The organism is Streptomyces sp. NPDC048718, assembly GCF_043198875.1.
In the GTDB taxonomy this organism is placed as follows: Bacteria; Actinomycetota; Actinomycetes; order Streptomycetales; family Streptomycetaceae; genus Streptomyces.
On record NZ_JBICVG010000004.1, the window covers coordinates 170664 to 286006 of the forward strand.

General features: G+C 72.5%; 89 protein-coding genes (2 of these 89 cut by a window edge). 36 read left to right on the plus strand and 53 right to left on the minus strand.

All coding sequences use genetic code 11. The features are described from left to right. The 5 genes from ACGFRB_RS09055 to ACGFRB_RS09075 form a co-directional block, all read left to right on the plus strand. Positions 1-468: the 3' portion of a TetR/AcrR family transcriptional regulator gene (locus ACGFRB_RS09055; RefSeq protein ID WP_393240926.1), read on the plus strand. It extends 171 nt beyond the left edge of the window; only the last 468 of its 639 coding nucleotides appear in the window; its start codon lies off the left edge, out of view; the stop codon is at positions 466-468. 328 nt (positions 469-796) lie between these two features. Beyond that, positions 797-1645 (plus strand): 3-hydroxyacyl-CoA dehydrogenase family protein, encoded by an 849-nt coding sequence (locus ACGFRB_RS09060; RefSeq protein WP_361230078.1) that lies wholly within the window; start codon positions 797-799, stop codon positions 1643-1645. Positions 1646-1907: 262 nt separating this feature from the next. Then, a complete protein-coding gene (locus tag ACGFRB_RS09065; RefSeq protein WP_019889522.1) occupies positions 1908-2231 on the plus strand; it encodes an STAS domain-containing protein in 324 nt (107 codons plus the stop codon). 428 nt (positions 2232-2659) lie between these two features. Next, complete coding sequence (locus tag ACGFRB_RS09070; protein ID WP_393240929.1) at positions 2660-5761, plus strand: ATP-binding protein; 3102 nt, start codon at positions 2660-2662, stop codon at positions 5759-5761. Positions 5762-5976: 215 nt separating this feature from the next. Further along, positions 5977-6873 (plus strand): polysaccharide deacetylase family protein, encoded by an 897-nt coding sequence (locus ACGFRB_RS09075; RefSeq protein ID WP_393240932.1) that lies wholly within the window; start codon positions 5977-5979, stop codon positions 6871-6873. A gap of 327 nt (positions 6874-7200) precedes the next feature. Here the strand turns inward: ACGFRB_RS09075 and nucS are convergent, their stop codons facing one another. Next, on the minus strand, positions 7201-7926 hold the full coding sequence (nucS, locus tag ACGFRB_RS09080; RefSeq protein ID WP_393240934.1) for an endonuclease NucS: 726 nt from the start codon (positions 7924-7926) through the stop codon (positions 7201-7203). 260 nt (positions 7927-8186) lie between these two features. Between nucS and ACGFRB_RS09085 the strand changes: the two genes are divergently transcribed. Then, positions 8187-8579, plus strand: a complete 393-nt coding sequence (locus ACGFRB_RS09085) for an SCO5389 family protein (RefSeq protein ID WP_361230090.1) — start codon at positions 8187-8189, stop codon at positions 8577-8579. Between the two features lie 298 nt (positions 8580-8877). Here the strand turns inward: ACGFRB_RS09085 and ACGFRB_RS09090 are convergent, their stop codons facing one another. Next, the gene (locus ACGFRB_RS09090) at positions 8878-9912 is read right to left on the minus strand and encodes an LLM class flavin-dependent oxidoreductase (RefSeq protein WP_393240937.1); all 1035 of its coding nucleotides are present in this window, start codon (positions 9910-9912) and stop codon (positions 8878-8880) included. A gap of 222 nt (positions 9913-10134) precedes the next feature. On the opposite strand from ACGFRB_RS09090, the gene ACGFRB_RS09095 reads away from it, so the two are divergent. After that, positions 10135-10464, plus strand: coding sequence for an ATP/GTP-binding protein (locus ACGFRB_RS09095; protein ID WP_361230096.1), 330 nt, complete (start codon positions 10135-10137; stop codon positions 10462-10464). Positions 10465-10520: 56 nt separating this feature from the next. On the opposite strand, the gene ACGFRB_RS09100 is transcribed toward ACGFRB_RS09095, so the two are convergent. The 7 genes from ACGFRB_RS09100 to mce all read right to left on the minus strand — a co-directional run bounded on the left by ACGFRB_RS09100 (position 10521) and on the right by mce (position 21276). Further along, a complete protein-coding gene (locus ACGFRB_RS09100; protein ID WP_363001777.1) occupies positions 10521-11378 on the minus strand; it encodes an ABC transporter permease subunit in 858 nt (285 codons plus the stop codon). Positions 11379-11461: 83 nt separating this feature from the next. Further along, entirely contained in the window at positions 11462-12634 is a 1173-nt protein-coding gene (locus ACGFRB_RS09105; RefSeq protein WP_393240941.1) for an ABC transporter ATP-binding protein, read from the minus strand. Between the two features lie 233 nt (positions 12635-12867). After that, positions 12868-13647, minus strand: a complete 780-nt coding sequence (locus tag ACGFRB_RS09110; protein ID WP_393240944.1) for an ABC transporter permease subunit — start codon at positions 13645-13647, stop codon at positions 12868-12870. Between the two features lie 3 nt (positions 13648-13650). Next, positions 13651-14754 carry an ABC transporter ATP-binding protein gene (locus ACGFRB_RS09115; RefSeq protein ID WP_393240947.1) on the minus strand — a complete coding sequence of 368 codons (1104 nt, stop codon included), beginning with the start codon at positions 14752-14754 and terminating at the stop codon, positions 13651-13653. A 201-nt stretch (positions 14755-14955) separates the two neighbouring features. Continuing rightward, positions 14956-15891 carry a cellulose-binding protein gene (locus tag ACGFRB_RS09120; RefSeq protein WP_363001258.1) on the minus strand — a complete coding sequence of 312 codons (936 nt, stop codon included), beginning with the start codon at positions 15889-15891 and terminating at the stop codon, positions 14956-14958. Between the two features lie 150 nt (positions 15892-16041). Further along, positions 16042-20505, minus strand: coding sequence for a polarized growth protein Scy (scy, locus tag ACGFRB_RS09125; RefSeq protein WP_393241540.1), 4464 nt, complete (start codon positions 20503-20505; stop codon positions 16042-16044). A 255-nt stretch (positions 20506-20760) separates the two neighbouring features. Continuing rightward, positions 20761-21276 (minus strand): methylmalonyl-CoA epimerase, encoded by a 516-nt coding sequence (mce, locus tag ACGFRB_RS09130; protein WP_393240951.1) that lies wholly within the window; start codon positions 21274-21276, stop codon positions 20761-20763. A gap of 137 nt (positions 21277-21413) precedes the next feature. Between mce and ACGFRB_RS09135 the strand changes: the two genes are divergently transcribed. The 3 genes from ACGFRB_RS09135 (at position 21414) to ACGFRB_RS09145 (ending at position 24629) form a co-directional block, all read left to right on the plus strand. Further along, positions 21414-22616, plus strand: coding sequence for an acetyl-CoA C-acetyltransferase (locus ACGFRB_RS09135; protein WP_363001252.1), 1203 nt, complete (start codon positions 21414-21416; stop codon positions 22614-22616). A gap of 293 nt (positions 22617-22909) precedes the next feature. Beyond that, positions 22910-23866 (plus strand): methylmalonyl Co-A mutase-associated GTPase MeaB, encoded by a 957-nt coding sequence (gene meaB / locus ACGFRB_RS09140; protein ID WP_361230121.1) that lies wholly within the window; start codon positions 22910-22912, stop codon positions 23864-23866. Between the two features lie 190 nt (positions 23867-24056). Further along, positions 24057-24629 (plus strand): histidine phosphatase family protein, encoded by a 573-nt coding sequence (locus tag ACGFRB_RS09145; RefSeq protein ID WP_393240955.1) that lies wholly within the window; start codon positions 24057-24059, stop codon positions 24627-24629. A gap of 225 nt (positions 24630-24854) precedes the next feature. Here ACGFRB_RS09145 and ACGFRB_RS09150 read toward each other — a convergent pair whose 3' ends face one another. After that, positions 24855-25454, minus strand: coding sequence for a TetR/AcrR family transcriptional regulator (locus ACGFRB_RS09150; RefSeq protein ID WP_393240958.1), 600 nt, complete (start codon positions 25452-25454; stop codon positions 24855-24857). Between the two features lie 90 nt (positions 25455-25544). Between ACGFRB_RS09150 and ACGFRB_RS09155 the strand changes: the two genes are divergently transcribed. Then, the gene (locus ACGFRB_RS09155) at positions 25545-26747 is read left to right on the plus strand and encodes an MFS transporter (protein ID WP_393240961.1); all 1203 of its coding nucleotides are present in this window, start codon (positions 25545-25547) and stop codon (positions 26745-26747) included. A 187-nt stretch (positions 26748-26934) separates the two neighbouring features. Here the strand turns inward: ACGFRB_RS09155 and ACGFRB_RS09160 are convergent, their stop codons facing one another. The 4 genes from ACGFRB_RS09160 to ACGFRB_RS09175 all read right to left on the minus strand — a co-directional run bounded on the left by ACGFRB_RS09160 (position 26935) and on the right by ACGFRB_RS09175 (position 29604). Next, on the minus strand, positions 26935-27411 hold the full coding sequence (locus ACGFRB_RS09160) for a MarR family winged helix-turn-helix transcriptional regulator (RefSeq protein ID WP_393240964.1): 477 nt from the start codon (positions 27409-27411) through the stop codon (positions 26935-26937). Between the two features lie 101 nt (positions 27412-27512). Continuing rightward, a complete protein-coding gene (locus tag ACGFRB_RS09165) occupies positions 27513-28319 on the minus strand; it encodes an AIM24 family protein (protein WP_393240967.1) in 807 nt (268 codons plus the stop codon). Next, entirely contained in the window at positions 28316-28966 is a 651-nt protein-coding gene (locus ACGFRB_RS09170) for an AIM24 family protein (RefSeq protein WP_361230140.1), read from the minus strand. Before ACGFRB_RS09170 ends, ACGFRB_RS09165 begins: the two co-directional genes overlap by 4 nt. Further along, a complete protein-coding gene (locus tag ACGFRB_RS09175) occupies positions 28966-29604 on the minus strand; it encodes an AIM24 family protein (RefSeq protein WP_393240970.1) in 639 nt (212 codons plus the stop codon). Before ACGFRB_RS09175 ends, ACGFRB_RS09170 begins: the two co-directional genes overlap by 1 nt. A gap of 110 nt (positions 29605-29714) precedes the next feature. Here ACGFRB_RS09175 and ACGFRB_RS09180 point away from each other — a divergent pair, with 110 nt between their 5' ends. Then, positions 29715-30059: a DUF3817 domain-containing protein gene (locus ACGFRB_RS09180; RefSeq protein ID WP_361230145.1), complete on the plus strand. Its 345-nt coding sequence runs from the start codon at positions 29715-29717 to the stop codon at positions 30057-30059. Positions 30060-30353: 294 nt separating this feature from the next. On the opposite strand, the gene ACGFRB_RS09185 is transcribed toward ACGFRB_RS09180, so the two are convergent. Next, positions 30354-30947 carry a hypothetical protein gene (locus ACGFRB_RS09185; protein WP_393240973.1) on the minus strand — a complete coding sequence of 198 codons (594 nt, stop codon included), beginning with the start codon at positions 30945-30947 and terminating at the stop codon, positions 30354-30356. A 103-nt stretch (positions 30948-31050) separates the two neighbouring features. Continuing rightward, positions 31051-32235, minus strand: coding sequence for a helix-turn-helix domain-containing protein (locus tag ACGFRB_RS09190; protein WP_393240976.1), 1185 nt, complete (start codon positions 32233-32235; stop codon positions 31051-31053). A gap of 380 nt (positions 32236-32615) precedes the next feature. Between ACGFRB_RS09190 and ACGFRB_RS09195 the strand changes: the two genes are divergently transcribed. The 5 genes from ACGFRB_RS09195 to ACGFRB_RS09215 all read left to right on the plus strand — a co-directional run bounded on the left by ACGFRB_RS09195 (position 32616) and on the right by ACGFRB_RS09215 (position 38948). Next, on the plus strand, positions 32616-33473 hold the full coding sequence (locus ACGFRB_RS09195; protein ID WP_393240979.1) for a hypothetical protein: 858 nt from the start codon (positions 32616-32618) through the stop codon (positions 33471-33473). After that, positions 33470-34165: a DUF4166 domain-containing protein gene (locus tag ACGFRB_RS09200; RefSeq protein WP_393240982.1), complete on the plus strand. Its 696-nt coding sequence runs from the start codon at positions 33470-33472 to the stop codon at positions 34163-34165. Before ACGFRB_RS09195 ends, ACGFRB_RS09200 begins: the two co-directional genes overlap by 4 nt. Continuing rightward, positions 34162-34899, plus strand: coding sequence for a TetR/AcrR family transcriptional regulator (locus tag ACGFRB_RS09205; RefSeq protein ID WP_393240985.1), 738 nt, complete (start codon positions 34162-34164; stop codon positions 34897-34899). Before ACGFRB_RS09200 ends, ACGFRB_RS09205 begins: the two co-directional genes overlap by 4 nt. Positions 34900-35108: 209 nt before the next feature. Then, positions 35109-36977: a glycosyltransferase family 2 protein gene (locus tag ACGFRB_RS09210; protein WP_393240988.1), complete on the plus strand. Its 1869-nt coding sequence runs from the start codon at positions 35109-35111 to the stop codon at positions 36975-36977. A gap of 3 nt (positions 36978-36980) precedes the next feature. Next, a complete protein-coding gene (locus ACGFRB_RS09215; protein WP_393240991.1) occupies positions 36981-38948 on the plus strand; it encodes a galactose oxidase-like domain-containing protein in 1968 nt (655 codons plus the stop codon). Positions 38949-39113: 165 nt separating this feature from the next. Here the strand turns inward: ACGFRB_RS09215 and ACGFRB_RS09220 are convergent, their stop codons facing one another. Beyond that, positions 39114-40145: a glycoside hydrolase family 6 protein gene (locus ACGFRB_RS09220; protein WP_393241543.1), complete on the minus strand. Its 1032-nt coding sequence runs from the start codon at positions 40143-40145 to the stop codon at positions 39114-39116. A gap of 224 nt (positions 40146-40369) precedes the next feature. Then, positions 40370-41368: a DUF5937 family protein gene (locus ACGFRB_RS09225; protein ID WP_393240994.1), complete on the minus strand. Its 999-nt coding sequence runs from the start codon at positions 41366-41368 to the stop codon at positions 40370-40372. Positions 41369-41484: 116 nt separating this feature from the next. Between ACGFRB_RS09225 and ACGFRB_RS09230 the strand changes: the two genes are divergently transcribed. The 3 genes from ACGFRB_RS09230 (at position 41485) to ACGFRB_RS09240 (ending at position 43764) form a co-directional block, all read left to right on the plus strand. Then, positions 41485-42804: an MFS transporter gene (locus tag ACGFRB_RS09230; RefSeq protein WP_393240997.1), complete on the plus strand. Its 1320-nt coding sequence runs from the start codon at positions 41485-41487 to the stop codon at positions 42802-42804. A gap of 9 nt (positions 42805-42813) precedes the next feature. Next, the gene (locus tag ACGFRB_RS09235; RefSeq protein ID WP_361230168.1) at positions 42814-43323 is read left to right on the plus strand and encodes a MarR family transcriptional regulator; all 510 of its coding nucleotides are present in this window, start codon (positions 42814-42816) and stop codon (positions 43321-43323) included. Positions 43324-43431: 108 nt separating this feature from the next. Then, a complete protein-coding gene (locus tag ACGFRB_RS09240; protein ID WP_363001201.1) occupies positions 43432-43764 on the plus strand; it encodes a DUF3817 domain-containing protein in 333 nt (110 codons plus the stop codon). 119 nt (positions 43765-43883) lie between these two features. Here the strand turns inward: ACGFRB_RS09240 and ACGFRB_RS09245 are convergent, their stop codons facing one another. Beyond that, positions 43884-44705 (minus strand): lipase family protein, encoded by an 822-nt coding sequence (locus ACGFRB_RS09245; RefSeq protein WP_393241001.1) that lies wholly within the window; start codon positions 44703-44705, stop codon positions 43884-43886. Positions 44706-44888: 183 nt separating this feature from the next. Between ACGFRB_RS09245 and ACGFRB_RS09250 the strand changes: the two genes are divergently transcribed. Beyond that, the gene (locus ACGFRB_RS09250) at positions 44889-46589 is read left to right on the plus strand and encodes a methylmalonyl-CoA mutase (protein ID WP_393241004.1); all 1701 of its coding nucleotides are present in this window, start codon (positions 44889-44891) and stop codon (positions 46587-46589) included. 377 nt (positions 46590-46966) lie between these two features. After that, complete coding sequence (locus tag ACGFRB_RS09255) at positions 46967-48052, plus strand: phosphotransferase (protein WP_393241007.1); 1086 nt, start codon at positions 46967-46969, stop codon at positions 48050-48052. Here the strand turns inward: ACGFRB_RS09255 and ACGFRB_RS09260 are convergent. From ACGFRB_RS09260 to ACGFRB_RS09305, 10 genes are all read right to left on the minus strand, one after another. Beyond that, a complete protein-coding gene (locus ACGFRB_RS09260) occupies positions 48049-49080 on the minus strand; it encodes a glycosyltransferase (RefSeq protein WP_393241010.1) in 1032 nt (343 codons plus the stop codon). The two genes, ACGFRB_RS09255 and ACGFRB_RS09260, sit on opposite strands and share 4 nt — an antisense overlap. Before the next feature lie 6 nt (positions 49081-49086). Then, the gene (locus tag ACGFRB_RS09265) at positions 49087-49701 is read right to left on the minus strand and encodes a hypothetical protein (RefSeq protein ID WP_393241013.1); all 615 of its coding nucleotides are present in this window, start codon (positions 49699-49701) and stop codon (positions 49087-49089) included. After that, entirely contained in the window at positions 49695-50606 is a 912-nt protein-coding gene (locus tag ACGFRB_RS09270) for a PIG-L deacetylase family protein (RefSeq protein WP_393241016.1), read from the minus strand. The genes ACGFRB_RS09265 and ACGFRB_RS09270 overlap by 7 nt, the downstream gene beginning before the upstream one ends. Beyond that, the gene (locus ACGFRB_RS09275; RefSeq protein ID WP_393241019.1) at positions 50603-51334 is read right to left on the minus strand and encodes a glycosyltransferase; all 732 of its coding nucleotides are present in this window, start codon (positions 51332-51334) and stop codon (positions 50603-50605) included. Before ACGFRB_RS09275 ends, ACGFRB_RS09270 begins: the two co-directional genes overlap by 4 nt. After that, a complete protein-coding gene (locus ACGFRB_RS09280; protein WP_393241022.1) occupies positions 51331-52212 on the minus strand; it encodes a phosphotransferase enzyme family protein in 882 nt (293 codons plus the stop codon). Before ACGFRB_RS09280 ends, ACGFRB_RS09275 begins: the two co-directional genes overlap by 4 nt. After that, positions 52209-53096: a glycosyltransferase family 8 protein gene (locus tag ACGFRB_RS09285; protein ID WP_393241025.1), complete on the minus strand. Its 888-nt coding sequence runs from the start codon at positions 53094-53096 to the stop codon at positions 52209-52211. Before ACGFRB_RS09285 ends, ACGFRB_RS09280 begins: the two co-directional genes overlap by 4 nt. Positions 53097-53161: 65 nt before the next feature. Continuing rightward, positions 53162-53356: a hypothetical protein gene (locus ACGFRB_RS09290; protein ID WP_393241028.1), complete on the minus strand. Its 195-nt coding sequence runs from the start codon at positions 53354-53356 to the stop codon at positions 53162-53164. Then, a complete protein-coding gene (locus ACGFRB_RS09295) occupies positions 53353-53799 on the minus strand; it encodes a hypothetical protein (protein ID WP_393241031.1) in 447 nt (148 codons plus the stop codon). The genes ACGFRB_RS09290 and ACGFRB_RS09295 overlap by 4 nt, the downstream gene beginning before the upstream one ends. A gap of 194 nt (positions 53800-53993) precedes the next feature. Then, positions 53994-55196: a helix-turn-helix domain-containing protein gene (locus ACGFRB_RS09300; RefSeq protein ID WP_393241034.1), complete on the minus strand. Its 1203-nt coding sequence runs from the start codon at positions 55194-55196 to the stop codon at positions 53994-53996. An 88-nt stretch (positions 55197-55284) separates the two neighbouring features. Beyond that, positions 55285-55938 carry an HAD-IA family hydrolase gene (locus ACGFRB_RS09305; protein WP_393241037.1) on the minus strand — a complete coding sequence of 218 codons (654 nt, stop codon included), beginning with the start codon at positions 55936-55938 and terminating at the stop codon, positions 55285-55287. A 161-nt stretch (positions 55939-56099) separates the two neighbouring features. Here ACGFRB_RS09305 and ACGFRB_RS09310 point away from each other — a divergent pair, with 161 nt between their 5' ends. Beyond that, complete coding sequence (locus ACGFRB_RS09310) at positions 56100-57110, plus strand: protein-L-isoaspartate O-methyltransferase (RefSeq protein WP_393241040.1); 1011 nt, start codon at positions 56100-56102, stop codon at positions 57108-57110. 270 nt (positions 57111-57380) lie between these two features. On the opposite strand, the gene ACGFRB_RS09315 is transcribed toward ACGFRB_RS09310, so the two are convergent. Then, positions 57381-58001, minus strand: a complete 621-nt coding sequence (locus tag ACGFRB_RS09315) for a TetR/AcrR family transcriptional regulator (RefSeq protein WP_393241546.1) — start codon at positions 57999-58001, stop codon at positions 57381-57383. A gap of 428 nt (positions 58002-58429) precedes the next feature. Between ACGFRB_RS09315 and ACGFRB_RS09320 the strand changes: the two genes are divergently transcribed. The 6 genes from ACGFRB_RS09320 to ACGFRB_RS09345 all read left to right on the plus strand — a co-directional run bounded on the left by ACGFRB_RS09320 (position 58430) and on the right by ACGFRB_RS09345 (position 69539). Further along, entirely contained in the window at positions 58430-59401 is a 972-nt protein-coding gene (locus ACGFRB_RS09320) for a tetratricopeptide repeat protein (protein WP_393241043.1), read from the plus strand. Positions 59402-60053: 652 nt separating this feature from the next. Beyond that, a complete protein-coding gene (locus ACGFRB_RS09325; protein WP_393241046.1) occupies positions 60054-60710 on the plus strand; it encodes a DUF6230 family protein in 657 nt (218 codons plus the stop codon). Positions 60711-60843: 133 nt separating this feature from the next. Beyond that, entirely contained in the window at positions 60844-61473 is a 630-nt protein-coding gene (locus tag ACGFRB_RS09330) for a DUF6114 domain-containing protein (protein WP_393241049.1), read from the plus strand. Continuing rightward, positions 61463-62788 carry a hypothetical protein gene (locus ACGFRB_RS09335; RefSeq protein WP_393241052.1) on the plus strand — a complete coding sequence of 442 codons (1326 nt, stop codon included), beginning with the start codon at positions 61463-61465 and terminating at the stop codon, positions 62786-62788. Before ACGFRB_RS09330 ends, ACGFRB_RS09335 begins: the two co-directional genes overlap by 11 nt. 667 nt (positions 62789-63455) lie before the next feature. Beyond that, positions 63456-68156, plus strand: a complete 4701-nt coding sequence (locus ACGFRB_RS09340; RefSeq protein WP_393241548.1) for an RICIN domain-containing protein — start codon at positions 63456-63458, stop codon at positions 68154-68156. An 81-nt stretch (positions 68157-68237) separates the two neighbouring features. Continuing rightward, entirely contained in the window at positions 68238-69539 is a 1302-nt protein-coding gene (locus ACGFRB_RS09345) for a hypothetical protein (RefSeq protein WP_393241055.1), read from the plus strand. Between the two features lie 81 nt (positions 69540-69620). Here the strand turns inward: ACGFRB_RS09345 and pyk are convergent, their stop codons facing one another. The 3 genes from pyk to pta all read right to left on the minus strand — a co-directional run bounded on the left by pyk (position 69621) and on the right by pta (position 74818). Then, positions 69621-71051 carry a pyruvate kinase gene (gene pyk / locus ACGFRB_RS09350; RefSeq protein WP_363001178.1) on the minus strand — a complete coding sequence of 477 codons (1431 nt, stop codon included), beginning with the start codon at positions 71049-71051 and terminating at the stop codon, positions 69621-69623. A 387-nt stretch (positions 71052-71438) separates the two neighbouring features. After that, positions 71439-72662, minus strand: a complete 1224-nt coding sequence (locus tag ACGFRB_RS09355) for an acetate kinase (protein ID WP_393241059.1) — start codon at positions 72660-72662, stop codon at positions 71439-71441. After that, complete coding sequence (gene pta / locus ACGFRB_RS09360; RefSeq protein WP_393241062.1) at positions 72659-74818, minus strand: phosphate acetyltransferase; 2160 nt, start codon at positions 74816-74818, stop codon at positions 72659-72661. The genes ACGFRB_RS09355 and pta overlap by 4 nt, the downstream gene beginning before the upstream one ends. Positions 74819-75510: 692 nt before the next feature. On the opposite strand from pta, the gene ACGFRB_RS09365 reads away from it, so the two are divergent. Together ACGFRB_RS09365 and ACGFRB_RS09370 are read left to right on the plus strand one after the other, a co-directional pair. Further along, entirely contained in the window at positions 75511-76536 is a 1026-nt protein-coding gene (locus tag ACGFRB_RS09365; RefSeq protein ID WP_393241065.1) for an ATP-dependent 6-phosphofructokinase, read from the plus strand. A gap of 224 nt (positions 76537-76760) precedes the next feature. Continuing rightward, on the plus strand, positions 76761-77894 hold the full coding sequence (locus ACGFRB_RS09370) for a helix-turn-helix domain-containing protein (RefSeq protein ID WP_393241068.1): 1134 nt from the start codon (positions 76761-76763) through the stop codon (positions 77892-77894). Positions 77895-77939: 45 nt separating this feature from the next. Here the strand turns inward: ACGFRB_RS09370 and ACGFRB_RS09375 are convergent, their stop codons facing one another. From ACGFRB_RS09375 to ACGFRB_RS09385, 3 genes are all read right to left on the minus strand, one after another. After that, on the minus strand, positions 77940-78377 hold the full coding sequence (locus tag ACGFRB_RS09375) for a hypothetical protein (RefSeq protein ID WP_393241071.1): 438 nt from the start codon (positions 78375-78377) through the stop codon (positions 77940-77942). A 69-nt stretch (positions 78378-78446) separates the two neighbouring features. Beyond that, entirely contained in the window at positions 78447-79178 is a 732-nt protein-coding gene (locus ACGFRB_RS09380) for a response regulator (RefSeq protein ID WP_363001168.1), read from the minus strand. Next, on the minus strand, positions 79175-81295 hold the full coding sequence (locus ACGFRB_RS09385) for an ATP-binding protein (RefSeq protein WP_393241074.1): 2121 nt from the start codon (positions 81293-81295) through the stop codon (positions 79175-79177). Before ACGFRB_RS09385 ends, ACGFRB_RS09380 begins: the two co-directional genes overlap by 4 nt. A 156-nt stretch (positions 81296-81451) precedes the next feature. On the opposite strand from ACGFRB_RS09385, the gene ACGFRB_RS09390 reads away from it, so the two are divergent. After that, positions 81452-82837, plus strand: coding sequence for a cation:dicarboxylate symporter family transporter (locus tag ACGFRB_RS09390; protein ID WP_393241077.1), 1386 nt, complete (start codon positions 81452-81454; stop codon positions 82835-82837). A gap of 145 nt (positions 82838-82982) precedes the next feature. Here ACGFRB_RS09390 and ACGFRB_RS09395 read toward each other — a convergent pair whose 3' ends face one another. From ACGFRB_RS09395 to ACGFRB_RS09405, 3 genes are all read right to left on the minus strand, one after another. After that, positions 82983-83627, minus strand: a complete 645-nt coding sequence (locus tag ACGFRB_RS09395) for a TIGR04222 domain-containing membrane protein (protein ID WP_393241079.1) — start codon at positions 83625-83627, stop codon at positions 82983-82985. A gap of 81 nt (positions 83628-83708) precedes the next feature. Next, the gene (gene thrS / locus ACGFRB_RS09400) at positions 83709-85034 is read right to left on the minus strand and encodes a threonine--tRNA ligase (RefSeq protein WP_393241081.1); all 1326 of its coding nucleotides are present in this window, start codon (positions 85032-85034) and stop codon (positions 83709-83711) included. A gap of 292 nt (positions 85035-85326) precedes the next feature. After that, positions 85327-85905: a DUF6817 domain-containing protein gene (locus ACGFRB_RS09405; protein WP_393241084.1), complete on the minus strand. Its 579-nt coding sequence runs from the start codon at positions 85903-85905 to the stop codon at positions 85327-85329. A gap of 133 nt (positions 85906-86038) precedes the next feature. Between ACGFRB_RS09405 and ACGFRB_RS09410 the strand changes: the two genes are divergently transcribed. Further along, the gene (locus ACGFRB_RS09410; RefSeq protein ID WP_393241087.1) at positions 86039-88297 is read left to right on the plus strand and encodes a HelD family protein; all 2259 of its coding nucleotides are present in this window, start codon (positions 86039-86041) and stop codon (positions 88295-88297) included. Positions 88298-88430: 133 nt separating this feature from the next. On the opposite strand, the gene glgB is transcribed toward ACGFRB_RS09410, so the two are convergent. The 5 genes from glgB to ACGFRB_RS09435 form a co-directional block, all read right to left on the minus strand. Continuing rightward, positions 88431-90881, minus strand: a complete 2451-nt coding sequence (glgB, locus tag ACGFRB_RS09415) for a 1,4-alpha-glucan branching enzyme (protein WP_393241090.1) — start codon at positions 90879-90881, stop codon at positions 88431-88433. After that, complete coding sequence (locus ACGFRB_RS09420) at positions 90878-92236, minus strand: maltokinase (RefSeq protein WP_363001152.1); 1359 nt, start codon at positions 92234-92236, stop codon at positions 90878-90880. Before ACGFRB_RS09420 ends, glgB begins: the two co-directional genes overlap by 4 nt. Before the next feature lie 382 nt (positions 92237-92618). Then, positions 92619-94337 (minus strand): maltose alpha-D-glucosyltransferase, encoded by a 1719-nt coding sequence (gene treS / locus ACGFRB_RS09425; protein ID WP_363001150.1) that lies wholly within the window; start codon positions 94335-94337, stop codon positions 92619-92621. After that, entirely contained in the window at positions 94334-96340 is a 2007-nt protein-coding gene (locus ACGFRB_RS09430) for an alpha-1,4-glucan--maltose-1-phosphate maltosyltransferase (RefSeq protein WP_393241094.1), read from the minus strand. The genes treS and ACGFRB_RS09430 overlap by 4 nt, the downstream gene beginning before the upstream one ends. A 228-nt stretch (positions 96341-96568) precedes the next feature. Continuing rightward, a complete protein-coding gene (locus ACGFRB_RS09435; RefSeq protein ID WP_393241097.1) occupies positions 96569-97522 on the minus strand; it encodes an SDR family oxidoreductase in 954 nt (317 codons plus the stop codon). A 120-nt stretch (positions 97523-97642) separates the two neighbouring features. Between ACGFRB_RS09435 and ACGFRB_RS09440 the strand changes: the two genes are divergently transcribed. Both ACGFRB_RS09440 and glgP read left to right on the plus strand, forming a co-directional pair. Then, complete coding sequence (locus ACGFRB_RS09440) at positions 97643-98944, plus strand: AraC family transcriptional regulator (RefSeq protein WP_393241100.1); 1302 nt, start codon at positions 97643-97645, stop codon at positions 98942-98944. Between the two features lie 227 nt (positions 98945-99171). Beyond that, entirely contained in the window at positions 99172-101922 is a 2751-nt protein-coding gene (glgP, locus tag ACGFRB_RS09445) for an alpha-glucan family phosphorylase (protein ID WP_393241103.1), read from the plus strand. A 332-nt stretch (positions 101923-102254) separates the two neighbouring features. Here the strand turns inward: glgP and ACGFRB_RS09450 are convergent, their stop codons facing one another. Continuing rightward, a complete protein-coding gene (locus tag ACGFRB_RS09450) occupies positions 102255-103757 on the minus strand; it encodes a sensor histidine kinase (RefSeq protein WP_393241106.1) in 1503 nt (500 codons plus the stop codon). A 10-nt stretch (positions 103758-103767) separates the two neighbouring features. Further along, the gene (locus ACGFRB_RS09455) at positions 103768-104460 is read right to left on the minus strand and encodes a response regulator (RefSeq protein WP_393241109.1); all 693 of its coding nucleotides are present in this window, start codon (positions 104458-104460) and stop codon (positions 103768-103770) included. 168 nt (positions 104461-104628) lie between these two features. Between ACGFRB_RS09455 and ACGFRB_RS09460 the strand changes: the two genes are divergently transcribed. Further along, positions 104629-105729 (plus strand): erythromycin esterase family protein, encoded by a 1101-nt coding sequence (locus tag ACGFRB_RS09460; RefSeq protein ID WP_393241112.1) that lies wholly within the window; start codon positions 104629-104631, stop codon positions 105727-105729. A 30-nt stretch (positions 105730-105759) separates the two neighbouring features. Here the strand turns inward: ACGFRB_RS09460 and ACGFRB_RS09465 are convergent, their stop codons facing one another. From ACGFRB_RS09465 to ACGFRB_RS09495, 7 genes are all read right to left on the minus strand, one after another. Next, positions 105760-106242, minus strand: a complete 483-nt coding sequence (locus ACGFRB_RS09465) for an alpha/beta hydrolase (RefSeq protein WP_393241115.1) — start codon at positions 106240-106242, stop codon at positions 105760-105762. Between the two features lie 140 nt (positions 106243-106382). After that, on the minus strand, positions 106383-108422 hold the full coding sequence (locus ACGFRB_RS09470; RefSeq protein ID WP_393241118.1) for a M4 family metallopeptidase: 2040 nt from the start codon (positions 108420-108422) through the stop codon (positions 106383-106385). A 727-nt stretch (positions 108423-109149) separates the two neighbouring features. Then, complete coding sequence (locus ACGFRB_RS09475; protein ID WP_393241121.1) at positions 109150-110535, minus strand: DUF2087 domain-containing protein; 1386 nt, start codon at positions 110533-110535, stop codon at positions 109150-109152. A 211-nt stretch (positions 110536-110746) separates the two neighbouring features. After that, positions 110747-111505, minus strand: a complete 759-nt coding sequence (locus ACGFRB_RS09480; protein ID WP_393241124.1) for a hypothetical protein — start codon at positions 111503-111505, stop codon at positions 110747-110749. Next, complete coding sequence (locus ACGFRB_RS09485) at positions 111502-112983, minus strand: MFS transporter (RefSeq protein ID WP_393241127.1); 1482 nt, start codon at positions 112981-112983, stop codon at positions 111502-111504. The genes ACGFRB_RS09480 and ACGFRB_RS09485 overlap by 4 nt, the downstream gene beginning before the upstream one ends. Further along, entirely contained in the window at positions 112980-114371 is a 1392-nt protein-coding gene (locus tag ACGFRB_RS09490; RefSeq protein ID WP_393241130.1) for a hypothetical protein, read from the minus strand. Before ACGFRB_RS09490 ends, ACGFRB_RS09485 begins: the two co-directional genes overlap by 4 nt. 72 nt (positions 114372-114443) lie before the next feature. After that, on the minus strand, positions 114444-115343 hold the 3' portion of the coding sequence (locus tag ACGFRB_RS09495; RefSeq protein WP_393241133.1) for a B12-binding domain-containing radical SAM protein. Its footprint extends 1599 nt past the window's final position; the window shows 900 of its 2499 coding nt (coding positions 1600-2499); its start codon lies off the right edge, out of view; its stop codon occupies positions 114444-114446.

Below are 115343 nucleotides of genomic sequence, written 5' to 3' on the forward strand. Positions count from 1 at the left end.
GACATGTTCCTCGATCGCATGGAGGGGGTCGTCCAGCGGCTGGCCCGCATGATCCGCGGCCGGGACGCGGGCGAGTCCGCCGCCCGCGCCGTGCTGCGTGAGATCCGGGGTCATGTCGGCGCGGTCTCGCCCGCGTACGGGCTGATGGCGGGCTTCGCTGACTTCGTCCGGGTCATCGAGGACGCCCCCACCCTCAAGGCCCGGCTCTACCGCGTACAGCAGGAGGTCCGGCAGGTTACCGTCGACGCGCTGCGCGAGGAGGCGGGGGCGGAGGCCGGGGACCCGATGCCGTTCCTGGTGGGCGGTCAGATCTGCTGGATCCAGGAGACGGTCGTGGAGTTCATCACCGGCGAGATGCTCGCCGGGCGTCATCCGCACGAGGTGTCCCGCGAGGCCCTCGGGCTGCTCGACGAGATCGAGGAGCTGCTCGGCGACGCGGTGCTCGACTACGCGGTGCGGGTGGGCTGAGCGGCCCGCATGGCCCGCATGGCCCGCATGGCCCGCATGGCCCGCGCGGCTCGCGCGAAGGGGCGTGACCGTGCGGGTGGACCGGGCGGACTGTGGCCGTACGGGTGGGCTGAGCGACCCTCACCGGACGGCCGGCCGGGGGCGTACGGGCCGGGTGCGGTGGGCCGTACGGCCCGGGGGAGGGGTGCCGTGAGTGTGACGTCCGCCGGACGCGGCGTGACATGCCTTACTTCGCGGCCCCAGGCCGCCCGACGCCCGCTAATCTCCGCCGGAGAGCCAAAAGTGAACAGTCGTGATGGACGACTCGGGCGATGAGGGGTGGAAGAACGTGGCCAGGAAGCTCGCGGTCATCGGTGCCGGACTGATGGGGTCCGGTATCGCGCAGGTCTCGGCACAGGCCGGCTGGGACGTCGTTCTGCGCGACGTGACCGACGCCGCCCTGACCCGGGGCACCGACGCGATCGGCGCGTCGTACGAGCGGTTCGTCGCCAAGGGCCGGATGACGGCCGAGGACGCAGAGGCGGCGCTGGGCCGGATCACGGCCACGACCGACCTCGAAGCGGTCGCCGACGCCGACATCGTCGTCGAGGCCGTCTTCGAGAAGCTGGAGGTCAAGCACGAGATCTTCCGCTCTCTCGACAAGATCGCGAAGGACGGTGCGGTCCTCGCCTCCAACACCTCCGCCATCCCGATCACCAAGATCGCCTCGGTGACGGAGCGTCCGGAGGCCGTCGTCGGCACCCACTTCTTCTCGCCGGTCCCGATGATGCAGCTCTGCGAACTCGTCCGCGGCTACAAGACCAGCGACGAAACCCTCGCCTTCGCGCGGGAGTTCGCCGAGTCGGTCGGCAAGACCTGCATCGTCGTCAACCGCGACGTGGCCGGCTTTGTGACCACCCGTCTGATCTCGGCGCTCGTCGTCGAGGCCGCCAAGCTGTACGAGTCGGGTGTCGCCACCGCCGAGGACATCGACATCGCCTGCAAGCTCGGCTTCGGGCACGCGATGGGCCCGCTCGCCACGACCGACCTCACGGGTGTCGACATCCTGGTCAACGCGACGAACAACATCTACACCGAGTCCCAGGACGAGAAGTTCGCGCCGCCGGAGCTGATGCGCCGGATGGTGGACGCGGGTGACATCGGCCGCAAGAGCGGGCAGGGCTTCTACACGTACTGACCCGCGCGGGTACGCACGGACACGTACGGGTAACTACGCACGCGGACCGACGCCGAGCGCCGGTCCGGGGACCCCGTCACCAGGGCCCGGACCCGGGCCGGGGCGGCGAACCGATTCCGCACAGGGATCCGGCCGCCCCGGCAACATCGCCCCCTGGGGTGAAATTCGATATCGGTTCGCTTACAGAGCGCAACGCTTCCGCCGGGACGGCAGTCAAGGGTTGCGTAGACGGGCATACGACGGAGCACTCCGGGGAGCGCATATGCACATCAGGGGCGATCATGCCGAACTGGTCGTCGGGGGCCGCCTCGACGTCCGAAGTGCGGCGGACGCCCGAACGGTCCTGCACTCGGCGGTCGACGACGGTGTCGGCGACCTCGTGCTCGACCTGACCGGCCTCGACTCCTGGGACGCGACCGGGCTCGGCGTCATCATGGGCGCCCACCGCAGGGCCGGCCGCTGTGGCCGCCGGCTGGTGCTGCGCGGAGTCCCGCCCCAGATGCAGCGTCTGCTCGTCGCCACCCGGCTGCACCGCATCCTCGCGATCGAGGGCGGACTCGCCGCCGAGTCGCTGCCTAGGGTCTGACGGGCCGTAGGGGATCGGACGTACGGGATCGGACGTACGGGATCGGACGTACGGGATCGGACGTCCGGGATCGGTCGTAGGGGACTGCCGGACGGGGCTGGACGGACAGGGCCGGGCGGGACGGGGCCGGGCGTGGGTACCGGGCGGCGTACGAGTTCTGGCATATGCCTCGTCACATTGTCGCCAGCACAGCGGATATGGTCTTCAGTGCACCGGCATATGCCGTACGACGGCACCTTTCACACGGGGATCCCTTGTCACAGGCGTGACACGCGCGTGTGAAGTCACTGTGTGAACCAGGCGTCACGCTCAATCCTCACAAGACCGTGACGTCTTGGTCTCCGTGGCACCCCGGCTGTTCCGGCGGCCCCGGCGACCGTCTAGGGTCGGCTCGCCTGTACATCGTCCGCCGCTTGGGAGCTTGCACCATGGACCCGATCAACCGGGGACCCGAGGAGAACGGTCGCGACACCGAGGGAGCGGATGCCCGCCCCGGGCACACCGCGCCCGCGCCCGCGCCCGCGCCGACCGGCCCCGCCCGGGTGCGCACCGCCCGTCTCGTCTCCGGCGGTCTGCTGCTCACCCTCAACCCCCTCGACGGCGGCGAGATCGAGATCTGCCCGCCCGGCGCCCTCCCGGCCGAGCCCCGCCGCCGCACCGACCGCGAGCGCGCCGAGGCCGCCCGCGCCGCCGCCCCGCCCGTACCGCCGGGGCCCGCCGCGCCCGCCCTCCCGCTCACCGGGCGCGAGGAGCAGCGCGAGCAGCTCGTCCAGCACCTCACCCGCGGCCGTTCCGCCCGCCTCAGCGGCCCCGCCGGCTCCGGCCGCACCACCCTGCTCGACGCCGTGGCCGCCGACTGCGCCGGGGTCGCCCCCGACGGCGTGGTCCGGCTGACCGGCCGTCACCGCACCGCCACCGACCTGCTGTACGACCTCTTCTACGCCGTCCAGTACGCCCCCGGCTTCCGGCCCGACCGCGAGGAACTCCACCGCGAGGTGAGCGGCATAGGCGCCATCGTCCTCGTCGACGACCTCGAATTCGGCGGCGCCGCGCTCGACGAACTGCTCGCGGCCACTCCCGACTGCGCCTTCCTCTTCGCCACCGGGACCGACACCCCGGCGCCCTCGCCCGAGGCCGCCCTCGAAGAGCTCGAACTGACCGGTCTCGACCGGGCCGATGCCGTCGCGCTCCTGACGGCCGCGGCCGGCCGGCCGCTCACCGACGACGAGACCGCGTGGGCCGGCGACCTGTGGTTCGAGTCCCAGGGGCTGCCGATCCGCTTCGTCCAGGCCGGCGCCCTGCTGCGGCAGCGCGACCGGCTGCGCGCCGCCACGCCCGCCGAGTTCGACGCCTTCGGCGCGCTGGAGGAGGCCTTCGGCCCGTCCGGCCCGTCGGGCAGGCCCGGTGCGGCGGGCGGGTCCGCCGTCCGCACCGGTGCGGACGCCGCCGGTGAGGCCGACGGGACCGGCGAGTCCGGCGAGTCCGGGGCCGGGTCGCGTGACGTTCCCGTGCCGAGCCTCGGGCAGGGTGCCGCCCCCGCCGTGCTGCTCGCCTCCCGGCTCAGCCGCTCCGCCCAGGAGACGCTGCGGTTCGCCGTCGCCCTCGGCGGCGAGGTCCCGCACCAGGCGCACCTGCCCGCCCTCGTCGGCGACACCCGCGCCGACGCCGCCGTCGGCGAACTTCTCGCCTGCGGTCTGCTCTCCCCGGTCGGCCCCCGCTACCGGCTCGCCGCCGGGGTCCTCGCCCAGCTCGTCGCCGAGGAGTACGAGCCCGACCCGGCGGCCCGCGCGCACACCGCCGCCCTGCACTACGCCTGGTGGGCCGGGCACCCCTCCGTCACCTCCGAGCGCGCCTGCGCCGAGGCCGACGCGCAGCTCGCCGCCCTCACCGCGCTCGCGGCGGCCGACGACCCCGAACAGCGCGCCGCCGCCATGCCGCTGGTCCGCGCGGCCGGCCCCGCCTTCGCCGCCGGACTGCACTGGTCCGCCTGGGAACGCGCTCTGCGGGCCGGTCTCGAGGCCGCCCGGCGATCCGGAGAGGTCGCCGAAGAGGCGTACTTCCACCACGAGTTGGGCGTCCTCGCGCTGTGCCGGGGCAGTCTCCAGCGGGCCCGCGCCGAACTGGAGGCGTCCATCGGGATGCGCGGCGCCGTCGCCGACAAGAGCGGCACCGTCGCCGGGCGCCGTGCCCTCGCGCTCGTCGCCGACCTCACCGGCGAGTCCGCCCTGACGGCGGACGCCACGCCCGCCCCGGCGAGCGCCACGGCCGAGACCGCCATGCTGCCGAAGACCGGCCAGGGAGGGTCGGGCGGACCCGCCACGGCGGCCACCGCACCGCTCCCGAAGCGTGGAGCGGTGAGCGCCTCCGCGGCGACCGCCGCGCTGCCGAAGACCGGGCCGGTGAGCGCCACGGCCGCGACCGCCGCTCTCCCGGCGACCGCCGCCGGATCCGCGACGGCGGCGACCGCCGCCCTGCCGCGGACCGGACCGGCCGGACTCGCGGGACCGTCGGGACCGGGGGGACCGGTCGGACCGCCGACGGCGGTGACCGAAGCGCTGCCGACGCCGGGGACCGTGAGCCCCGCGGCCGAGACCGCCATGCTTCCGAAGAACGGGGCCGGGGCTTCCGGAGCCGCGGGGGCTGCCGGGACCGCCAGGACTGCCGGATCCGCCGGGCCGGTCACGGGCCCGACCGCGGCGATCCCGGCCAAGTCCGCCTTCCCCGACCTGGCGCCGCCGACCCCGGCGAAGCCGATGCCCCCGGTGGCCTCGAAGGCGTCGCTCGACGCGTTCGCGGCCTTCCCGGCCGACACCGCGCCCACCGCGCCCGCCGCGTCCACAGCGGCCACCGCCGTGACGGGCCGCCTCCAGGCCCCGGGACAGCCCGCCGGGCAGGGAGCGGGCCAGCCGTCCGCCCCGGGCCGCAAGGGCGTCCTCAGCCGGGGCAACGGCCGGCACGGTCTGCGCGGGGGCCTCCTCTCCGGTGCCCGCCGCAACGTGGTCGCCATCGGCGCGGGCGTCCTGCTCGCCGCCGTCCTCGGCACCGTGGTCACCCTCGGCGCCACCTCCGGCAACGGCGGCGGCCCCGCCACCGGCGACCAGGTCACCTCTGACAGCACCCCGAGCCAGGACAGCACGCGGGACGCCACCGGCGGCGAGGCCGACGAGCCCACCCAGGACGCGGCCACCGACAACCCGGCCGGCGGGGCCGTACCCTCGGACCCCACCGCCACGACGGCCCCGACCGCCACCGCCTCGACGGCTACGACCGAGCCGTCCGCCACCCCGTCGGCGACCGAGACCGTCGAGCCGGCCCCGACGGAGACCACGGACGACCCGCTCCCCACCAAGAGCCCGACGGGGACCCCGACGCCCACCGCGCCGCCGCACACCGACCCCCCGACGGATCCGACCACCCCGCCGGTCACCACGGAGCCGGACACGCCTCCGGCCACCTCCGAGGGCCCCAGCGGTTCCGCCTCCGCCTCGCGCGGCGAGGACACCCCGCCGGCGGCGGACCCGACGGCCTGATCCGGACCGGCGGCACGGCCCCCCCTCCCCGAGGCTTCGCCCGGGGAGGGGGGGCCGTGTCCTGTGTTCGCGCCTTCTCGCGCAGGGTCGAGGGAGCGCCCACACGCCCTGTGGGCCGGCCCGGTGGCCCGGAAGCCTTCCCGCGTGCCGCGTGCCGCGTGCCGCGTCGTGCGTACCCCTGTGCGCGGACACAGGCCGGGACTCAGACTGCGGGCATGGACGAAGAGACCGGTCCGACGGCCGCCACGCCGGCAGTGCGGTCGAGTGAGCTCCTGGGACATCCACCCGATGCCCGACTGCTGATCGTCAACTGCGACGACTTCGGGATGTACCCCGCGATCAACGCCGCGGTCATCCAGTCGATCGAAGAGGGAATCGCCGGCTCGTGCAGCCTGATGGTCCTGCCTCCGGCGGCGAGGCAGGCCATGAACGCGCTCGTACGACGGCCGTGGATCCCGTTCGGGATCCACCTCACACTGGTGTCCGACTTCCCCGGCCTGCCCTGGGGACCGCTGACCGCCCGGGAAAGGGTTCCCTCACTGCTCGACCCCGAGGGCGCGCTGTTCCCGCCGACACCCGTCGGACGGGCGGCCCTGCTCGGGCGGGCTCGGCCCGACGAGGTAGAACGCGAATTCCGCGCCCAGATCGATGTCGTCGCCGAGGCCGGGCTCACGCCGACCCACCTGGACTTCCACTGCCTGGCCGACGGCGGCCGCGACGACATCTTCGACCTGACGGTCGGGCTGGCCGCCGAGTACGGCCTCGCGGTCCGGGTCTGGCTCGAACCCGCGCGCCGGTCGACGTGGCAACGCGGACTGCCGGTGGTCGACAACGACTTCCTGGACAGCTTTTCCCTCGACATCGAGGGAAAGGCGGCCCGGTACGCGCGGTTGCTGCGCGACCTGCCCGCCGGACTCAACGAATGGGCGGTGCATCCCGGCCTGGGCGACGGCGCGTCGCGAGCGGTCGACGGCGGCTGGCTCGTGCGCCGTACGGACTACGAATTCCTGACATCGCCGCAGGCCCGCGAGGTTCTCCGGCAGGAGGACATACGCGTGATCGACTACCGGACGATCCAGCACGTCTGGTCCCAGGGCACCCACGCGCGATGAGCGATCCGGCCCGCCGCCCTCCGGGCAGCGGGCCGCTTCCCCCGCTCGGGCTCGGGTGCCGGTGCGGGGGTCCGGCGCCGACTGTCCGGGGCCCGGATGCCCACCCTGAGGCCTCGCCGTAGGGGGAGCGCGCCCCCGCTCCCTCCCCCTACGGCCCGAGACCCGTACGGCCCTGCCCGTAGGGGACCGTCCCGCCCCCGACACGTCACAGGGGCCCTGGTGCGATTCCTCGCACCAGGGCCCCTGGCAGCTGGTCGTCCCGGTCGTCCCGGTCGTCCCGGTCGGTCCGGTCGGTCCGTACGCGCGAGACGAGCCCGCGCGCCGCCGTCAGAACAGGCGCAGCTTGTCGTCCTCGATGCCGCGCAGCGCGTCGTAGTCGAGCACCACGCAGTCGATGCCCCGGTCGTTCGCCAGCACGCGCGCCTGCGGCTTGATCTCCTGCGCCGCGAAGATGCCCTTCACCGGAGCGAGGTGCGGGTCGCGGTTGAGGAGGTCCAGGTAGCGGGTCAGCTGCTCCACGCCGTCGATCTCGCCGCGCCGCTTGATCTCCACCGCGACGGTCGCGCCGTCGGAGTCCCGGCACAGGATGTCCACCGGGCCGATGGCCGTCGGGTACTCGCGGCGGACCAGCGTCCAGCCTTTGCCCAGGGTCTCGATCCGGTCCGCGAGCAGCTCCTGGAGGTGCGCTTCCACGCCGTCCTTGATCAGACCCGGGTCCACGCCCAGCTCGTGCGAGGAGTCGTGGAGGATCTCCTCCATCGTGATGATCAGTTTCTCGCCCGCCTTGTTGATGACGGTCCAGACCGCCGCGGCGGCGTTCTCGCCGGCCTCACCCGCGTCGCCGTTCCCGGCGGCGCCGGAGGCGTCGGTGCCCGCGGACTCCTTGAGGGTGCACGGCGGCGACATCCAGTTGAGCGGTTTGTACGCCCGGTCGTCCGCGTGAATGGAGACACTGCCGTCTGCCTTGACCAGGATCAGACGGGGAGCGGAGGGCAGGTGGGCCGTGAGCCGGCCCGCGTAGTCCACGGAGCAGCGGGCAATGACAAGACGCATGGTGCGCAACGCTACAAGACGGAAGCCGCTCGGCGCGATTCGGGCACCGGACCGGCCCGGCCGACCGCCCGGCGTACGCCGGGCGCACTCCCAACACCCTTGTAGGCGTGGCTTGTTGTGTGCCCATTCTCCTGGTGCGGGCCGGACCCGGCCCTTACCGTGGAGGACGGGAGGTCGTCGTCCGCGCACGCTGTGTGCGCGCCGCGGCCCCCTGGCCCTGCCCGTACGACCCCACCCCCGGGGTCGCGAGAGGAGAACCCATGTCGCTCGACGTCTCACCGGCGCTGTTGGCACAGGCCGAGCGAGGCGAGGTCGACGAAGCCGACTTCGTCGACTGCGTCCGGACCTCCCTGCCCTACGCGTGGGAGATGATCAGCTCTCTGGTGGCACAGCTGGAGGTCGAAGGCGGAGAGTTCGCCGACAACCAGACCCCGCCGCCGGACGAGCAGGCGCGCGGGCAGCTGCTGCGCGCGCTCGCGAGCGATGCCATCCGTGGTGCCCTCCAGCGGCACTTCGGCGTGCGCCTCGCCTTCCAGAACTGCCACCGGGTGGCGGTTTTCCCGCTCGACGCCACCTCGGACGAGCGGCACGCCCGCTTCACCTCGGTACGGGGGCAGCTGCTCAACCAGTCGCCGGAACTGCGCGACTGCTGACCGACGCATCCGGCGCCGCCGTTCCGTACCGACCCGGGAAGCACCGCGGGTACGGGAGCGGCGGCACGGTTTTTCGCATCGGGCCGCGCCCGGGGCGCCTGCCGAGGACCCGGACCCCTAGGGGTCCGGGCCCATGGGTTTTCCGCCCTGCCCATGGTTCTCCGGAGTACGGTCACCAGCCGGCCCGACCCTGAGATCCCCCTGACCTCCGGTTCCCCGGCCCCCGGCCTCGGACCCCCAACCCCCTTGGGCCTCCGCCCCCCGGGCCCCGGCCCTCGCCCCCGCCTCCTCGGGCCCCTCACACGAGCTGCGGAAGCACCTCCGCGCCCAGCCTCCGCACGTTCTCCTCGGTCGCCGCGAGATCGCCCGAGCCCTCCGCCAGCAGCGCGAAGCGCGTGATGCCCGTACGCTCCGCGGTCGCCGCGAGCCGGTCCGCCGCGAGCCGGGGGGTCCCCACCGCGTGCAGGCCGCACAACAGTTCCGTATATGCCACCGGATCGCGCATCACCCGGTGCCTGCCGTCCACCGTGACATGGGCTCCAAGGCCTTGTTTCAGCCAGCCCGGCATCGTCTTCAGCAGCGTTCGCGCCGCCTCCGGGCCGTGATCGGCGAGCTGGACCACCCCGGCCGACACATGAGCCGCCCCGATCCGGGCGATCTCGTCCGGATCGCGCCCGGCCTCCCGCGCGCAGCGGGCCCAGCTCTCCACCATTCCGGCCTTGTCCTCGTCGCCGCAGTGCATGCCGAGCAGCATCGGCAGCCCGCGTTCGGCGGCGAGCCGGACGCTCTTCGGCGAGGTGCAGGCGACCAGGACCTCGGGCGCCGCCGCCCCGCCGATCAGCTCGCCGGGCGCCGGCACCACCGCCACCTCGCGGAACGCGTAGCGCTCCCCGGCGGCCCCCACCCGGGGCTCGGTGAGCCAGCGCAGGAGCAGGTCGAGCGAGTCCGGGAAGCCCGTGTCGAACGCGGGCAGTCCCGCGCCGAAGACCTCCAGGTCGATCCACGGACCGCCGCGGCCCACGCCGAGCGTGAACCGCCCGCCCGAGGTCACATGCAGCAGCGCAGCCTGTTCGCCGAGTGCCACCGGATGGACGGTCGGGAGTACGCTGACGGCCGTGCCGACCCGGATCCTGCGGGTCCGGCCGAGCAGCAGGGCGGCCAGGGTGACGGCCGACGGGCAGACCCCGTACGGCACGAAATGATGCTCGGCCAGCCACACCTCGTCGAGTCCCGCCTCCTCGGCGACCTCGGCGGTGCGGACGGCCCGGTACAGCGGTTCCGCCTGACCCTGGCCCGGGAACTGGGCGGCCAGGACGAACGTACCCACGCGCATTGCTTCTGCCTCCTTGTGGCCGGCGCGTCTCCTCCTACGGAGCCCCCCGGCGAACTCCCCCCTTCCTTGGCAACAACGCCTGACACGTGCCAAGGGCACGGCCCACCACGAAACTCTTGCGATTTTCGGCTGATCCTTGCCCGGAAGGGTTCAGGGGCACCCGGTCGCGGCCCGTACGCTGGGGGGAACCGTCCGTGTTCCCGACTTCGGTGAGGTGTCGAAGTGTCCCCGCGTCACAACCGCCCGCGTGGCGGTGCGAAGCCCGTATCGCAGGGTGATTCGGACGGCGGCCGGTACGGCGGTGTGCAGACCACCGAGACCTGGCAGGGCGAGGAGTGGTGCGTCCGCCATGTCGCCGGCGCGAGCTCGCCCGGCAAGCGCTACCGCTGCCCCGGCTGTGACCAGGAGATCCCGGCCGCCGCGCCGCACGTGGTGGCGTGGCCGGAGTACGGGGGAGTCGACGACCGCCGGCACTGGCACAAGGCCTGCTGGAACGCGAAGGACCGCCGCACCAGCAGGGTGCAGCGGTCCCGTAACGCGCCTCGGTACTAGCCCTCGGTACTAGCCCCTCGGTACCAGTCCTCGGCTCTACGGCCAGGGCCCGGGGCTCACACGTCCCGGTTGTTCAGCAGGGCGTAGGCCGCGCCGAGCGCGACGGCCGTGAGCCCGGCCATGATCAGCACCGGTTCCCAGCCCGCCGGGCCGCTGTCGCCGAACGGCGCGGTGTCGCTGTAGAGCCCGATCATCTGCGACGGGATCGCGTACGTGGTCAGCGCCTTCTGCACGCTCTGCATCGCCTCGGAGAACATGAACAGCGCCGCCACCAGCGGCATCAGCAGCACGCCGATCATCACCGTGATCGCGCCCGCCGAGTGCCGCACGACCGCGCCCACGCCCATGGCGAGCAGCCCGAGCAGAGCCAGGTAGAGCCCGGCGCCGACGGTGGCCCGCAGCCACTCCCCGGCGCTCGGCGAGGCACTGCTCACCATCGCCACCTGGAACCCGCCGACCACTGCGGCCACCACCGTGACCAGGGCGAACACCAGCAGGAAGAAGACCAGCGCCTTCGCGGTGAGCACCCGGGAACGGCTCGGGCAGGCGGTCAGCGTCGTACGGATCATGCCCGTGCCGTACTCGGAGCTGATGGTCAGCACGCCGAGCGTCATCACACAGATCGAGGCCGGCAGCAGCCCGAAGAAGCCCAGGGCGAGCGCCGAATCGGCCGGCTGATCCCCGGTCGTCGTCGCCGTGGCGATCAGGGCGACGCCGAGGCCGATGAGGAGCATCAGCAGCACCATGGTCCCCAGCGTCCACACCGTGGAGCGCACCGAGCGGATCTTCGTCCACTCGGAGGCGAGCGCGTCGCCGAGGGTCGCCTTGCGGACGGGGATGGGGGAGACATACGTGTACGGGCCCGGGCCCTGGCCCGGCGCCGCGTGCGCGGTCTGCGGTACGGCCTGAGCCATCCCCGGCGGCATTCCCGGCGGCATGCCGGGGCCGGGGAAGGGGCCCGGGGCGGGGCTCGGGACCGGGCTCGGGTGCGGGGTCGTCATCGGGCGTCCTCGGCGTTCTGCGGCGACTGGGGCTGCGGCGGCTGCGGGGCGGGGTGCGGGTGCGGTACGGCCGCGGGGGCCTGCGGCGGTACGGCGTGCGCGGCGGGCCCGGTGGGCACGGCGTACGGGTTCTGCCCGGGCGGCGGCGGCGGGGCGTACCAGCCCTGCTGCGGCACCTCGGGGATCACCGGCCCCGGCTGCTCGGGCAGCATGTGCGGCGGGACCGGCGCCTGGAGGTGGGCGAGCCGGTCGTCGGTCGAACGGTAGTCCACGGCGCTCTGCGTCATCCGCATGTACGCCTCCTCAAGGGACGCCTGGTGCGGCGACAGCTCCCACAGCCGGACGTCCGCGCCGTGCGCGAGATCGCTGATCCTCGGCAGTTCGAGACCGGTCACCCGCAGCGCGCCGTCCGGCTCCGGCATCACCTGGCCGCCGGCCTCCGTCAGGACCGCCGTCAGCTTCTCCCGCTGGGCCGGCTCGGTCCGCGGGGTGCGCACCCGGGCGAAGTCGGCGGAGTTCGCCGAGATGAAGTCCGTGACGCTCATGTCGGCGAGCAGCCGGCCCCGGCCGATGACGATCAGATGGTCGGCCGTCAGCGCCATCTCGCTCATGAGGTGGCTGGAGACGAAGACCGTACGGCCCTCGGAGGCCAGCTTCTTCATCAGATTGCGGACCCAGAGGATGCCCTCCGGGTCGAGACCGTTGACCGGCTCGTCGAACAGCAGCACCTGCGGGTCGCCGAGCAGCGCCGCCGCGATGCCGAGCCGTTGGCCCATGCCGAGCGAGAAGCCGCTGGAGCGTCGCTTGGCCACCTCCTGGAGGCCGACCACGCCCAGCACCTCGTCCACCCGCTGCGCCGGGATACCGGCCAGCTGGGCGAGCGAGAGCAGGTGGTTACGGGCGCTGCGCCCGCCGTGCACGGCCTTCGCGTCGAGCAGCGCGCCGACCTGGCGGGGCGCGTTCGGCAGCTGCCGGAACGGATGCCCGCCGATCGTCACCTGCCCGGCCGTCGGCGTGTCGAGACCGAGGATCATGCGCATGGTCGTCGACTTGCCCGAGCCGTTCGGGCCCAGGAAGCCGGTCACATGCCCGGGCCGCACCTGGAAGGAAAGGTTGTCCACGGCCGTCTTCGCGCCATAGCGCTTGGTCAGGCCGACTGCCTCGATCATTCTCCAGCCCCATCGACAAGGTCGGGTCGTGGGGGCACGACGACCACAGGCCAAAATCCCCCGTACGAGCGAAGAGCTTAACCAGCTCTTTACGGTTCCGCCTCAGCCGAATCGTGATCTGTCGGGCATCTGCCGGGCGTCCCAGGGCGCGACGGGCTCTTCCGGCCCGCCCGAAGTCCCACCCCGCGGCCCTCTCCCGCCCCCGCCCCCGCCGCGGTCACGCCTCGCCGGGGTCAGGCGTCGCGCCGCTTGAGCACCACGTACCCGCCGATCAGCGCGGCCACCACCCACAGCACCATGATCCCGAGGCCGCCCCAGGGCCCGTACGGCGCCTTCTCCCCGCCCAGCGCCTCGGGCACGACCTGCATGATCCGCGAGCCGGCCTGGTCCGGGAAGTAGCGGGCGACCTCCTTCGCCTTCGGGACGGCCGACAGGATCTGGGAGATCAGGAAGAAGAACGGCACCAGGATGCCGAGCGACAGCATCGACGAGCGCAGCATCGTCGCCACCCCCATCGAGAACAGCGCGATCAGCCCCATGTAGAGGCCGGCGCCGATCACCGCGCGCAGCACGTTGTCCGCGCCGAGGGTGGTGCGGTGGCCGCCGAGCAGCGCCTGGCCGAGGAAGAACGACAGGAATCCGGTCGCGATCCCCACCACGAAGGCGAGCACCCCGGCGACCGCGATCTTCGAGAAGAGGAACGTGGCCCGCTGCGGGACCGCCGCCAGCGAGGTGCGGATCATGCCCGACGAGTACTCGGTGCCCACCACCAGCACCCCGAAGACCACCATCGCGAGCTGCCCGAGGACCATCCCGGAGAAGCTCACGTAGGTCGGGTCGAAGGTGGCCTGCTGGATCGGGGCGAGGTGGTCGAACTGCGCCCGCATCAGCGCGCTCAGCCCCGCGCCCATCGCGACCGTCACCACCAGGGCGCTCGCCAGTGTCCACACGGTGGACGACACCGTCCGGATCTTGGTCCACTCCGAGCGCAGGACCGCCGTCGCCGCCGCCATCGCTCAGGCTCCCCTCTCGTAGCTCTCGCCCCACCGTGGCCCGGGACCCGCGTCAGGCCCCGTGCCGGGGCCGGCGCCGGGTCCGCCCGCACCGGGTCCCGTGCCAGGCCCCCCGCCCCCGGGCGGCCCGCCCGCGTCGCCGCCGCCGTGGCCGTCCGGCCCGTACCCGACCGTCCCGTACCCGACCGTCCCGTGGATGTCCGTCCCGTGCGAGTGGTACTCCACCGCCCCCGCCGTCATCTGCATGAACGCCTCCTCCAGCGAGGCCCGCTGGGAGCTCAGCTCGTGCAGCGTGATCCCGTGCGCCGCGGCCAGCTCGCCCAGCCGCTCCGTCGTCGTGCCGTCCACCTCCAGGACCCCGCCGCCCGCCTCCACCGCGATCAGGCCCTCGCCGTGCAGCACGTCCCGCAGCCGCTCCTGCTGCGGGGAGCGCAGCCGTACGTAACTCCGGGAGTTCTCGTGGATGAAGTCGGCCATCGAGGTGTCGGCGAGCAGCCGGCCCTGGCCGATGACGATCAGATGGTCGGCCGTCAGCGCCATCTCGCTCATGAGGTGGCTGGAGACGAAGATGGTCCGTCCCTCGGCCGCCAGCGTCTTCATGAGATTGCGGATCCAGTGGATGCCTTCGGGGTCGAGACCGTTGACGGGCTCGTCGAACATCAGGATCTCCGGGTCGCCGAGCAGCGCCGACGCGATCCCGAGCCGCTGGCCCATGCCGAGCGAGAAGCCCTTCGACTTCTTGCGCGCCACCGCTGTCAGACCCACCAGATCGAGCACCTCGCCGACGCGCCGTTCCGGGATCCGGTTGGACTGCGCCAGACAGAGGAGGTTGTTGTACGCCGAACGGCCCCCGTGCATCGCCTTGGCGTCGAGCAGTGCCCCGATGTACTTCAGGGGCTCCTTCAGATCGCGGTAGTGCTTGCCGTCGATCCGGACCGTCCCGCTCGTCGGGTTGTCGAGGTCCAGCATCATCCGCATCGTCGTGGACTTGCCCGCCCCATTGGGCCCGAGGAACCCCGTGACCACCCCCGGCCGCACCGAGAAGGTCAGATGGTCGACCGCCGTTTTCGAACCGTAGCGCTTGGTGAGACCCGCCAGCTCGATCATGCGTACCAACCTAAGCGCACGAAAATCCCCCCGCCACCCGAGTGACGGAGGGATTCTCAGGCAATCAGCTCACCGGTTCACCGGCCCGGCAATCCACCGGTCCATCAGCCCATGGTCCGACAGGGACCCACCGGCCGACGGCCGTGACCGCAGAGCCCCGGCCCGGCCCCGGTCGGCCTCAGCCTCAGCCCTGACCGCGGATCAACGCGACTGCTGCGCCGGGACGCCCGCCGTGCGGTCCTCGTCCAGCGGGGAGCCGGCCGCGGCCACCGCGGCACCGGTCAGCGTGGCCAGCATCTCGCGGACGTTGGTCAGCTGGGCGTTGATCGAGTCGCGGCGGTTCGTCAGCGCCGCCAGCTCGCGCTCCGATTCGCTGCGGATGCGGTCCGCCTTGGCGTTCGCGTCGGCCACGATGTCCTCGGACTGGCGCTGCGCGGTCTCCACCGTCTGGCGGGCCCGGCGCTCCGCGTCCGTACGCAGCTTCTCGGCCTCCAGGCGCAGCTGCTCCGCCCGGTGCTCGATCTCGGCCAGTCGCTTCTCCGCCTTCGCCTGACGGGACGCCAGGTCGCGCTCGGACTGCTCCCGGCGCTTGGCCAGGTTGGTCTCGAAGTCCGCGGCGGCCTGGGCGGCCTTGGCGCGGGTCTCCTCGAAGAGGGCGTCCGCCTCCTCACGCTTCGACTGGGCGTCCTTCTGCGCGTCGGCGCGCAGCGAGGTCGCCTCGCCCTGAGCCTTCTCGACGATCCGGGCCCCGTCGTCCTCGGCCTTCGCCTTCCGCTCGGCCGAGAACGCCTCTGCGTCGTTGCGGACCTGCTGGGCCGCCGACTCCGCCAGCTCACGGTGCTGCTCGGCGGCGCGGCGGGCCTCCTCGCGCAGGTCCTTCGCCTCCTCCTCGGCGAGGCGCAGGATCTTCTCCACGCGGGCACCGAGACCGGCGTACGACGGCTCGGCGTCGGTGACCTGGGTCTGGGCGTTCTGCGTTTCGAGGTGCAACTCCTCGATCCGCTTCTCCAGCGAGGTGATTCGGGCCAGAGCACTGTCACGGTCGGCGACGAGCTTGGTGATGCGGTCGTCCACCTGACCGCGGTCGTATCCGCGCCGCACGAGCTCGAAGCCGAAGGGGGAGGATGTGTCGCTCATGGGGTTCCTGTCGAAAGAGACCGGTGTGTTGTGGGGTGAGGTGTTAGAGGGAATCCTAGGGGTCTTAACGGCGTGTCATCGAGCATATGCCCGTTTGATCTGGAGAATGTCCAGTCTTTTGGGTGGCTGTCCCCGTCTTTCGGGTGGCTGTCACCGGGAGCTCTTGCCACCCGACCGGGAGGAGCCCGAGGACGCTCCGGCCTTCGCCCCGTCCTTCCCTTCGGTGGACGGGGTTTCGAAAGATTCCAACGCCTCCAGGACGTCCTGGACACGGGAGATCTCGGCATTGATGTCCTTGCGACGGCGTGTCAGGACATCGAGCTCCTGCCGCCCCTCGGCCACCGTCCGCTCGGCCTCGGCCTGGGCTTCCGCCCGGATCTTCTCGGCCTCCGCCACCAGCGACGCCTTCTTCTGCTCGGCCTCCTTGAGCAGTCCCTCGGCCCGCTTCACGGCCGCGATCCGCACCTTGCTCGCCTCCGAAGTCGCCTCCGAGACGAGCTCCTTGGCCTTCCGGGCGGCCTCGGCACTCTGCTCCTGCGCGGCCTTCACCAGCTTGTCGACGCGCTCGCCCGCCGTCTTCATCTGTTCGGCCGTCTCGCGCCGCGCCCGGTCGTGCAGTTCCTCGACCTCGCTCTCGACCCGGGCCCGCAGCTCCTCCGCGCGCTCCCGGATCGCGTTCGCGTCCGCGCGGGTGCCGACCAGCAGCTCGTCGGCGTCCGTGCGGGCCTTCTCCACCAGCGAGTTGCCCTCGATGGTCGCCTCGGTCACGATCCGCTCGGCCGCCTCGCGGGCCGCACCGACCATCGTGTCCGCCTGCTCCTCCGCCTCGGTGGTGGCGCGCAGCGCCTCCTCCTGGGCCTTGGCCATCAGCTGGTCGGCCTGCTCGGCCGCGTCCGACCGCTTCTTCGCGCCGGCCTCACGGGCCTCGTCGAGCGTACGGTCGGCCTCGGCGCGCGCCGAGGCGAGCGCCTCCTCCGCCGCGGCCTCGGCCTCGGCCTTGACCCGGGCCGCCTCCACGGCGATCCGCTCGGCCTCCTTGCGGGCCTCGGCGACGAGCGTGTCCGCCTGCTCGGCGGCGTCGCTACGGCGCTGGTCGGCGGCCTTGCGGGCGTCGCCGAGTACCTGCTCGGCCTCGACGCCGATCCGCTCGGCCTCCGAACGGGCCTGGCCGATCAGAGTGTCGGCCTGCTCGGCCGCGTCGCTGCGGCGCTGGTCCGCCTTCTTCCGCGCCTCGTCCAGGATCCGGTCGGCGTCCGCGAGCGCGGCACTGCGCAGCGCCTGCGCGTGCGCCTCGCCGTCCACCTTGACCTGCTCGGACTCCGCACGGATCCGCGCCGCGTCCTGCTCGGTCGACTCCAGGAGCTCGGCCGCCTCGTTCGTGAGCCGCTCGGCCTCCGCCGAGGCCTCGCGGATCAGCGTGTCCGCCTGCTCGGCCGCGTCCGAACGCCGCTTGTCGGCCGCCTTGCGCGCCTCGTCGAGCACCTGCTCGCCGTCCGCGCGGGCGGCGGCCCGCAGCGCCTCCGCCTCGGCCTCGCCGTCGGCCTTGACCTGCTCGGCCTCGACCACCAGCCGCTCGGCCTCGGCGGTGAGCCGGCCGGCCTCCTCCTGGGCCTTGGCCATCAGCTGGTCGGCCTGCTCGGCGGCGTCGCTACGGCGCTGGTCGGCGGCCTTGCGGGCGTCGTCGAGCACCTGCTCGGCCTCGATGCCGATCCGCTCGGCCTCCGCACGGGCCTTCCCGATCAGGGTGTCGGCCTGCTCGGCGGCGTCGCTACGGCGCTGGTCGGCGGCCTTGCGGGCGTCGTCGAGCACCTGCTCGGCCTCGGCGCCGATCCGCTCGGCCTCCGCACGGGCGTCGCCGACCACGGTCTCGGCTCGCTCCGCCGCCTCCGAACGGATCCGGTTCGCGTCGTCGCGGGCGTCCGCCCGGGTCCTGGCCGCGTCCTGCTCCGCCGACGCCAGCGCGTCCGACACCTCGGTACGCACCCGCTGCGCGTGGTCGGCGGTGTCCGACTTCAGCTTCTCCGCGTCGGCGATCGCCTGCGCGACGGTCCGCTCGGCCAGATCCTTCGCGGCCTCGGACTCCTCCTTGGCGCGCTCGCGGATCCGGGCCGCGTCCTCCGCCGCCCGCTCCCGCTCCTCGTGCGCGTCGGTGCGGACCCGGTCCGCCTCCTCCTGCGCCTCGGTACGGGTGCGCTCCGCCGCGTGCTCGGCCGCGCTGCGCAGCCCGGTGATCTCCTCCTCGGCGGCCTCGCGCAGACCCGAGACCGCGTCCCGTACCTCCTGCGCGGTCTGCTCGGCGGTCGACACCAGCTCGGCCGCGCGGGCCTCCGCCTCCTCGACCAGCCGCTCGGCCTCGGCCGCGGCCTCCTCGACCCGCTTACGGGCGGAGGCGAGCAGCTCCTCGCTCCGCTCACGGGCCAGCTCACGCTCCCGGCCCGCCTCGGAACGCGCCGACTCCAGCGTCTCCTCGGCCTCCCGGCGGCGCCGCTCGGCCTCCTCGCGGGCCGCGGCCAGCGCCTCTGCGGCCTCGGCGGCGATCCGCTCGGCGGCGGCCCCGGCCTCGGCGCGTACCCGGTCGGCGGTCTCCTGCGCCTCCGACTTCAGCCGCTCGGCCTCCGCCGCGGCCTCCTCGCGCAGCGCCGCCGCCGCGGCCTTGGCCTCGGCACGGTCGGTGGACGCGTCCTCGGCGGCCTCCGTGCGCAGCCGCTCGGCCTCCTCCTCGGCCTGCGCCCGCAGCGTACGGACCCGCTCGGCGGCCTCCGTGCGCAGCCGCTCGGTCTCCTCGGCGGCCTCGCGGCGGATCCGCTCGCTCTCGGTCCGCGCGCCGGCCAGCTCCTGACCGGCCGACTCCAGCTTGTCCGCGGCCTCGGCCCGCAGCCGGGCCAGCTCCTCGGCCGCCTCGACGCGCCGCGCCTCGGCGACCCGCTCGGCCTCCTCGCGCAGCGCGGTCGCGGCGGCCTCGGCCGCCTCCTTGACCGACTCGGCCTGCTCCTCGGCCTCGGCACGCAGCCGCTCGGCCTCGGCGCGGGTGCGCTCCAGCGTCTCCTCGGCCTGGGCGCGCAGGGTCTGCGCCCGCTCCATGGCCTCGCCGCGGACCCGCTCGCTCTCCGCGCCCGCGCTCGTGCGCAGCTCGTCGGCGTCGCTCCGGGCCTTGGACAGCAGCTCCTCGGCGGTCTTCGCCGCGTCCTCGATCTGCTGGACGGCCTCCTTGCGGGCCTCGCCGCGGATCCGCTCGCCCTCGGTGACCGCCTCGGCGCGCAGCTGCTCGGCCTCGCCGCGCAGCCGGCGCGCCTCCTCCTGCAGCTCGACCGTCTTGGCGCGGTACTCCTTGGTGTCGTCCTTCGCCGAACCGAGCAGCTCGTCGGCCTGCTCCTCGGCGGTCTGCCGCAGCCGGTCCGCCTCGGTCTCGGCGTCACGGCGCAGCCGCTCCGCCTCCTCGGCGGCTTTGCGGGTGGTCTCCTGGGCGTCCTCGGACGCCTTGGAAAGGATCTCCTCGGCCTGCCGGGCGGCCTTGGCGAGCGCGGCGGCGGACTCCTCGGCGGCGTCCGTGCGGGCCTTCTCCGACGCCTCGGCGGCCATCCGCTCGGCCAAGGCGGTGGCCTCGCGCAGCTGCTCCTCGGCCTGCTCCTTGAGGCTCTCGGCGTCCTTGGTGGCCTCGGCGACCAGCCGGGCGATCTCGGACTTGGCGGTACGGGTCCGCGCCTCGTTGACGGACTCGGCGCCGGCGATCTCCTTGGCCGCGGCCTCCTTGGCCTCGGACAGGGTGCGCTCGGCGGTCGTCCGGGCCTCGCGGAGCTTCTCCTCGGCGTCCTGAACGCGCAGTTCGGCCGCGCGGGACAGTTCGGCGGCCTCGCGGCGGGCCTGGTCGGTCTCGGCGGTCGCGGCCGTACGCAGCCGCTCGGCGTGTCCGGCGGCCTCCTCGGCCTGCCCGGCGGCGGTGGCGAGCATCCGCTCGGCGTCCTTGCGGGCGCGCAGCAGGATCGCCTCGGCCTCGGCCCGGGCCGCCTCCGCGTCGGAACCGACCCGGCGGCGGGTCTCCTCGGTGATCCGGGCGGCCTCGGCGCGCGCGGCGGAGAGCGACTGCTCGGCCTCGGCGCGCGACTCCTCCATCAGACGCCGGGCCTGCGCCTCCGTGCGGGCGCGCAACTGCTCGGCCCATGCCACGTTCTCGTTGACATGCGACTCGACCGTCTTGCGGCGCTCGTTCAGCTCCTGGTCGAGCTGCTGACGGCGCTGGACGGCCTCGGTGTGCAGCTCCGCCTGGAGCCGCGCCTGCTGTTCGGCGTGCTCCTGGAGGATGCGCTGCGTCTGAGCGCGCGCCTCGCGCAGCTCGCGCTCGGCGTCCTGGCGCAACTGCTCCGCCTGCGCCTGCGCGTTGCGCAGCATCTGCTCGGCCTGATAGCCGACGTCGGCACTGTCGTAGGCAGGCCGGGACGCGATGGTACGGCGTGCCTCATGGAGCTTGGCACGCAAGACCTCGACCTGGTATCCGAGGTCCTCGGCGTGCTGGACGGCCTTCTCTCGCTCTTTCTTCAGCCGTTCCATCTCGGCCTCGAACCGCGAGAGATGGTCGTCCTCGGCCCGCTGGCTCTCCTGGCGTTCGTAGCCCCGCACGGCGCGGTCCATCCGTCCCCTGGTCGCAACACTCCAACGAGCACGCCCTCACGGCCGAGGGCTTACCCCCGGGGAATCGTGGCAGATCGGACGACCCCGACATCCTGTCCTAGGCGCCGCGCGCACACGGCTCCGACCGGCCCCGGCCCGGAGCCGCCCACTCTACCGGGCCCGGAATCCGCCAGGTCAGTGCTCCGCTGAGGAGTGGTCAGCGCAGGGGCCGGCGGGCGGGTCGGGGGAGGGGGCGGCGGAGTACTAGACGGACGGGTCGGCGGCGTGGTCCGCGGACGGGTCGCCGGAGTGCTCGGCGGCGTGGTCGGCCGCGTGCCCGGCGGAGCCGTGGGCGGACGGCTTCGCGGAGGTGACCAGTTCGGTCAGGACCCCGTGGCAGTCCTTGGGGTGGAGGAAGGTGATCCGCGATCCCATGGAGCCGACGCGCGGCTCGTCGTACAGGACCCGGACGCCCTTGCCCCGGATGGCCTCGGCGTCGCCGTCGACGTCCGCCGTGCCGAAGGCGATGTGGTGTACGCCCTCGCCGTTCTTCGCCAGCCACTTGCCCACGGCCGAGTCCTCCCGGGTGGGCTCCAGGAGCTGGAGGTACGAGGCCCCGCCGTCCGAGGTCTCGTTGATCTTGAGCATGGCCTCCCGGACGCCCTGCTCCTCGTTGATCTCCGTGTGGAAGACCTCGAAGCCGTAGGTCGCCCGGTAGAACTCGACGGTCCGCTCCAGGTCGAAGCAGGCGATCCCGATGTGGTCGATTCGCGTCAGCATGCCTCCAGTGCAGCGCCGCACCCTTGGTTACGCAACGTGCGCGCCGTCACACCGGCAGGCCGGTGACCGGGCATGGCACCGCTCAGTACATTGAACGTAAACCCTCGTTCACTCCTCATCCCAAGGGGCTGCGGCTCATGACTGGAACGACCGGTACCACCTCTGTGATCGTCGCGGGCGCCCGTACGCCCATGGGCCGGCTCCTCGGCTCGCTCAAGTCCTTCTCGGGCGCCGATCTGGGCGGTTTCGCGATCAAGGCCGCCCTGGACCGAGCCGGCATCGGCGGCGATCAGGTGCAGTACGTGATCATGGGCCAGGTGCTCCAGGCGGGCGCCGGCCAGATCCCCGCCCGCCAGGCCGCCGTCAAGGCCGGCATCCCGATGAACGTCCCGGCGCTCACCATCAACAAGGTGTGCCTGTCCGGTCTCGACGCCATCGCGCTCGCCGACCAGCTGATCCGCGCGGGCGAGTTCGACATCGTGGTCGCGGGCGGCCAGGAGTCCATGACCAACGCCCCGCACCTGCTGCCGAAGTCCCGTGAGGGCTACAAGTACGGCGCGATCGAGATGCTCGACGCCATGGCGTACGACGGTCTCACCGACTCCTTCGAGGGCATCGCCATGGGCGAGTCCACCGAGAAGCACAACACCCGGCTCGGCATCCCGCGCGCGGCCCAGGACGAGCTGGCCGCCCTGTCGCACCAGCGCGCCGCCGCCGCCCAGAAGAACGGCGTCTTCGAGGCCGAGATCACCCCGGTCGAGATCCCGCAGCGCAAGGGCGACCCGGTCGTCTTCGCCAAGGACGAGGGAATCCGCGCCGAGACCACCGTCGAGACGCTGGCCAAGCTCCGCCCGGCCTTCACCAAGGACGGCACGATCACCGCCGGCACCGCCTCGCAGATCTCCGACGGCGCCGCCGCCGTCGTCGTGATGAGCAAGGCCAAGGCCGAGGAGCTGGGCCTCGCCTGGATCGCCGAGATCGGCGCCCACGGCAATGTGGCGGGCCCGGACAACTCGCTCCAGTCGCAGCCGTCGAACGCGATCCTGCACGCCCTGAAGAAGGAGGGCAAGGAGGTCGCCGACCTGGACCTGGTCGAGATCAACGAGGCGTTCGCCGCGGTCACGTACCAGTCAATGAAGGACCTCGGCATCACCCCGGAAAAGGTGAACGTGAACGGTGGCGCCATCGCGCTCGGCCACCCGATCGGCATGTCCGGCGCCCGCCTGGTGCTGCACCTGGCCCTGGAGCTCAAGCGGCGCGGCGGCGGCCTCGGCGCGGCGGCCCTGTGCGGCGGCGGCGGCCAGGGCGACGCCCTGATCGTGCGCGTCCCCGGCAAGTAAGGCCGGCGGGCAAGGCAGGCAGGCAAGGCAGGCAAGCCCGGTAGGCAGGCCGGTAAGGCAGGCACACCGGTACGTACGCGGGCCGGGCCCGGATCCACGGGCCCGGTCCGCGACCATGGCCCGTACGCCCGGCGCGCCCGGCGCGTACGGGCCACCCGTACACCCGCCGTGTACGGACGGGGCCCGCGCGCCGGAGCCGTGCCCGTACGCCGTGGCCGTGCGCCGTGGCCGTGCGCCCGGTGCGCGGGCGCGGTACGCAAGATCCCGACGTTCGACGCAAGGAGCACGCTGAGATGGTGGACGTCCCCGCACTGGTCGCCCAGGCACGGGAGGGCCGGCCGCGCGCCGTGGCCCGGCTGATCTCGCTGGTGGAGGGGGCGTCCCCGCAGCTGCGCGAGGTGATGGCGGCCCTCGCCCCGCTGACCGGCAACGCCTACGTCGTGGGCCTCACCGGCTCGCCCGGCGTCGGCAAGTCGACCTCGACCTCGGCGCTGGTGAGCGCCTACCGCCGGGCGGGCAAGCGGGTCGGCGTGCTCGCCGTCGACCCGTCCTCGCCGTTCAGCGGCGGCGCGCTGCTCGGCGACCGGGTCCGGATGTCGGAGCACGCCTCCGACCCCGGCGTCTACATCCGTTCCATGGCCACCCGCGGCCACCTGGGCGGCCTCGCCTGGTCCGCCCCGCAGGCCATCCGGGTCCTCGACGCGGCCGGCTGCGACGTGATCCTCGTGGAGACGGTGGGCGTCGGCCAGTCGGAGGTGGAGATCGCCTCGCAGGCGGACACCTCCGTGGTGCTGCTCGCGCCCGGCATGGGCGACGGCATCCAGGCCGCGAAGGCGGGCATCCTGGAGATCGGCGACGTGTACGTGGTCAACAAGGCCGACCGGGACGGCGCCGACGCCACCGCGCGCGAGCTCAACCACATGCTGGGCCTCGGCGAGGCGCGCGCCCCGGGCGACTGGCGGCCGCCGATCGTGAAGACGGTCGCGGCGCGCGGCGAGGGCGTCGACGAGGTCGTCGAGGCGCTGGAGAAGCACCGGGCGTGGATGGAGGAGCGCGGGGTGCTGGCCGAGCGGCGCCGGGCGCGGGCCGCCCGCGAGGTGGAGACGATCGCGGTCACGGCGCTGCGCGAGCGGATCGGCGATCTGCACGGCGACCGCCGGCTGGACGCGCTCGCGGAGCGCATCACGGCGGGCGAGCTGGACCCGTACACGGCCTCGGACGAGCTGATCGCGAGCCTGACGGGCAACTAGGGGCTGTCCTCCGGGGTTTCCGAACCGGGGATCCTCCGCTGGATCCCCGGCCGCGCGGCCTGATCCGCCCCCCCGGGGCGCCCCGCCGGATGCCGGATCGGAGAGGTCGCGGTCAGCCGCGCTCGGGGGCACCAAGGGCCTCGGCAGGAAACGTTCGCTCTGTGTGCGGTGTGGGCTATGTTCCTCGGCCATGGGTGAGTTGATGGTGATCAGGCATGGCGAGACGGCGTGGAGTCGGACCGGTCAGCACGCCGGCCGCACCGACCTGCTGCTGACCGAGGCGGGGGAGGACGCGGCGCGTGCGCTCGCGCCGCGACTGGCCGGACGGGAGTTCGTCGCCGTCTACAGCAGCCCGCTGACTCGCGCCGTGCGGACCGCCGAACTGGCGGGGCTGAGCGGTGCGGAACCCGACCCCGACCTGATCGAGTGGAACTACGGCCGCTACGAGGGGCTGACCGCCGAGCAGATCCAGGAACTCAACCCCGGCTGGGAGCTGTGGCGGGACGGCGTGGACGCGGGCGAGGACCTCGGGCACGTGACCGTGCGGGTCGACGCCTTCCTCGGCCGGGTCCGGCCGCTGCTGGACAAGGGTGACGTGGCCGTCGTCGCGCACGGCCATCTGTCACGCATCCTCGCCGCGCGCTGGCTCGGGCTCGACGCGTCGTCGGGAGCGCGGCAGTTCGGGCACCCGCATCCGGGGACGATCAACACGCTGGGCTACGAGCACGGGCAGCCTGTCGTGCTCGGGTGGAACGTGCCGTAGCGGTGGCTGTTTACGTCCCGTCCGAGACGTACTACCGCCGTATCAAGCGACGTTCGCCCTGTTCACGACCTCGCGGAGATGTTCGTCGGCGGTGCGCTTGTTCCGCCGGATGATGGAGCGGCGGATCGTGTTTCCTTGTTCCTTATGGCCGGCGTGGCCGGTGCCGTCGGGAGCGAAGTAGCGCAGGGCGGCCAGGAATGGCTGGGAATTTCGACCTGTGCGGCACTAGGAAACCGGCCCCGTCCCCAGCGCCCGCACCGCCGCGTCGATCGCGGCGGTCAGGCGGGCCCGGTCGTGGCCCGCGCGTTCGCGTACCCGCAGGCCGAGCACCGTGGTGAACAGCAGTTCCACGGAGGCGTCGAGGTCGAGATCGGCCGCGATCTCGCCTCGGTCGCGGCCCTCGGCCAGTAGCGACCGCAGCGCCTCCCGGGTGGCCTCGAAGGCCGCTTCGAGGTGCCGGTGGACCTGGTCGTCGGTGGTGCCGAGTTCGGTGGCCGTGTTCACCACGAAGCAGCCCCGGCCCGGCTCGCCGTCGGCCGGGCAGGTGATCAGCCAGAGCATCCACTCCCGCAGCGCCTCGCGCACCGGGCGGCCGTCCGCGGCCAGTCGCTGCCGGGCCTCGGCCGACTCGGTGGCCCGGTAGTGGTCGAGCGCGCGCAGGAAGAGCGTGTGCTTGTCGGTGAACGTCCGGTACAGGCTGCTGGAGGTGAGGCGCAGCTCGTCCCCCAGATCCCGCACCGATGTCGCGTGGTAACCGCGTCGCCAGAACAGTTCGGTCGCCGAGTCGACCGCGTTCTGCTCGTCGAAGAGTCGAGGGCGTGACATGTCTTCACCCTACCGAGGTTGTGGAGCGATCGCTCCCGTTGCTAGCGTCGAGTTTGGGAGTGATCGCTCCCGTACTCTTGAGGAGGCCCGGTGGCGACTGCGGAACAGACCCCGACCCGGGCGGAGGGCGCGATGCCCGCGCGGGCGGATCACTGGCCGGCGGTCGTCGCCGTGGCCCTGGGAACCTTCCTGCTGGTGACCGCCGAGCAGCTGCCGATCGGCCTGCTGACCTCCGTGGGGTCCGCGCTGTCGGTCTCCGAGGGGACGGCGGGCCTGATGGTGACGGTGCCCGGCCTGGTCGCCGCGTTCTCGGCCCCCCTGGTCCCGATGCTCGTCGGCTCCCTGGACCGGCGCGCCCTGCTGTTAGGGCTGATGGCGCTGATGGCGGTCGCCAACGTGGGCACGTCCCTGGCCTCGGACTTCACCGTCCTCGTGGCCTCCCGGGTGCTCGTCGGCGTGGCGATCGGCGGCTTCTGGGCGATCGCCGGCGGTCTGGCCGTCCGGCTCGTGGCCCCGGCGAACGTGCCGCGCGCCACCGCGATCGTCTTCGGCGGCGTCGGTGCCGCCAGCGTGCTCGGCGTCCCGCTCGGCACCCTGCTCGGCGAACTCACCGGCTGGCGTATCGCCTTCGCCTCGATGAGCGTCCTCGCTCTCGTGACGCTGGTCGCGCTGCTGGTCGTGCTGCCGGGGCTGGCCGCCTCCCAGGCCATCCGGCCGAGGCTGCTCGTGGAGCAGCTCCGCGATCCGGGCGTACGGATCGGCATCCTGGCGACGACCCTGCTCGCTTTCGGCCATTTTTCCGCCTACACCTTCGTCAGCCCGGCCCTACAGCGGCTGTCGGGCATCGACCAGCGCTTTGTGGGCCCGCTGCTGTTCGGCTTCGGCATCGCGGGCATGGCCGGCAACTTCGCCGCCGGCTCCGCGCTCTCGCGCCGGGTGTACCGGAGCGTGCTGACCATCGCCGTGGCCCTGGCGGTCGCGATGCCGCTCTTCCTGCTCCTGGGGCGGACGAGCGTCGGCGGCGCCCTGCTGCTGATCCTCTGGGGTCTCGCTTACGGCGGGGTCTCCGTCGCCCTGCAGACCTGGATGATCAAGGCCGCCCCGGACGCCGTGGAAGCGGCCTCCGCGCTGTGGGCGGCGGTCTTCAACCTGTCCATCGGCCTGGGCGCGCTGGTCGGCGGTGTCGTCGTCGACACGCTCGAACTCCAGGGCGTCCTGTGGCTCGGCGGCGCCTGTGCCCTTGTGGCCGCGCTGGTGATCCGGGGTGGCCGCTCGCTGAAACACCTGCGATGACGGTGACCGGGGCGTGCGGGGCGAGCGGCGCGCGCGTCGCGGATGCGCTGCTCGCCTGACCGAAGCACGCCCAGCCGAGGTGTCCACACGTACGACTCGGGCCCGGCACCCCCTCAAGGGCGCCGGGCCCGACCCGTACCGGCTCCGTACCGGCCGCGTACCGACCCGTACCGGCGCCGGCTCCGTACTACAGCTTGCCGCGACGGCCGCGCAGCTGCTCCGCGACCGGCTTCAGCGACTCGTGGAGGCCGGTCAGCGCCTCGGGGCTGAGCTGTCCGATGAAGTGCTTGCGCACCGCCTCGACGTGGTGCGGCGCGACTTTCCGCATGGTCTCCATGCCGGCGTCGGTGAGCACCGCGAACAGCCCGCGCCGGTCCGACTCGCAGTTCTCGCGGCGGACCAGTCCGGCGTTCTCCATCCGGGTGATCTGATGAGAGAGCCGGCTCTTGGACTGGAGGGTGGCGGTGGCGAGGTCGCTCATCCGCAGCCGTCGTTCCTCCGCCTCCGAGAGATTGACCAGGATCTCGTAGTCGTTCATCGTCAGGCCGAAGGGCTGGAGATCCTTCTCCAACTGGTGCGTCAGCATTCTGTTGACGTCAAGGAACGTGCGCCAGGCGCACTGCTCGGCGTCGGTGAGCCAGGGGGTGGCCGTCTCGGTCTCCATGAATCGATTCTACCTAAGAAGTTGAATTCTGGACGAGTTTACGTGGGATCCGAGGAGATCCGCGAGTGCGGAACGACGCGTCACGCTCCGCAGAGTACCGCTCACAGCCCGAAGCGCCGCTGCAGATCCCCGAGCTGGCCGGGAAGGCGCGGTCCCGAACCGTGACCGCCCTGGCCGGAACCCGGCGCCCCGGCACCCGTCCCGGCACCCGGCGCGGACCCGGGCACTCCCGGCCCCGCCGCCGGATCCCCGATCGGCCGATCCGCCAGCATCTGCTCCGAGGACTGGAGCAGCACCGTACCCGCCCCGACGAACTCGAACTGGTGCTCCTCGCCCGAGGTGCCCCCGAGCCCCGTGAGGGCCCGCACTCCGCCCAGCACCCCGGTCAGATACCCGTGGTCGTAGTGGTGGCAGGGGGAGGGACAGTCCGCCCAGCCCACCAGGGCCTGCGGATCGACCCGCAGCGGCGGCTCCATGAACACCACCGGTCCGTTCGACGCCGCCACGAACTTCCCCGTCCCGATCAGCGTCACGAACCCCGGCACGATCGACTGCTTGAGCGCGAGCGTGGGCTGGTACGCGAGCAGATTGCCGGACCGGATCGTCAGATTGCCCTCGTCCAGGTCGTACGAGTTCACATCGAACGCCCGGTCCGCGAGCAGCATCTTCCCGCTGCCCTCGGCCACCACCCAGTCGCTCGCGTGCAGCGGCGAGTGGAAGGACGTCCGCACCAGCCGGTCGAGCCGGCCGTGGCCGATCCCGTTGAACTCGATCCGCCCGTAATAGGCGATCATCTTGCCCTTCTGGAGGAACCACGGCGAGCCCTTCAGCTCCACACAGAAGGTGTACGAGTCGACGTTGTCGTCCACCGGCAGCGTCGTCGGATCGTGGATCACGGGACCGGTCACAGCTTCTCCTCCGACGCCTGCACGAACACCGCACCGCTCCCGCTCAGCTCCAGCTGGAACGCCTCGCCCGAGCCCCGTCCCACCATCTCGCGCCAGCCGAGCGCGGTGGACAGCTTGTTGCGGACCTCGCCGTGATGCGCCACGTACGCCTGCGGATCCACGTGCACCGGGCGGTCCGGCGTGATCGGCAGCTCCATCACCCCGCCGTGCGCCATCACGGCCACCGAGCCGTGCCCGCGCAGCGTGGTGGTGAACAGGCCCTGCCCGGTCACCTGGCCGCGTACCAGCCCCATCACCCCGCCCTGCGAGCCGAGGAACATCGTGCCCTGCTCCAGGGTGCCGTCGAAGGCGAGCAGCCGGTCCGCCTCCACGTACAGGGTGTCCCCGGCCAGCTCGACGACCTGGATGTGATGGCCGCCGTGCCCGAACATCACGGTGCCGTCGCCCTCCACCGTCATCAGCGGGGTCGCCTCGCCGGCCACCCGGCGGCCGATCATCGACATCACCCCGCCCTGCCCGCCGGTGATGTTCGGCGTGAAAGTGACGTCACCCCGGTACGCCAGCATCGCCCCGCGCTGGCTGAAGAGCCGCTGCCCCGGGACCAGGCGGGCCTCGATCATCTTGGAGTTGATCTCCCGGAACGGCATCAGAGATCGCCCCCGACCGTCCGGCGCTCGCTCGGCTGCACGTACACGAGCCCGTCGCCCTCGAAGCGGATCTGGAACGCCTCGCCGCCGCCCTCGCCCATGAACGTGCGGAAGGTCACGCCGGACTGGAAGTGCTGCTGGAGGTTGCCCTGGTGCGCGATGTACGCGCCGGGGTCGACGCACAGCGGGTACTGCGGGGTCACCCGCAGCACCACGGCCGCCCCGTCGGACAGCAGCGCCGCCTGGCCCGTGCCCTCCACCGTGGTGGTGAACAGACCGTTGCCGGACGCGCTGCCGCGCAGTCCGGTGAAGGTGGTGCCGGTGCGCAGCCCGGCCTCGGCGCACAGCAGATTGCTCGCCTCGACGAACAGCTTCTCGCCGCTCAGCCGGACCAGGTTGATCTCGGTGGCCCGGTCGGCGAACCAGCAGGTTCCCTGGCCGCTGACCTCCATCACCTCCATCTGCTCTCCGGTGAGTCTGCGGGTCACCATGCCGCGCAGACCGTCACCACCGCCGGTCATCTTCTTGAAGGACATCCGGCCGTCGTACGCGACCATCGAGCCGTTCTTCGCCTTCACGGCGTCCCCGGTCAAGGTCACGGCGAGCACTCGGCTGCCCTGGAGTCGGAACGTAGCCACGAAAAGGGACGTTACTGGGCACCCCCGGCCCGGGGACAGAGGTGCCGCCGTGCACAATGGACAGGCCCTTGTGCATCCGTTCACAAGATCGACCGAAGGTGACTCCTGCCATGGACATCAAGACCGCCTCCGCCCTGCACCGGCTCCGACTCGTCTCCGCCCCGGAGGCCGTCTCGTTCCTGCTGCTCCTGGTCTGCTCGGTGCTCAAGCGCACCACGGACTTCAACGCGGTGCCCGTGATGGGCGCGGTCCACGGCGTGCTCTTCGTCCTGTACGTGCTCTTCTGGCTGGACGCCTGGAACCGCGCCAAGTGGAGCTTCGGCCAGGCCGCCGGCTACTTCGTCCTGTCGGTGCTGCCCACCGGCGGTTTCTTCGCCGAGCGCAAGCTGAAGCGCGAGGCCGAGGCCGCGGTCATCGCCTCCCGCGCGCGCCGCGAGGGTGTCGTCAACGTCTGACGGTCGGCGGTGAAGAACGTCTGACGGGCGGCGGTGAAGATGCCCGTGTGGTGACGACGGGCGCGCCGCGGGGCGACGGGGGGAGCGCGCCCGGAAGGCCGCATGTGAAGCCCCGGCCTGGGCGGGTACCGGCGCGCGGCCATGTCTTGGTACGGGGCGAGGGCGGCGAGCAAGTCACCGGCGGGGGCGGCGTGTGCGGCCCGGTGTGCGGCGCAGGCGTAGATGTCCTGGCCGTCCACGACGGCGACTATGACGGTGGGGACGGCGGTCGCACGGCAGGTGCGGCAGCGCCGATCACGAGGCACCGGCAGACTCCTGGATACTCGGGGTATGCGGCTGCGGGCCACCGAGGGCTGCCTGCCCTCTGTGGAGCAGGGACGCGACCTCGTCCGGCCAGCACAGGTCGCCGGGCGAGTCCATCTCGACAGCCCAGTAGGCGCGTCCCATGGGTTCGGTGTGGTCGACGACGGGCACGCCCAGGTAGGAGTCGCGGCCGAGGATCTCGACGTCGGGGTGCCCCTGTGGGTCCCACCGGCGCCCCGTGAGCGGGGGTACGAGGAAGTAGTAGAGCCTGGCGCTGATGTCCATGACGACTGCGCCGCCGTCGAACCAGCCGCTCAGGAATACGTCTACGGCGGTGATTTTCTCCGTGCCCGCCTTCGCGGCAGGGCCCTCGACGCCGGCCGCAGCGAAGACGAGATCGGCGGACACGCGTACGGCGGAGAGGGTGCCGCCGCACGCCAGGACCGCGATGCCGTAATCGCGCCACTCGTCTGCGGCTTCCCGCGGCTTGGGGGCGGCGCTCAGCAGCCAGTCGGCTACGGCCGTTCGTCGATTCTGCCTGGTCACCACGGCGGTGGCCCTGTGGTGCCGGGTCTCCTCGCCCATGCTCTGCTCCCTGTCCGGCGACTGCGTTCACCAAGAGTGGGGGCGCGAGAAGACCCCGACTATCCGAGGTTTCGGATAGTCGGGGCCAGGGCTTCGCTGTGCGTTACGCGCTCAGCCAACTCCCGTACGAGAGGAAACTGTCGGGAAGTTGGCGGCGGGCAGCCTCCAGTGCCGAGTACGTCTCGCGTACGGTCTGGTGGTACCGGGCCTGCTGCGGCGCTGCCTTGCGTGCGGCCAGCAGGCTCCGGAAACTCTCCTCCAGCTGTCCCGTCCACAACTGGGCGCGTGCCATCTCCGCATGATGGTGCGAGCGGCGGGACGCCGGCCAGCCGGCGGGGATACGGACCCGGGCGCCGGTCTCGGCCGCCACCCCGTACTCGTCCAGTTCGGCGTAGACGGACACCCGGTGCACCGCGGCATTCGTCGGGCCGAACGCAAGCCAGTGCACGGAGACGGCTTCCCCCGTCTCGGCAGCGATCCGCTCAGCTTCCACCAGGTGATCCTCCGCGCGGGCAGAAGCTTTCGAGCGGCCGGCCATCACTGCGGCGCCGAGATGCAGCTGGCCGGTCACGACGCTTCGCTCTCGCCCCGCGGCGGCCTGCTCCAGGGTGCGCAGGCCGAGGTCGATGAGTCGTTGCCCTGTGCGGTAGTCGCCCGAGCGCAGGTATGTCAGGGCGCGCATGTACCGGACCGTGCCGCCGACGATGGCGTCCGATCCGCATTGGGCGGCCCAGTCCATGCGCGCCAGGGCGATCGTCGCGAGGTCCGGGTAGCCGAGCTTCGACGCGACATCGTACGAGGTGCGGTACAGACTGGCGAGGAGGAGCCACCGCTCTCGGCTCGGGGCCGCGTGTGCGGCGGTCGTGGCTTCCTCGACGAGTCCGGGTACCACCGTGGCGGCCTTCTTGATCTCACCCGCGCGCACTGCGGTCAGCAGTGCTTCGGAGTCGTCGGCGATCAGCTGGTGAGGTCGCGGGGAGAGTAGCGGATCCGAGCCGAGGTCGTAGAGGTCGAGCGCTTCCCGGATGGGGCGGATCAGGACGTCCAGCTCGTCGGCGCGAAGCTCGGCGGCGTACGGCTGGCCGGTGACGGTGGCCACCTCCACGCGCAGGGCGCGGGCGACGGAGCCGATGACGTACGGGGATGCGGCGGTTACCCCTTGCTCGACCTTGGTGAGGGTGCCGTAAGGAACCTGGGAGAGATCCGCCAAGGCCCTCTGGGTGAGATGCCGTTCGAGGCGCAGACGCTTGATTCGCGCGCCGGTGTGGTCGTGCGGAAGAGAGTGCATACTGACTCCTGTTCTGACTCGACACCAGAACAGTAGCCAGCAGGGCACGGCGAAGCCGCCCCCTTGTCGCCTTCGGGCGACAAGGGGGCGGTCGGCATTCTCGCCCGCTGTGCCGAGGTCGGACCCCGTCTTGGCGAGGCCCCGGGTCCTGGAGCACCGGATCGGCCCGCCCGGCCCGGTCACGCCCACGCCCACGAAGGGGCGCCGCCATGTGCGGCGCCCCTTCGTCGTACCCGCCCCCCGCCGTACCCACCCCCACCCGGGCCACGCCCACCCGGAAGAGATGTTCCGGAAAGGTCTTGAGCGACTGCTCAAAACGCGCTAGCTTCTCCATGGCCGCCGATTGAGCGGTCGCTCAACTCGGGGGAGGGGGCAGAGCCTTGGGGCTCTATGTCGAGGCGTGCGTCCGTACGGACCTGGAGACGCTCTGGAAGCGGACCCAGGACCCGGCGGAGCACCAGCGATGGGATCTGCGGTTCACCGAGATCTCGTATCTGCCGGCCGAGTCCGCCGACCCGGCCGGGTCGACCGAGTCGAGCGAGCCGACTGATTCACGCGATTCAAGGCGTTCAGGCGATTCAAGCGCGTCGACCGAGTCGAGCGTTTCGATCGAAGCGGCCGAATCGGCAGCGCCGGGTGGACCGGACGGGCGGGGCGCGGAGGGGGCGCCCCGGCGGTTCCGTTACGCCACACGGGTGCTGCCCTTCCTGGTCGTCGCCGGCACCGGCGTCTCCGCGGGGGAGCGCCGCCGGGCCGGCGGCGACCGGGTGTCCGCACTCCGGTTCGCCTCGCCGCACCCGCTGTCCCTGCTCGCCGAGGGCAGCGGGTACTGGCGCTACGTCCCCGGCGCGGATCCGGCCGAGGGCATCCGGTTCCTCACCGGATACGACTACCGGCCGCGCTGGGGTCGCTTCGGCCGGCTCGCCGACCGGCTGGTTTTCCGGCCGCTGATGGGCTGGGCGACCGCCTGGTCCTTCGACCGGCTGCGGCTGTGGTGCGAGCACGGGATCACCCCGGAGCGCTCCCGCACCCACTGGCAGCTCGAACTCGCCGCCCGCGCCGGGCTCGTGGCGCTCGGTGCCGCCGTCCACCCCGAGGCCCTGATGCTCGCCGCCGTGGCCGCCGTCCTGCTGCCGCCGTCGCCCAGGACTCCCGCCGCCCGCCGTTGTCTGCGCGTTCCGCCGGGCCGCTCGCCGGGCCGGGCGCCCCGCCTTCTCGCCACCCTGGAGCAGTCGTGACGTCGATCTTCCGCACCGCCATGGGCGAGGACGCCTTCGCGCGGCTGCACCCGGAACTCCAGCGGCGCTTCTCCGTCGGGCTCGCGAGCGGCGAGATGTGTGTGGGGCGCGGGGCGATGGACCGGATCTGGCACGGCAGGGGTCCGACCCGGCACCTGGTGCGGCCGTTCCTCGCGCTCGGCGGCACCCGGAACATCCTGCTGCCGCGCACCGGCCGCCAGGTGCCCTTCACCATAGAGAATGTGCCCTATCTCGACTCGTACGGCCGGGAGACCGTCACCTTCGTGCGTACCTTCCGACTGCCCGGCGGGCCCCGCCGGTTCGACGCGACGATGGTGAACGGCCCTGCGGGCGGCCGGATCGTGGACTACCTCGGCACCCATCAGCACCTCGCCAGCGAACTCCTGCTCTTTGCCGAGCCCGACGGTTCGTTGCTCATCCGCTCCGGCGAACACCGGTTCAGGGAAGGGCCGGTGGACGTGCGGGTGCCCGAATTCATCGGCGGCGACGCCGAGGTGCGCGAGTCCTTCGACGAACGCGCCGGGCGCTTCCGGATCAGTGTCCGGGTCGCCAACCGCTATATCGGCCCGCTGTTCGGCTACGAGGGATCCTTCACCGCCACGTACGCCCGGGTCCGCGACTGCGGCGTCCGGCCCGGTCTGCGCCCGCTGCGCGAGGAGGCACGCGCGTGACCACCGACGAGACCCGCCGCAAGCTGCTCGAAGGCGCCCTGAAGGTGCTCGTCGAACAGGGCATCGCGAAGACCTCGGCCCGCGCGGTGGCCGCCGCCGCCGGGGTGAACCAGGCGCTGGTCTTCTATCACTTCGGCTCGATGGACGAACTCCTCGCCGCCGCCTGCCGGTTCGGCTCCGAACAGCGGGTCGCCCGGTACCGCGAGCAGATGGGCGAGGTCGCCAGCCTGTCCGAGCTGCTCGCCCTCGGCCGCGCGCTGCACGAGCAGGAACGGGAGGCCGGTCATGTCGCCGTCCTCGGCCAGCTGCTCGCCGGGGCCCAGACGCACCCCAAGCTCGGCCCCGCCACGGCCGCCGGCCTCGACCTGTGGATCGAGGAGATCGAGACGGTGCTGCGCCGGCTGCTGGCCGGCGGCCCGCTCGACGGGGCGGTCGACCCGGCCGGGCTCGCCCGGACGGTCGCGGCCTCCTTCGTCGGGATGGAGCTGTACGAGGCGGTCGACCCGGCGGGAGCGGACGCCGCTCTCGACGCGCTCGAACAGCTGGCCGGTCTGCTCGCGGCCCTGGAGGAGCTGAGCCCGGTCGCCCGCGGAGCCGTCCGGTACACGCTGCGCCGGAAGGGCCTCGTGTCCCGTCAGGCACCGGGGCGGCCGCCCTCCGTACACGCCGGACTCGCGGACCCCGGCCTTGGCGTCGGCCCCGGATCCGGCCCGACGCAGCCCGACCCGGCCTGACGCGGCCCGATCCGGCCCCGGATCCGACCTGACGCGGCCCGATCCGGCCTGACGTGGCCCCGGACCGGATCCGGACCCGCCCGGCTCGCGAACCCCCGGCCCGGAAGGCAACCCCCGGACCACTCGCACGGACAGTCTCCAGTCGACACGCCGACAGATCTCCACTTTTGTGGGGATATCGGCACGTTCGACAATCCCTGGAGGCACCCGTGCGGCCGGGACACTACGACTACGACACCCACAGCCGACTCGCAGGCCCGCTCACCGAACCCGAGCCCGCGCCCGGATCCCCCTTCGGGGGGTACCAGGTGCGGTACCGGAGCCTGCTGTCGAAGGAGCCGCACCGCATACGCGCCGTCCTGCTCATGGGGTCCGCCCCCCTGTTGTCGGCGCTCCTGCTGTTCTACCTCGTCTGGCCCAGCCACTGGACCGTCCGCGAGGGCGACGAGGCCTGGCGGATCCCGTACGACACCGTGATGCTCGTCGCGATCGGACTCATCTGCTTCTTCATGCTGGTGAACGTCACCTCGATCGCGCACGCCACCCTCGTCGCCCGCGACCCGATACCCGTCCACCCCGAGCCCGGCACCAGGGTCGCGTTCGTCACCACCTACGTGCCCGGCAAGGAACCGCTCGGCATGGTCCGCGCCACCCTCGAAGGCGCCGTCCAGCTGCGGCACGACGGCCCCCTCGACATCTGGCTGCTCGACGAGGGCGACGACCCCTCTGCCCGGGCCCTGTGCGAAGAACTGGGCGTACGGCACTTCACCCGCTCCGGCGTCCCCGAGTGGAACCGCCCCAAGGGCACCCACAAGGCCCGCACCAAGCACGGCAACTACAACGCCTGGCTCGCGATGCACGGCCGCGCCTACGACTTCTTCGCCTCCGTCGACACCGACCACGTCCCGCTGCCCAACTTCCTGGAGCGGATGCTCGGCTACTTCCGCGACCCCGACGTCGCCTTCGTCGTCGGACCGCAGGTGTACGGCAACTACAAGGCGGGCGTCACCAAGGCCGCCGAGTCCCAGCAGTTCCTCTTCCACGCGCTCATCCAGCGCGCCGGGAACCGCTACCGGGCCCCCATGTTCGTCGGCACCAACAACGTCGTCCGGGTCAAGGCCCTGCTCCAGATAGGCGGCCTGGTCGACTCCGTCACCGAGGACATGGCCACCGGCTTCGAGCTGCACCGCCGCCGCAACCCGGTCACCGGCCACCACTGGCGCTCGGTCTACACCCCCGACGTGCTCGCCGTGGGGGAGGGGCCGGCCTCCTGGACCGACTTCTTCACCCAGCAGCTGCGCTGGTCCCGGGGCACGTACGAGACGCTCCTGCGGCAGTACTGGAAGGCCCCCTTCCGTACCCCGCCCGGGCGGCTCCTCAACTACACGCTGATGCTCGTCTACTACCCCATGACGGCCGTGAACTGGCTGCTCGGCATCCTGTCCTGCGTGCTGTTCCTCTGGCTCGGCGCCTCCGGCACCCAGGTCTCCTCCGCCGTCTGGCTGATGATCTACAGCGACGCCGTCGCCCTGCAGGTCGGCGCCTATCTGTGGAACCGCCGCCACAACGTCTCGCCCCACGAGCCCGAGGGCTCCGGCGGCCTGGCCGGCATGGTGATGTCCGCGCTGTGCGCGCCGATCTACCTGATGTCGTTCGGCTCGGCGCTCCTGCGCACCCGCGGCCGCTTCGTCGTCACCCCCAAGGGCGGCGAGGCCAGCCCCGACCGGCTCGCGACCTTCCGCGTCCACCTCTTCTGGGCGGCGGTCCTGGCCGCGTCCCTGGTCGCCTCCGTCGTCCTCGGCCACAGCCACGCGGCCATGCGCACCTGGGCGGTGCTCGCCCTCGTCATCGCGCTCGCCCCGGTCGGGGTGTGGACCGCCGACCGGATGCGCGGCCGCCGCTACCGCCTCCAGATCCTCACCGAGGGCCGCCTCCAGATACGGGTCCGCGCCCTCGCCTCCGCCCGGAGCCGGGCCGAGCACGGCGAGGAGACCACCAGCACCACCACCGCCGCCCGCGGCGGCGCCCGCCCCACCCCGACGCCCGCCGCGGCCCCCACGACGACCGGAGGGAACTGAACCATGGCCTACCGGCCCTCCGCGCAATTCAAGAAGACGCTGCTCGGCAGCGGGGCCGTGCTCGTCCTCGCCGCCCTCAACGCCCCGGCCGCCGTGTCCTTCGCGACCGACAAGTACCACGCGTACAAGATCGCCCAGCCGGACTACCAGAAGAAGTACGGCTCCTGGGCCCTGGTCGACGTACCCGGCCAGTACCGGGTCAACGCGATCCACGCCGCCCTCCTGCACACCGGCAAGGTGCTGCTCGTCGCGGGCTCCGGGAACAACCAGAAGAAGTTCGACGCCGGCACCTTCGAGACCGTCCTGTGGGACCCGGCGAAGAACACCTTCAAGAAGATCCCCACCCCCGAGGACTTCTTCTGCTCCGGCCACACCCAGCTCCCCGACGGCCGGCTCCTCGTGGCGGGTGGCACCGCCCGCTACGAGGTCCTCGACGGCGAGGTGAAGAAGGCCGGCGGCGCGATGCGGGTGAAGAACGAGAGCCCCGACAAGGCCGTCACCCTCAAGAAGGGCACGGTCTTCCGCTCCCCGTCCGGGGTCGAGTACGTCTCGAAGTTCGACGTCACCGTCCCGAAGGCGAAGCGCGAGTTCGAGATCTCGTACTTCAAGAGCGGCCAGATGAAGCCGTGGAAGACCAAGGTGACCGCCGCCGAGCAGCGGGTCTTCGTCGAGGCCGTCAAGGAGGGCCCGCAGGCGCTGACCACCGAGGCCGCGCAGTACGAGATCGAGGGGCTGAAGGGCACCGACGCCGACAACGTCTACGGTCTCGCGCAGAAGATCACCACCGAGAAGCAGGACTTCCAGGGCATCAAGGCGGCGTACGAGTTCGACCCGAAGGCCGAGAAGTACGTACCGGTCGCGCCCATGAAGAACGCCCGCTGGTACCCGACACTCGTCACCCTCGACGACGGCAAGGTGCTCGCCGTCTCCGGGCTCAACGACGTCGGCGACGTCGTCCCCGGCGACAACGAGATCTACGACCCCGCCACCAAGAAGTGGTCCAAGGGCCCCTTCCGCTACTTCCCGACCTACCCCGCGCTCTTCCTCACCAAGGGCGGCAAGCTCCTCTACACCGGCTCCAACGCCGGGTACGGGCCGGCCGAGAAAGGCCGCGAGCCGGGCCTGTGGGATCTGAAGAAGAACTCCTTCACCAAGCTCCCCGGCCTCACCCACCCCGACCAGCTGGAGACCTCCGCCTCCGTCCTGCTGCCGCCCGCGCAGAAGCAGCGGCTGATGGTCCTCGGCGGCGGCGGGGTCGGCGAGTCGGCCGCCTCCACCCCCCGTACGTCGATCATCGACCTGTCCAAGGACAACCCGTCCTTCAGCGACGGACCCGCCCTGCCCCAAGGCACCCGCTATCTCGGCAGCGTGCTCCTGCCCGACGACACCGTCTTCACCACCGGCGGCTCGCGCGACTACCGGGGGCGCGGCGCCAGCGACATCCTGAAGGCGCAGTTCTACGACCCGAAGAGCAACAGCTTCGCCGAGGCCGCCGAGCCGACCGTCGGCCGGAACTACCACTCCGAGGCGCTGCTGCTGCCCGACGGCCGGGTCGCCACCTTCGGCTCCGACCCGCTCTACGGCGACGCCGACAACACCAAGCTCGGCGTCTTCGAACAGCGCATCGAGGTCTTCACCCCGCCGTCCCTGCACCGGGCGGGCGGCGACCGGCCGGTCCTCGGCGCGGGACCCGAGCAGCCGGACAAGAACGGCACGGTCGGCTACAAGGCCACCGCCAAGGACCTGGACCGGATCGTCCAGGCCCGGCTGATGCGGCCGAGCGCCGTCACCCACACGACGGACGTCGAACAGCGTTCGGTGGAGCTGGCGATGGCGAAGGACAAGGGTGCCGGGACCGTCTCGGTGACGATCCCGAAGGACCGCACGCTGGTGCCGCCCGGCTGGTACATGCTGTTCGTGACGGACGCCGACGGCATCTCGTCGCAGGCGAAGTGGGTGCGGGTGTCCTGACACCCCCGCCGTCGTTTCGTGGCACGGCCCCGCTCGGCCCGGTCCTGAGAGGTCAGGACCGGGCCGAGTGGTGTGGGGGTCTCGTGGTCTCGTTGTACGGGCCGGGGCCGGTACGTACGACGGCCGGTACGCGCCCCGTGCCCCGCGCCCCGCGCCCCGCCCCGGTCAGGCCCTGGCGCGGCGTGCGAGCCCCAGCGCGTAGTCGGGCCACCAGGTTCCGGCGGGCGGGCCGCCCCGGCAGGTGCCGTCCGAGTCGCCGGGCGTCTTGATCCACAGATACGCGTCGACCAGCTCGTCCCCGGTCCGGTCGGTCGGCGGGGTGCCGAGCGCCCGGCCCGGCGGGTTGCACCACTCCTCCGCCCGGTCGCCGTGCAGCGGGCCGTTGCCGTTGCGGCTGGTGTCGATCGTGAAGTGCGCCCCGCCGAGCAGCCGGGACACCGACGTGCCGAACCGCCGTACCGCTTCGTCGGTCTGGAAGTTCGACACATTGAGCGCGAAGCCGTCGGCCCGCTCGACCCCGGCCCGGCGCAGCGGCTCCACCAGCTTGGCCGGGGCGTCGATCCAGGCCGGGTTGCCCGCGTCGATGTAGACCCGGGTGTGCGGCTGCTTCTTGAACCGCTCGACCGCGCCGGCCAGCAGACCGAGCCGCTCCTCCTCGTGCTCGGCCGGGGTGCAGCCGTCCACCAGGTGGGCCACCGCGTCCGGCTCCAGGATCACGATCGCGGGCGTGTCACCGATGGCGCCGGCGAAGGAGTCCACCCAGTTCCGGTAGGCCTGCGCGTCGTGCGCCCCGCCCGCCGAGTAGCGGCCGCAGTCGCGGTGCGGGATGTCGTACGCGACGAAGAGCGCGGTCCGGCCCTTGGCGGCGGCGCCCCGTACCACCCGGGTGACGTCCGGGGCCGGGTCGCCGTCGGACGGCCAGTCCGCCATCGGCCGGTCCGCGATCCGCCGCATCAGCCGGGCGTCCTCGGCGCGGCCCTGGGTCTCGTACGTCCGGACCTGGCGGGCCGCGTCGCTTTCCGGGTCGACCCAGAAGGGCGAGCTCGCGGCCGGGGGCGGAGCCTCGCCGCGCGAGGCGGTCGTCCGCTCGGGGGAGCTTGGCCCGCCGTCGCCGCAGCCGGTGAGCAGCAGGGCGGCGACGGCGGCGAGCGTCGCGAGATGGCCGGCGGGGCGAGGGGTGGGGCGACGGGCGGACAGGCGCGCGGCGGAGAGCCGGGCGGCGGCGGTGTGGCGGGACATCCGGCCCCCAGGGTCGGGACGAGGAGTAACGACAGAGAACGACAGAGAACGGCAGAGAGCGACGGCGAACGACGGCGAACGATGGAGAGCGACGGGGAGGGCGGGGAGCCGTCGCGGGCGCGGGAGCGGGGCGCCGGGTGCCAGCACCCTGCGGCAGATCGGGCCCTATCGTGACATAACGGTCAGTCGGTATCCGGCTGCGACACCGCGAGCGCGATGCCCAGCGGGGTCCGCTCGTACAGCACCTGATGCCCGTACCGTCGCGAGGTCAGCAGTCCCGCCCCGCGCAGCACCGACAGATGCGCCGACACGCTCGACGGCGCGAGCCCCAGCCGGTGCGCGAGCGCCGAGGTCCCGGCGGGCTCGTCGAGCGCGCACAGCACCTCGGCGCGGGCCCGCCCGAGCAGCCGGGCGAGCGCCTGTGGGGTGCGCTCGCGGGCCTCGGTCCACAGCCCGCCGACGCCCCGCACCGGATAGACGACGGTCGGCTGCCACGGCGGGTCGAAGCCGCTGATCACATCCGGCCAGGTGAACACGGACGGCATCAGGACGAGCCCCTGCCCCTCCAGCGCCCGGACGTGCTCGGTGCCGGAGGCGACGGTCAGCGTCGCCGTCGTCTCCGTCCAGCCGAACGACGGGTGCAGCTCCGTCAGCAGCCGCTCCAGACCGCCCTCGGCCAGCCGCCGTGAGTGGTACGCCAGATCGGCTTCGAGCAGCGCCCGCAGCCTCGGCCACTCGGGCGCGACCAGCGCCTCCCAGGTCTCTTCGAGCAGATCCGCCAGCCGGAGCACCGCCCCCGCCGGATCCGCGAGCAGCCGGCGCCCCTCCGGTGTCCCGGCCGCGCCCGGCGTCTCGGCCAGCGCCCGCGCGAAGTCGTCCGCCGCGAGCGCCGCGGGCGTGCCCCGTACGGCGGCGATCTCCTCCTCGAACGTGGCCGCGGGCCCGATCGGCGGCGGGTAGAGGAAGTCCGGGCTGTGGCCTCGGGCCGGCATCAGCAGATGCAGCGGCGCCAGGTCGAGCCCGCGCGCCCGGTGTGCGATCCGCCGCAGCCAGGGCAGGTGGTAGACCTGCTGGCGCGGCCGGGCCAGCACCCGTACCGCGCTGTGCGTCTCCCACAGCGGGGAGATCGCGAACCGGATGCGCAGCGGGTCGCCCTCCCCGAAGCGCAGGTGGTACGGCATATGCCCCGCCCCTCCCTCGCCCGCCGGCTTCCGCCCGCCGACCTTCGCCCGCCGCCAACTTTCGGCCAGGGCCGAAAGTCTAGGCCCACCACCCCCGCGCCCCGCACGCTGCGGACATGCCCATCACCCCGGCGCCCGGCTACCGGGCGGTCTTCGCCGTGCGCGAGTTCCGGTTCGTCTTCGCCGCGCACCTCTTCTCGCTGCTCGGCGTCGTCGTCAGCGAACTCGCCCTCACCGTCCTCGTCTACGACCTGACCCGCTCGTCCCTGCTCTCCTCGCTCACCTTCGCCCTCGGCTTCCTGCCGTACCTGCTCGGCGGCACCCTGCTCGCCGGATTCGCCGACCGCTTCCCGCCCCGCCGGGTGCTCGTGGTGTGCGACCTCGTCTGCGCGGGCTGCGTCGCCCTGATGGTGCTGCCCACCACCCCGGTCGCCGCGCTGCTCGCGCTGCGCTGCGCGGTCGCCGCCGTGGCCCCCGTCTTCCAGGGCACCCGGATCGCGACCCTCGCCGACATCCTCGGCGAGGGCGAACTGTTCGTCCTCGGCCGCTCGCTGCTGCGGATCCTCTCGCAGAGCGCCCTGCTCGCGGGCTTCGGCGCCGGCGGACTGCTGCTCACCGCCGTCACCCCGCGCGGCGCCATGGCCGTCACCGCCGCCACCTTCCTCGCCTCGGCGGCTCTGCTGCGCTGCGGCACCGCCCGCCGCCCGGCCCGCGCAGCAGCCGCCGCCACCGCCACGGGCGGCCGGCGCGAGGGTGTCGGCGCCACCTGGGGCGTCCTGCGCGACCGCCGGATCCGAGTGCTGATGCTGCTGTTCTGGGTGCCGCCGATGTTCGCCGTCGTCCCCGAGGCGCTGGCCGCCCCGTACGCCGACCGGATCGGCGCCTCCAGCGCCGCCCTCGGCCTGCTGATGTGCGCGATGCCCGTCGGCACCGTCCTCGGCGAACTCCTCGCGGGCTCCATGCTCTCCGCCACCACCCGCGCCCGTCTGGTGCTCCCGCTCCTCCTCGCCTCCTTCCCGCCCTTCCTCCTCTACGCCCTGCGCCCCGGCCTCGTCCTCGCGGCCGCCGCGCTCTTCCTGGCCGGCGCGGCCGGCGCGTACACCCTCGGGCTCGACGCCTGGTTCGTCGACGCCGTCCCGGAGGAACGGCGGGGCCGGGCCATGACGCTGATGTCGGCGGGCATGATGACCGTCCAGGGCCTCGGCATGGCGGGCGCGGGCCTGGTCGCCGAGTTCGTCCCCGTCCACGCGGTGGTCGCGGGCGCCGGGGTGCTCGCCACCCTCGTCCTGGCCGTGCTCGCCCTGGAGGTACGGGCGAGCGCCCCGCGCTCTTCGGACGGACGCTCTTCGGACGGGCGCTCTTCGGACGGGCGCGCGTCGGCCGTATCCGCGACCGAAAGGCGAGACACGGCCGAGCGTCCCGTGGCCAGTGGATAAGGTCGACGGGTGCCGAAGCCGCTCAGTCTCTCGTTCGACCCCATCGCCCGCGCCGACGAACTCTGGCAGAAGCGCTGGGGCCCGGTCCCCGCGATGGCCGCGATCACCTCGATCATGCGCGCCCAGCAGATCCTGCTCGCCGAGGTGGACGCCGTGGTCAAGCCGTACGGACTGACCTTCGCCCGCTACGAGGCGCTGGTGCTGCTCACCTTCTCCAAGGCGGGCGAACTGCCGATGTCCAAGATCGGCGAACGGCTGATGGTCCACCCCACCTCCGTGACGAACACGGTGGACCGCCTGGTCAAGGCCGGTCTGGTCGACAAGCGCCCCAACCCCAACGACGGCCGGGGCACGCTGGCCTCCATCACCGCCAAGGGCCGCGAGGTCGTCGAGGCCGCCACCCGCGACCTCATGGACATGGACTTCGGGCTCGGCGCGTACGACTCCGAGGAATGCGCGGAGATCTTCGCGACCCTGCGCCCGCTGCGGGTCGCGGCCGGGGACTTCGAGGAGTCCTGACACGGTCTTGAAGCAGCCCTGACGCGGCCCTGACACGGGTCTTGACACGGGCGTGCCGAAAGGGGGCCCGTGCGAAGATCGCCCCTCTCTGCCGTTACGCTCGAAGCCATGAAATCCAGCGTGCTGACCCGCTACCGCGTCATGGCGTACGTGACCGCGGTCATGCTCCTCATCCTGTGCGGGTGCATGGTCGCCAAGTACGGCTTCGACACCGGCGAGGACCTGACCTTCGCGGTCTCCCAGGCCCATGGTGTCCTCTACATCATCTATCTGATCTTCGCCTTCGACCTGGGCTCCAAGGCCAAGTGGCCGTTCGGGAAGCTGCTGTGGGTGCTGCTCTCGGGCACCATCCCCACGGCCGCCTTCTTCGTCGAGCGCAAGGTCGTCCGCGAGACGCTCCCGCTGGTGAGCGGCGCGCGGCCGGCTCCGGCCGAGGCGTAGTCGGCAGGTCGTCCCCAGGGCCCCGCCGGTCAGGACACCGTCCGACCGGCCGGGGCCTTCGTCATGCCCGGGGTCGGGGCGCCGTCACCGCGCCGGGGCGTGTCCGGGCGGCGGAGAGCTCACCCGCACCCCTTCTCAAGCGCGGCGAGATAGCTGCGCATGAGGTGGTCCCGGATCCCCTCCCCGTCCGGGGAGAAGGCTGCGGCGCCCAGCCCCTTGGCGCGGTCGGCCAGCCCGCCGATCAGGCCGTTCTTCTCGCTGACGTGCCCGGCGGAGTCGATGTGGTGCAGGGTCGGCACATGGGTGAAGGCGGGCTCGGGGGGCAGTTGGGGGACGATGTCGTTGCCGTGGACGAAGCGATGGGTACGGCCGTGGAGCCCCTTGTCGTAGGCGGCGGCCAGCAGCCGGTCGCAGGTGCGGGGCTGACCGAAGGTGTAGACGCCGTCGGCCGCCAGATGCGGGTCCTCCAGATCCAGCCGGGCGGCCACCAGCATGGCGAGGGCGCCGCCGAGGCTGTGCCCGGTGAACCACACGCTCTGCCCGTTGGTGCGCAGGTCGGCGATGGTCTCGGCGATGTCGGGATAGACGGATTCCAGGGCCTCCGCGAACCCGTAGTGCACGAACCCGGTCCGGGCCGGCCCCGGCCAGGGCGGCGTGGTGGAGTCGGTGAGCCAGTCGCGCAATTGCGCGGGTTCGGTGCCCCGGAAGGCGGTGACGATCATCCGGTCGCCCGCCATGGTGTACGCCTGGGTGTCCTGGAGCGGGAACGGCGGGGTGAACCGCGTCTGGTGGTGCCGCACCGTGTCGAAGCCCCAGTCGTGGGCCTGCGCGTCGATGGTGGCGTCGTCCTTGTAGGCCAGGTCCGAGGCCCTGGCCAGGCTGTAGGCGTGCGGGAGGGTGTAGTCGACGGCGTTCTGGTCGAAGGTGGTGGGAACGGCCACGGGGGTACTCCTGTCGAGCCGCGAGGGAAGCCGTGGGTGATCGCATGACGACCACAAGTGAAGCTATCTCGCGCGGATCCGCCGGGCGACCGGACGCGATCCACCGCCGCGGACGGGTCCGCGCCGCTCCGAGGTGCCGTCGGCCATCGACTTTTACTAGGACGTCCTAGTAAATTCGTGGGTATGGACGCTGACGCGATCGAGGAAGGCCGCCGTCGCTGGCAGGCCCGTTACGACAAGGCCCGCAAGCGCGACGCCGACTTCACCACGCTCTCCGGGGACGACGTGGACCCCGTCTACGGGCCGAGGCCCGGCGACGCGTACGAGGGGTTCGAGCGCATCGGCTGGCCGGGCGAGTACCCCTTCACCCGGGGCCTGTACCCGACCGGCTACCGGGGCCGCACCTGGACCATCCGCCAGTTCGCGGGCTTCGGCAACGCCGAGCAGACCAACGAGCGCTACAAGATGATCCTCGCCGCCGGCGGCGGCGGGCTCTCGGTCGCCTTCGACATGCCGACCCTCATGGGCCGCGACTCCGACGACCCGCGCGCGCTCGGCGAGGTCGGCCACTGCGGTGTCGCCATCGACTCCGCCGCCGACATGGAGGTCCTCTTCAAGGACATCCCGCTCGGTGACGTCACCACCTCGATGACGATCTCCGGCCCGGCCGTCCCGGTCTTCTGCATGTACCTGGTCGCCGCCGAGCGCCAGGGTGTCGACCCGGGCGTCCTCAACGGCACGCTCCAGACCGACATCTTCAAGGAGTACATCGCGCAGAAGGAGTGGCTCTTCGAGCCCGAGCCCCATCTGCGCCTGATCGGCGACCTGATGGAGCACTGCGCGGCGAACATCCCCGCGTACAAGCCGCTCTCGGTCTCCGGCTACCACATCCGCGAGGCCGGAGCGACGGCCGCGCAGGAGCTGGCGTACACCCTCGCCGACGGCTTCGGCTACGTCGAGCTGGGCCTGTCCCGCGGCCTCGACGTCGACGTCTTCGCCCCCGGCCTCTCCTTCTTCTTCGACGCGCACGTCGACTTCTTCGAGGAGATCGCCAAGTTCCGCGCCGCCCGCCGCATTTGGGCTCGCTGGATGAAGGAGGTCTACGGCGCGCAGACCGACAAGGCGCAGTGGCTCCGCTTCCACACCCAGACCGCCGGTGTCTCGCTCACCGCGCAGCAGCCGTACAACAACGTCGTCCGCACGGCCGTCGAGGCCCTCGCGGCCGTCCTCGGCGGCACCAACTCGCTCCACACCAACGCCCTCGACGAGACCCTCGCGCTGCCCAGCGAGCAGGCCGCCGAGATCGCGCTGCGCACCCAGCAGGTGCTGATGGAGGAGACCGGCGTCGCCAACGTGGCCGACCCGCTGGGCGGTTCCTGGTACGTCGAGCAGCTCACCGACCGCATCGAGGCCGACGCCGAGAAGATCTTCGAGCAGATCAGGGAGCGCGGTCTGCGCGCCCACCCGGACGGCAAGCACCCGATCGGCCCGATCACCTCCGGCATCCTGCGCGGCATCGAGGACGGCTGGTTCACCGGCGAGATCGCCGAGTCCGCCTTCCGCTACCAGCAGTCCCTGGAGAAGGGCGACAAGCGCGTCGTCGGCGTCAACGCCCACCACGGCTCCGTCACCGGTGACCTGGAGATCCTGCGGGTCAGCCACGAGGTCGAGTGGGAGCAGGTCCGCGCCCTCGGCGACCGCAAGGGCCACCGCGACGACGCCGCTGTCCGTACGGCCCTCGAAGCGATGCTGACGGCGGCCCGCGACGGCTCCAACATGATCGCCCCGATGCTGGACGCGGTCCGCGCGGAGGCGACCCTGGGCGAGATCTGCGACGCCCTGCGCGACGAGTGGGGCACGTACACGGAGCCGGCGGGCTTCTGACGCGGCGCGGTGTGAGGGAGGGGTGTCACGGGGCTTCCGTGACACCTCTTCTCCGATGTGGAGGCCCCGCCGTCCTGGACATGGCGCCTGGCCGACCGCGGCGGCATGGGAGTCGAGGGCCGGACGCCGGAGGAGAACGCGTACCTCGAACGGGTAAGGGCGTGGAGGCTGCCCATGCTCGCTCCGGAGGACGAGGGGGCTGTCCGTCGGGCCTTGGCCGGGGCTGTGACGCCTGGCACGGCACCTGACCGTGTTGCTGAAGCAGCTGCTTGGCGATGGTGAGGAGACCGGCGTCGAGGTGGGTGTCGGTCCGCTTCAGCCCGCACGCCTCACCACGCAGGAAACCGCGGAATGCGATGAGGTGGGATCAGTGATCCTTGTGCGTCCACATGGCCGACTCCCGTATCGTCGCCAGCGTGACCGACGCGAATGTGGCGGACAGGACGCGTATCCCCGCAGACGATCTTGCCGAGCTGATCAGGGCATATGACATCGACGAAGTGCTGGATCGGCAGCACCTGGCCGATGGCCTCATGAATGTGAACTGGCAGCTGGACACCCGGGGCGGGAGGTTCGCCCTCAAGCGGGTCACGGACGTGCCACTCGACCGACTGCGTCGCAACCTCGCGGTCCTTCCCGTCCTGGCTTCGTACGGCGTCCCCGTACGCGCCCCGCTCCCCACCGTCCACGGCGATGTGATCGCCGAGGTCCGCGGTGGCGTCTACTGCCTCGTTCCCTGGTCGGCCGGGGAACACGTGCGCGGAACCGACCTGTCGCAGGCGCAGACGTCCGAGCTCGGTGCGCACCTCGCGGGACTCCATACGGCACTCGGCCGTGCTTCCGGTGAGGCCGGGATGCCCGCCGTGCCGACCTCGGTCACCGCTGAGGTGACCGAGGCCGGACGAGCTCTCGAGAAGGCTGACCGGCTTGCCGCAGCCGTGTCGGCCCGGGGTGCGGGTGACGCTTTCGACAGGGCTGCCGGTATGGCCCTTGAAGAGCGGAAGATCCTCCTGGACAAGCACGCCCACCTGCGCCCCGAGGGAAACGCCCCTGCCGGACCGCATGGCTGGACGCACGGTGACTTCCAGTACCGGAACCTCCTCTGGGCGGACGGCAAGCTGGTCGCGGTTCTGGACTGGGACCGGCTCGGCGTCCGCCCGTACGCGGAGGAGGTCGTCCGTACGGCGCAGGTGCAGTTCGGGGTGGAGGGCGTCTTCGACCTGGAGCGGGTGTCGGCGTTCGTGGCCGGGTACCGGTCGGTGATCCCGTTGGAGTCGGCCGATCTGGGCGATGCCGTGCGCCGCCTGTGGTGGAAGCGGATGACGGACTTCTGGCAGCTCGAATTCCACTACGACCGGGGCGACCACTCCTGCGACGAGCTGTTCCTCGCCGACGAGGCGCTCCTTCACTGGTGGACGGAGCGGCTCGACGTGGTGGAGCAGGCGTTCGCCGGGTCTGCCTAGATCCCCAGCTCCCGGAGCTCGGGCAGGCACGACCGCGTGAACGTGACCGCCCGGCGCCGGGCCCTCATGCCAAGCGCCTCGCGGCCCGCCTCCCGGATCGCGCGCGCCCACGTCTCGGGGCCCGCTGCGCTCGGCAGGACGATCCCGGCGTCGCCGATGGCTTCGGGGATGCCACCCCGGTCGGTCCCGATGGTCGGGACGCCGTGGAGCGCGGCCTCGATGATCACGCGAGGGAAAGCGTCATCCACCACGGAGGGGACCAGCAGCAGGTGGTGGCTGCGGTACAGAGGCCCCATGTCATACACGCGGGGCACGTACGTCACGTTCGGGTAAGCGGCGAAGTCAGCAGCGGTGTCCCACCAACCTTCGACCAGGGTGAAGTGCTGCTCCGGTATGAGACGGATGAGCTGGTGCAGTAGCTCGGATCCCTTGGCGGGGATGGGGTTGATCATGAGTACGGACGCGGTACGGGCCTCGCCCGAGCTCTCGCCGGGCAGCGCGAACGGCGGGTACACCACGGCGAGGCGGGTGCCAGGCGTGTGGGGTGCGCGTGCCCGGACGAAATCCGACACGGCGAGGCCGTGGTGGGGTCGGCCAGCGAGGACGCCCAGGCCGGTGGCGGAGATGGAGTGCAGGAGGCCGGCGACGAGCGCGGTCGGCCTGGCCTGCGCGGCAAGCTGCGCCGAGCCTTCCTGCGAGGTGAACACGACATCGGGGCGGAGCTCTCCCAGGAGGCTGCCCAGCGCGTGCCCCACGTTGTTCTGCATCAACGCCGCACACTCGACCCCGTTCCACCGGTAGCGCAGGGTGCCGTCCGCCTCGTCGTACGGCACGCGATGCCTGTCGAGGTGGGCGCGCATATCGGGGAGCTGCGAGGTTCCGTCCCAGGGCGCCTCGTGTGAGCCGAGGTAGGTGACGTGCCAGCCGGCGGCGGCGAGTTCCTCGGCGAGGAGTTGCTGGGTGACCTCGGCGCCGCCGATGAGGAACGGGGGCGGGGTGCGGCGCCAGGCGAACAGGGCGGTGGGCATCTTGCTTCACCTCGCCCAGAAGGTGACGAGGGCTTCCACAGCCTGGGCCACATCGTGCGGCCCCGCGTCGGCGGCCAGGACCGTGAGCTCTCGCGTCACTGGCTGGCGGGGCGTGTGGACGAAGTAGTCGCGGGCGTGGCCGAGGAAGCCCGGCTCGTGGAGGAAGTACTCGGACTCGGCGGCGGTGTGGCCGGCGGTCTTGCGGCGGAGGTGGAGCGTCTCGGCCGGTACGTCGAGGTAGAGGGTGTGGTGAGGGCGCAGGAATGGGAGCCTCCTGAGCCGGTCGCGGAGCTGGTGGTGTACGCCGTACCCGAACAGAGCGTCCAGGGCATACGCGTGGGCGAGGAGGGTGTCCACGGACCGGTCGAGGATGACCAGTTGCCTGCCGCTCGCGGCGGCCTCGGCGACGCGGGTCGCCTCGATCTCCATGAACCTCTCGAAGGCGGCGAGTTGGGCAGCCGCCGAGTCGGTGCGGGCCAGTGGGATGTCGTCGCGGTGGTCGATGTGCTTGACGTAGCAGTCGGAGACGAACGCCCGCGAGCCGGGGGTGGTGTGACGGAGGTGGCGTATCGCCGTGGACTTGCCTGCGTAGGAGGGGCCTTCGAGGGCGATGATCAGCATGTCGGCGCCTCCGTCCGGTAGAAGCGTTCGGCGTAGAGGCCAGGCCCGTCGACGAGGTCGGCCGCCGTGGTGAAGGCGTGCCGGATCGGACGGTACGTCTTCCGGGCCGGGTACATCTGCGAGCCGTGCATCCGCAGGACCGTGACCTTGTCGAGTACGACGTCGGTGATGTCGACGAGCTCGGGCCGCATCGTCGCCCCCGTACGCGTACGGAAGAGGCGCTGGTCACAGCCGGCGAGCGCGTACGTGGACCAGAACGCGAGGTCCTCCCAGAACCAGCGGCAGCCGAGGCGGACCGCCGCCTCGTGAACGAGGAGGTGGTCGGGGTGGCGGGTGACGGCGGCGGGCGCGAGGAGTTCGGCCCCGGGATGAGCAACGACGATCCGGCGGAGCTCGTCCGTGGTCCGGTCGAGCGCTTCGGGGGTGTAGGGACGGTACGGGGGCTCGGCGTCCTTGTGGCCGAGGAGGTGTCGGCGGGCGGCGAAGGGGGCGAGCGCGGCGGCGCCCTCACGGTCACGCAGCTCGGAGACGGTGTCGACGTCGGCGTACGTGGTCTCCAGCGCGGGGTGCACGCTCCGGGAGCGGGCGAAGACGGTGACCACGGTCAGCGGTCGGGGGTGGGCGAGGAAGGCGCCCGAAGCGGAGAGGGCGAAGTCGTCGTGATGGGGCTCGATGACGAGGACCGGGTGGTGGCTCGCGGGGGTGCGGGCTTCGAGGTAGTACGGGACGCGAGTGTGGGGTGCCGTGACCTCCAGGACGCGGTGGTCGTGGGTCCGGTGGCGGGCGGCCAGCTGCTGGGTGTGCGCGTGGTGGGCGCGGTGAAGGTCGTCGGGGAAGGTGTAGATGCCGGTTCCGTCCGGCACGGGCAGGGTCAGGTGCGGTTCCACGGTGGTTCCCTTCGTCATCGCACGGTCGTCTCGTACCAGTGGCGCCACATGCGGGGCGACCGGAGGCGCAGGCGGGCGGTGACGGGGTTCTGCCACCAGAGCATCCGCAGGCTCGACCACTGGTCATAGCGGCGGGTCGACGGGCGCACGCGCAGTTCGTCGAGGATCGTCACGGGCCGTTCGGTGGCCTGGCCGTGGGCGGTGAGCCGGGCGAAGAACTCCACGTCCTCGCTCATGAACAGGTCGTCCCGGTACCCGCCGATGTGGCGGAAGGCGTCGGCGGTGCAGAACTGGTTGACGCCCTGGGCGCCGCCGCACCGGGTGCGGTAGTGGTCCCAGTACGCGCACAGCAGGCGGGCGCCGAGCCGTTCGGGCGTGTAGAGCGGCGGGATGGCGCCGCCGACGGCCCCGGCGTCCATGGCGGCAGCGGCGGCGGTGACCGCCTCCAGGGGCAATGCCACGTCGGCGTCGGTGAAGAAGAGGCGTCCACTGCGGGCGGCGCTCGCTCCGGTGTTGCGGACCCGGCCGATGTTGCGAACGGTCTCGGTGACGACGCGGACACCGAAGGAGGAGGCCATGTCGGCGGTGGCGTCGGTGCTGGCGTTGTCGACGACGATCACCTCTCCCGTACGGCCGGTGATCTCCTCCCAGCGGGTGAGGGAGGCGAGGACGGAGGGCAGGTAGCGGGGCAGGTAGGCGACCTCGTTGAAGGCCGGGATCACTACCGACAGGGCGGGGGTGCTCATCGGTGCGTCCTTTCCGGGCGGCGCGTACGGAAGAGGTGCGGGGTCCGCCGGCTGAGGTCGTCCAGGCGGCGGGCCCACAAGGCGCGGTCGTCGCCAGGGGAGGAATGCGCCCAGGAGCGCAGGGTGTGGAAGACGACCCAGGCGCCCAGCAGGTGGTGATCGAGGGCAAGGGGGTAGGCGTCGGTGACCGTGCGGGCCCGGAGGGGCGAAAGGGCGTCGGTCATGACGAGGGTCTGGGCGACGTCGGACTCTCGGGGTCCGGCTGCGGCGTCGGTGAAGTCGATCAGGTGGCGGATGGCTCGGGGGCCGGCGATCACGACGTTGTCGCCGTGCAGGTCGCCGTGGCACCACACGGACGCCGTGTGGACGGCGTCGGTGATGGCGGCCAGCGCGGGCGCGATGCGGTCGAGGCTGCTGGGCGGGCAGCGGCGGCCCAGTGAGGTGACCTGCTCGTGGAGCGGCCAGCGCGGGGCCCACGGCCGGACGGGCGCCCGGTGCAGGCGGCCGAGCAGGCCGGCCAGGTCTTTCAGGGCTCGCTCGTCGGAGATCCGGCCGGAGCGCATGGCGCTGCCGAGGGTGAGCGGGCCGAGGTCGGCGGTGACCAGGGCAGTCGCCTCGTGGCCCGGAATGTGGCCGTATCCGATGAGGGCTGGTACGGGGACGTGGTCGGCCACGGCCCGGATGACGGCGCTCTCCGTGATCGCGTTGCGGCGTGCCGTTGCCGCGTACAGCTTGATCACGACACTGTGTCCGTCGGCCAGGCCCACCCGGTACACAACGGTGCGCGTTTGGGTGGACAGCCGGCGGGCAGTGCGGGCCGGTACCCCGGTCAGGGCGAGGGCGGCACGCGAGACGACGGCCGGGACTGCTCCAGTCACCGCACACCCGCCGGTTCCACGCCGACGGCGCCCAGACTCCGGACGTGACGCATGGCCCTTTCCAGATGCCGCCGGTATTCGACGACCTCCTCCGTGACAGGGCAGTCGGCCTGCCACGGCTTCTCAGGACCGACGAAGTGCACGAGGGCGGCAGCCGGATCGGGCTTCGGTGACCTCGTGACGACCCGGCGTACCCAGTTCCCGCGTTCCAGGAATCGGCCGACCTCGAACCGGTTGAAGCCGCCGGCCACCGGGCGCACTCGGCCGGATCGCAGAAGCCACAGGTTCAGGGCGTCCTGGTCGTTGTGGAGGATGTGGCGCCGGGCATGGATCAGGGCCTGCTCGACGCCCCTGCGGACGCGGGGCATGTGGTCGGCGTGGGTCCAGAGGACACCCGCGTTGAAGTACGGGCGTCCACGCAGGTGGGGCCAGCGCTCGGAGGCTCCGGGCAGCGCCGGGCACTCGCCGACGGCCGGGTTGAACTCGTCCCGCACGGCGCCCGTCTCGTACGGCCCGAGAGAGCCGAGCGGCTCGCTCACGTCTCCGCGTACGAGCACGTCGGCGTCCACATAGATCAGATAGGGACGGCGGACGAAGCTCGGCGCGAACTCGAACCGCAGATAGGTGGTGACAGTGATGTACGAGGCATCCGCCATGCGCGAGGAGCGCAGAGGGGCACAGCGGCGGAGATCGAAGGAGCCGAAGCCGGTCCGCTTGGCGAGATCTGCGAGGAGGAGGGCCTGCGCCGGGGCCAGATCGAGGGTGAGCACCCGTACGGCAGCGTCGCGGCGGGCCGCCGGGGTGAGGCTGTCGGCCAGGCCGGCGAGGGCGGCGAGGCCGGGGACGAGGTACTGCTGGTCGATGCAGAGGCCGAACGCGTACACGGGGACTTCGCCTTTCGGGCGTGATGCACGGGCGTGACGGAAGGGGAGACAGCGAGTGCGGGCGCTCACTGCCTCTCCCGGGCTTCGGAGCGGGCGAGGATTTCGAGGCTGTCGGGGTCCTCGGTCTCCCAGTGATGGCCACCGCCGGTCGGCGGTCGCAGCACCCACACGGTGCCGCCGGCGCGGACGTCGGTGACGATCGCCCGCTGCCCGTCACCGTCCCGCACGAGGTCGCCGACCCAAGCACGCTGGGCGCTCACGAGCCGCCCTCCTCGTGCGTGTCCGGCTGCGGGAAGCAGCCGGAGGCCGCGTCCGCGATGTCGCGACGGCGACGGGCCTGTCCGGAGGTTCGACGGGCGGGGATGCCGTTCGACGCGTCCGCGAGGAACCCTCCCCGGTCGCGGAGGAGGACACCGAGTGCCGCGAACTGGGCCGCGTCGGCAGCGACATGCGTCGGGCCGCTGACGACGACGCCCCGGATCATCCCGGCGGACAGGGCGGCCGTGACGGCCTGCCAGCCCGGCCGCTCCGCGAACGGCAGGGCCGGATCGGGGTCGGACCAGGCGCCGGCGACGTGCCAGTGCCGGGCGTCGGCGTAGTAGCGGCCACGCTCCTCACTCTCACCGAGGGTGGTGGAGGTGGTGGCGCAGGAGTAGACGGCGACGGGTACGTGCCCGAGGCCGCCGGGCGGGTTGTTCGGCATGCCCACAAGGCTGCTGGGCTGCGGAGTTCGGGCCCAGGCACGGCCCGTCGCAGTGGAGAGACACCGCATCCGGTCGGACCGCCACGTCCCGTGGCATCGGAAGCAAGGGCGCCCTAAGGTGTGCCACGCCCCGTAGCAGTCGCGCTGATGGCGCGCCCGTACCTACTACGGGCCGTGGTACTTCGACTCGTAGGTCAACGCACCCCGAGAGGTACGCCTGCGGAGTTCGCCAGTCCTCGCAATCGGTTGATGGACACGCCAGCGAGTCGACTGATGATGACGCCGGGAAGCATCTGGTGGCGCACCCATCCCGGGGCCATCTCGCAGACAGCCTGGAGGGTGTCTGCGGCAGCATCCCACCGTCGGCATTCGACCTGAGTGAGGGCGACGTCCAGGCCGTAGCGCGCTCGTGTGGCCAGGGGCACCGTGTCGTCCAGACGGACGGTACCCATGAGCCGCAGCGCGCCGGCCGTGTCGCCGAGGGCCACGGCGATACTCATGGCCTGCGTGGCGGCATACATCGGTCCGTACGGCTGGGCATGTGCGCCACGGGCATGTTCGTCCCCGATCCGGGCTGCGACGGCGTGCGCCTGGGAGAGGTATTCGCGAGCGTTGTCCAAACTGGTGCCGCCTCGGGAGGCGGCGACGGCGGCGTTCGTGACGAGCTGCCCGTACACGCTCAGCCGGTCCGGGTCGCGCTCGCTCATCTTGGGCTCGATCCGGTCGGCTTGTGCTGCGGCAAGGAGAAAGCCTTGCTTTGTCCGGCCGTCGCGAAGATTGACCCACGCGGTGGTGGCGGCAAGGTGCGCATCACGGAGATCATCCCCACTCTGCACGGCAATCTGGCGTCCGTACGTCAGCGCCGCGTACGCCAGGTCGCGCGAGCCCAACACATTGGCGGCCATGCCCGCCGTCTGGAAGGTGTCGGTCAAGACGCCGGCGGCAGCTTCCCGCTCATCGAGGCCGGCCGCGTCGAACCTGGCCCGCACCTCGGGAAGGAGCCGCCCAAGGAGAGCGCCCAGCTCGGTGTACCGGCCTCCCCAGTACGCGGCGTCCGCACGACGGACGACGGCGCGGAGCTCTTCGACGGTGCCTGGCTCGACATCGGCGGGAATGCCGATGGCCGCGTCATGGGTGGCTGCGGAGACCAGTCGCAGCGCGGCCCGCTCGTCTCGGTCCATGGACCGCCGTGGAGCCTGCTGGCCAAGGAGCACGGCGATGTCCGTCCCGAGCGCGTCGGCGATCGACAGCAGGGACGGAAGCGAAGCCGTTCCACCGCGTTCGAGTTTGCGGACCACGCCGACGGACACGCCGGCCGCCTCCGCCAATCGCTCCTGTGTCATGCCGCCGCGCAGCGCCTTCAAGCGCTCAGAGGTGGTGTACTCCGACCACTGCATGCTCCAGAACCTCCGCGTGATGGGCCCCACACGGACAGTACTGACTGGAGCGGTGAGCCGACAGCCTTTGATCAGAACGCGGGTGAGTTCAGGCGGCGAGCGCCGCCGTGACACCGAGAAGGGCCTCCAACTCGGTCACGGACTCGTCCTCGTCCGTGACATGGACCGTGGCGATGCCCAGATCGGCGGCGGGAGGGAGGTTCGCCGCGTGATCGTCCACGAACACGCACCGCTCGGCGGGCAGCCCGATTCGCTCCAGTGCGAGTTCGTAGATCGCCGGATCGGGCTTCGCCATGCCGACCAGCTCGGAGACGATGTGCACGTCGAACAAGTCCCAGATGCCGACGTGCTCGTACGGGTTGAACGGGTCGAGACCGAAGCTGTTGGACAGCAGGGCAAGCCGGTGACCGGCGGCACGTGCGGCTCGTGCGAGCGCGACCATCCGACGGGCCGCCGGCACCCCGGCCCAGGCCCGCCCCATCAGGTTCACAGGATCCACATGCGCACCCAGCAACGGCGCCGTGCCCTCGTTCCACTCGGCCTGGCCGATCTCGCCGATCTCCAGAGCCGTGTACAGACGTCGCCCCTCGGGGTGGTCGTTGAGAGTGCTGCGCCACGCGCCCGGAGCCAGGCCTTCCGACACGCACCAGGCGCGGTGGACATCGATCGGGCTGGCGGTGAGCACCCCGGCGAAGTCGAGGATCAGGCCGCGCCTGTCGGCGACATCAGTCCTGTGCGGCATCCGGTGATCGTTCCTTCCCTGAAGGGTTCTCTCGGCGACGCTACCGCGCATCGACCGTGCGTGGACTGACGGCTGCCGCCCTGACGATCTGACCCGTGTCCCTCACCCATCCGGGCCAGTTGTCGCATACGAGTGCCCTCTACCCCTCAAAGGAGTGAGCTGTGACGGCCGTCGTCGAGATCGCAACGAGCGTCCCCGAACGCCACTACACCCACCACCACGGCCGGGGAGAGACCCCGCATCGCTCCAACCCCGCCGTGATCCTCCGCGAACTCGGCACCCTCGATGTCCACGAGGGCATGCGCATCGCGGAATTCGGCACCGGCTCCGGCTACTCCAGCGCCCTGCTCGCCGAACTCGTCGGCCCCACCGGCACCGTGACCAGCCTCGACATCGACCCCTACCTCGTGAGGTGGGCGAACCTCATCCACCACGAGCGCGGCCTCGACCGTGTCCGCTGCCACGTCGCCGATGGCACCGCCGGCTGGCCCGAAGAGGCGCCGTACGACCGGATCATGGCCTGGTGCACCCCGCCGCTGCTGCCCATGGCCTGGGTGGACCAGATCGCCGACGGCGGCGTGATCGTGGCCCCGCTGCCGATCGCTGCCGTGCCCAACATGACCGTCGTCGCCAGGATTCGGGTGACTGGTGGTGTGCCCACTGTCGAGAAGGCGTTCCCCGGCGGCTACATCGAGGCCACCGCCTCTCCGAAGGGAAACCTGGACCTGCCCGGCCGATGGGTGGACTGGGAGAACCGGGCACCGGCCCCGTCGTGGATCTCCATCGCCTGGCGGCAGCGTGACGACCACCTCCACACGGGGGCCCGCACCGTGCTCGCGCACCTGACCGGGGATCCCTGCGTCGAGCCGTACGAGGAGGGCGACCTCGACTGGCCGTCCTGGCGCACCTTCGCCGCTGCCCAAGCTGATCCACAGCTCACCATGGCCGGGCTCACCCCTGACTTGTGGGCCATCGGCCACTCCACCCCGACCGCATCCGCTGTCATCCAGCAGGACGGCATGATCCTCGCGAACGAGGCCGGCTCTCCGTCCCTCGCGATCCTGCGCGCCTGGCTGTCCGCCTGGGAGGCCGCCGGCCGCCCGGCTCCCGAGACCTACACCCCCTCCCTGGCCCAAGGCGGGGAAGGGTGGCACCTGCGCCTGTCCCGGTAGGGCCGGCTCACGACGCGGCCAAGGGGAGCGGGGGCGACCTCATTTCCCAAGCCTTTCCCCCACCCCCCATCACCAAGGGCGGGCGGCTACGCCCACCCACCCCATCCCCCACTCAAGCGGGAGGGGTGCGGGGTGGTGCGCAGACGACGGACCGGCCCACGCGCACCCACCACGAACCCCCAGCGCACCGGCCCCAGCACCCCGGACGCGCCCCCACGCCCCGTACCACCACCCGCACAGCGCAGCGCCCCCGCACAGCTCAGCGCAGCGTCACCCCACCGCCCCCAACCCCCCGATCAGCAACGCCGACAACCGCGTCGCCCACGCCCCGTCCACCCGCTCCGCGCTCACCAGCGCGCGATGCACGACCGCTCCCGCCACCACGTCGAAGATCAGGTCGTCCGTCATGGCGACCGCCTCCGCGTCGCGCCCCGCCGGCAGTTCCCCGCGTGCCTGCGCGCGCTCGCGCCCGGCGAGGACGAGGCGTTTCTGGCGTTCGACGATGGAGGTGCGGATGCGTTCCCGCAGGGGCTCGTCGCGGGTTGATTCGGCGACGACGGCCATGAGCGCGGTCTTGGTCTCGGGCCGTTCGAGGAGCGCCGCGAATTGCACGACCACGTGTTCGATGTCGGCTTGGAGTGAGCCCAGATCGGGTAGTTCGAGTTCGTCGAAGAGGACGGCGACGGCGTCGACGACGAGTTCGTTCTTGTTGGCCCACCGCCGGTAGAGGGTGGTCTTGGCCACCCCCGCGCGGGTGGCGACGTCTCCCATGGACAGTTTCGACCAGCCGAGGTCGACGAGAGCGGCCCGGGTCGCCTCCAGGATCGCCTCTCCGGCCTCGGCGGAGCGGGGGCGCCCGGCGCGGCCGCGGGGGCTGGAGGAGTGACACATAGGGGACATGGTCGACGACCATACCCGTCAGTAGGTATTGCGCCAGGGGTCGGTGATGTGAGGCAGTTCACGCCGGATCGGGGCCCGAGTGTCTGGTGGGACGATTACGCTACGACGCGTAGCGAAAGACGGCGGCCGACACCGGCCGGCTCCTCGCGACAACCACCGCGCCGGGTGGGGACCCGGCGCACGCGGTACGGCAGTTACGGCAGTTGCAGCAGTACGCACGAGCATGACGGGCGCCATGCCCGAGCGTGACGGGCCTCGCGCCCGGCACCACGTACGCCGCGCCAGGCACGTACAGGCATGTACGAGCCGGGGCGCGTACGGATGAAACGAAGCGAAGCGAGACCGCGCCTTCCCGCCCCGGACGGCCCGGTTCGCCCGATGCTTACCGTTCACGCGCGCGGAAGGGGGAGGATGGGACCATGCAGCCCCGAAACATGTCCATGAGCGGCGTCGTCGACCTCGCCGCGGTGAAGGCGGCCGGTGAGGCCAAGGCCAAGGCGGAGCAGGCGCGCGCCGAAGCGGCGCGGCACGGCGGTACGCCGGCCGTGACCCCGTCCGCCCTGGTGATCGACGTCGACGAGGCCGGCTTCGAGTACGACGTCATCCAGCGGTCCGCCGAGGTCCCGGTCGTCATCGACTTCTGGGCCGAGTGGTGCGAGCCCTGCAAGCAGCTCGGCCCCCTGCTGGAACGTCTCGCCGTCGAGTACAACGGCCGCTTCCTGCTGGCCAAGGTCGACGTCGACGCCAACCAGATGCTGATGCAGCAGTTCGGCATCCAGGGAATCCCGGCCGTGTTCGCGGTCGTCGCCGGTCAGGCCCTGCCGCTCTTCCAGGGTGCGGCGCCCGAGGCGCAGATCCGGGAGACCCTGGACCAGCTGGTGCAGGTCGCCGAGGAGCGCTTCGGCCTCACCGGTCTCCAGGTCGACCCGGACGCGGCCGGCGGTGCCGAGCGCTCCGCCGACGTGCCCGCCGGTCCGTACGACGCCCTGCTGGACGCGGCCGTGTCCGCGCTCGACGCCGGCGACATGTCCGGCGCGATCCAGGCGTACAAGAACGTGCTCGCCGACGACCCGGCGCACCCGGAGGCCAAGCTCGGTCTCGCGCAGGCCGAACTGCTCGCGCGGGTCCAGGCGATGAACCCGGGCGAGGTGCGCAAGAACGCCGCCGAGAACCCGGCCGACGTCACGGCGCAGATCGCCGCCGCGGATCTCGACCTGGCGGGCGGTCATGTCCAGGACGCCTTCGGGCGGCTGATCGACACCGTGCGCCGCACGGCGGGCGAGGACCGCGACGCGGTCCGGGTCCGGCTGCTCGAACTGTTCGAGGTCATCGGCCCCGAGGACCCGCGGGTGACCGCGGCGCGACAGGCCCTGGCGAGCGCTCTGTTCTGACCCTTCCCGTCCGATCCTTCCGATCGGCCCTTCCCGCCCGATCCTCCCCGGCCTCCGAGGCCGCCCGCGCCCGTCCTGGCCGGGGACGATTTGGCGACACGGCGACATCCGGCGACCGCGCTTTACCAAAACTTGGTAAACGCGGTCGCTGTTACTTGCAGTAAATCGGAACCCGCTTTCTGTCCGGGTTCGCGCGCCTCCCTCCCTCTTTATGTCGTCACGCGGCGACACCCTCCGTACCCGCTTGGTGTCGGTGTGTCGCACCATGGTCATCAGGTCGTTACCAGCGGGTAATGAACCCTCTTGTGCGGGCGCCCGGAATGGACCACGATCGGCCACGCTCGGTCCGACACCGCACCAGCCCGGCACACCCGCCGAACGGCGCGGCGGAGGGTCCCCACCGGGCGGGCCGGCGGCCGTGCCGCCGGTCGTGGACAGGGGGGTTCCTGCGCAGACCGGCAGGGCCTGTCCAATCCGGCCGCGCGCACCGCGCGGTCAGTGGTTGTCGCTCGGGGGTGATCGCCGGTGATTCGGACGCACGACGTGCCGCCTGAGCCCTCGGTGTTCCCCTTCCCGAGGACGTAGCACTTCTCCCATCCCAGGACGGGCTCCCAGCCCGCCGGAGATGTACGTCCGAGAAGGAGGATTCTCTATGAAGTCCCAGGTTCGTGGCGGGACGAGATGGAAGCGGTTCGCCGTCGTCATGGTGCCGAGCGTGGCCGCGACGGCCGCGATCGGTGTCGGCCTGGCCCAGGGCGCGCTTGCCGCGTCCTTCGCCATCTCCGGCCAGGAGTTCAAGGTGAAGGCCGACAGCCTGGTCGGTGACAACTTCGTCCAGTACGGCAGTGTCGCCTCGGGCAAGACGCTGGAAGGCAAGGACTTCTCGGCCCCGGTCGCCGTGTCCGGCTTCTCCGAGGCCCGGATCACCAACATGTGCCAGTCCGTGGTGACGCCGGGCATTCTGGGCGTTCTCCCCGACATCACGCTTCAGCTGAAGGCCGGCACCGCGGGTGCGGGCGACGAGCAGCGGCAGGTCTACGCGAAGAACCTCTACCTGGATGTCTCCTCGCTGAAGGCCGACGCCGAGTTCTCGAACATCGACATCGGCGTTGCCGCGGGTGACCTGGGCAAGAAGAGCGGCTTCGGCGCTCAGCCCGGCACCAGGTACAACGAGAACGGCTTCGGTCAGCGCGCCGAGCACGCGAAGCTCACCGGTGTGAAGCAGACGGCGTGGGCGACCACCGCCGGCACCTTCCGGCTGCCCGACCTCGACCTTTCGCTGAAGGTCGGCAAGCAGGAGTGCTTCTGACGCGGAAGTCCATGACGGACTGACTCGTCGGGGTGGGGGGCCGTCGTCTGCGGCCCCCTCACCCGCTCCCGGCCGGGTGAGCCCTCGCCTGGACTCTTCTTCTCAGTACCACCCCTTTCAGGGAGTTGCTTCCATGAGTGCTGCCGAGACCACTATTTCCAGCGGAGTCCGCAAGGAGAGCCGGTTCCGTGTCTGGCGGCAGACCCGGCCTTTCTGGGCCGGACTGTTCACCATGCTCGGTGGTGTCCCGATCGGCTATCTCCCGTACGGTGACGTGCGGTTGGGAAACATCACCCTCGCCATGGCCACGACGGCCGGCGCCGGTGCGCTGATCATCGGCGTCCTGCTCGTCACCCTCGGTCTGACGATGTGGTTCCAGCCCATCGTCCGGGTCTTCGCGGGCATCGCCTCGATCGTGCTCGGGCTCATCTCGCTGCCCGTGTCGAACTTCGGCGGCTTGGGCGTCGGCTTCCTGTTCGCCCTCGTCGGCGGCGGCATGTCGGTGGCGTGGGCGCCGGCCGACCCGGTGGCCGAGACCGATGCCGAGGCCGAGGTCGAGGGCGGGACCGAGGCCGGATCCGTGGTGGCCGAGGCCGCCCCGGGTGAGCACATGCACGACGGTACGGCCGGCACGGCGCGGCTCCAGGCCCCCCAGCAGGACGAGCAGGGCGAGCGGGGCGAGCAGGACGCGCGGGACGCGAAGGAGCCGGCGGCCGAGACGACGACCGAAGCCACCGGTGGGAGGAACCACAGTGCGGGGTGACGAAGCACAGTCGGACGGGGCGCCGGACGAGGCGCCGAGCGGGCCACGGCACGCGGCCCCCCGCAGATCCCTTCTGAGCAAGCTCCACATGCCCGCGGGCAAGGCGATGGCCCTCGCGGCCATGCCCACCGCCGTCCTGGTCGGCATGGGCCTGGCGCCCCGGATCGCCCTCGCCGACGACAAGGCGGACATCCCCTTCGCCCCCGGCCCGTGCGTGACCCGCTCGGACGAGCCGCCGGCCGAGGAGACGACCCCGCCCGAGGCGACGCAGAGCCCGGAGCCGACGGCCTCCGCCACGAGCACCCCGGATGTCCCCGTGACTCCGTCCCCGACCGGGTCCGCGGGCGACGAGCCCTCGCCCGGCGCGACGACCGACGCGGGGGAGCCGGGCCGTCAGCACACGGCCGTACCCGCGCCGCAGACCACGACCGCCGCCCCGGCGGCACCGGTCACGACGCCGTCGCCGGCCACGTCGTACAACCCGCTCGACCCGCTGGGTGTCGGCGACGCGTTGGGGGACCTGTTCCACCTCCCGGGCAGGCCCGCCGCGCCCGCCGCGGCGACGGGCCCGGAGGCCACCACGGAGCCTGCCGCCCCGGGCGCCACGGCCGCCCCGGACGCGACGGGCGGCACGGTGACCGGCAGCACGCCGGCCGCGACCCCGGACAAGCCCGCGACCCGGGAGACGACGGACCCGGCGGCCGACGCGGCCAAGGAAGCCATCCGGAACGCCGCCGAGCAGGCCGGCGCCACCACCGAGGAACTGCCCGACTCCGCCAAGGGCCTGGACGCCACGACGGACACGGACATCCCCGACGGCGCCAAGCCCCGCTTCCCGTGCCCCGAGCCCGACCCGGAGGCGCTGGCGGCGGCCAAGCTAGAGCCCGACCTGGCGCTCCTCCCCGACGACCCGTGGACCCTGGAGTCGACGCTCCTCACCCTCAACGGCCTGGACTACAAGGGCATCGTCGAGGTGAAGACCGGCAGCGGGAAGATCAAGAAGGTCCTGAAGTTCACGGCGAGTTCCGTGGATATCAAGGACCTGCACCAGATGACCGTCGGCCCGGCGGGCACCACGGGCCATGTGAAGTCGCGCCCCGGCTCCACGTCCACGATCCGCGACGGCGAGGTGACGATGTACACGGAGGAGCTGAAGGGCAATCTCTTCGGCCTCATCCCGATCACCTTCAGCCCCCAGACCCCGCCGCCGCTGAACGTCCCCTTCGCCTTCTTCACCAACGTCAAGGTGACCCAGGCCGGCCAGTTCGGCGGCACGCTCAGCGTCCCCGGCCTGGAGAACTACCTGGAGTCCTAGCCTCCCAGGCCCTGTCCGGGGAGTCGTCCGAGCCCTGTGGCCCGCACCGCCCAATGGCATGGTGCGGGCCACAGTCGCGTTTCCGGAGGCACGCTGTTGTGTGTCCGTGAACAAGTTGTTGTGTTTCCGTGGACAAGTTCCCCACCATTTTTCTCGCGATCTTCTTATGTGTGTGCACCGGTCATAAGGTGATGTCGCGCCCAGGGGAACTCGCTCAACTCGCCCGAACGCGCACGTCATTCAGGCGGCCGGGAACGTCGTCGCCGCGCGCGGGGGGATCTTTCGTCATGCCGTCGTACCGGTAGTCCGGACACGTATCTCACGAGCACGTCCACGCCACGCGCGTGCTCGTCGGCGTACGCCCGTCCGCGCATCCGCTCGTACGCCCGGCTCCCGCTCACCGCGTGTCTCGCGGACCGTCTCCCGGACCGCCCCCTTCGTACGGAGAAAGAGACACCCGTTGCGTCACAGACCAGGGTTGTTCCGCCCAAGATCCGGCACTTCCCGGATCCTCACCCCCCTCCTCACCGCCGTGTCGGTGCTGGCCGTCGTCGGCGGCCTCGCGGTCCGGCCCGAAGTCCTCGCGCTGAACGCGGAGCCGGCCTCGGACAGTTACGACTGGTACGAGGACACGCCCGCCGAGCAGCTGCGGCAGGACCAGTGCCTGATGGCGGACGTGCTGCGGCTGGGCGGGCCCGCGATGGCCGCCACCGCCCAGGACGGCCTTAATCAGCCGGCCGACAAGCTCCACGTACTGGCGAACCGTCAGAACTGGACGAACACCCCGCTCGCCCAGGCGTATACGAGCGACAAGGCGACCGCCGCCAAGGAAAGCGCGGCGCTCAACGCCCTCCAGGAGGGCTGGAAGGAGCCGCTGGCCGGTCTGGCGACCCCGGCCGGATTCAACGAGACGACCTTCCACTGGCCTCCGGACGGGAACCTGACCTTCCCTGCCCAGACCGGGCTCTCCCAGTGGATCTCCGACCGGTTCTGGAAGAACGAGAGCGACTTCTACGTCGACTCGACGCCGAAGGCCGACGCGAAGACCGTCGCGGCGGTCAAGGCTCTGGGAAAGCCGCTCTACGGCACTCCCGACCCGTCCTCGCCTGACTGGAACCGGCAGCTCGCCCTGCGGGACGCCTTCGAGTACCTGACGAACTGGAGCCTGGAGCCGACCGGCGCGGACAACGCACGCCTGTTCCTCGGCTCCGGCGGCTTCCCCCGGACCGCACCCGCGCCGGACAGCGCGGAGTTCCGCATCGCGGTCGAGGACATGAAGACCCGCTTCTCGACCTGCGCGTGGCGTGACCCGATCGACCCGGACAAGGCGCTCGGGCCGGTCGTCGCCGCGGCAGCCGGCGAGTGGCAGCAGGAGATCACCTCGCAGGCCGTCCAGCGCAACGCGGTCATGACCGCGAGCAAGGACGCCACCAAGGCCCTGGTCGACGGTGCCGGCACCCTCGCCCAGCTGCTCGGCTACTCCTGGCAGGCGGACCACCTCACCCGCTGGCAGGACTACTGGACCTCGGGCGGCATCGGCTGGATCGGCAACGCGCCGACCGTCATCGAGCTGAAGGCGGCCGCGGGCAAGTGCCTGGAGGCGGAGGGCGGCGCGACGACCAACGGCACCCCGGTCCAGGTGTACACCTGCAACGGCACGCCGGCCCAGAGCTGGATCCTCGAAGGCGACGACGCCGGCCTGCACCTGCGCAACGCCAAGGCGCTCAAGTGCCTCGACGTGGCCAGTAACGGCCAGGCGGACGGCACGAAGATCCAGATCTGGACCTGCAACAGCAGCCCGGCGCAGACCTGGGCCTACACCCCGCGGGCCACGACCCCGCTGAAGGGGATCGGCTCCGGCAAGTGCCTCAACTTCCCGACGTACGACCTCGGCAAGGACGCGCTGCTCGCCACGTGCAATGGAACCGGCCCGCAGCAGATGGTCATCAAGCCGTCCGGGCACACCGGCCCGGACCAGACCTCCGCCCACCTCATCCAGGCGAGGACCGGTGTCGCCGTCGCCCGGGTGAACGCGGCGACACAGCTGAGAGTGCTCCAGCAGCACGCGGCCACGGCCAAGGCCGCCGCGACCGCCGCCGACACCGCGGTCCAGGCCGCCTACGCCATCGCGGACAAGAACGGCGCGCCGCGCGGCCGAGGACTGCTGGTCGGTCTGCAGAAGGCCCAGGTCACCAAGGGTGCCGCCGCGGCACTCGACGCGATGGTGAAGGCGGGCGAGACCGCCGAGGCCGCCACCCGCGCCGCGGCGGCGGACAGCGACACGATCGCGCAGCGCGCGATCGCCCAGGCCGCCCAGTCGAAGGCGGAGTTCCGCAAGGAGGCCGCAGCCACCGCCGAGGCCCAGGCGAAGGCCGCCGCCGACGCGGCCAAGATTCACCGGGACAACGCGAAGAAGGACAAGGAGACCGCCGAGGCGAAGCTCGTCGAGGCGCTGAAGGCCGAGGGCGACGCGAAGGCGGCCGCCGCCGACGCGCACGCCAAGCGTCTCGCCGCCGAGGCCGAAGAGGCCAACGCGAAGAAGGAGATGGAGACCGCCGCGGCCAAGCAGGGCGAGGCCGCGCAGCACAAGAAGAACGCCGAGTCGGAGGCCACCAAGGCGGAGGACGCGAAGCGGGCGGCGGAGGCATCGGAGGCCACCGCGGCCGGCAAGCGGAACGACGCGGTCAAGGCCCGCGACGCGGCCAAGGACAAGCGGGACGACGCGTGGGACGCCGAGCAGAAGGCCGACGTAGCCCGCGCCAAGGCCGACGCGAAGGAGGCGTACGCCCAGGCCCACGAGGCGTCGGACGACGCCCAGGCGTCCCGTGCGGCCGCCGACCAGGCATCCGCGCACGCCGACGACGCCGAGGCCGCCGCGCGCGCCGCGCGGGGCGAGGCGGACGCGGCCACCAAGGCGGCCGCGGAGGCGGACGCCGCGGCGACGCGCGCCGAGGCCGCCGCGAAGCGGGCCCGCGCCGCCTCCGACGGCGCCCAGGCGGCGAAGCTGAAGGCCGACGCCGCGGTGCGGGTCGCCACCAGCGCGGCCGCCGACGCCATCGCGGCGAGCCAGCACGCGGCCGGAGAGGCCCGGGCGGCGGTCGCCCTCGCGGACGAGGCCGAACGCCAGGCGGTGATCGCCAAGGGGCATGCCGACGCGGCGAAGAAGGAGGCCGCGGTCGCCCTGGCGGCGGCCGCGAAGGCCACCGGCTTCGCCTACGTCACCGCCCAGGCGGCGGCCGACGCCAGTGCCGCAGCGGCCCAGGTCGCCAAGCCGGCGAACGACGCGATCCAGCTCGGTTCCCCGTACGTCGCCACCGACGCCACCGCGAGCCTGGTCGTGCTGACCGGCCAGGCGTCGAAGACGATCGCCGAGCAGCAGCAGGCCGTGGCCGCCGCGCACGCCGCGAACGCGAAGGAGGAAGCGGCCGTCGCGAAGGCCCTCGCCGACGCGGCCGCGGGCGACGCGAAGCTGGCGTACCAGCACGCCGCCAACGCGGCCGGATACGCGGCGGACGCCCGTACGTACGCCAAGGAGGCTCTCGGCTACGCCGCCGACGCCGCCGCGGCCGCGTCGAAGGCCGTCGCGTCACTGGCAAGGACCACGGAGTACGACCGGCAGGCGGCCGAGGACGCCGCGGCGGCCGACAAGGCGGCCGGGCGCGCCGAGAGCCATGCCCGTACCGCCCGCGAGTCCGCCGACCAGGCCGCCCTCGACGCCGAGGGCGCCCGCGACGCCGCGGCCCGTGCCGAGCAGGCCGCGAAGGACGCCCGGGCGGCGGCCGACCGCGCCGACGTCGCCGCCACCGAGGCGGAGGAGGCGGCCAAGGACGCCCAGAAGTACGCCGATGAGGCCCAGGAGGCCGCAGACCGCGCCGAACGGGCGCAGGCCAACCAGCAGGTGTCGACGGGCGCGGGCACCGGTATCGGCGGCACGTTCTACGTGGTCGACGAGAAGACCCTCGCCGTCACCAACGCCGAGCAGTTGAACGACTGCGTCATCGAGGTCGGCTTCGAGGGCTGCACCGTCACCTTCAAGGTGACGTTCGACGTCGACGTCGACTACTACCAGTGCAACAACCTCGATGTCCCGGCCACCGAGGCCGGATGCCCGTCGTCGGACACGCTGTTCCTGCACACCGAGCACTTCAAGGGCCTGAAGAAGGACGTCACCAACTACTTCAGCAAATGGGAGCTGATACAGCAGACCCTCACCTACCAGATCCTCAAGGCCGTTCTGCTTCAGGACTTCGTGGACTGCTATCACGGCAGCGCCGGCGGCTGCGCGTGGGCCGCGAGCAACTTCATCCCGGGCAAGGTCTTCACCACGGCCGCCGAGTACATCCGCGCCCTGGACGCGGCTCTGAAGACCGGCGTGGGGGTGCGTGAGGCGTTCGCCGCGCTGCGGGCCTTGGACCAACTGGACCCGGCGACGATCGCGCGCGTCGAAGAGACCGTCAAAGCCTACGAGGACGTGTTCGCCGCCTGCGAGCGAAACAGCTTCCCGGGCTCCACCGGGGTACTCATGGCGGACGGCTCGCACCGCGCGATCCGGGATGTACGCGTCGGTGACCGGGTGCTCTCCACCGACCCGGTGACCGGCGGCCTGCGGTCGCGGGACGTCACGAACACCTACCGGCACGACACCGAGCGCCTGGTGGACGTCGGCGTGGCCGACGGGCGGCTCACCAGCACCGTCGGGCACCGGTTCTTCGTCGTCGGCCGCGGCTGGACGACGGCCGCCGACCTGCGGGTCGGAGACCGGCTCCGTACCCCGGAGGGCACGGAGCAGACCGTGACCGCCCTGCGCGAGCGGGCCGGTCTCGAGCCCCGTACGGTCTTCGACCTCACGGTCGACGGGCTGCACACCTTCTACGTCCGCCCGCAGGGTGAGCGGCCCCGGGACGTGCTGGTGCACAACTGCACCGACATCATCACCGACGAGGGCTTCCTGGGCGCGCACACGCTGACCGACCACGTCAGGCCGAGCGCCGCGGACATGCAGACCAAGGCCGACACCAACAAGGCGGGCCTGGCGGGCAAGTGGACGGATGAGGCCACGGCGGCCGATGCCGTCCGGCGAGCGATCGAGGAGTGGGTCAAGGCCCCGAATAACGCCTCGAGGCTGGCGAGCTGGAAGATCGCTCAGTCGAAGAAGTCGGGTTTCGACTGCGGCGTGGATTGCCTCAAGTTCCAGTGGGAGGTTCGTGGCGGTGCGGACTCCCTCGGCCAGATCTGGCGCAAGGGCGGTACCCGCCCTGAAGCGGCGGGCCAGAGGGTCGAGATCCTGTTGAAGTTCGTACCAAAGAAGGCGGGAGGGAAGGCGCACAGCGGCTACGTGGTCTTCACGTCGTATCCGATTCCGGGCTAGTACGTCGGTGACCAAGGGGACGGGGTACCTTCCGCACAGGGGGGTGCCCCTTCCGCACGACTTCCGGCAGGAGGTGGACGAGTGGCCCGCACACGCGAGTTCTACTGCTACGACTACGGGGGTGACTTCGGGCTCAGCGGGCTGGCCGGGGTGCTGTACGCCCGGGCAGCGCTGCGGCTGGACGGGCCCGTCGTCCTCGCTCTCGCGCGGGCGACGGCCGAGGACGACGACTTCCAGATCGGCCGGGACGTACGGCTCCTGCTCGATTCCGGGCTGCCGGAGGGGACGCTGCACACCGTGTGGTCGGCCGCCGTGCGCCGGTGTTTCGATCCGGTCGAGGAAGGCGCGGACGCGCGCGCCTGGCTGCGCGAGGTGGCGAAGGTGTGTCCGCCGCGCCTCCCGGAGCGGGACCCGTACGAGGAGCAGGCCCTCGACGCGTCGCGCCCGCGGGTGCGGGAGGAGGAGCTGCGTACGAGCGTGGCCGCGGAGATCGAGTCGGCCGCCGCCGGACTCGTCCGGGGTGTCGCCGTCCCGGGCGTCGTCCCGGCGTTGCTGCGCGTGGTGCGCGAGGCCGACGCCGACCTCGGGTTCCGGTTGTTCCTCCGGGTGCTCAAGGCGTACGCGGTGCCGGTCGGGAAGGAACAGTACGACCGGTTCGTGGCGCTCGGCGAACTGCTGGCCTTTCCCTGGGCGGCCGTCTCCGCGGAGCTGCGCGTGCGGTGGCCCGCGCTCGATCCCGGGTGGCGGGACTTCGGCGGCCTCCGCTTCGGTGTGCCCTGGCTCGCGGTCGTGTTGGCCGACGGGCTGTACGGAGGTACCGCGCTGGACCAGGCGCGGGAGATCGTCTGCCACGAGGTGGGCGAGGTGCCCGGCGTCCACGCGGCGGTGCTCTTGGCGGACGTGCGGCGGCTGCTCGACTCGGAGCTGCCGGACGTGTCGGTCGGCGCGGTGTGGTGGACCGCGGCCCACCGCTGGGGCCTCGGCGACGGGCCCGGCCCCGGGGAGTTCGACACCGACGTGCGGGGCTGGCTGGAGCAAGTGGCCGCGGCGTGCGAAGAGCACCTGGCGAAGATCGATCCCGGCTATGTGCCGTACGTGCCGCCCGCCCGCGCCGAGGCGACGGAGGCGGTGCTGCGCGAGGTCCGGCGGATCGGTCCGACGCTGCCGCGGCACGTCCCCGAGGCGGCGGCCGCGGCGCTGGAGGACGTGGTCCGGTGCGTCGATCCCGACCTCGGGTTCCGCTTCCTGGCCGGGATCGTCCGCGTCTACAGCGTGCCAGTCGACGCCGGCCGGCGACGTTGCTACCGGGCGATCGCCGCGAGCCTCGGTTTCCCCGACGGGTACGTCGACGAGGTGCTGCCCGACGGCGACCCCTGGGCGTGAGACGGCCGGTGGGCCGCACCCCCGAGGTCCGGGTGCGGCCCACCGGCCGTATGTCCGCACGGAGTCGTGCGGCCACGCGCGTCAGCCCTGGTCGCCGCCCCCGAGGTGGTGGACCCGGACCATGTTCGTGGTGCCCGGGACGCCGGGGGGCGAGCCGGCGGTGATGACCATGATGTCGCCCGCGTTGTAGCGCTGGAGCTTCAGCAGCTCGGCGTCGACGAGGTCGACCATGGCGTCCGTGGTGGTCACGAACGGGACCAGGAAGGACTCGACGCCCCAGCTCAGCGCGAGCTGGTTGCGGGTGCCCTCGTCCGTCGTGAAGGCCAGGATCGGCTGGGCCGCGCGGTAGCGGGAGAGCCGGCGGGCGGTGTCGCCGGACTTGGTGAACGCGACCAGCGCCGTACCGCCCAGGAAGTCCGCGATCTCGCACGCGGCGCGGGCCATCGAACCGCCCTGGGTGCGCGGCTTCTTGCCCGGCACCAGCGGCTGGAGGCCCTTGGACAGCAGCTCCTCCTCGGCCGCCACGACGATCTTCGACATCGTCTTGACGGTCTCGATCGGGTACGCGCCCACGGAGGACTCGGCGGACAGCATGACCGCGTCCGCGCCGTCGAGGATCGCGTTCGCGACATCGCTGGCCTCGGCGCGGGTCGGCCGCGAGTTGGTGATCATCGACTCCATCATCTGGGTGGCGACGATGACCGGCTTGGCGTTGCGGCGGCACATCTCGACGAGGCGCTTTTGCACCATCGGGACGCGCTCCAGCGGGTATTCCACGGCGAGGTCGCCGCGGGCCACCATGACGGCGTCGAACGCGGCGACGACGGCCGCCATGTTCTCCACCGCCTGCGGCTTCTCCACCTTGGCGATGACCGGGACCCGGCGGCCCTCCTCGTCCATCACCTTGTGGACGTCCTTGACGTCGTTCGCGTCGCGGACGAAGGACAGCGCGACCATGTCGCAGCCCATCCGCAGGGCGAACCGCAGGTCCTCGACGTCCTTCTCGGACAGGGCCGGGACGTTGACGGCCGCGCCGGGCAGGTTGATGCCCTTGTGGTCGGAGACGACGCCGCCCTCGACGACGATCGTCTTCACCCGCGGGCCCTCGACCTCGACGACACGCAGCTCCACGTTGCCGTCGTTGATCAGGACCTGGTCGCCCTTGGACACGTCGCCGGGCAGGCCCTTGTACGTGGTGCCGCAGATCGCCTTGTCGCCGGGGACGTCCTCCGTGGTGATGGTGAACTCGTCACCGCGCACCAGCTCGACGGGACCCTCGGCGAAGGTCTCCAGACGGATCTTGGGGCCCTGGAGGTCGGCGAGCACACCGATGGCGCGGCCGGTGTCCGCCGCCGCCGCGCGGAGGCGGTCGTACCGCCCCTGGTGCTCCGCGTGGCTGCCGTGGCTCATGTTGAAACGGGCCACGTTCATACCGGCCTCGATGAGAGCCTTCAGCTGCTCATACGAGTCGACGGCGGGGCCCAGGGTGCAGACGATTTTGGAACGGCGCATAAGGCGGATCCTATCGGTTTGTTTCACTGCGGAATATTCCGGTCGGCGGAAAGTACAAATGGGCGGGGGGTCGCTCAGGCGTTCACTCCTCCGAGTGCATCCGAGTGCCTTTTCTCCTTTCCAGTCACCTTTCTGATGACCTTTCCGGTGGCTTCCGATGACCATTCGGCGACCTTTGACAGCCTTTCGGCCGTCTTTCGGCAGACTTCAGGCGGCGTTCCGGCGGTCTCCCGCCGGCCTTCCGTCAAAACGCTGCCCGCATTCCTCTGGCCCGCCCCGGTCCTTTCCCACAAGACGGTTCTCCGCGAGGGTTCTCGGCGACGGCTCACCGCGACGGCTCTCAGAGGGCGATTCTCCGACGGCTCCGCCCCGAACCGGCGGAACACGTCACACGCGCCGCACCAGCGCGTAACTCTGCCGAGCGATCTCCAGCTCCTCGTCGGTCGGTACGACGGCCACCGCCATCCGCGCGCCCTCCGGCGAGATGATCCGCGCCTCGGACGACCGCTGCGCGTTGCGCTCGGGGTCCACCGCGAGGCCGAAGCCCGTCAGGCCCGCGAGGGCGGCCTCCCGTACCGGGGCGGAGTTCTCGCCGACCCCCGCCGTGAACGCCACCGCGTCCACCCGGCCGAGCACCGCGTAATACGCCCCGATGTACTTCTTCAGCCGGTGTACGTAGATGTCGAAGGCGAGGGCCGCGCGCCGGTCGCCCGCGTCGACCCGGCGCCGGATCTCCCGCATGTCGTTGTCGCCGCACAGCCCGACCAGACCGGACCGCTTGTTGAGCAGCTCGTCGATCTCGTCCGGCGACATCCCCGCCACCCGGCCCAGATGGAAGACGACCGCCGGGTCGATGTCGCCCGAGCGGGTGCCCATGACCAGCCCCTCCAGCGGGGTCAGCCCCATCGAGGTGTCCACGCAGCGCCCGCCCGCCACCGCCGAGGCGGACGCCCCGTTGCCCAGATGGAGCACGATCACGTTCACGTCCTCGGGCTCCCGCCCGAGCAGCCGGGCCGTCTCCCGGGAGACGTACGCGTGCGAGGTGCCGTGGAAGCCGTAGCGCCGGATCCGGTGCGCGTCGGCGACCTCGGTGTCGATCGCGTAGCGCGCCGCCGACTCCGGCATCGTGGTGTGGAAAGCGGTGTCGAAGACCGCCACCTGCGGCAGGTCGGGGCGCATCGCCATGGTCGTACGGATGCCGAGCAGGTTGGCCGGGTTGTGCAGCGGTGCCACCGGCACCAGGCGCTCGATCTCCGCGCACACGTCGTCGTCGATGACCGTCGGCTCGGTGAACCGCAGCCCGCCGTGCACCACCCGGTGGCCGATCACGGCGAGCTCGGGGGAGTCCAGGCCGAGCCCGTCCGCCGCCAGCTCGGCCGCCACGGCCTTCAGCGCCGCCTCGTGATCACCGATGGGGCCGACCGTCTCCCGCTTCATCCCCGCGCCCTCGCCGTGGGCGGGGCGCAGCGGGGTGTGCACGAGCCGCGAGGTCTCCTCGCCGATCCGCTCGACCAGCCCGGCCGCGAGCCGGCTGCCGTCCGCCATGTCGAGCAGCTGGTACTTCACCGACGAGGAGCCGGAGTTGAGGACGAGGACACGCGTGGCGGTCATGCGGAGAACTCCTCGGTCTCGGCCTCGGGCTGGGGATGGGCCTCGGTCTCGGCCTCGGGGTGGGGCTGGGAGCGGGTCGGGGACTGCTCCCGGCCCTGGGCCTGGATCGCGGTGATGGCGACGGTGTTGACGATGTCGCTGACGAGCGCGCCGCGCGACAGGTCGTTCACCGGCTTGCGCAGGCCCTGGAGGACCGGGCCGACCGCGACCGCGCCGGCCGAACGCTGCACGGCCTTGTAGGTGTTGTTGCCGGTGTTGAGGTCCGGGAAGATCAGTACGCTCGCCTGCCCGGCGACCTCCGAGTCCGGCAGCTTGGTCGCCGCCACCGACGGCTCGACCGCCGCGTCGTACTGGATCGGCCCCTCGATCCGCAGCTCCGGGTGGCTCGCCCGGACCAGCGCGGTGGCCTCGCGCACCTTGTCGACGTCGGCGCCGGAGCCGGAGGTCCCGGTGGAGTACGAGAGCATCGCGATCCTCGGCTCGACACCGAAGCGGGCGGCGGTGGCGGCCGACTGCGCGGCGATGTCGGCGAGCTGCTCCGCGTTCGGATCCGGGTTGACCGCGCAGTCGCCGTACACCAGCACCTTGTCGGCCAGGCACATGAAGAAGACGGACGAGACGATCGAGGCGTCCGGCTTCGTCTTGATGATCTCGAACGCCGGGCGGATCGTCGCGGCCGTGGAATGCACCGAGCCGGACACCATCCCGTCGGCCAGCCCCTCCTCGACCATCAGGGTGCCGAAGTAGTTGACGTCCGAGACGACGTCGTACGCCAGCTCCACGGTGACACCCTTGTGGGCGCGCAGCCGTGCGTACTTCTCCGCGAACGCGTCGCGCAGATCGGAGGTATGCGGGTCGATCAGCTGAGTGCCGCCGAGGTCCACGCCCAGGTCGGCGGCCTTCTTGCGGATCGCCTCCACGTCACCGAGCAGGGTCAGGTCGCATACGTCACGGCGGGTCAGCACCTCGGCGGCGCGCAGCACCCGCTCCTCGGCGCCCTCGGGGAGCACCACCCGGCGCCGGTCGGCCCGGGCCTGTTCCAGGAGCTCGTGTTCGAACATCATCGGGGTGACCCGGCCGCTGCGGACGACCGAGAGCCGGTCGAGCAGATCGGCGGTGTCGACATGTCGTTCGAACAGGCCGATCGCGATCTCCGCCTTGCGCGGGGTGGCGGCCGTCATCTTGCCTTCGAGCGCGAAGAGTTCCCCGGCGGTGGGGAAACTGTTGTCGCGGACGGAGACGACCGGTGTGCCCGGGGCGATCCGGGAGGCGAGGGTGAGGACCGCCTCGGGCGGCCGCTCGTCGAGGGTGAGCAGGATGCCCGCGATGGGCGGGGTGCCGGCCGAGTGCGCGGCGAGCGCGCCGATGACCAGGTCGGACCGGTCGCCGGGGGTCACGACGAGCGCGCCCGGGGTCAGCGCGGCGAGGAAGTTCGGCAGCGTCGCGCCGCCGAAGACGAAGTCGAGCGCGTCACGGGAGAGTCCGGCGTCGTCGCCGAGGACGACGGAGGCGCCGAGCGCGTGGGTGATCTGGGCGACCGTCGGCGCGGACAGCGCCGGCTCGTCGGGCAGCACGTAGCAGGGCACCGGCAGCCGGGCGGCCAGCCGCTCCGCGATCGTCTCCCGGTCCTCGGCGGCGACCCGGTTGACCACCATCGCGAGGACGTCGCAGCCGAGCACGTCATAGGCGCGGAAGGCGTTGCGCGCCTCGGCCCGTACGGACTCGGCAGTCTGGCCCGTACCGCCGACGACCCCGATCACCCGGGCGCCGAACTCGTTGGCGAGGCGGGCGTTGAGGGCGAGTTCGTCGGGCAGCTGGGTGGCGGCGAAGTCGGTGCCGAGGACCAGGACGACCTCGTAGGCGCGGGTGACCGCGTGGAAGCGGTCGACCAGCCGGGAGACCAGTTCGTCGGTGCCCTGCTCGCCCTGGAGCGCGGACGCCTCCTCGTAGTCCATGCCGTAGACGGTGGCGGGGTCCTGGGAGAGCCGGTAGCGGGCGCGCAGCAGCTCGAACAGCCGGTCCGGACCGTCGTGGCGCAGCGGACGGAACACCCCCACCCGGTCCACCTGGCGGGTCAGGAGTTCCATGACTCCCAGCTCGACGACCTGACGGCCGTCCCCGCGGTCGATCCCGGTCACGTACACACTGCGTGTCACGCCGTGGTCTCCTGTCCGAAGGCTTCGAAGAGTCCGCTTTGAGTCCGCTTTCGGCCCCGGGCCGCCGCCGTCCCGGGCTCGGTGCCCTCGGGCGCCGTCCGACGGCGTCCGACGGCGTCCGACGGCGTCCGGCGGTGTTCGGGACTGGCGGGGGTGCCTCGCGGTTCCCCTCCGCGTCCCGTCGGCCGCTCTCCGGACCTGTGCCGGACTGCTCCGGACCTGCGCCGGATCTGTTCCGGACCGTCCGGACCGAGCCGGGTCTTCGTCAACCCAGTGCATGCAAAAGCCATCCGTAGGGGTGGCTATGCACTCTTGACATTACCCCTGGAGATCTCTCGGACGCCCGCCGGGCGGAGGGTGGGGCGGAACGGGCACGAGGTGGGCGCGGGACGGGAGAAGGCCAGGTGGAAGGGGTGGCCGAGGGCGTGGCGAAGGGCCCGCACGAGGCCCCGGGCGAAGGACCCCTACGTCCCGGGACCAAGGGCCCGGGAGGGGCCCCGGCCCGACGGTCGCGCGGAGTAACTGCGGGCGCGCCCGCACGGCCGACCGTGTGAGAATCGATCTCGGCTCATCCGTGCCGCGCCCGAACACGGGGCGACGGGCACGGGCGAGGAGCACGGCACCAGCACGGGCGACCAGCACGGGCATGGGCGGCAAGCGCGAGGCACGAGCACGAGCAGGAGCACAGCACGATGCGCATCGGAGTTCTCACCGCAGGCGGCGACTGTCCCGGCCTGAACGCAGTGATCCGGTCGGTCGTGCACCGGGCCGTGACCCACTACGGCGACGAGGTCATCGGCTTCGAGGACGGCTACGCGGGCCTCCTGGAGGGGCGCTACCGCACCCTCGACCTCAACGCCGTCAGCGGCATCCTCGCCCGCGGCGGCACCATCCTCGGTTCCTCCCGGCTGGAGCGTGCCCGCTTCCGCGCCGCCTGCGACAACGCCAAGGAACTCATCGAGAAGAGCGGCTTCGACGCGCTGATCCCGATCGGCGGCGAGGGCACGCTCACCGCCGCCCGGATGCTGTCCGAGGCCGGCGTCCCGGTCGTCGGCGTCCCGAAGACCATCGACAACGACATCTCCGCCACCGACCGCACCTTCGGCTTCGACACCGCCGTCGGTGTCGCCACCGAGGCGATGGACCGGCTCAAGACCACCGCCGAGTCGCACCAGCGCGTCATGGTCGTCGAGGTCATGGGCCGGCACGCGGGCTGGATCGCGCTGGAATCCGGCATGGCCGCCGGCGCCCACGGCATCTGCCTGCCCGAGCGGCCCTTCGACCCGGCCGACCTGGTCAAGATGGTCGAGGAGCGGTTCGCCCGGGGCAAGAAGTTCGCGGTCGTCTGCGTCGCCGAGGGCGCCCACCCCGCCGAGGGCACCATGGACTACGGCAAGGGCGAGATCGACCAGTTCGGGCACGAGCGCTTCCAGGGCATCGGCACCGCCCTCGCGTACGAACTGGAGCGCCGCCTCGGCAAGGAGGCCCGGCCCGTCATCCTCGGCCACATCCAGCGCGGCGGCACCCCGACCGCGTACGACCGGGTGCTCGCCACCCGGTTCGGCTGGCACGCGATGGAGGCCGTGCACCGGGGCGACTTCGGGCGGATGACCTCGCTGCGCGGCACGAGCGTCGAGATGGTGCCGCTGGCCGAGGCCATCACCGAGCTGAAGAAGGTGCCGGAGAGCCGGATGCGCGAGGCCGAGTCGGTCTTCTGACGCACCCCCTTCACCCGTCCCCCTCCGCCGGCACCCCCTTGCCGCGCCCGCACCTCGGCCCCACACCAGTGGCGCGAAGCACCCGCCGGCCCCGATCGTCACCCCCGTGAACGATCGGGGCCGAATCCATGCTTGATCGCGGCACCGCGATCAACAAGGCTTGAGGCTGTCCCGGACATGTCCCATCTCCGTCCGGATCCGGTTCTCGGCGAAGGGGCGCACACATGACCAGGGGGGAGTCGGCTCCCGACGCGCGGGGTGCGCGGAGCCCGGCCGAGTTCATCGCGCGTCTCCAGGCCCTCAAAGACTGGTCCGGTCTCACCTACCGCCAGCTGTCGGCCCGCGCCGAGGCCCGCGGCGACGTGCTGCCGCGCTCGACCGTCGCCAACATGCTCGCCCGTACCACCGTCCCGCGCGCCGAACTCCTCGCCACCTTCGTCCGCGCGTGCGGCGCCACGCCCGAGGCGGCGGCGGAGTGGGAGGCGATACGGGAGGACATGGCGAGACGGGCGAGAACCGAGTCACCGCCCGGGACGGAAACCGGGACCGGGGACCCGGAGGGCGGCGACACGCCAGGTGAGGGCGGCAGCGGCGGGACGGGAGCCGGAGGGCGGACGAAGGCGCCGCGAGAGTCGGGTGAGCCGGGTGGGTCGGGAGGGCCGGCGGAGGCGCGGGAGGCGGGAGAGCCGGGGGAACAGCCGCCCGTCTGGCCCGTGCTGCCCGAGCCCGCCCCGGAGCCGGGCGGGACTCCCGGCCGGCCGCCGACCCCGCGGCGCACCCGGCTGCGCCGCGGCCTTGTCGTCGTGGTCGCCGTCGCCGCCCTCGTGACCGCGACCGTCAGCATTGTCGTCCTCCTGCGCGAGGGCGACCGGGCTCACCGGAACCCGCCCGTCCTGACCGCCCCCGCCGACGGCCCGGTCCGGATCCGGGTGATCGGCTCGGACCTCTGTCTGGGCGAGCGGCGCGGTGGCCGCACCGGCCAGATCTATCAGAAGTCCTGCGCGGGGGCCGTGGTTCCTCTCTACTCGCTGAAACGGCTCGACGGGGCGAAGTGGCGGATCGTCTCCGACCACCCGGACTACGGCCCCGGCTGTTCCGGGCTCCCCTCCGGCGGCCGGCCGGCCGAGGCGGCCCTGGAGGACTCCGAGTGCGGCGACCTCACCCGGGTCGAGCGCTTCACCCTGGAGCCGTACGGCACTCCGGTCACCGGCTACCGGGTCCGTCCCGTGGGCTCGGCGACCCCCGGCACCTGCGTCTCCGTGCTCGGCGATCCGAAGGCCGAGTGGTCCCGGCTCGCCCAGTCGCCGTGCCGCGAGGACGCCCGGGGGCAGCTCTTCAGCTTCGACCGCCGGACGTGAGCGCGGATCACACCGGGTACCGCGCGCCCAGCGCCCGGCGCCTGCTCAACTCGTTTGCTTCATAACCGCCTTGGTGCGGCGTCGGCGGGTGACAGTCAGTCGTACGCAGAACGCCGGACAGACGACGGCCAGGACCGGGAGCGCCACCAGGGCCGGGTTCACCCAGGCGGGAACCAGGTCGTAGCCGGCGTCGCAGGGGTTGCGCAGCGGGAACCACCGCGATGTCTCCTCGAAGTGCGCGTCGACGTACGGGTAGTCGTACCGCTGCCCCCGGGCGTGGCACGCCTCCTCGGGGTCCAGCGACGCCCCCGACAGGGCGCCGGCGAGGTAGACGAAGCCGGTGGCCACGACCAGGAGCGCCGCGCTCCCGGCGTACCAGCCGGCGCTGTGCCGCCAACTGCCCCGGCCCAGGGACCGGCCCCAGAACCACAGTCCGGGACCGGTGACGACGACGAACAGGGCGAAGAGCATCGTGAAGAGCATGGACCGATGGTCCACGCTCTTCAGTTGGCGGCGAACGGAGGCCTGATGGAGCCGGGAACCGCCGGTGTGTCAGTGCGTGCCGCGCGGACGGCGGCCGCCCGCGTCGGTCGCGGCGAGCCAGCGGTACTGGAGCTCCGGGCGGCCGATCTGCCCGTACTGCGGGGCCCGGACCGCCCGGCCCGAGGTCACCAGGTGTTCCAGATAGCGGCGCGCGGTGATCCGGGAGATGCCGACGTCCGCGCCCGCCTCCGCCGCCGTCAGCCCCTCGGGGGCCGCCCGCAGGGTACGGGTCACCGCCGCCAGGGTCGGCGCGCTCAGCCCCTTGGGCAGCGCGGCGGGCTGCGGCGCCCGCAGGGTCGCCAGGGCCCGGTCCACCTCGTCCTGGCCCGACGCCTCCCCGGCCGCCGCCCGGAACTCGGCGTACCGGCCGAGCCGGTCCCGCAGCGTGGCGAACGTGAACGGCTTGAGCACGTACTGCACCACTCCCAGCGACACCCCCTCCCGCACCAGCGCCAGATCCCGTGCCGAGGTCACCGCGATCACGTCCGCCGCGTGCCCGGCGGCGCGCAGCGCCCGCAGCAGTTGGAGCCCGTGGCCGTCCGGCAGATAGAGATCGAGCAGGATCAGATCCACCGGCATCCGGTCCAGGATCCGCAGCGCGGCGGCCCGCGTGTGCGCCACCCCGACCACCCGGAACCCGTCCACCCGGCCCGCGTACAGCGCGTGCGCGTCGGCGGCGACGGGGTCGTCCTCGACGACGAGCACCCGGATGCCGGCCGTCGCGGGCTCCTGACCGCTCACGCGCGCACCTCCCCGGCGGCGGCCCGGGCCAGCGGCAGCCGGACGGTGAACTCCGCACCGCCCAGCGGCGATTCGGCGAGCGTCAGCGTGCCGGAGGCGCGGGTGACGGCCTGCTGGACGAGCGCGAGGCCGAGCCCCCGGCCGGCACCGCGGGTGGACCAGCCGCGGTCGAGGACGGCGGCGCGGTCCTGCGGCCGTACCCCGGGGCCGTTGTCGCCGACGCGCAGCAGCAGCTCGCCGTCCTCGGCGAGGGCGGTCACGGTGACCCGGGGGCCGCGCGGGATGGTCGGGGCGGGCGGGCCGATGGCCGGGGTGGCGGCCGAGGTGCTGTCGGCGCCGGCCGGGGGGCCGGCGGGGTGGGGCTCGCGGGGGGCGGGGATGCCCGCGAGGAGCGGCGGCGGCACGGCGGAGGGGTCGCGGGTCTCCTTCTCGTACGCCGAACCGTCCACGTACGCGGTGTCCGCCCCGTACACCGTCTCCGCCTGGCGGGCCGTGTCCGAACGGTGGTCGTACGGCGCCTGGTGGTCGTACGGCACCGTGTCCTCGTACGGCACAGGCTCCTCGTACGGCACAGGCTCCCCGTACGCCACCGTGTCCTCGTACACCGTCCCGTCGCCCGGGGCCGCCGCGGGCGCGCCGCCCGCCGCCTCCACCGCGTTGTCGATCAGGTTGCCGAGGATCGTCACCAGGTCGCGGGCGGCCAGGGCCACCGGCAGCACCCCGTCGTCGATCCGGCTGTCCTCGGCCAGGACCAGCTCGACCCCCCGCTCGTTGGCCTGCGCCGCCTTGCCGAGCAGCAGTGCCGCGAGGACCGGCTCGCCCACCGCGCTCACCACCCGGTCGGTCAGGGCCTGCGCGAGTTCCAGTTCGGCGGTGGCGAAACCGACGGCCTCCTCGACCCGGCCCAGTTCGATCAGGGACACGACGGTGTGCAGCCGGTTCGCCGCCTCGTGGGCCTGCGAGCGCAACGCCTCCGAGAAGCCCCGCTCCGAGTCCAGCTCGCCCGACAGCGCCTGGAGCTCGGTACGGTCCCGCAGCGTGATCACGGTGCCGCGCCGCTCGCCGCCCACCACCGGCCGGGTGTTGACCACGAGCACCCGCTCGTCCGTCAGATGCAGCTCGTCCACCCGAGGCTCCGAGGACAGCAGCGCGCCGGTGAGCGACGCCGGAAGCCCCAGTTCGGCCGCCGGCCGCCCGACCACATCCGTGGCCGTGGCCGTGGCCGTGGCCGCGCCGGAGTTCGAGCCCGTGCCGGTGTCCGCGTCCCGGGCCCCCTCCTCGGGGAGCCCGAGGAGGACCCGCGCGCCGTCGTTGATCAGCGCGATCCGCCGCTGCCCGTCCAGCATCACAAGCCCCTCGCGCACCGCGTGCAGCGCGGCCTCGTGATAGTCGTGCATCCGGCTCAGCTCGGTCGCGTTCATCCCCTTGGTGTGACGGCGCAGCCGCGCGTTGACGACGTACGTCCCCGCGCCGCCGGCCGCGAGCGCCGCGAGCGCCATCCCGAGCAGCGCGGTGACCTGCTCCCGTACCTGCTCACTGATCCGGTCGATGGTGATGCCCGCGCTCACCAGGGCGATCACCCGGCCGTCGGCGGTGACCGGGGCGACCGAGCGGACCGAGACGCCGAGGGTGCCGACATGCGTCTCGGAGAAGGCCTCCCCGTGCGCGGCGGGTTCGAGGTGACCGAGGTAGGTGTGGCCGATCCGGTCCGGCTGGGGATGCGTCCAGCGGGTTCCGTCCGGCGCCATGATGACGACGAAGTCGACCCCTGTTCGCAGCCGCAGGGACTCCGCGTACGGCTGGAGGCCGGCGGTCGGATCCGCGCTTCCCGGTCCCACCACCGCACCCGCTCCCGCCCCCGCCCCCGACGGCCCGTCCGCTCCCCGGCCCGTCCCGCCCGAGCGGTCCGCCGCCCGCGCCGCGTCGATCACCGTGGGTGAGGCGGCGACGGCGTTCGCGGTGGCCGCCGACTGGCGGCGCGCGGTCTCCTCGGCCTGTTCGCGATCCGTTACATACGCGAATACTGCACATCCCGCGACGACGGCGGCCATCAGTACGACCTGCATGGCGAACAGCTGACCAGCGAGGCTACGGGGCCGGGAGAGGGGGAAGCGCATGCGAGCAAGTCTGCCTCGGTCCATTTGCTCCCACATACGGTGTGTCCGAATCGTTCTGTGAACGAAACGAACGCAAGGGTGACGGCGGTCACAGGCTGATGGATAGTGCGGTGGTCCACCGCGAGATGGACGCCCCCGAGTACGAGGAGGGAACCCGTGGCAGCCCGACGGGACCGCACCCACTATCTGTATCTGGCCGTCATCGGCGCCGTCCTGCTCGGCATCGCCGTCGGCTTCCTGGCGCCCGGCGTCGCCGTCGAGCTCAAGCCGATCGGCACCGGCTTCGTCAATCTCATCAAGATGATGATCTCGCCGATCATCTTCTGCACGATCGTGCTCGGCGTCGGCTCGGTCCGCAAGGCCGCCAAGGTCGGCGCGGTCGGCGGTCTCGCCCTCGGCTACTTCCTCATCATGTCCACGGTCGCGCTGGCGATCGGCCTGGTCGTCGGCAACATCCTGGAGCCGGGTTCCAGCCTCCACCTCACCAAGGACCTCGCCGAGGCCGGCGCCGCGCAGGCGCAGGGCGCCAGCGAGAGCACCTCGGACTTCATCCTCGGCATCATCCCGAAGACGATCGTCTCCGCCTTCACCGAGGGCGAGGTCCTCCAGACGCTGCTGGTCGCGCTCCTCGCGGGCTTCGCGCTCCAGGCGATGGGCAAGGCCGGCGAGCCGGTGCTGCGCGGCATCGGGCACATCCAGCGGCTCGTCTTCCGCATCCTCGCGATGATCATGTGGGCCGCCCCGGTCGGCGCGTTCGGCGCCATGGCCGCCGTGGTCGGCGCCACCGGCGTCGACGCCCTGAAGTCGCTCGCCGTCATCATGATCGGCTTCTACATCACCTGCGCGCTGTTCGTCTTCCTCGTCCTCGGCACGCTGCTGCGGCTGATCGCCGGGGTGAACATCTTCGCCCTGCTGAAGTACCTGGGCCGGGAGTTCCTGCTGATCCTGTCCACCTCCTCGTCCGAGTCGGCGCTGCCGCGCCTGATCGCGAAGATGGAGCACCTGGGCGTCTCCAAGCCGGTCGTCGGCATCACCGTCCCCACCGGCTACTCCTTCAACCTCGACGGCACCGCCATCTACCTGACGATGTCCTCGCTCTTCATCGCCGAGGCCATGGGCAGCCCGCTGAAGATCGGCGAGCAGATCTCGCTCCTCGTCTTCATGGTGATCGCCTCGAAGGGTGCGGCGGGCGTCACCGGAGCCGGCCTCGCGACCCTCGCGGGCGGTCTGCAGTCGCACCGTCCCGAGCTGGTCGACGGCGTCGGCCTGATCGTCGGCATCGACCGCTTCATGAGCGAGGCGCGCGCCCTCACCAACTTCGCGGGCAACGCCGTCGCCACCGTCCTCGTCGGCACCTGGACCAAGGAGATCGACAAGGAGCGGGCGGCCGAGGTGCTGGCCGGCCGCGTCCCGTTCGACGAGACGACCCTCGTCGACGACGGCCACGGCGCCCCGGCCGACGCCGACGCCGATGCCGGCGCCGACGTGCCGGACCAGCGCGGTGCGGGCGGCGGCGACACGAAGGCCACCGCCGGCGTCTGATCCCGCCGACCGGAACGACACGGCGCCCCCGGCCGCGAGCCCTCCGCTCGCGACCGGGGGCGCCGTGCTGTCCGGCGCTGTGCTGTCCGGGGCGACGGGGGCTTGGCGGTACGGACGGGGGCGCCCCGCTTATTCCGTACCCGGGTCAGTCCCCGCCTCCTCCTCCGCCGCCTCCGCAGCTCCATCCGCCGCCGAAGTGGCCCCCGCCGCCGAAGTGGTCGCCGCTCCATCCGCCGCCGCCCCCACCGCCCGTGTGGTGGTCGCCTTCGTGGTCGAGGGCCAGGCCCATGCGGATCAGGGTGCGGCCGAGGCCCGTGGGGAGGGTCTGGAAGCCGACCGGGCCGTACGGGGTGGGGTGGCGGCGCGGGTCCAGTGCGGCGGGGCCGGCCAGGACGTACGCGGGGAGGCGGCCCTCGGCGGCGACGGCCGCGAGACACCGGCGACCCGCCCGGGTGGGCCGGTGCCGCCGGCTTCCGATCAGACCCAGGGCGACCAGCCCCCGAGCGAGTTCGCCGATCTCGGGGGAGGCCGCGGCGGCGTCGACCACCTCCCGGGCGGGCCTGCTCCGAGGGCAGGCGGCGATCACCGCGCGTTCCACCGGATGCGTGGGCTGCTCGTCGCCGATCACCCGCAGACGGCCGACCCTGAAGGACAGCACCCCGCGCTCGGTGAGCGAGAGGGCCGCGCTCTGCGCGACCCGTCGCCCACCACCCGCGAGATAGGCGTACGCGTACACCCCCAGCTCGTCACCGATTTCGCCGACTTCTCTGCCACGTCGTGTCCCCGTCATCCCCGTCCCCCTTCGAACAGGCTCATCGCCTTGTCCGCAGGATGCCCCCGACGGGCCTTCGTGAGCGCTTCCGGCCGTTGTTCAGAGCCTGATGTGAGCTTCGGTCCCACCAGGAGGCGCATCCGCTCCAGGAGTCGCCTCGTCCCACAGTCCGGTCCAGTACGCCTCCGCCAATTCACGTACACGATCGACGAGTTCGACCGCCGGCATCGGGTCGAGCCGGCGGCCGTCGCGCAGGCGGACGGAGACCTCGCCGGCCGCCGCCTCGCGGGCGCCGATGATCACCTGGTACGGGGCGAGGCGGGCGGCGCGGATACGGGCGCCCAGGGTGCCGCGTTCCGGGCCGGCGACCTCGGCGCGCAGGCCCCGTTCCGCACAGCGGGCGACGAAACGGGCGGCGGCGTCGTGCTCGGCGTCGGTGACGGGCAGGACGGCGAGCTGGAGCGGGGCGAGCCAGGTGGGGAAGGCGCCCGCGTGGTGCTCGACGAGGTGGGCGACGGCGCGTTCCACGCTGCCGATCACCGATCGGTGCAGCATCACGGGCCGGTGCCGGGCGCCGTCGGGCCCCACGTACGCGAGTTGGAACCGTTCCGGCTGGTGGAAGTCGACCTGGACGGTGGAAAGTGTCGACTCGCGGCCCGCCGGATCCGCCACCTGCACGTCGATCTTCGGCCCGTAGAACGCGGCTTCGCCCTCCCCCTCCTCGTACGCGAGGCCGCAGGAGTCCAGAGCCCGGCGCAGCAGGCCGATCGCCCGCTCCCAATTCCCGGGCGCCGCGACGTACTTGCCGCCGGGGCCGGGCAGCGACAGCCGGTACCGTACCGGGACGATGCCCATCGCCGCGTACGCCTCACGGATCAGCGCGAGTGCCCCGGCGGCCTCCTCGGCGACCTGGTCGAGGGTGCAGAAGACATGCGCGTCGTTCAGCTGGATGCCCCGTACCCGGGTGAGCCCGCCCAGCACCCCTGACATCTCGGATCGGAACATGCCGCCCAACTCCGCCATCCGCAGCGGGAGTTCCCGATAGCTGCGGGCGCGGGAGCGGAAGATGACGGCGTGGTGCGGGCACAGGCTGGGCCGGAGCACGAACTGTTCCCCGCCCATCTCCATCGGCGGGAACATGTCGTCGCTGTAGTGCGCCCAGTGCCCGGAGATCTCGTACAGCTCCCGCTTGCCGAGCACCGGCGAGTACACATGCCGGTAGCCGGCCCGCCGTTCGGCCTCGCGTACGTAGTCCTCCAGCGCCTGCCGTACGACGGCCCCGTCCGGCAGCCAGTACGGCAGCCCGGCGCCGATCAGCGGATCGGTGTCGAACAGCTCCAGTTCCCGTCCCAGCCGGCGGTGGTCGACGAGGTTCCCGACCTCGCTCCCTACCTTGCTCGCGGCCTGGTTCGCGGACTCGCTCATGGTCACTCACTCCTCGTTTCGTGGGGGAGCGGGTGCCCGGGGAAGGGGCCGGAGAACGCTTCGAGCCCCGGGGCACTCGCCCCGGGGCTCGAAGACAAAGACAGCTGTCAGCGCGCCGGGACACTCTCCGGCGTCGTCGTGTTCATGGTGGCGCGCTTCATGCGGGCGACGCTAACAGGGGAGCGTCCCGCCGCGCGCGGGATTTACCGCTGAGGTGCGGGTGCGGGACGAGCCGGATCCGGCGGGTCGGCAGGTGGGCAGGTCGATCGCGGCCACCTCGACGGCCGGCCGCTCACCCTCGGCGGGGAGGGGCCGGCCGCCCGAGCAGCCCCCGCGCGTCCGCGAGCGCCGCCTCGCTCAGCAGCGGCCGCCAGGTGGTGAACAGACGCAGTAGCGGGCCGCCCCAGCGTTCGCGGAATTCCGTGTTCACGGCCGCGAGGTCGAGTTCGTTGGCGGCGGTGAGTTCCGCGAAGTCGGCGCGCTGCCGGGCGGTCGGGAGGAAGGTCCGGTCCGTGAACCGGTCCCGGAAGGGGCCGTCGGCGCGGGGCAGGCCGGCGTGGGAGAATTCCCGGTCGCAGCTCGCGTAGAAGTGGACGATTTCCTCCGCCTCCGCCCCGATCGCCGCCGCCAGTTCGGCTCGCCGCTCCAGGGGGAGCAGGCTCTCGGCGAAGCCGTCGGTGCCGTAGAAGGCGTGGCAGAGACCGGCGAGACGCAGAGCCGGGCGGGCGTTCCAGCCGGTGAGCCGGGATTCCACCCGCGTGAGATGGGCGAGAAGAGTGCCGCCGGGGTGGGGGAGGGTGTCGGCACCCTGGCGGATCAGCAGGGCGTGGGCCGCGGCAAAGGCCGCCGAGTCGTCCGGGTTGCTTCCCATGGGACACAAAAATACCCCGGACTTAGAATGGACATCCGGGGTACCGCGTCACGTATATTGGTTGTTTCCGTGTCCGATACGAAAATGGCACGGGAACCATCCCTAAAAGTACTGTATCTCGTCGGGAGTCGAATTGTCAACCGAGGAATTTCGGGAAGAGCAGGAATTCATCACCGGGCTCTACGCTCGTCTCGACGACCTGCGGGACCAGGCCGAGGCGGGCGTCGCCGCCGCCCTCGCCGCCCCCGGCGCGGGCAGCGCCCAGGCGCGCCTGGAACGGGACGTGCTGGTCGCCGAACAGTCGGGGCTGCTCGCCGCGCTCGACGCGGGCGAGAGCGGACTGTGCTTCGGCCGGCTGGTGTTCCGTGACGGCCGCGACCACCACATCGGCCGGATCGGTATCCGCGCCGACGACGCGCACCGCACCCCGCTCGTCGTCGACTGGCGCGCCGACGTCGCCCGGCCCTTCTATCTGGCCACCGGCTACGCCCCCATGGGCCTGCGCCGTCGCCGGCATCTCACCACCAAGGGCCGCGAGGTCGTCTCGCTCCACGACGAGGTGCTCGACCTCGCCGACGCCACCCGTACCGGCCACGAGAACCGCGACGCCGACGAGGTGCTGCTCGCCGCGCTCGACGCCGCCCGCACCGGCCGGATGCACGACATCGTGCAGACCATCCAGGCCGAGCAGGACGGCATCATCCGCTCCCCGCACCGCGGGGTGCTCGTCGTCGAGGGCGGCCCGGGCACCGGCAAGACCGCCGTCGCGCTGCACCGCGCCGCGTATCTGCTGTACGCCCACCGTGAGCAGCTCGCCAAGCGCGCCGTCCTGATCGTCGGCCCCAACCCCGCCTTCCTCGGCTACATCAGCAATGTGCTGCCCTCCCTCGGCGAGACCGGCGTCTTGCTGGCCACCCCCGGTGAGCTCTTCCCCGGGGTCGAGGCCACCGGCACCGACAGCCCCCGCGCCGCCGCCGTCAAGGGCTCCGTCGCCATGGCCGGGGCGCTGGCCGCCGCCGTACACGACCGGCAGCAGGTCCCCGAGCGCGACGCGCCGCTGATCGTCCCGCACGACGACGGCGACCTGATCGTCGACTGGGACATGGCCCTCGAAGCCCGCCACAAGGCCCGTGAGACCAGCCTCCCGCACAACCTGGCCCGCCCGTACTTCGTCTTCCACATCCTCGACGCGCTCGCCGAGCAGCTCGCCGACCGCATCGGCGCCGACCCCTACGGCGGCCCCAACTTCCTCGGCCCCGACGACCGCGCCCAGCTCGCCAAGGGAGTGGCCGCCAACCCCGACGTCCACGCCGCCCTCGACGGCCTGTGGCCCGCCCTCACCCCCGAGGACTTCCTCGCCGACTACCTCGCCGAGCCCACCCACCTGGACGACCCGGCCGACCTGGCCGCGATCCGGCGCTCCGACGACGGCGGCCCGCGCGCCTGGACCCCGGCCGACGTCCCGCTGCTCGACGAGGCCGCCGAACTCCTCGGCGAGGACGACTCCGCCGCCCGCGCCGCCGAGGAGGCCGAGCGGCAGAAGCGGATCGCCTACGCGCAGGGCGTCCTCGACGTGTCGTTCGCCTCCCGCACCTACGAGTTCGAGGACAAGACGGAGGTCGACGAGGACGCCTCCGAGGTGCTGTCCGCGCACGACATCATCGACGCCGAACGCTTCGCCGACCGCCAGGAGGAGGCCGACCACCGCAGCGCCGCCGAACGCGCCGCCGCCGACCGGACCTGGGCCTTCGGGCACATCATCGTCGACGAGGCGCAGGAGCTGTCCGCGATGATGTGGCGGCTGCTCATGCGCCGCAGCCCGACCCGTTCGATGACCCTGGTCGGCGACCCCGCGCAGACCGGCGACCCGGCAGGCGTCGGCTCCTGGGAGCGGATCCTCGCGCCGTACGTCGAGGACCGCTGGGAGCACGTCCGGCTCGGCGTCAACTACCGCACCCCGGCCGAGATCATGGCCGTGGCCGCCGCCGTACGCCGCGACACCGACCCGGACTTCGAGCCGCCGAGTTCGGTCCGCTCCACCGGCGTCGAGCCGTGGGACCGTACGGCCGAGGACCCGGTGAAGGAGACCGCCGACGCGGTCGCGGCGGAACTCGCGGCGCACACCGATGGACGGCTCGCGGTCATCGCGCCCGACGAGCTGCACCCCGGGCTCGTCGCCGCGCTGCCCGGCGCCGCGTACGGCACCAAGCCCGATCTGACCCGGCGGGTGGTGCTGCTCGACCCCCGCCAGGCCAAGGGCCTGGAGTTCGACTCCGTCCTCGTCGTCGACCCGGAGGGCATCCGGGACGGTGCCACGCACGGCGTCAACGACCTGTACGTGGCGCTGACCCGGGCCACCCAGCGGCTCGGGATCGTCCGCCGGGCGGTCTGAGTGCGCGGCCTGAGTGCGCGGTCCGAGTACGCGGTCCGGGACAGCGGGCCGGGACCCTTGTGCGGGTGGTCCCGGCCCACCTGGCCCGCCCGACCGCGCGGTCAGGCCGCCACCGACCCCAACCAGCCCCGGATCAAGCGGGCTTGAACCACACCGTCGCCAGTGGCGGCAGTGTCGTCCGCAGGCTCGTCAGCCGTCCGTGCCAGGGCACCGACTCGGTCTTCACCGGGTCGGTGTTCGTGACGCCGCCGCCCCCGTACCGGGCCGCGTCCGTGTTCAGCACCTCCTGCCAGGCCGCGACGCTGTCCGGCACCCCGAGCCGGTAGTCGTGCCGCACCACCGGCGAGAAGTTGCAGACCGCGAGCAGCGGTGAACCGCTCGCGTCGAAGCGGAGGAAGGCGAAGACGTTGTCCTCCGCCGCGTCGCCCGCGATCCACGCGAAGCCCTCGGGCGAGGTGTCCCGCTCCCACAGCGCGGGCGTCGCCGCGTACACCGTGTTCAGATCGCGCACCAGGTCCCGTACGCCCCGGTGGTCGGCCTCCGCCCCGTACGACGGGTCGAGCAGCCACCAGTCCGGGCCGTGGTCCGCCGACCACTCCGAGCCCTGGGCGAACTCCTGGCCCATGAAGAGGAGTTGTTTGCCCGGGTGGGCCCACATGAAGCCCAGGTACGCCCGGTGGTCGGCGCGCCGGCGCCACCAGTCGCCCGGCATCTTCGACACCAGCGACCGCTTGCCGTGCACGACCTCGTCGTGCGAGATCGGCAGGATGTAGTTCTCGCTGTACGCGTAGACCATCGAGAAGGTCATCTCGTGGTGGTGGTACTTGCGGTGCACCGGGTCCTTGGTCATGTAGCCGAGGGAGTCGTGCATCCAGCCCATGTTCCACTTCAGGCCGAAGCCGAGACCGCCGAAGCCGCCCGGCCCCACCTGATTCGTCGGCCGCGTCACCCCGTCCCAGGCGGTCGACTCCTCGGCGAAGGTGACGACTCCCGGACAGCGTTTGTACAGCGTGGCGTTCATCTCCTGGAGGAAGGCCACCGCGTCCAGGTTCTCCCGGCCGCCGAACTCGTTGGGCAGCCACTCGCCGCCCTCGCGCGAGTAGTCGAGGTAGAGCATGGAGGCGACCGCGTCCACCCGCAGCCCGTCCAGATGGAACCGCTCGCACCAGTACACCGCGTTGGCGACCAGGAAGTTGCGCACCTCCTTGCGGCCGTAGTCGAACTCCAGGGTCCCCCAGTCGGGGTGCGCGGAGCGGCGCGGGTCCTCGTGCTCGTACAGCGGACGTCCGTCGAACTCCGCCAACGCCCAGTCGTCGCGCGGGAAATGAGCCGGTACCCAGTCCATCAGGACGCCGATTCCGGCCTGGTGCAGTGCGTCGACGAGGAAGCGGAAGTCGTCGGGGGTGCCCATCCGGGCGGTCGGCGCGTAGAAGCCGGTGACCTGGTAGCCCCAGGATCCGTGGAAGGGATGCTCGGCGACGGCCATGAACTCCACATGGGTGAAGCCGAGATCGGCGACATAGGGCGGCAGTTGCTCGGCGAGCTGGAGGTATGTCAACCCGGGTCGCCAGGACGGCAGATGGACCTCGTACACCGAGATCGGCGCCTCGTGGTGCGGGCGCGCGCCGCGCCGCTCCAGCCACCCGGCGTCCTGCCAGACATGGTGGTCGTCGGTCACGACGGACGCGGTGTCCGGCGGGCACTGGGTACGCCGGGCCATCGGGTCGGCGCGCAGGGTGTGGCTGCCGTCGGGGCGGGTGATGTCGAACTTGTACAGCGCGCCCTCGCCCACCCCCGGTACGAACAGCTCCCACACACCGGTCGATCCGAGCGAGCGCATGGGCAGGGCGGTGCCGTCCCAGTGCGTCCAGTCGCCGGCGACCCGGACCCCTCGGGCGTTCGGCGCCCAGACGGTGAACCGGGTGCCCGGCGTGCCCTCGTGGGTCATGACCCGCGCGCCGAGCGCGGTCCACAGCTCCTCGTGCCGGCCCTCGCCGATCAGATGCAGATCGAGGTCGCCGAGGGCGGGCAGGAAGCGGTACGGGTCGTGGACGGCGAGCTCGGCGGCGGAGTCGTACCGGATCCGCAGCTCGTACGCCGGGATCACGCGCAGCCGGGGGACGAGCGCCGAGAACAGCCCGTCGCCCTCGGAGACGAGCGGGATCCGGCGGCCCTTGGGGAGCAGGACGGCGACCTCCTTCGCCCACGGGCGCAGGGCGCGGAAGACGATCCCGCCCTTCACCGGGTGGGCGCCGAGGAGCGCGTGCGGGTCGTGGTGCGCGCCGGAGAGCAGCCGGGCGCGGTCGTCGGGGTCGAGGGCCGGCGCCGGGCGGGCCGTCCGGGCGGGTCGGGCGGGGGTGGGGGCGGTCACCGGAAGTGCCTCCTGGGTGGGGGTGGGGTGGGGCGGGGTCCGCCGGTGTGGTGGCTCCGGGGCGCGATGGGTCGGAGGTGCCGTGGCTCGGGGTGTCGTGGCGCCGGGGTGTCCTGGCTCGGGGGTGCTCCGGCTCTGGATGTACGGGTGTACGGGTGCACGGGGTGTCGTGGCGCCGGGTGCCCTGGCTCCGCGGGGCGCGCGGGAGGTCATGGCTCCGTCGCGAGCCGGGCGATCGCCGCCATGGGGACCGGCAGCCAGTCGGGCCGGTGCCGGGCCTCGTAGAGGACCTCGTAGACCGCCTTGTCCGTCTCGTACGCCCGCAGCAGCGCCGGGTCGTCGCGCGGGTCCGTCCCCGCCGCCTTCGCGTAGCCGGCGCAGTACGCGTCCCGGCAGCGGGCCGACCAGTCGGGGTTCCACGGCCGGTGGCTGCGGGCCGCGTAGTCGAAGGAGCGCAGCATGCCCGCGATGTCGCGGACCGGTGGGTGCGGGGTACGCCGTTCGTCGAGCGGCATCGCCGGTTCGCCCTCGAAGTCGATGACCGTCCACGCGCCGTCGGAGCCGCGCAGCGTCTGCCCGAGGTGCAGATCGCCGTGGACCCGCTGGAGCAGGCCGGTGCCGGTCGCGCCGCAGGCCGCCGCGAACACCGCCCGCAGTCCCGGGACGTACGGCACCAGCGCCGGCACCGCCTGCGCGGCGGCGTCCAGACGGGTGCCCATCACGGCCGCGAGACCCTCGACCCGATCCCGTTCAAGACGTTCGGTCGGCAGCGCGGTGGCCAGCGCCAGGTGCACCTCGGCGGTGGCCCGGCCGAGCGCGTGCGCCTGCGTGGTGAAGCCCCGTCCGTCGGCGAGGGCATCGAGGGCGAGCCGCCAGCCGTCCCGCGAGCCGCGCAGATACGGCTGGAGCATCCCGAGGGTCGCCGCGCCCGACTCGAACCAGGCGACCGGGGCGGGGACCCGCGCGCAGCCGGCCCGGGCGAGGGCGAGCGGCAGTTCCAGGTCCGGGTTGGCGCCCGCCGAGACCCGCCGGAAGATCTTCAGGATGTACGAATCCCCGAAGACCAGCGAGGAGTTGGACTGTTCGCCGTCCAGCATCCGGGGCGCGAGCGCGGGCGGCAGCGCGGTATCGGTGTGGAAGCGCAGCGGGCCGGTGCGGCCGGGGGTGCGCAGCCGCTCGTAGAGCAGCCCGGCGAGCCGGGGGTCGCGCAGCCCCTCGTAGACCATCCGTCCGGTCAGCGGGCCCTGTCTGATCCGCCCGATCAGGGTGTGGGCGAGCCGGGGCGGCAGCTGCCGCCGGATGCCGAGCAGCAGCTGGTAGCAGTCGGCGGGGGTGCCGGGCGGCCGGCCCGGCTGTTCGACCCGGACCAGCAGATGCAGCAGGCCGGGACCGGGGCCGTCGAGGGGCAGCAGCTCGGTGGCCGACTCCAGGGCGAAGCCGGTGACCGGGCGGCCCTTGCCCGCGAACCAGCGCTGCCGGGGCAGCCAGGCGTGCAGCAGGGGCGCGAGGGTGGAAAGGAGGGTGGCCCGGGGGCCGGTGGACTCGGTGACGGATGCGGTCTCCGGCATGGCGACGCGTCCTTTCCCCACGGCAGACGGGTGGCGTTTGTATGGGTGTGCTCTCAAATGCGCCGAGTGTCCCGGATGGCGGCGCGGGGTGTCCGGCTGTGGGGGACGTGTCGGAGGGGGAAGATCCGTTTGGCCTGTCGGCTGTGCCCGGATGGCCGGGAGGGGCCCGGATGGGTGCGGGCCGACCGGGGGAGGGGCGCGGGGCGCCGGGGCGTGGCGGGGCGGGCGGTGAGAGCGCGCGGTACGGGGCGGGGGAGCGCGCGGTGCGGGGCGGGCGAGTGCGCGGTGCGGGGAGTGGACCCGCACCGCGCGGGCCGGGGCCAAGCCCCTCGGCGGGGGCTTCAGCAGAGGGACTTCGGGAGGGGGCCTCGGCAGACAGGCCTCAGCACGGGGGCTTCAGGCGGAACCAGTAGAAGCCGTGCCCGCCGATCGTCAGCAGATACGGCAGCTCCCCGACGGCCGGGAACTCCACCCCGCCGATCAGCTCCACCGGCCGCGCCCCGGCGAACCGCCGCAGGTCCAGCTCGGTGGGCTGGGCGAAGCGGGAGAAGTTGTGCACGCACAGGACCAGATCGGCTTCCCTGCCCTCCTCGGCGGGGGCTTCGCGGAGGAAGGCGAGGACGGCCCCGTTCGACGAGGGCAGTTCGGTGTACGAGCCGAGTCCGAAGGCGTGGTTCTCCTTGCGCACCTCGATCATCCGCTTGGTCCAGTGCAGCAGCGAGGACGGCGACGCCGTCTGGGACTCCACATTGGTCACCTGGTAGCCGTGGACCGGGTCCATGATCGCGGGCAGGAACAGCCGGCCCGGATCGCACGAGGAGAAGCCCGCGTTGCGGTCCGGTGTCCACTGCATCGGGGTGCGCACCCCGTCCCGGTCGCCGAGCCAGATGTTGTCACCCATGCCGATCTCGTCGCCGTAGTACAGCACCGGCGATCCGGGCAGCGAGAAGAGCAGCGCGGTGAACAGCTCCATCTGCTTGCGGTCGTTGTCGAGCAGCGGGGCGAGCCGGCGCCGGATGCCGATGTTGGCCCGCATGCGCGGGTCCTTGGCGTACTCGGCGTACATGTAGTCGCGTTCCTCGTCGGTGACCATCTCCAGGGTCAACTCGTCGTGGTTGCGCAGGAAGATGCCCCACTGGCAGCCCGCCGGGATCGCCGGGGTCTTCGCCAGGATTTCGGAGACGGGGTGACGCGACTCGCGCCGTACCGCCATGAAGATGCGGGGCATCACCGGGAAGTGGAACGCCATGTGGCACTCGTCGCCGCCCGACGGGAAGTCGCCGAAGTAGTCGACCACGTCCTCAGGCCACTGGTTGGCCTCGGCGAGCAGGACCGTGTCCGGGTAGTGGGCGTCGATCTCCGCGCGGACCCGCTTGAGGAAGGCGTGAGTGGCGGGCAGGTTCTCGCAGTTGGTGCCCTCCTGCTGGTACAGGTACGGGACCGCGTCGAGCCGGAAGCCGTCGATGCCGAGGTCCAGCCAGAACCGCAGCGCGGACAGGATCTCCTCGCACACCCGCGGGTTCTCGTAGTTGAGGTCCGGCTGGTGCGAGAAGAAGCGGTGCCAGTAGTACTGCCCGCGGACCGGGTCGAAGGTCCAGTTGGACGACTCGGTGTCGACGAAGATGATCCGGGCGTCCGCGAACTGCTTGTCGTCGTCGGCCCAGACGTAGTAGTCGCCGTACGGCCCGTCCGGGTCGCTGCGCGACTCCTGGAACCACGGGTGCGCGTCGCTCGTGTGGTTCATCACGAAGTCGATGATCACGCGCATGCCGCGGGCGTGCGCCGCGTCGACGAACTCCACGAAGTCGGCCAGATCGCCGAACTCCGGGAGCACGGAGGTGTAGTCGGCGACGTCGTAACCCCCGTCCCGCAGCGGGGACTTGAAGAAGGGCGGCAGCCACAGGCAGTCCACGCCCAGCCACTGGAGATAGTCCAGGCGCGAGGTGATGCCCTTCAGATCGCCCACCCCGTCGCCGTCGCTGTCCTGGAAGGAGCGGACCAGGACCTCGTAGAAGACCGCCCGCTTGAACCAGTCGGGATCGCGGTCCTTGGCGGGGGTGTCCTCGAAGGTGTCGGGGACGGGTTCGTTGACAGTGGTCATGATGCGGGTGACCCTCCGGTCTGCGGGGACGGTCGCAGGGCCAGCACATGCGCGGGAGCGACACCCGGCTCCAGGCGTACGTAGGCGGTCCTGCCCCAGTGATAAGTCTCGCCGGTGATCTCGTCGCGCACCGGCGCGGTCCCGTGCCAGGCGAGATTGAGTTCCGGCATGTTCAACGAGACCGTCGCCTCCTGGGTGTGGTGCGGGTCCAGGTTGGCGATCACGATGACGGTGTCCGTGCCGGAGCGCTTGCTGTACGCGATCACGGCCTCGTTGTCGGTGGTGTGGAAGGTGAGATTACGCAGTCGGCGCAGGGCCGGATGGCGGCGTCTGATCCGGTTCAGGGAGGTGATCAGCGGGGTGATCGAGGTGCCGTCCCGCTCCGCCGACTTCCAGTCGCGCGGCCGGAGTTGGTACTTCTCCGAGTCCAGGTAGTCCTCGCCGCCCGCGCGCAGCGGGGTGTTCTCGCACAGCTCGTACCCCGCGTACATGCCCCAGGAGGGGGAGAGGGTCGCGGCGAGCACCGCCCGTACCTCGAACGCCGGACGGCCGCCGTGCTGGAGATAGGCGTGCAGGATGTCCGGGGTGTTCACGAAGAGGTTGGGCCGCATCGAAGCCGCCGACTCGCCGGACAACTCGGTGAGATATTCGGTGAGTTCGGACTTGGTGTTGCGCCAGGTGAAGTAGGTGTACGACTGCTGGAAGCCGATCGCGCCGAGCGTGCGCATCATCGCGGGCCGGGTGAACGCCTCCGCCAGGAAGATCACGTCCGGGTCGGTGCCGTTGATCTCGGCGATCACCCGTTCCCAGAACACCACCGGTTTGGTGTGCGGGTTGTCCACCCGGAAGATCCGCACCCCGTGGTCCATCCAGTGCCGCAGGATCCGCACCGTCTCGGCGACGATCCCGGCCATCCCGTCGCCCGCCGCGTCGAAGTCCAGCGGATGGATGTCCTGGTACTTCTTCGGCGGGTTCTCGGCGTACGCGATCGTGCCGTCCGGGCGGTGCCGGAACCACTCCGGACGCTCCGTCACCCACGGATGGTCCGGCGAGCATTGGAGGGCGAAGTCCAGCGCGACCTCCAGGCGCAGTTCGCGCGCCCGGGCCACGAAGGCGTCGAAGTCGGCGAGCGTGCCCAGGTCCGGGTGGATCGCGTCGTGCCCGCCCTCGGCCGAGCCGATCGCCCACGGCACGCCCACGTCCTCCGGGCCCGCCGTCAGCGCGTTGTTCGGGCCCTTGCGGTGGGTGGTGCCGATCGGATGGACGGGCGGCAGGTACACCACGTCGAAGCCCATCGCCGCGATCGCGGACAGCCGCTTCGCCGCCGTACGGAAGGTGCCGGGGACGGTCCGGCCGCGGACCTTCCGTACCCCCTCCGAACGCGGGAAGAACTCGTACCAGGAGCCGTAGAGGGCCCGCTCCCGTTCCACCCGCAGCGGCAACGCGGGGGAAGCGGTGACCAGTTCGCGCAGCGGATGGCGGCCGAGCGGCGCGAGGACCCGGGGCGCGAGCGCCGCCGCGAGCCGCACCGCCGCCGGCCGTGCGACGTCGCGCAGGGTGTCCGCGACCGCGAGGACCGCCTCCCGGTGACCGCCCCGCTTCGGCACGCCCTTCGCGGCCCGCTCGTGCAGCTCCGCGCCCTCGGAGAGGACGAGTTCGGAGTCGATCCCGGCCGGGATCTTGATCCGGGCGGCGTGCCGCCAGGTCTCCAGCGGATCACCCCACGCCTCGACGGTGTACGTCCACAGCCCCTCGGCGTCCGGGGTGACCTCGGCGCCCCACCGGTCGGTGCCCGGGGCCAGTTCGCGCATCGGCGTCCACGGTCCCGGCCGCCCGGCCGGATCGCGTAGCACCACATTGGCGCCCACCGCCTCGTGCCCCTCCCGGAACACGGTGGCCGAGACCTCGAAGGTCTCGCCCACCACCGCTTTCGCGGGATGGCGGCCGCAGTCGATCAGCGGGCGGACATCCAGGACGGGAATGCGTCCCTTGTGCGGATTCACGGCATCACCTGATGGTTTGTGTGCGTATGAGCGGTGCTGCGCTCTTTCTAGCCGTGACGGGGGCGCGGGGGAGGCGGGCACCGCCGCTCCGCCGCACGATCACCCGTACGGCGGTTATGAAGGGGGCACTCGGGGGTACGCGCGAACGGCGCATCGGTGGTGAGGGTGCGGGTGATGGTGATGCGGGGGGTGGGGGCGGTGCCGAGCGCGGGGGGAGCGGCGCCGGGGTCAGCCGGGCAGGTCCTCCGGGTCGTTCGACCACACCCGCCACGGCTGGGTCGCTACCCAGGTACCGGCCTTCGCCGGTGTGATCCCCAGCGCCTCCGCCGCCATCCCGTCGTCCCCCGCGAGCAGCAGCGGATCGCTGCCCGCCGCCAGATGGCGGTACAGCCCCGTCACCCCCGCCGCCGCGTCCGGGCCGAGCAGTCGCGCGAGTGCCCGTTCGAACAGTTCGGGCCGCAGCGGCACATAGCGCACCGGCCGCCCCAGACCGCGGGTGAACACCTCCGCCAGATCCGCGCCCGTCAGCGTCGCCGCCCCGCCGATGTCGAAGACCCCGCCCTCCGCGCCCTCCCGGACGAGCGCCGCGTGCACCGCCTCCGCCAGATCCTCGTGCGAGAGCCACGCGACCGGCGCCGAGGCGGGCAGCGGATACGCGAGGATCCCCTCGTCGACGAGCGACGGCCCGTTCCACGGCGAGAACAGGTTGTCCAGATAGACCGGCGGGCGCAGCACCACCAGCGGCACCCCGCTGCCTCGCAGCACGGTCTCCGTCATCCGCCGCGTCTCGAACGCCGGGACTTCCGTGGGCTCCTGCGGCAGACGGGTGTTGGCGTTGAACACCATGCGCCGCACCCCCGCCGCGCGGGCCGCCCGCGCGATGTTGCTCGCGTACCGGCGCACCCGCTCCGTGTCGTACAGCAGCGGCATGGTGACGACCGCGTGCGTCACTCCCTCGAACAGCCGCCCCACGGCCCCCTCGTCGGCGAGCCCGCCCGACGCGAAGTCGGCCCCGGGCAGCGGCGGTCGGTCCCCCGCCGGGCGGCGCGACAGCGTCCGCACCCGGTGTCCTCGGGCGACCAACAGCCGGGCCACCGCCCCGCCTTGGAAGCCGGTCGCCCCGACGACCGCCACCCGCATCGGGCGCGACGCGGGCGCGGGCACCGCGTTCTCATTGGACATGTGTGCGGGAGGTCCTTCGCATAGGGTATGTGCGTGCTGCAGTCATCGTTTACTTACAGACTGTGGCGGCGGAGTCCTCCGTTCAATTAACAAATTGGGGCGGAAGTTGAAGGATCGTCCATGGAGACCGTGGGTACGAAAAGTCCCGGCCATCGCGCCGCCGGAGGCGTCGCAAACCGCACTGCCGGCCGGACCGGGACCGCATACGACGACCTGCTGAGCGAACTCCTCACACCCTTGCGCCTGACCGGAGTTCTCGACAGCCGCTGGCGCGCCGGCGCGCCCTGGGCCATCGAGAGCGAGGCCCTGCGGGACCGCGCCGCCCTTTACTACGTCGTCGAGGGCGACTGCTGGCTCACGGGCACCGGCGGACCCCCGCTGCACCTCGGTACGGGCGATCTCGCCCTGCTGCCCACCGGTGCCGCCCACCGGCTGACCGACCACCCCGGCAGCCGGGCGGAGCCGGTCATGGCACTGCGGTCCGGGCGTGGGCAGGGGCAGGGGCAGGGGCGCGGGGCGGGGGTCGAGGCGTTACGCCTGCCCGGTCCCCGGGTCCCCGGAGCGCGGGCGGGAGCACGGGACGCCGGGCGGAGGCAGGAGCGGACGCCCCTTCAACCGGGTGGGTCCAGTACGCCCCGGGATCCTGGCCGGTCCGGTACGCCCGGTGAGCCCGTCGGGTCCGGCGCGCGCGGTGAGATACGCGTCGGCGGCGACGGCCCCGAGACCCGGCTGCTGTGCGCGGGACTCCCCTACGACGCCGGCACCATCACCGACCTCTACCGGTCGCTGCCCGACGTCCTCGTCCTCGACCGCTCCCGGGTCGAGCGCGAACCTCTGCTCCACGACACCCTGAACCTGCTCGCCCGCACCGGCCGGCCCGCCGGCCCCGGCGACCGGATCGTCACCCTGCGCGCCTTCGAGATGGCCTTCGTCCTCGCCCTGCGCCCACTGCTCCTCGACCTCGCCGAGGACCCCGAACGCCCCTACAGCCCACCCCTGTTACGCCACCCCGGCATCCGCCGCGCCCTGGTGCTGATCGCCACCCGGTTCGCCGAACCCTGGACCATCGACATGCTCGCCCGCGAGGCCGGGATGTCGCGCTCCGCTTTCACCGCCGCGTTCAGCGGCCACGTGGGAATGTCCCCGGCCCGCCACCTCACCGAATGCCGGATGCGCGAGGCGGCCCGGCTGCTCACCGAGACCTCGCTGCCCCAGTCGGCGATCCCCGCCCGGGTCGGCTATCAGAGCGCCGTCGGCTTCCACCTCGCCTTCCGCAAGTGGTACGGGGAGACACCCGGGGTCTACCGGACCGCCGTCGGGACGGGGGCGGGGGCCGGTTCCGGGGCCGGAGCGGAGGCCCGGGGGGATGCCGGGGCAGGTGCCGGGAAGGCCGTCCCGCGGGGTGCCGCCCTCGGCGACTGACACCGGCCGCCGAGACGAGGAGACGACGGTGCGGTGACGATGGTGTGGTGACGGGGGTGCGGGGACCGACGCGCGGGGCCCGGTGCGGGGGCCGTCCCGCAGCGGGCCGCACCCCCCCCGTACCGCCGTCTCCGTCTGCGCCGTCTGTGCGCACTGCGTGCCACCGGGCCCGGCGCGTGGCGTGGTGCTTCCGCTCCGGCCCGCCACCGCCTGCCAAGGTGGACCACGTGAAGGCAATCCGTCGATTCACCGTGCGTCCCGTCCTCCCCGAGCCCCTCCGCCCCCTCGCCGACCTGGCCCACAACCTGCGCTGGTCCTGGCACGAACCCACCCGCGCGCTCTTCGCCACCGTCGACAGCGACCACGACGACCCCGTCCGCGCGCTCGGCGCCCTCGACGCCGGCCGGCTCGCGGACCTCGCCGCCGACCAGGACTTCCTCGCCCGGCTGCGGGCCGCCGCCGACGATCTCGACCACTACCTCACCGCACCCCGCTGGTACCAGCGGCAGGCCGAGGCGGCCGTCGGCACGGCCGGCGCGCCGCCCGCCTCGATCGCCTATTTCTCCCCCGAGTTCGGCGTCGCCGCCGCCCTGCCCCAGTACTCCGGGGGCCTCGGCATCCTGGCAGGCGACCACCTCAAGGCCGCCAGCGACCTCGGCGTCCCGCTCATCGGCGTCGGACTTCTCTACCGCAACGGCTACTTCCGCCAGTCCCTCTCCCGAGACGGCTGGCAGCAGGAGCACTACCCGGTCCTCGACCCCGGCGAGCTGCCCGTCACCCTCCTGCGCGAGCCCGACGGCACCCCTGCCCGGGTCACCCTCGCCCTGCCCGGCGGCCGCAGCCTGCACGCCCACATCCGGATCGTGCCCGTCGGCCGTGTACCGCTGCTCATGCTCGACTCCGACGTCGAGGAGAACGCCCCCGGCGAACGCGAGGTCACCGACCGGCTCTACGGCGGCGGCAGCGAACACCGGCTCCTCCAGGAGATGCTCCTCGGCATCGGCGGCGTCCGCGCCGTCCGCACGTACTGCCGCCTCACCGGCGCCCCCGCGCCCGAGGTCTTCCACACCAACGAGGGGCACGCCGGCTTCCTCGGGCTCGAACGCATCCGCGAGCTCGGCGGGGCCGGATCCGGTACGACCGGTTTCGGTACGACCGGCCTCGGCGCTGCCGGATCCGTCACAGGCGGCTCGGGTACGGCCGCGTTCGGCGGAACGGCCGGATCCGGTGGTACGGCCGGATCCGGTGGTACGGCCGGCCCGGCGCTCGACTTCGACAGCGCCCTCGAAGCCGTCCGCGCCGGCACCGTCTTCACCACCCACACCCCCGTCCCCGCCGGCATCGACCGCTTCGACCGCGCGCTCGTCGCCCGCCACCTCGGCGACGACGGCGCCCTGGCGGGCGTCGACACCGCCCGCGTACTCGCCCTCGGCGACGAGACCCCGCTCGGCGGCGACCCCGACGTCTTCAACATGGCCGCCATGGGCCTGCGCCTCGCCCAGCGCGCCAACGGCGTCTCCACCCTCCACGGCGCCGTCAGCCGCGCCATGTTCGCCGGCCTCTGGCCCGGCTTCGAACCCGACGAACTCCCCCTCACCTCCGTCACCAATGGCGTCCACGCCCCCACCTGGACCGCCCCCGACCTCGACCGGCTCGGTCCCGACGCCACCGACCGCGAGCTGTGGGAGCTGCGCCGCCGGCTGCGCGAACGGCTCGTCACCGACGTACGGCGCCGGGTCCGCGCCTCCTGGCGGCAGCGCGGCGCCGAAGCCGCCGAACTCGGCTGGACCGACGCCGTCCTCGACCCCGACGTCCTCACCATCGGCTTCGCCCGCCGCGTCCCCTCGTACAAACGCCTCACCCTGATGCTGCGCGACAAGGACCGGCTCCGCGACCTGCTGCTGCACCCCGAACGGCCCGTCCAGCTCGTCGTCGCCGGCAAGGCGCACCCCGCCGACGACGGCGGCAAACGCCTCGTCCAGGAACTCGTCCGGTTCGCCGACGATCCCCGCGTCCGGCACCGCATCGTCTTCCTGCCCGACTACGGCATCGACATGGCCCGCGGCCTCTACCCCGGCTGCGACGTCTGGCTCAACAACCCGCTGCGCCCCCTCGAAGCGTGCGGCACCAGCGGCATGAAAGCCGCGCTCAACGGCTGCCTCAACCTCTCCGTCCTCGACGGCTGGTGGGACGAGTGGTACGAACCCGACTTCGGCTGGGCCATCCCCACCGCCGACGGCGCCGCCGACGACGAGGAACACCGCGACGACCTCGAAGCCGCCGCGCTCTACGACCTCGTCGAACACCGGGTCGCCCCGCGCTTTTACGAACGCGACGCCGAAGGAGTCCCCACCGGCTGGACCGCGATGGTCCGGCGCACCCTCACCGACCTCGGGCCCAAGGTCCACGCCGACCGGATGGTCCAGGAGTACGTCGAGCGGCTCTACGTCCCCGCCGCCACCGCGCACCGGGCCCTCGGCCCGGACGCCGCGCGCGAACTCGCCGCGTGGAAGGCGCGGGTGCGAGGCGCGTGGGCGGGGGTTTCCGTCGACCACGTGGAGGTCGACGGGGTCGGTGGGTCCGGGGTCGGCGGAGCCGACGGAAGCGGGCCCGGGGTGAACCGGGTCGCCGGTGACGCGGAACTCGGCGCCACCCCCGGCGTACGGGTACGCGTCGACCTCGGCGGTCTCACGCCCGAAGACGTCGAGGTCCAGGCCGTGACCGGCCGCGTCGACGCCGACGACCGGATCCTCGACCCGCGTGTCAGCGTCCTCAAGCCGGCGGGTGGCGGGCCCGACCTCGACGGCCGGATGCCGTACGAAGGGGCGCTGTCGCTGGACCGGACCGGGGCGTTCGGGTGCGCGGTGCGGGTGCTTCCCGCGCACGCGTTGCTGGCGGGGGTGGCGGAGATGGGGCTGGTGGCGGTGCCGGGCGCTGCGCGCTGCGGTGCGGGTGGGGGTGCGGGGGCGCTGCGCTGAGCTGGTGGGGGCGTGGTGGTGCGGGGCGCGTTCGGGGTGCTGGCGCGGTGCGCTGGGGGTTTGTGGGTGGTGCGCGTGGGCCGGTCCGGGGGTCGTGTTCTGCACTGCATGATTTACGGCGCGGAGCCCTTGGTAGTGCGTAAAGCGTTGCTGCTTCCGCGCCACAAATCACGCTTTACGTTCCGAACACGACCCCCTCCCCGGCCCCCGCTCCCGTCCGTCTCGCGGCGCACCGCCCCGCACCCCGTCCGCTTGAGTGGAGGGGGAAGGGGGGCGTTGGGAGCACCCGTCCGCCGGTGGGGGTGGGGGTGGGGGTGGGGGAGGAAGGGAGATCAGGGCAGCTTGGCCTTGTCCGCCAAGTGGCCGTCCTCGTAACACAGGCGATAGACCGGGATCGCCGCCAGCAGGGTCGAGCGGTAGTAGAAGCACTCGTCCATGCCGTGGGGTTCCGGTGGGGCCGGGGGCGGAGGGCCGTCGAGGGGGCGGGCGGGGAGGAATGGGGTGATGTACGGGCGTGGCGTGCCGACGTGGAGGCGGGTGTAGTCCTCGGGCTCCAGATAGGTCTGGTGCTGGGTGTAGAGGCCGACGCCCGCCATCAGGGCGCCGAGGGCGGTGAGCAGGGCCAGGGGGATCCAGATGGCCTGGGCGAGGCCCCGGCGTACCTGGCGGCGGGCCAGGTCCAGTTCGCGGGCCGAGCGCGGGGCGGTCGGCCGGGGGGCGGGGGAGCGCAGGGGGAGGGCGGCCGACAGGGTGAAGCCGCCCTCGGGGGTGGCGCCGTGGCGGAGGGTGCCGCCCGCGAGGCGGACCCGTTCGTCGAGGCCGACCAGGCCGGTGCCGCCGGACGCGAGGCCGGGGCCCGGGGTGCCGTCGGCGGGCGGGGTGGTGACGTCGGCGTGGACATGGGCGTCGTCGGGGGTGTGGACCCGGACCCGGACCGGGGCTCCGGGGGCGTGTTTGGCGGCGTTGGTCAGGCCCTCCTGGATCACGCGGTGGACGGCGCGAGCGGTCATGCCGGGGACCGGGCCCGTCGTGTCGTCGAGGGTGACGGTAAGCCCGGAGGCGCGGGCGCGGGCCACCAGGTCGGCGACCGTCTCGTCCGGTGGTGCGACCGGGGCGTCCTCGCCGTCCTCGCGCAGCACGCCGATGATGTCCCGCAGCCGGCCCGTCGCGTCGGCCGCCGCGCGCCGCAGTTCGCCGGCCGCGCGCTGCTGCTCGGGGCCGAGCGCCGGGTCGAGTTCGAGCGCGCCCGCGCGCAGCGCGAGCAGCGCCAGATCGTGGCCGAGGGAGTCGTGCATGTCGCCCGCGATCCGGGACCGTTCGCGCAGCCGCTCCCGGTCGGCGACCGCCTCCTGTTCGCGTTCCATCCGGTCGGCCAGTTCCCAGCCGCTCCGCACCAGCCGGTCGTACTGGCGTACGTACCGCCCGATCAGCCAGGGCGCGACAAGGGTGAGCGCCCCCGAGAGCAGCAGCGCGAACCACTGGGTGAGCGCGCCGCCGGTGGCCAGGATCCGGGCGAGGCCGGCCAGGGGCACCGCCGCGAACAGCCACAGCGCGGGCCGGGTCCGCTGCGCGCGGCGTCCGGCGAGATAGCCGAAGGCGACCAGCGCGAGCGCGTACGGGGGTGTGAACAGCTCCGGACTGACGGCCAGTGAGCCCGCGGCCGCCAGGACCAGCGGCACGGTCGGCCACCGCCGGCCGAGCGCCATCCCGGCCGCGAGCGCCGCCGCGCCGGCGGCGACCCGCGGCCATGAACCGCCGTCGTCCGGCGCGGAGAACAGGACGACCGGCACGCACAGCAGCAGCCACAGCAGCCCGTCGAACACCCGCCCCCGCACGCGGACGCCCTCACACATCGGGGACCAGGCCCGCCTCGTGCGCGAGGATCGCGAGCCGCACCCGGTTGCGCAGGCCGAGCCGGCCGAGGACCGCGCTGACGTGCGCCTTCACGGTGGCCTCGACCACGTGCAGACGTGCGGCGATCTCCTGATTGGACAGCCCCGCGCCGACCAGTGCCACCACGTCCCGCTCGCGCCCCGTCAGTCCGCCGAGCCGGGTGCGCGCGTCGGCGGCGCGGGTGAGACGGGCGCCGCCGAGGGTGTCGATGACCCGGCGGGCCACGGCGGGGGAGAGGAACGCGGCGCCCTCGGCGACCGCCCGTACCCCCGCGATCAGTTCCCGCGGATCCCCGGACTTCAGCAGGAACCCGCTCACCCCGCAGGCCAGCGCCCGTTCGATGTACGCGTCCTCGGAAAAGGTGGTGAGGACGACGAGCGCCGTGCCCGGTGCCACCCGCCGCAGTTCCTCGGCCGCGCCGAGGCCGTCGAGCCGGGGCATCCGGATGTCGAGGAGGACGACGTCGGGCCGGTGGACGAGCGTGAGCGCGACCGCCTCGTGGCCGTCGCCCGCCTCCGCGACCACCTCGATCCCCGGGTCGGTGGCGAGGATCGCCCGTACCCCCGCCCGGATCATCGTCTCGTCGTCGGCGAGCAGAACTCGTACACGGGATGTCGGGGGCCGGTCGTGGGGCGTCTCGTCCATGTCCCTCAGGCTACGGGCGCCCCCGCCGGCGACCGGCACGGTGGCTACCCCGCCGGCCGTCGCGGCTTGACCTCGACCTCGGTTGATGTCCGAGGCTGCTGTGCGCGGCACCGGCCGCGACGCGGGCCGTGACCCGCGAACCAGCGCTTCTTCGAAGGAGGTTCGGTCATGACCGGGAGTACGACTGGCGAGGGGGCCGGCAAGGTGGGCGACGAGGTGGGCGAGGTGGCCGAGGCGGCCGCGGCGGCTGCCTCGTGGATCGGGCGGCGGGCGCACCCCCTCACCACGTTCGACCCCGGGGCTCCGACGGCCGATCTCCGGCCGCTGGCCGGCATCGTGCGCGATGCCCGGGTCGTCGCGCTCGGCACCTCGACCCGCCAGTCCCACGAACTGTCCGTCCTCTCGCACCGGATGGTCCGGTTCCTGGTGGAGGAGCTGGGATTCCGTTCGCTCGCGCTGGAGGGGGACGACCCGGTACGGCTCGGTCTCGACGCGTACCTCGCCACCGGGGCGGGAGACCCGCGCGCGATGCTGGCCGGCGCCCGGCCGTTCTGGCGGACCGAGGAGATCCTCGGCCTCGTCCGCTGGATGCGCGCCTTCAACCGCCGGCACCCCGGCGACCAGGTCCGGTTCGCCGGATCCGTCGGCGATCCGCGCCGCCCGGACTTCCGGCCGGGCGACCCCGCGGGCCTGGAGTCGGCGCTGGCCGAGGACGTGCTCCGGTCGCATGAAGGCACCGGGGAACGGATCGTCTGGTGGGGCGGCATCGCGCACACCGCCGACGGCCGTCCGCGTACCGTCTCGTCCTCCGGCTTCGCACCGGCGACGCACCGGAGCGCGGGCGGTCACCTCCGCGAGCACTTCGGATCCGGTTACGTGTCGCTCGGCCAGCTGTTCCATCACGGCACGGCCCCGTACCCGCTGCCCGCGCCGCCGGCGGACTTCGCCGAAGCGGTCCTGGGCGCCGCCGGGCCGGACGCCTATCTGCTGGACCTCCGCGCCGACAGCCCGGCTGCCGTACGGACCTGGCTCGACGCCCGGACCAGGACGCGGCTGCTCGGCCCGCACTACGACCCCGCCGACGACGCCGGCCACCACCTCTCGGGCGGCTCTCTCGCGGGCTGGTTCGACGCCGTCGTCTTCACGCGCGAGGTCACTCCGGTCCGCCTGCTCCCGGACGCGGATACGGATACGGACGCGGGAGCGGACCCGGGCACGGACGCGGATACGTGGGGCGGTGAGCGCCGAGCCGGGCACCACCCGGCGTAGCCGCCCGGGCGCGCCCGGGCCGTCGGGCGCCTATCGCGCAAACGCGGCTGATCCCGCTCTCGGTACGAGGATGGTCGCGGAGTGCCGTGCGATCAGAGTGGCGACGTGGTCCCACCGGCCGTAGCCGTCAGGGGTGGCCAAGTGCCGGCCACCCGAGACCACTTCGATGGTGTTGCCCCACGACTCGGCCAGGGCCAGGCCCCGTTCGAGCGAGAGGAAGGGATCGTTGTCGGAGACCACCATGTGCGTTCTCGATCCCAACGCGGCTCTGGGCAACGGTGCTTGCGCCCTGATGGCCTCGGGAGCGCCCGGTGCCTCGACGTCGGCCGGGGCGACCAGGAGCGGCCGGCGCCCGCGTCGTCCACCGTACGGAACTCGTGCGTGTGGCCCGGCCCACCGAGGCGGCGCGGCACTTCGCGGATCTCCTGGCCGCCGGCGACCGGTGAGCGCGGCGAGCGCTGAACGGGGCGGGCCCGCGGTCGTACGCCCGGCGCCCGTACAGGCCCCGGACACGCCGAAGACGGCCCCCGGGCGAATTCGCCCTGAGGACCGTCCTGGTGATGCGAGGTGTGACGCGATGCGGTGTCAGACCCGGCGGCGGTAGGACCGCCGGATGCCTGTCCGCGTCATGCGCTTCCCGGCACTTCCCGGATTTACGGGAAGGTCAGCTTGAAGCTGTTGATGTAGCCGGTGTCGCCGGAGTACATGTCCTGGGCGCGGAGCTTCCAGGTGCCGTTCGCGACCTCGCTGGAGGCGTTGACGGTGTAGGTCTCCTGGATGTTGTCGGCCGAGTCGGAGATGTTGGCCGCCTTGAGGGCGTAGACCGCGCCGCTCGGACCGACGAGGTCGAGCTTCACGTCACCGCGCCAGGTGTGGACGATGTCCACGCCGACCTGGAGGTTGGAGGGCGCGTTGCCGGTGATGCCGGTGACGTTCAGGGACGAGGTGACCGCGGCGGCGCCGCCGTCCGGGATGGCGACGTCCGTGTCGTTCGTGAACACCTTGCCGGTGCCGGGCGGGTTGCCGCCACCGGGGCGGGTGCCGACGTTGATGCCGGCCCAGGCGTTCTCGACGGCCGTGACCTCGGCGCTGCCCGCGCCGTACAGGTCGGTGGCCGCCGCGACGGTGCCGGTGCGGGCGGCCGCGTAGTTGGTGGAGGACGTGAACTTGGTGCTCAGCGCCCGGAACCAGATCTTCTCGGCCTTGTCCCGGCCGATGCCGGTGACGGGCAGGCCGTCGGAGGTCGGCGAGTTGTAGCTGACGCCGTTGATGACCTTCGCGCCGCTGCCCTCGGACAGCAGGTAGAAGAAGTGGTTGGCCGGGCCCGACGAGTAGTGGACGTCGACGCTGCCGATGCCGGAGTACCACGCGTCCTTGGACGCGCCGTCCTTGCTCGGCTTGTCCATGTAGCGCAGCGGCGTGCCGTTGCCGTTGATGTCGATCTTCTCGCCGATGAGGTAGTCACCCGGGTCGCTGGCGTTGTTGGCGTAGAACTCGACGGCCGCCGCGAAGATGTCCGAGGTGGCCTCGTTCAGGCCACCGGACTCGCCGCTGTAGACGAGGCCCGCCGTGGCGGCGGTGACGCCGTGCGACATCTCGTGCGCGGCCACGTCGATGGACGTGAGCGGCTTGGCGTTGCCGGAGCCGTCGCCGTACGTCATGCAGAAGCAGGAGTCCTGCCAGAAGGCGTTGACGTACCCGCTGCTGTAGTGGACCCGGGAGTACGCGCCGACACCGTCACCGCGGATACCGCTGCGGCCGTGCACGTTCTTGTAGTAGTCCCAGGTGAGCGCGGCACCGAAGTGCGCGTCGGCGCCGGCGGTCTCCTTGTTGGAGGCCAGGCCGTTGCCCCAGGTGTCCGTGGTGTTGCTGAACAGCGTGCCGGTACCGGACGTACCACCGTTGAGGTTGTACGTCTTGTGGCCGCCGCGCGCGGTGTCCGTCAGGGTGTACGACGGGGCGGTGCCCAGCGTGACCGTGCCGCTGTACTGGGTGTTGCCGACACCGGTCTCGACGCCCTGCCACTCGTACAGCTTGGCGCCGGTCTTGGCGTCCGTGACGACGTGCAGCTCGTTGGGCGTGCCGTCGTGCTGGAGGCCGCCGACGACGGTCTCGTACGCGAGGACGGGCTTGCCGTCGGCGGCCCAGACGACCTTGCGCGGGGCGCGGTCGGCCTTGGTCTTCGTGGAGCCCTTCGCGGAGGCGCGGCCGAGGGCCTGCTTCTCGGCGGCGGCCGGGGCGATGGTGGCGGCGGAGGCCGCGGTGTCGACCTTGGTGATGTCGGCCTTGGTGGCCTTGTCGACCGACACGGTCGAACCCGCGGTGTTCTCGGCGACGATCAGGTCGCCACCGAGGACGGGCAGTCCGTCGAGGGTGCGCTCGTAGCGGGTGTGGACGGTGCCGTCCACGTCCTTGACGACGTCACGGACGACCAGCTTCTCCTGGGCGCCGAGGCCGAGCTTCTTCGCCGTCTTGGCCGAGTCCGCCTCGGCGGCCTTGATCAGCGAGGCGCGCTGGGCGGGGGAGAGCTTGGCCGGCATCTTGCCGGGGTTCTCCTTGCCGGCGACCGGGGCCTTGGACACGGCACCGTTCGACGCGGCGGCGGTGCCGGTCTGGACGCCGACCACGATCATGGCGGCGGCGGCGATGAGCGCGCCGGTCGCGGTGGCGCGGCGGCTGGGCGTGGATCTCACGCGGACTCCTTTGCGAGGGGGGTTCCGGACGGCTGGGGGTGCCGCCCGGCGGAGCAACAGCGCTGTGAAGCACGGCGCAACACGTTCGGGTGATCAGGTGAACGTTGGTGCGACGTTGAGCCGGGGGAGACACTGGCAGTCGCGGAAGGTGCCTGTCAGGAGCGCGTCAACAACTTGGCCGAAAGGCGTTCGGTGCGCGTACGTGGACGTTCGTTGACCGGACGTTTCGGTAAGCGGAAGATGATCGTCAAGAATCCGCTTGATCCCGTGGATCCTGGCCTCGGTCATGTTTCCGGGGTGTGTCGCGCGGATGTCGCGCCCCCGGCCGGGCGAGGTCCCTGTGTGGCTTGTTCTGATCGTCCGCATAGCGAACGCCGACTCCGGTGCGGAAGGGACGGACGGGGTGAACCGGGTCCTGTGGGACGGAAGAAACCCGGTCGACGAGGTTTGACAGCCGAGTGCACCGGGCAACCCGTCGCGGGCCCGGCGGCGCCCGGATCCCGGTACGAAGAAGCCCGCCCTCCGGCCCCGGGACGCGGGGACGGAGGGCGGGGACGGCGGGGCGGGCAAGGGGAAGCGGGAGCGGCGGGGGGCGTACGGGTGGGGGCGGGGCGCGTACGGGCAGGGGCCGGGGCCCGGGAGGGGGCGGGGAAACGCCGGGCGCGGCCCGGTCGCCCCTCCGCCCTCAGCCCCTCCGCCCCTACAACCCCTCAGTCCCTCCGGTCTTTCAGAGTCGCCAGTACTGTCCGTCGGCCCGGGCGAGCAGCCGCTCCTCCACCAGATAGCGGCGCAGCGCGGCCACATCGGGGTGGACCTCCCGCAGGAGGTCGTTCACGGAGCGCTCCGGGTAGCGCCGGTCCGGCTCGAAGAGCCGTACGAGCTCCTTCAGGAAGACCAGCCGCTTGCCGCGCTTCGCGGGGATGACCACGGGCGCGGGCGGCCGTTCCCGGCGCGGGGACGCCTCCCGCCACACATCGTCCACCGCCGACCAGCCGTCTCCGGTCCGGGTGACGAGACCGGACTGTTCCAGCGCGGCGAGCGCCTTCGCGACGCGCGCGGGAGCCAGCGCCAGCCGCTCCGCGACGCCCTGGGCGGTGTCGGGGAGCAGGACGACGGCGCTGTAGACCCTGCGCCGGGTCTCGTCGGCCAGTGCGGCGACGAGGGCCCTCGCGGGGTCCTCCGCCTCGCGGGCGGCGGGCTGTTCGGGGACGGCGCCGGCGGGAGTGGTCGGGTCGGTGGGAGTGGCGGGGCCGGCGGAGCCTGCGGGGCGGGCAGGGCCCGCAGGCTCCGCCGGCGGGTCGAGCAGGGGTGGTTCGGCGGAGTCCGTCTCGCCCAGCGCCGCCAGCTCCTCGGAGAAGGAGGTGCCCCGGTCGCCCTCCCACGCCTCCCGCCTGCGGATCAGCAGCAGCCCCGTCTGCCGGTGCTTGTGCGGTTCGTCGAGCGCGAGCACGTCCATGCCCCCGCCCCCGGCGGCGGCCTGCCGGCGCAGTTCCTGGAGCAGCGGGGTCGGCACGATCCGGCCCGCCACGCGCGTACGTCCCTGCGGGTCGCGGGTCTCGACGGTGGTGGCGATGTACGGCTCGTGCAGGACGACGGTGCCGCCCAGGGGCACCCGGGGCCACAGGGAGGTGAGGAACGCGGCGTCGTCGGCCTGGGTGCCGGCGTCCAGCCAGACCAGGTCCAGCGGCCCCCAGGAATCGAGTTCCTCGTCCGTCAGGTCGAAGAAGTCCCGTTCGATGAAGGTCAGCATGTCGTCGAGGCCCAGCGCGCGGGCGGCCTGGAGCACCTGGTCCGCGGAGGTGCCCGGCACGGAGATGTCGTCGACGACGAGCAGCTTCGGGGCGTAGTCCGCCAGCGCGGCACGGGGACGCAGGACGGAGGCGCGCTCGGGTTCCGGGCTCTGGCCACCGATGATCCGCCGGTCGCGCGCCGCCTCGGCGCGGGCGTCGGCCAGCCCCAGCAGCAGATGCAGGGTCGACGACCCCGCGCCCACCTCCAGCACCGTGCGCGGGCGCGACATCGTGGCGAGGGCCCGCAGGGCGGGGCCGGCGTTCTCGGTGCCCATCCCCGGACGGGTCAGTGCGGCCAGCGCGTCGGCAATCGGGTCACTCAAGGGTTGTCCTCTCTCCGGCCCGCTCTCGGGCCCGTTCTTCGGCCTGGCGTGGCAGCACGGCGGGGACCGGACGCGAACCGGGTGCGGGCCAGGCGTGGGCCGGTCACGGCCCGCTCGGCCCGCCACCAGCCGCTCGTGTCCGGCGCCTCTTGACGGGTGGTCGGGCGGGCCCCGCCCGACCACACCGAACCCCGACCACACCGAACCCCGGTCAGCCGGCCGTGACGGCCCGGAGCATGCCGGCGAGGAGCATCCGGTCCGCCAGCGCGTGGAGCCGCTCGGGAAGGGAGCCGTACGGCACACCGCCATCCGTTCCCGCCCCAGCCCCCGTCCCCGTCCCCGCGCCCCGCCACAGACGCAGTGCCGCCTCGCCGACCTTGAGGAAGTTGCCCGTGGGGAGCGCGGCCAGGACCCGGGTGCCCGGCTCCCGTTCCACGGCCCTCGTCCACGCTTCCCGCACCAGCAGCGGTCCGTTCGCCGGATCCGCCGAGGCGGCGGCGAGGACGTCGGCGGTGCCGGGCGCCGGGTCGGACGCCAGCAGGCCGAGCCGCAGCAGCCCCACCAGGAGGTGGTCCACCGCCTCCTCGTCCCCTCCCCACCGCTCGCGCACGGCGGCCGCGGTCGCGCCCTCGGCGAGGAGCGCGCCGACCGGGCGTGGCACCTCGGCGAACGCGGGCGGCTCCGTACCGAAGAGGACCGTCACGGCGTCGCCGTCCTCCAGGAACGGCACCGGCGTCTCCTGGACCCGTACGCCCCGGGGCGTACGGAGCACCACGCCGGCGGGCAGCCGGCGCGGCCAGACGAGGCGGTCGAGTTCCCGGGGCGCGGGCGGCGGCGCGAGCCGCAGCACCGTCTCCCCGGTCCGGTCCGGCTCCGACCAGGCGAGCTCCCACGCGAGGGGCAGCGAGGCGCCGGTCTGGGCGCAGAACCGGGGGATGACGGGATCGAGGGCATCGGGGTGACGGGTCACGACGCTTGTTCCTCCGATACTCGCGCGGGCGGGACGGTCACGGCCTCGGCGGCGGGCGGGGCGGCCGGCGGCTCGGCGGGGACCAGCGCGCGGGCCCGCAGCCAGCCGAGCGTGCCCACGACGAAGGCGACGGCACCGCCGGTGAGGATGCCCCAGCGGGCCCAGTGGGCCGGGGCGAAGCCGGCCAGCGCGAAGCCCACCGCCACCGAACTCTGCAGCGTCGCGCCGTACGCGGCGCCCACCCGGCCCCGTACCTCCTGGGGGCAGTCGGCCATGACGTGCGTCCGCAGCGTCACGTTCTGCACCGCGTTGGCCATGCCGCCGCACAGGGAGGCGGCCAGCATCGCGGGAAGGAAGAGGTACGCCGCCGTCAGCAGGTGGCAGAGCCCGATGATCGCGGAGGCGCCGACGGCGAGCACCGCGGTGGGCCGGGCGCCGATCCGGCCGCGCAGCACGAACGGTCCCACCACCAGTCCCACGCTCCAGGTGGCCAGCAGGGTGCCGTAGGAGGCCGTTCCGCCGGGGATCTCGCGGGCGAAGAAGGGCATCAGTACGTTGACGACGGAGGTCGACGCGACGGTGAGGACGATCGTGCCGAGCACGGCCCGCCGCTGCGAGCCCGTCCAGAGCAGGGCCAGACCGAACCGCAGACCGCCCTTGGCGGGGGCGGCGGGTTCGGGGGCCTCTGTCGCGTCCGGGGTTCGCGCCGTATCCGCCGAGGCTGCCGCGTCGGCCGTGTCCCCCGCCTCGGACTTGGTCAAGGCGGCGGGTTTGGCGGACTCCTTGCCGGACTCCTTGCCGGATCCCTGAGCGGACTTCCGGGCGGACTCCTGGGCGGGTTCCTCGGCGGGCCGCCCGGCCGGCGATGACGGGGCATCGGCCGCCGCCGGCGGGCCGGAGGACCGGAGGGCCAGCCACTGGGTGATCACCGGGATGGACAGCAGCGCGAAGGCGAAGGTGCCCGCGTCGACGGCGAGGGCCAGCCCCGTCCCGCCGTGCGCGGTGAGCAGACCCACCAGCAGGGGGCCGACGATGTACCCCCCGTTCCTGGTCGACTCCATGATGCCGTTGACCTTCAACTGCGCGTCGGAGGCCGGGAAGAGCCGGGGGACGAGGGCCATCACGCAGGTCTGGGCGACGGCTCCCAGCGCCCCGAGGAACAGCATGGTGGAGATGAGCAGGACCGGGCCGTCCGCGAACGCGGCGGCGGCCGCCGCGATCGCGCATTCGAGCGCCAGCGTCACGCCCAGGACCACGTCCAGCCGGAAACGGTCGACGATCCGCCCGATCGGTCCGCCCAGCGCGATCCCGGGCACCAGCCCGGCGAGCATCTGCGCCGATACGACGGAGGCGAGGCCGGTACGGTCGGCGCCGCGCAGCGCGAGGGCCACCAGGGCCACCTCGTCGCCGATGGTGCTGATCAGCAGGGCGATGACGGCCAGCAGGGTCGCCGCCTTGCCCAGTCGTACGGGTGTCACAGCACCGTCCCGGCGGTACGGGCGGCGGGGGCGGACGCGGAGCCGGCGGACGCGGCGGGGACGGTCTTTGACCCGGCGTCCTCGGAGCCGGTGGCGCTCTCGCAGCGTACGGCCCGCCAGGTCGACAGCCGGAGCAGCACGGCATGGAGCAGCGGCACCGCGGCGGGCTCGGTGTCCCGCTCCCACGCGCCGAGATCGAGCGTGCCGCCCGCGGCCAGCACGGTGAGGGCGGCCGTGACGCCGGGGTGATCGGCGATCTTCACGGTGTGTCCCTGCGCGGCGACCGCGCGGCGACCGTCGGCCAGCGCCCGCTGGTTCAGGACGACGTCGTCGCCCAGCCGGACCCGGGCGTCGCGGGGCACCGGCACGGGGGACTCGGGCGGCCGGCCCACGCCCAGGCCGCCCGAGGTCGCCGCACGCATGCAGTGCTCCCATACGGCGTCCTCGATCGCGGCGCCCGACAGGCCGGCCAGCGCGCCGAGGGCCGCGGCGGTCGCGGCCGGGATGCCATCCAGCCGGTCCGGGGCGCCGGCGGCGGCGTCGTCGTTAAGGTTCGCACCGGCGTCGTCCGTGAGATCCGCACCGGCCTCGGGCGTGTCCGCCGAGCGGGCCCGGGCCAGCAACCCGCCCACGGCCTCCAGGACGAGGGCGGCCGGATCGCTCCGGGTGAAGAAGGCGATGTTGACGTTGACCGCTACCTCGTCGGGGGCCTCGCCGACGTGCAGTTGACGCGACGGGAAGTACGTCAGCGCTCCGGGCACGCCGGTCAGGACGTCGGCCAGTTCGCGGGCCGACGCGTAGTCGGCGGTGTGCTGCGGGACCTTCTCGGAGAGTTCCGGGGCCCAGGTGAGCAGGGTCTTGCGGCCGCGCAGGGTGAAGCCGAAGTTCCCCGCGTGGTCGACGTGCACCCCGACGTTGGTGGAGGTGTAGCGGCCGATGAAGGTGTCGATGTCCACCCGGCCCGCGACCCGGGTGCCGGTGGCCCGCAGGACGTCGTCGGACATCCGCTTCGCCCGGTCCCACAGCGGTGCCGAGACCGCGTGCAGACCGGAGACGGCAACGCTCCACTCGTGCTCGCTCACGAGCGCGTCCACCCGGGCCAGGTAGTCGTCCAGGCAGCCGTCCTCGGGCAGCGGGAGGAAGGCCTGGGTGTCGACGGGCTGGGTCCGGCCGTCCACGGTCACCACGACCCTCGGCAGCGCGGACCCCGCGGGCCGGTTCCCCGGGTCGGCGGCGAGGACCAGAGCGCGGAGCAACTCCTTGTCGTCGATGCCCAGTCGGACCGGGGAGGAGGGCAGGGAGAGCGGCGCACGCTCCCAGTTCCGGGAGGCGAACTCCTCCCAGAACCGGTCCTCTTCGGATCCGGCGGCGGGCAGAGGATGGGACACGGTGAGGACTCCTGCAACTCGGGCCGCTGCGTGCGGCGTTCGGTGTATACGGCAGGCCATCGTGGCGGATCGTCAGCCGGAACGTCGAGCGGCGCCGACCGGGGAGGGAGCCGGAGCGCCGGTCGCGGCGGCGGGGAGCAGCCCGGGGTGGAAGAGCGCCGAGGCGACGACCCCGTGGCCGGTCAGTTCGTCCAGGAGCGGGGCGAGCCGCTGCTCGGACAGCCGGGTCCGGGCCGAGAGCCCCGCCGCGGTCGCGCCGTCCGCCGCGAGCAGCCAGACGAGCCGGCCCGCCGCGGAGACCCGGACCCGCTTGCCGGTCTCGGGCGAGACCAGCAGACAGCTGCCGTCGGACCGGCTGTCCGTCACCTCGTGCGGCTGGGCCGCGTACCAGCGGGTGGGCGGCTCGCCGGACGCGTCGGCCGGTTCGGTGGCCATCTCCGCGCCCATCTCCGCGCCCGGCTCCGTGACCGGTTCCGCGCCCATCTCCGCGCCCGGTTCGGCGGCCAGGGCGCGATGCGCGACGAGCCGTACCAGCGTCGTGGCGGCCGTGGCCGTGGACGGCACCGTGTCCGGGGTCGCGCCCGGTTCCGGCTCCGTCCCCGCCTCCGGTCGGTGTGTCAGCAGGTCGGCCACGGTGCGCGCGCGGCCGTCGAGCAGTCGCTCCCAGGAGCGCGGCACCGACAGGAGGGCGTCGCCCGACGGCACGTGCACCAGGAGGTCCCGTCCGCCGGCCGGGACCCGGACCCGTACCCCGTCCGCGAGCCGGAGCGGGGTGCCGGGGCGCAGCTCGGTCTTCGGAGGCGCGGGGACGGCGATCCGGCGGTCCGGGAGTTCGGCCTCGGCCATCGCCCAGAGGAACGACCACTCCTCCGCGTCGCCGATCCAGGTGCCCCGGTGGAACGCGGCACCCGCGCCGGCCGTGCCCCCGCCCGGTCCGCCCGAGGTGAGCCGGGCCGCGTCCTGCTGGGTGAG

Bases quoted from the DNA above. Each gene is read 5' to 3' on its own strand.
- ACGFRB_RS09250 (WP_393241004.1), top strand. From the start codon at position 44,889: ATGGACGCTGACGCGATCGAGGAAGGCCGCCGTCGCTGGCAGGCCCGT.
- ACGFRB_RS09190 (WP_393240976.1), bottom strand. From the start codon at position 32,235: ATGCACTCTCTTCCGCACGACCACACCGGCGCGCGAATCAAGCGTCTG.
- ACGFRB_RS09170 (WP_361230140.1), bottom strand. From the start codon at position 28,966: ATGCCGTTCCGGGAGATCAACTCCAAGATGATCGAGGCCCGCCTGGTC.
- ACGFRB_RS09260 (WP_393241010.1), bottom strand. From the start codon at position 49,080: ATGCCCACCGCCCTGTTCGCCTGGCGCCGCACCCCGCCCCCGTTCCTC.
- glgB (WP_393241090.1), bottom strand. From the start codon at position 90,881: ATGACCTCCCGCGCGCCCCGCGGAGCCAGGGCACCCGGCGCCACGACA.
- ACGFRB_RS09120 (WP_363001258.1), bottom strand. From the start codon at position 15,891: ATGAGCGACACATCCTCCCCCTTCGGCTTCGAGCTCGTGCGGCGCGGA.
- ACGFRB_RS09270 (WP_393241016.1), bottom strand. From the start codon at position 50,606: ATGACGAAGGGAACCACCGTGGAACCGCACCTGACCCTGCCCGTGCCG.
- ACGFRB_RS09075 (WP_393240932.1), top strand. From the start codon at position 5,977: ATGGACGAAGAGACCGGTCCGACGGCCGCCACGCCGGCAGTGCGGTCG.
- ACGFRB_RS09355 (WP_393241059.1), bottom strand. From the start codon at position 72,662: ATGACCGCCACGCGTGTCCTCGTCCTCAACTCCGGCTCCTCGTCGGTG.
- ACGFRB_RS09320 (WP_393241043.1), top strand. From the start codon at position 58,430: ATGCAGCCCCGAAACATGTCCATGAGCGGCGTCGTCGACCTCGCCGCG.
- ACGFRB_RS09150 (WP_393240958.1), bottom strand. From the start codon at position 25,454: ATGTCACGCCCTCGACTCTTCGACGAGCAGAACGCGGTCGACTCGGCG.
- ACGFRB_RS09110 (WP_393240944.1), bottom strand. From the start codon at position 13,647: ATGGCGGCGGCGACGGCGGTCCTGCGCTCGGAGTGGACCAAGATCCGG.
- ACGFRB_RS09135 (WP_363001252.1), top strand. From the start codon at position 21,414: ATGACTGGAACGACCGGTACCACCTCTGTGATCGTCGCGGGCGCCCGT.
- ACGFRB_RS09340 (WP_393241548.1), top strand. From the start codon at position 63,456: ATGGCGGACGTGCTGCGGCTGGGCGGGCCCGCGATGGCCGCCACCGCC.
- pyk (WP_363001178.1), bottom strand. From the start codon at position 71,051: ATGCGCCGTTCCAAAATCGTCTGCACCCTGGGCCCCGCCGTCGACTCG.
- ACGFRB_RS09145 (WP_393240955.1), top strand. From the start codon at position 24,057: ATGGGTGAGTTGATGGTGATCAGGCATGGCGAGACGGCGTGGAGTCGG.
- mce (WP_393240951.1), bottom strand. From the start codon at position 21,276: ATGCTGACGCGAATCGACCACATCGGGATCGCCTGCTTCGACCTGGAG.
- ACGFRB_RS09375 (WP_393241071.1), bottom strand. From the start codon at position 78,377: ATGCTCTTCACGATGCTCTTCGCCCTGTTCGTCGTCGTCACCGGTCCC.
- ACGFRB_RS09385 (WP_393241074.1), bottom strand. From the start codon at position 81,295: ATGCGCTTCCCCCTCTCCCGGCCCCGTAGCCTCGCTGGTCAGCTGTTC.
- ACGFRB_RS09420 (WP_363001152.1), bottom strand. From the start codon at position 92,236: ATGCCGGAGACCGCATCCGTCACCGAGTCCACCGGCCCCCGGGCCACC.
- nucS (WP_393240934.1), bottom strand. From the start codon at position 7,926: ATGCGTCTTGTCATTGCCCGCTGCTCCGTGGACTACGCGGGCCGGCTC.
- ACGFRB_RS09305 (WP_393241037.1), bottom strand. From the start codon at position 55,938: ATGCCGCACAGGACTGATGTCGCCGACAGGCGCGGCCTGATCCTCGAC.
- ACGFRB_RS09070 (WP_393240929.1), top strand. From the start codon at position 2,660: ATGGACCCGATCAACCGGGGACCCGAGGAGAACGGTCGCGACACCGAG.
- ACGFRB_RS09240 (WP_363001201.1), top strand. From the start codon at position 43,432: ATGAAATCCAGCGTGCTGACCCGCTACCGCGTCATGGCGTACGTGACC.
- ACGFRB_RS09225 (WP_393240994.1), bottom strand. From the start codon at position 41,368: ATGCCGTACCACCTGCGCTTCGGGGAGGGCGACCCGCTGCGCATCCGG.
- ACGFRB_RS09370 (WP_393241068.1), top strand. From the start codon at position 76,761: ATGACCAGGGGGGAGTCGGCTCCCGACGCGCGGGGTGCGCGGAGCCCG.
- ACGFRB_RS09455 (WP_393241109.1), bottom strand. From the start codon at position 104,460: ATGGACGAGACGCCCCACGACCGGCCCCCGACATCCCGTGTACGAGTT.
- ACGFRB_RS09215 (WP_393240991.1), top strand. From the start codon at position 36,981: ATGGCCTACCGGCCCTCCGCGCAATTCAAGAAGACGCTGCTCGGCAGC.
- ACGFRB_RS09065 (WP_019889522.1), top strand. From the start codon at position 1,908: ATGCACATCAGGGGCGATCATGCCGAACTGGTCGTCGGGGGCCGCCTC.
- ACGFRB_RS09315 (WP_393241546.1), bottom strand. From the start codon at position 58,001: ATGTGTCACTCCTCCAGCCCCCGCGGCCGCGCCGGGCGCCCCCGCTCC.
- ACGFRB_RS09160 (WP_393240964.1), bottom strand. From the start codon at position 27,411: ATGGAGACCGAGACGGCCACCCCCTGGCTCACCGACGCCGAGCAGTGC.
- ACGFRB_RS09115 (WP_393240947.1), bottom strand. From the start codon at position 14,754: ATGATCGAGCTGGCGGGTCTCACCAAGCGCTACGGTTCGAAAACGGCG.
- ACGFRB_RS09100 (WP_363001777.1), bottom strand. From the start codon at position 11,378: ATGGCTCAGGCCGTACCGCAGACCGCGCACGCGGCGCCGGGCCAGGGC.
- ACGFRB_RS09085 (WP_361230090.1), top strand. From the start codon at position 8,187: ATGTCGCTCGACGTCTCACCGGCGCTGTTGGCACAGGCCGAGCGAGGC.
- ACGFRB_RS09330 (WP_393241049.1), top strand. From the start codon at position 60,844: ATGAGTGCTGCCGAGACCACTATTTCCAGCGGAGTCCGCAAGGAGAGC.
- ACGFRB_RS09405 (WP_393241084.1), bottom strand. From the start codon at position 85,905: ATGGGAAGCAACCCGGACGACTCGGCGGCCTTTGCCGCGGCCCACGCC.
- ACGFRB_RS09435 (WP_393241097.1), bottom strand. From the start codon at position 97,522: ATGTCCAATGAGAACGCGGTGCCCGCGCCCGCGTCGCGCCCGATGCGG.
- ACGFRB_RS09395 (WP_393241079.1), bottom strand. From the start codon at position 83,627: ATGACGGGGACACGACGTGGCAGAGAAGTCGGCGAAATCGGTGACGAG.
- ACGFRB_RS09295 (WP_393241031.1), bottom strand. From the start codon at position 53,799: ATGCCGAACAACCCGCCCGGCGGCCTCGGGCACGTACCCGTCGCCGTC.
- ACGFRB_RS09105 (WP_393240941.1), bottom strand. From the start codon at position 12,634: ATGATCGAGGCAGTCGGCCTGACCAAGCGCTATGGCGCGAAGACGGCC.
- ACGFRB_RS09265 (WP_393241013.1), bottom strand. From the start codon at position 49,701: ATGCTGATCATCGCCCTCGAAGGCCCCTCCTACGCAGGCAAGTCCACG.
- ACGFRB_RS09180 (WP_361230145.1), top strand. From the start codon at position 29,715: ATGGACATCAAGACCGCCTCCGCCCTGCACCGGCTCCGACTCGTCTCC.
- ACGFRB_RS09300 (WP_393241034.1), bottom strand. From the start codon at position 55,196: ATGCAGTGGTCGGAGTACACCACCTCTGAGCGCTTGAAGGCGCTGCGC.
- ACGFRB_RS09365 (WP_393241065.1), top strand. From the start codon at position 75,511: ATGCGCATCGGAGTTCTCACCGCAGGCGGCGACTGTCCCGGCCTGAAC.
- ACGFRB_RS09230 (WP_393240997.1), top strand. From the start codon at position 41,485: ATGCCCATCACCCCGGCGCCCGGCTACCGGGCGGTCTTCGCCGTGCGC.
- ACGFRB_RS09185 (WP_393240973.1), bottom strand. From the start codon at position 30,947: ATGGGCGAGGAGACCCGGCACCACAGGGCCACCGCCGTGGTGACCAGG.
- thrS (WP_393241081.1), bottom strand. From the start codon at position 85,034: ATGAGCGAGTCCGCGAACCAGGCCGCGAGCAAGGTAGGGAGCGAGGTC.
- ACGFRB_RS09090 (WP_393240937.1), bottom strand. From the start codon at position 9,912: ATGCGCGTGGGTACGTTCGTCCTGGCCGCCCAGTTCCCGGGCCAGGGT.
- treS (WP_363001150.1), bottom strand. From the start codon at position 94,337: ATGACCACTGTCAACGAACCCGTCCCCGACACCTTCGAGGACACCCCC.
- ACGFRB_RS09460 (WP_393241112.1), top strand. From the start codon at position 104,629: ATGACCGGGAGTACGACTGGCGAGGGGGCCGGCAAGGTGGGCGACGAG.
- ACGFRB_RS09325 (WP_393241046.1), top strand. From the start codon at position 60,054: ATGAAGTCCCAGGTTCGTGGCGGGACGAGATGGAAGCGGTTCGCCGTC.
- ACGFRB_RS09275 (WP_393241019.1), bottom strand. From the start codon at position 51,334: ATGAGCACCCCCGCCCTGTCGGTAGTGATCCCGGCCTTCAACGAGGTC.
- meaB (WP_361230121.1), top strand. From the start codon at position 22,910: ATGGTGGACGTCCCCGCACTGGTCGCCCAGGCACGGGAGGGCCGGCCG.
- ACGFRB_RS09440 (WP_393241100.1), top strand. From the start codon at position 97,643: ATGGAGACCGTGGGTACGAAAAGTCCCGGCCATCGCGCCGCCGGAGGC.